The 112,758-nt window shown below is 72.5% G+C and carries 108 protein-coding genes and 2 tRNA genes (2 of these 110 running past the window's edge); 51 read left to right on the forward strand and 59 right to left on the reverse strand.

Annotated features, from left to right (window positions below; all coding sequences use genetic code 11):
- On the forward strand, positions 1-141 hold the 3' end of the coding sequence (locus tag NI25_RS22400) for an ATP-binding protein (protein ID WP_061444152.1). It extends 324 nt beyond the left edge of the window; 141 of the gene's 465 nt are visible here — the last part of the coding sequence; the start codon falls outside the window, past its left edge; it ends in the stop codon at positions 139-141.
- 305 nt (positions 142-446) lie between these two features.
- Here the strand turns inward: NI25_RS22400 and NI25_RS22405 are convergent, their stop codons facing one another.
- Positions 447-1,481, reverse strand: coding sequence for a GlxA family transcriptional regulator (locus tag NI25_RS22405; RefSeq protein WP_061444153.1), 1,035 nt, complete (start codon positions 1,479-1,481; stop codon positions 447-449).
- Between the two features lie 71 nt (positions 1,482-1,552).
- Between NI25_RS22405 and NI25_RS22410 the strand changes: the two genes are divergently transcribed.
- Together NI25_RS22410 and NI25_RS22415 are read left to right on the forward strand one after the other, a co-directional pair.
- Positions 1,553-2,860 (forward strand): MFS transporter, encoded by a 1,308-nt coding sequence (locus NI25_RS22410; RefSeq protein ID WP_061444154.1) that lies wholly within the window; start codon positions 1,553-1,555, stop codon positions 2,858-2,860.
- A gap of 20 nt (positions 2,861-2,880) precedes the next feature.
- A complete protein-coding gene (locus NI25_RS22415) occupies positions 2,881-3,771 on the forward strand; it encodes a hypothetical protein (protein WP_061444155.1) in 891 nt (296 codons plus the stop codon).
- Here the strand turns inward: NI25_RS22415 and NI25_RS22420 are convergent.
- Positions 3,768-4,973, reverse strand: a complete 1,206-nt coding sequence (locus tag NI25_RS22420) for a flavin-containing monooxygenase (RefSeq protein WP_061444156.1) — start codon at positions 4,971-4,973, stop codon at positions 3,768-3,770. The two genes, NI25_RS22415 and NI25_RS22420, sit on opposite strands and share 4 nt — an antisense overlap.
- Before the next feature lie 99 nt (positions 4,974-5,072).
- Between NI25_RS22420 and NI25_RS22425 the strand changes: the two genes are divergently transcribed.
- The gene (locus NI25_RS22425) at positions 5,073-5,690 is read left to right on the forward strand and encodes a GNAT family N-acetyltransferase (RefSeq protein WP_107071805.1); all 618 of its coding nucleotides are present in this window, start codon (positions 5,073-5,075) and stop codon (positions 5,688-5,690) included.
- A 7-nt stretch (positions 5,691-5,697) separates the two neighbouring features.
- Here the strand turns inward: NI25_RS22425 and NI25_RS22430 are convergent, their stop codons facing one another.
- The 3 genes from NI25_RS22430 to NI25_RS22440 all read right to left on the reverse strand — a co-directional run bounded on the left by NI25_RS22430 (position 5,698) and on the right by NI25_RS22440 (position 7,775).
- On the reverse strand, positions 5,698-6,366 hold the full coding sequence (locus NI25_RS22430) for a pyridoxine/pyridoxamine 5'-phosphate oxidase (protein WP_061444158.1): 669 nt from the start codon (positions 6,364-6,366) through the stop codon (positions 5,698-5,700).
- Positions 6,367-6,402: 36 nt separating this feature from the next.
- On the reverse strand, positions 6,403-6,828 hold the full coding sequence (locus NI25_RS22435; protein WP_061444159.1) for a pyridoxamine 5'-phosphate oxidase family protein: 426 nt from the start codon (positions 6,826-6,828) through the stop codon (positions 6,403-6,405).
- A gap of 311 nt (positions 6,829-7,139) precedes the next feature.
- Complete coding sequence (locus NI25_RS22440) at positions 7,140-7,775, reverse strand: TetR family transcriptional regulator (protein ID WP_061444160.1); 636 nt, start codon at positions 7,773-7,775, stop codon at positions 7,140-7,142.
- Positions 7,776-7,909: 134 nt separating this feature from the next.
- Between NI25_RS22440 and NI25_RS22445 the strand changes: the two genes are divergently transcribed.
- From NI25_RS22445 to NI25_RS22455, 3 genes are all read left to right on the forward strand, one after another.
- Positions 7,910-8,677, forward strand: a complete 768-nt coding sequence (locus NI25_RS22445) for a VOC family protein (protein ID WP_061444161.1) — start codon at positions 7,910-7,912, stop codon at positions 8,675-8,677.
- 192 nt (positions 8,678-8,869) lie between these two features.
- Entirely contained in the window at positions 8,870-11,260 is a 2,391-nt protein-coding gene (locus tag NI25_RS22450) for a PQQ-binding-like beta-propeller repeat protein (protein WP_061444162.1), read from the forward strand.
- Between the two features lie 91 nt (positions 11,261-11,351).
- Positions 11,352-11,891 (forward strand): LEA type 2 family protein, encoded by a 540-nt coding sequence (locus NI25_RS22455; protein WP_061447038.1) that lies wholly within the window; start codon positions 11,352-11,354, stop codon positions 11,889-11,891.
- Positions 11,892-11,998: 107 nt separating this feature from the next.
- Here the strand turns inward: NI25_RS22455 and NI25_RS22460 are convergent, their stop codons facing one another.
- From NI25_RS22460 to NI25_RS22470, 3 genes are all read right to left on the reverse strand, one after another.
- On the reverse strand, positions 11,999-12,208 hold the full coding sequence (locus tag NI25_RS22460) for a hypothetical protein (protein WP_061444163.1): 210 nt from the start codon (positions 12,206-12,208) through the stop codon (positions 11,999-12,001).
- 201 nt (positions 12,209-12,409) lie between these two features.
- Positions 12,410-15,382 carry an AfsR/SARP family transcriptional regulator gene (locus tag NI25_RS22465; RefSeq protein WP_061444164.1) on the reverse strand — a complete coding sequence of 991 codons (2,973 nt, stop codon included), beginning with the start codon at positions 15,380-15,382 and terminating at the stop codon, positions 12,410-12,412.
- Between the two features lie 90 nt (positions 15,383-15,472).
- On the reverse strand, positions 15,473-15,889 hold the full coding sequence (locus NI25_RS22470) for a nitroreductase family deazaflavin-dependent oxidoreductase (RefSeq protein ID WP_061444165.1): 417 nt from the start codon (positions 15,887-15,889) through the stop codon (positions 15,473-15,475).
- Between the two features lie 96 nt (positions 15,890-15,985).
- Here NI25_RS22470 and NI25_RS22475 point away from each other — a divergent pair, with 96 nt between their 5' ends.
- Positions 15,986-16,831, forward strand: a complete 846-nt coding sequence (locus NI25_RS22475; RefSeq protein WP_061444166.1) for an endonuclease/exonuclease/phosphatase family protein — start codon at positions 15,986-15,988, stop codon at positions 16,829-16,831.
- Here NI25_RS22475 and NI25_RS22480 read toward each other — a convergent pair.
- Positions 16,803-18,320 (reverse strand): CehA/McbA family metallohydrolase, encoded by a 1,518-nt coding sequence (locus NI25_RS22480; protein ID WP_061444167.1) that lies wholly within the window; start codon positions 18,318-18,320, stop codon positions 16,803-16,805. The genes NI25_RS22475 and NI25_RS22480 overlap by 29 nt on opposite strands.
- A 188-nt stretch (positions 18,321-18,508) precedes the next feature.
- Between NI25_RS22480 and NI25_RS22485 the strand changes: the two genes are divergently transcribed.
- Positions 18,509-21,112 (forward strand): bifunctional FO biosynthesis protein CofGH, encoded by a 2,604-nt coding sequence (locus tag NI25_RS22485; RefSeq protein WP_061444168.1) that lies wholly within the window; start codon positions 18,509-18,511, stop codon positions 21,110-21,112.
- A 96-nt stretch (positions 21,113-21,208) separates the two neighbouring features.
- Positions 21,209-21,772: a hypothetical protein gene (locus NI25_RS22490; RefSeq protein WP_078884700.1), complete on the forward strand. Its 564-nt coding sequence runs from the start codon at positions 21,209-21,211 to the stop codon at positions 21,770-21,772.
- On the opposite strand, the gene NI25_RS22495 is transcribed toward NI25_RS22490, so the two are convergent.
- A complete protein-coding gene (locus NI25_RS22495) occupies positions 21,756-22,271 on the reverse strand; it encodes a DUF2165 domain-containing protein (RefSeq protein WP_061444170.1) in 516 nt (171 codons plus the stop codon). The genes NI25_RS22490 and NI25_RS22495 overlap by 17 nt on opposite strands.
- 99 nt (positions 22,272-22,370) lie before the next feature.
- Complete coding sequence (locus NI25_RS22500; RefSeq protein WP_061444171.1) at positions 22,371-23,594, reverse strand: serine hydrolase domain-containing protein; 1,224 nt, start codon at positions 23,592-23,594, stop codon at positions 22,371-22,373.
- Positions 23,595-23,817: 223 nt separating this feature from the next.
- Between NI25_RS22500 and NI25_RS22505 the strand changes: the two genes are divergently transcribed.
- Complete coding sequence (locus tag NI25_RS22505) at positions 23,818-24,933, forward strand: ADP-ribosylglycohydrolase family protein (protein ID WP_061444172.1); 1,116 nt, start codon at positions 23,818-23,820, stop codon at positions 24,931-24,933.
- A 260-nt stretch (positions 24,934-25,193) separates the two neighbouring features.
- Positions 25,194-25,604: a VOC family protein gene (locus NI25_RS22510; RefSeq protein WP_061444173.1), complete on the forward strand. Its 411-nt coding sequence runs from the start codon at positions 25,194-25,196 to the stop codon at positions 25,602-25,604.
- A gap of 85 nt (positions 25,605-25,689) precedes the next feature.
- Here NI25_RS22510 and NI25_RS22515 read toward each other — a convergent pair whose 3' ends face one another.
- The 3 genes from NI25_RS22515 to NI25_RS22525 all read right to left on the reverse strand — a co-directional run bounded on the left by NI25_RS22515 (position 25,690) and on the right by NI25_RS22525 (position 32,256).
- Positions 25,690-27,276, reverse strand: coding sequence for a sodium:solute symporter family protein (locus NI25_RS22515; RefSeq protein WP_061444174.1), 1,587 nt, complete (start codon positions 27,274-27,276; stop codon positions 25,690-25,692).
- 244 nt (positions 27,277-27,520) lie between these two features.
- Positions 27,521-29,446 (reverse strand): hypothetical protein, encoded by a 1,926-nt coding sequence (locus NI25_RS22520; protein WP_061444175.1) that lies wholly within the window; start codon positions 29,444-29,446, stop codon positions 27,521-27,523.
- A gap of 245 nt (positions 29,447-29,691) precedes the next feature.
- A complete protein-coding gene (locus tag NI25_RS22525) occupies positions 29,692-32,256 on the reverse strand; it encodes a D-alanyl-D-alanine carboxypeptidase (RefSeq protein ID WP_233520762.1) in 2,565 nt (854 codons plus the stop codon).
- 189 nt (positions 32,257-32,445) lie between these two features.
- Between NI25_RS22525 and NI25_RS22530 the strand changes: the two genes are divergently transcribed.
- The 3 genes from NI25_RS22530 to NI25_RS22540 all read left to right on the forward strand — a co-directional run bounded on the left by NI25_RS22530 (position 32,446) and on the right by NI25_RS22540 (position 34,736).
- Complete coding sequence (locus NI25_RS22530; RefSeq protein ID WP_003974541.1) at positions 32,446-33,204, forward strand: GOLPH3/VPS74 family protein; 759 nt, start codon at positions 32,446-32,448, stop codon at positions 33,202-33,204.
- 307 nt (positions 33,205-33,511) lie between these two features.
- Positions 33,512-34,369, forward strand: coding sequence for a helix-turn-helix domain-containing protein (locus tag NI25_RS22535; protein ID WP_061444176.1), 858 nt, complete (start codon positions 33,512-33,514; stop codon positions 34,367-34,369).
- A 175-nt stretch (positions 34,370-34,544) separates the two neighbouring features.
- Positions 34,545-34,736: a DUF397 domain-containing protein gene (locus NI25_RS22540; RefSeq protein ID WP_061444177.1), complete on the forward strand. Its 192-nt coding sequence runs from the start codon at positions 34,545-34,547 to the stop codon at positions 34,734-34,736.
- A gap of 92 nt (positions 34,737-34,828) precedes the next feature.
- Here NI25_RS22540 and NI25_RS22545 read toward each other — a convergent pair whose 3' ends face one another.
- The 3 genes from NI25_RS22545 to NI25_RS22555 all read right to left on the reverse strand — a co-directional run bounded on the left by NI25_RS22545 (position 34,829) and on the right by NI25_RS22555 (position 37,325).
- Positions 34,829-35,713, reverse strand: coding sequence for a MerR family transcriptional regulator (locus tag NI25_RS22545; RefSeq protein WP_061447040.1), 885 nt, complete (start codon positions 35,711-35,713; stop codon positions 34,829-34,831).
- Between the two features lie 96 nt (positions 35,714-35,809).
- Positions 35,810-36,331 carry a glutathione peroxidase gene (locus NI25_RS22550; RefSeq protein ID WP_061444178.1) on the reverse strand — a complete coding sequence of 174 codons (522 nt, stop codon included), beginning with the start codon at positions 36,329-36,331 and terminating at the stop codon, positions 35,810-35,812.
- A gap of 10 nt (positions 36,332-36,341) precedes the next feature.
- Positions 36,342-37,325, reverse strand: a complete 984-nt coding sequence (locus tag NI25_RS22555) for an ArsR/SmtB family transcription factor (RefSeq protein WP_061444179.1) — start codon at positions 37,323-37,325, stop codon at positions 36,342-36,344.
- Between the two features lie 78 nt (positions 37,326-37,403).
- On the opposite strand from NI25_RS22555, the gene NI25_RS22560 reads away from it, so the two are divergent.
- Together NI25_RS22560 and NI25_RS22565 are read left to right on the forward strand one after the other, a co-directional pair.
- Positions 37,404-38,621 (forward strand): MFS transporter, encoded by a 1,218-nt coding sequence (locus NI25_RS22560; protein ID WP_061444180.1) that lies wholly within the window; start codon positions 37,404-37,406, stop codon positions 38,619-38,621.
- A 156-nt stretch (positions 38,622-38,777) separates the two neighbouring features.
- Positions 38,778-39,860 carry a PP2C family protein-serine/threonine phosphatase gene (locus tag NI25_RS22565; protein ID WP_061444181.1) on the forward strand — a complete coding sequence of 361 codons (1,083 nt, stop codon included), beginning with the start codon at positions 38,778-38,780 and terminating at the stop codon, positions 39,858-39,860.
- A gap of 6 nt (positions 39,861-39,866) precedes the next feature.
- Here the strand turns inward: NI25_RS22565 and NI25_RS22570 are convergent, their stop codons facing one another.
- The 3 genes from NI25_RS22570 to NI25_RS22580 form a co-directional block, all read right to left on the reverse strand.
- Positions 39,867-40,562 carry a DUF5701 family protein gene (locus tag NI25_RS22570; protein WP_061444182.1) on the reverse strand — a complete coding sequence of 232 codons (696 nt, stop codon included), beginning with the start codon at positions 40,560-40,562 and terminating at the stop codon, positions 39,867-39,869.
- 71 nt (positions 40,563-40,633) lie between these two features.
- Positions 40,634-41,320: a CatB-related O-acetyltransferase gene (locus NI25_RS22575; protein ID WP_420710744.1), complete on the reverse strand. Its 687-nt coding sequence runs from the start codon at positions 41,318-41,320 to the stop codon at positions 40,634-40,636.
- Complete coding sequence (locus NI25_RS22580) at positions 41,317-42,216, reverse strand: hypothetical protein (protein ID WP_061444183.1); 900 nt, start codon at positions 42,214-42,216, stop codon at positions 41,317-41,319. The genes NI25_RS22575 and NI25_RS22580 overlap by 4 nt, the downstream gene beginning before the upstream one ends.
- Before the next feature lie 70 nt (positions 42,217-42,286).
- On the opposite strand from NI25_RS22580, the gene NI25_RS22585 reads away from it, so the two are divergent.
- Together NI25_RS22585 and NI25_RS22590 are read left to right on the forward strand one after the other, a co-directional pair.
- Positions 42,287-42,949, forward strand: coding sequence for a TetR/AcrR family transcriptional regulator (locus NI25_RS22585; protein WP_061444184.1), 663 nt, complete (start codon positions 42,287-42,289; stop codon positions 42,947-42,949).
- A gap of 175 nt (positions 42,950-43,124) precedes the next feature.
- Complete coding sequence (locus NI25_RS22590; RefSeq protein ID WP_061447043.1) at positions 43,125-44,702, forward strand: MFS transporter; 1,578 nt, start codon at positions 43,125-43,127, stop codon at positions 44,700-44,702.
- On the opposite strand, the gene NI25_RS22595 is transcribed toward NI25_RS22590, so the two are convergent.
- From NI25_RS22595 to NI25_RS22605, 3 genes are all read right to left on the reverse strand, one after another.
- Positions 44,674-45,825: an RNA polymerase sigma factor gene (locus NI25_RS22595; RefSeq protein ID WP_061447042.1), complete on the reverse strand. Its 1,152-nt coding sequence runs from the start codon at positions 45,823-45,825 to the stop codon at positions 44,674-44,676. The two genes, NI25_RS22590 and NI25_RS22595, sit on opposite strands and share 29 nt — an antisense overlap.
- Before the next feature lie 53 nt (positions 45,826-45,878).
- Positions 45,879-46,289 carry a YciI family protein gene (locus NI25_RS22600; RefSeq protein ID WP_061444185.1) on the reverse strand — a complete coding sequence of 137 codons (411 nt, stop codon included), beginning with the start codon at positions 46,287-46,289 and terminating at the stop codon, positions 45,879-45,881.
- Between the two features lie 94 nt (positions 46,290-46,383).
- Entirely contained in the window at positions 46,384-46,980 is a 597-nt protein-coding gene (locus NI25_RS22605) for a TetR/AcrR family transcriptional regulator (RefSeq protein WP_061444186.1), read from the reverse strand.
- 116 nt (positions 46,981-47,096) lie between these two features.
- On the opposite strand from NI25_RS22605, the gene NI25_RS22610 reads away from it, so the two are divergent.
- Both NI25_RS22610 and NI25_RS22615 read left to right on the forward strand, forming a co-directional pair.
- The gene (locus tag NI25_RS22610) at positions 47,097-47,660 is read left to right on the forward strand and encodes a hypothetical protein (RefSeq protein WP_061444187.1); all 564 of its coding nucleotides are present in this window, start codon (positions 47,097-47,099) and stop codon (positions 47,658-47,660) included.
- Positions 47,661-47,840: 180 nt separating this feature from the next.
- Positions 47,841-48,644, forward strand: coding sequence for an MBL fold metallo-hydrolase (locus NI25_RS22615; RefSeq protein WP_061447044.1), 804 nt, complete (start codon positions 47,841-47,843; stop codon positions 48,642-48,644).
- 67 nt (positions 48,645-48,711) lie between these two features.
- Here NI25_RS22615 and NI25_RS22620 read toward each other — a convergent pair whose 3' ends face one another.
- From NI25_RS22620 to NI25_RS22640, 5 genes are all read right to left on the reverse strand, one after another.
- The gene (locus tag NI25_RS22620; RefSeq protein WP_233520763.1) at positions 48,712-50,211 is read right to left on the reverse strand and encodes a glycosyltransferase family 39 protein; all 1,500 of its coding nucleotides are present in this window, start codon (positions 50,209-50,211) and stop codon (positions 48,712-48,714) included.
- The gene (locus tag NI25_RS22625; protein WP_061444188.1) at positions 50,208-50,852 is read right to left on the reverse strand and encodes an ABC transporter ATP-binding protein; all 645 of its coding nucleotides are present in this window, start codon (positions 50,850-50,852) and stop codon (positions 50,208-50,210) included. Before NI25_RS22625 ends, NI25_RS22620 begins: the two co-directional genes overlap by 4 nt.
- Positions 50,853-50,907: 55 nt before the next feature.
- A complete protein-coding gene (locus NI25_RS22630; RefSeq protein ID WP_061444189.1) occupies positions 50,908-53,025 on the reverse strand; it encodes a hypothetical protein in 2,118 nt (705 codons plus the stop codon).
- 163 nt (positions 53,026-53,188) lie between these two features.
- Positions 53,189-53,482 (reverse strand): lactococcin 972 family bacteriocin, encoded by a 294-nt coding sequence (locus NI25_RS22635; RefSeq protein WP_199561002.1) that lies wholly within the window; start codon positions 53,480-53,482, stop codon positions 53,189-53,191.
- 464 nt (positions 53,483-53,946) lie between these two features.
- On the reverse strand, positions 53,947-54,231 hold the full coding sequence (locus tag NI25_RS22640; protein WP_148315149.1) for a hypothetical protein: 285 nt from the start codon (positions 54,229-54,231) through the stop codon (positions 53,947-53,949).
- Between the two features lie 502 nt (positions 54,232-54,733).
- On the opposite strand from NI25_RS22640, the gene NI25_RS22645 reads away from it, so the two are divergent.
- The 6 genes from NI25_RS22645 to NI25_RS22680 all read left to right on the forward strand — a co-directional run bounded on the left by NI25_RS22645 (position 54,734) and on the right by NI25_RS22680 (position 58,277).
- Positions 54,734-55,267, forward strand: coding sequence for a CbrC family protein (locus NI25_RS22645; protein WP_061444191.1), 534 nt, complete (start codon positions 54,734-54,736; stop codon positions 55,265-55,267).
- 689 nt (positions 55,268-55,956) lie between these two features.
- Positions 55,957-56,442 (forward strand): hypothetical protein, encoded by a 486-nt coding sequence (locus NI25_RS22660; protein WP_061444193.1) that lies wholly within the window; start codon positions 55,957-55,959, stop codon positions 56,440-56,442.
- Entirely contained in the window at positions 56,439-56,738 is a 300-nt protein-coding gene (locus NI25_RS22665) for a hypothetical protein (RefSeq protein ID WP_061444194.1), read from the forward strand. The genes NI25_RS22660 and NI25_RS22665 overlap by 4 nt, the downstream gene beginning before the upstream one ends.
- Positions 56,735-57,106, forward strand: a complete 372-nt coding sequence (locus NI25_RS22670) for a DUF6907 domain-containing protein (protein WP_061444195.1) — start codon at positions 56,735-56,737, stop codon at positions 57,104-57,106. The genes NI25_RS22665 and NI25_RS22670 overlap by 4 nt, the downstream gene beginning before the upstream one ends.
- 179 nt (positions 57,107-57,285) lie before the next feature.
- The gene (locus NI25_RS40310) at positions 57,286-57,942 is read left to right on the forward strand and encodes an HNH endonuclease (protein WP_233520764.1); all 657 of its coding nucleotides are present in this window, start codon (positions 57,286-57,288) and stop codon (positions 57,940-57,942) included.
- Positions 57,939-58,277, forward strand: coding sequence for a DeoR family transcriptional regulator (locus NI25_RS22680; protein ID WP_107071806.1), 339 nt, complete (start codon positions 57,939-57,941; stop codon positions 58,275-58,277). Before NI25_RS40310 ends, NI25_RS22680 begins: the two co-directional genes overlap by 4 nt.
- Before the next feature lie 389 nt (positions 58,278-58,666).
- On the opposite strand, the gene NI25_RS22685 is transcribed toward NI25_RS22680, so the two are convergent.
- The gene (locus NI25_RS22685; protein ID WP_061444197.1) at positions 58,667-59,434 is read right to left on the reverse strand and encodes a helix-turn-helix domain-containing protein; all 768 of its coding nucleotides are present in this window, start codon (positions 59,432-59,434) and stop codon (positions 58,667-58,669) included.
- A gap of 182 nt (positions 59,435-59,616) precedes the next feature.
- Between NI25_RS22685 and NI25_RS22690 the strand changes: the two genes are divergently transcribed.
- The gene (locus tag NI25_RS22690) at positions 59,617-60,159 is read left to right on the forward strand and encodes a DUF6415 family natural product biosynthesis protein (RefSeq protein ID WP_199561003.1); all 543 of its coding nucleotides are present in this window, start codon (positions 59,617-59,619) and stop codon (positions 60,157-60,159) included.
- A gap of 709 nt (positions 60,160-60,868) precedes the next feature.
- On the opposite strand, the gene NI25_RS22695 is transcribed toward NI25_RS22690, so the two are convergent.
- The 11 genes from NI25_RS22695 to NI25_RS22745 all read right to left on the reverse strand — a co-directional run bounded on the left by NI25_RS22695 (position 60,869) and on the right by NI25_RS22745 (position 68,471).
- The gene (locus NI25_RS22695) at positions 60,869-61,474 is read right to left on the reverse strand and encodes a hypothetical protein (protein WP_061444198.1); all 606 of its coding nucleotides are present in this window, start codon (positions 61,472-61,474) and stop codon (positions 60,869-60,871) included.
- Positions 61,471-61,746 (reverse strand): hypothetical protein, encoded by a 276-nt coding sequence (locus tag NI25_RS22700; protein ID WP_061444199.1) that lies wholly within the window; start codon positions 61,744-61,746, stop codon positions 61,471-61,473. The genes NI25_RS22695 and NI25_RS22700 overlap by 4 nt, the downstream gene beginning before the upstream one ends.
- Positions 61,743-62,003 carry a hypothetical protein gene (locus tag NI25_RS22705; RefSeq protein WP_061444200.1) on the reverse strand — a complete coding sequence of 87 codons (261 nt, stop codon included), beginning with the start codon at positions 62,001-62,003 and terminating at the stop codon, positions 61,743-61,745. The genes NI25_RS22700 and NI25_RS22705 overlap by 4 nt, the downstream gene beginning before the upstream one ends.
- Before the next feature lie 26 nt (positions 62,004-62,029).
- Entirely contained in the window at positions 62,030-64,924 is a 2,895-nt protein-coding gene (locus NI25_RS22710; protein WP_061444201.1) for a hypothetical protein, read from the reverse strand.
- The gene (locus tag NI25_RS22715; protein WP_061444202.1) at positions 64,917-65,237 is read right to left on the reverse strand and encodes a hypothetical protein; all 321 of its coding nucleotides are present in this window, start codon (positions 65,235-65,237) and stop codon (positions 64,917-64,919) included. The genes NI25_RS22710 and NI25_RS22715 overlap by 8 nt, the downstream gene beginning before the upstream one ends.
- 9 nt (positions 65,238-65,246) lie before the next feature.
- Entirely contained in the window at positions 65,247-65,435 is a 189-nt protein-coding gene (locus NI25_RS22720; protein WP_061444203.1) for a hypothetical protein, read from the reverse strand.
- Between the two features lie 16 nt (positions 65,436-65,451).
- Positions 65,452-65,817, reverse strand: coding sequence for a hypothetical protein (locus NI25_RS22725; protein WP_061444204.1), 366 nt, complete (start codon positions 65,815-65,817; stop codon positions 65,452-65,454).
- Positions 65,814-67,166: an AAA family ATPase gene (locus NI25_RS22730; RefSeq protein ID WP_061444205.1), complete on the reverse strand. Its 1,353-nt coding sequence runs from the start codon at positions 67,164-67,166 to the stop codon at positions 65,814-65,816. The genes NI25_RS22725 and NI25_RS22730 overlap by 4 nt, the downstream gene beginning before the upstream one ends.
- A complete protein-coding gene (locus NI25_RS22735) occupies positions 67,163-68,023 on the reverse strand; it encodes a bifunctional DNA primase/polymerase (protein WP_061444206.1) in 861 nt (286 codons plus the stop codon). Before NI25_RS22735 ends, NI25_RS22730 begins: the two co-directional genes overlap by 4 nt.
- Positions 68,020-68,187: a hypothetical protein gene (locus NI25_RS39485; RefSeq protein WP_158508461.1), complete on the reverse strand. Its 168-nt coding sequence runs from the start codon at positions 68,185-68,187 to the stop codon at positions 68,020-68,022. Before NI25_RS39485 ends, NI25_RS22735 begins: the two co-directional genes overlap by 4 nt.
- Before the next feature lie 77 nt (positions 68,188-68,264).
- Positions 68,265-68,471: a helix-turn-helix transcriptional regulator gene (locus NI25_RS22745; RefSeq protein ID WP_061444208.1), complete on the reverse strand. Its 207-nt coding sequence runs from the start codon at positions 68,469-68,471 to the stop codon at positions 68,265-68,267.
- Between the two features lie 120 nt (positions 68,472-68,591).
- Here NI25_RS22745 and NI25_RS22750 point away from each other — a divergent pair, with 120 nt between their 5' ends.
- Positions 68,592-69,125 carry a helix-turn-helix domain-containing protein gene (locus NI25_RS22750; protein WP_158508462.1) on the forward strand — a complete coding sequence of 178 codons (534 nt, stop codon included), beginning with the start codon at positions 68,592-68,594 and terminating at the stop codon, positions 69,123-69,125.
- Between the two features lie 34 nt (positions 69,126-69,159).
- Positions 69,160-70,308: a tyrosine-type recombinase/integrase gene (locus tag NI25_RS22755; RefSeq protein ID WP_233520765.1), complete on the forward strand. Its 1,149-nt coding sequence runs from the start codon at positions 69,160-69,162 to the stop codon at positions 70,306-70,308.
- A 93-nt stretch (positions 70,309-70,401) separates the two neighbouring features.
- On the opposite strand, the gene NI25_RS22760 is transcribed toward NI25_RS22755, so the two are convergent.
- From NI25_RS22760 to NI25_RS22770, 3 genes are all read right to left on the reverse strand, one after another.
- Positions 70,402-70,474 (reverse strand) — tRNA-Arg (locus tag NI25_RS22760).
- Positions 70,475-70,553: 79 nt separating this feature from the next.
- A complete protein-coding gene (locus NI25_RS22765) occupies positions 70,554-72,143 on the reverse strand; it encodes an IclR family transcriptional regulator domain-containing protein (RefSeq protein ID WP_061444211.1) in 1,590 nt (529 codons plus the stop codon).
- 129 nt (positions 72,144-72,272) lie between these two features.
- Entirely contained in the window at positions 72,273-73,571 is a 1,299-nt protein-coding gene (locus NI25_RS22770; protein ID WP_061444212.1) for a M6 family metalloprotease domain-containing protein, read from the reverse strand.
- Between the two features lie 321 nt (positions 73,572-73,892).
- Here NI25_RS22770 and NI25_RS22775 point away from each other — a divergent pair, with 321 nt between their 5' ends.
- Positions 73,893-74,546 carry a TetR/AcrR family transcriptional regulator gene (locus tag NI25_RS22775; RefSeq protein ID WP_199561004.1) on the forward strand — a complete coding sequence of 218 codons (654 nt, stop codon included), beginning with the start codon at positions 73,893-73,895 and terminating at the stop codon, positions 74,544-74,546.
- A gap of 153 nt (positions 74,547-74,699) precedes the next feature.
- Positions 74,700-76,244, forward strand: coding sequence for an MFS transporter (locus NI25_RS22780; RefSeq protein ID WP_061444214.1), 1,545 nt, complete (start codon positions 74,700-74,702; stop codon positions 76,242-76,244).
- A 109-nt stretch (positions 76,245-76,353) separates the two neighbouring features.
- Here NI25_RS22780 and NI25_RS22785 read toward each other — a convergent pair whose 3' ends face one another.
- Positions 76,354-76,845, reverse strand: a complete 492-nt coding sequence (locus NI25_RS22785; protein WP_061444215.1) for a MarR family winged helix-turn-helix transcriptional regulator — start codon at positions 76,843-76,845, stop codon at positions 76,354-76,356.
- Positions 76,846-76,966: 121 nt separating this feature from the next.
- Between NI25_RS22785 and NI25_RS22790 the strand changes: the two genes are divergently transcribed.
- A complete protein-coding gene (locus NI25_RS22790; RefSeq protein ID WP_061447048.1) occupies positions 76,967-77,728 on the forward strand; it encodes a dioxygenase in 762 nt (253 codons plus the stop codon).
- 52 nt (positions 77,729-77,780) lie between these two features.
- Here NI25_RS22790 and NI25_RS22795 read toward each other — a convergent pair whose 3' ends face one another.
- The gene (locus tag NI25_RS22795; RefSeq protein WP_107072090.1) at positions 77,781-78,296 is read right to left on the reverse strand and encodes a GNAT family N-acetyltransferase; all 516 of its coding nucleotides are present in this window, start codon (positions 78,294-78,296) and stop codon (positions 77,781-77,783) included.
- A 216-nt stretch (positions 78,297-78,512) separates the two neighbouring features.
- Between NI25_RS22795 and NI25_RS22800 the strand changes: the two genes are divergently transcribed.
- Positions 78,513-79,511 (forward strand): sigma-70 family RNA polymerase sigma factor, encoded by a 999-nt coding sequence (locus NI25_RS22800; protein ID WP_030190975.1) that lies wholly within the window; start codon positions 78,513-78,515, stop codon positions 79,509-79,511.
- Positions 79,512-80,161: 650 nt separating this feature from the next.
- Positions 80,162-80,770 (forward strand): TetR/AcrR family transcriptional regulator, encoded by a 609-nt coding sequence (locus tag NI25_RS22805; RefSeq protein ID WP_267485069.1) that lies wholly within the window; start codon positions 80,162-80,164, stop codon positions 80,768-80,770.
- Positions 80,771-80,810: 40 nt separating this feature from the next.
- Here NI25_RS22805 and NI25_RS22810 read toward each other — a convergent pair whose 3' ends face one another.
- Complete coding sequence (locus NI25_RS22810) at positions 80,811-81,782, reverse strand: helix-turn-helix transcriptional regulator (protein WP_061444218.1); 972 nt, start codon at positions 81,780-81,782, stop codon at positions 80,811-80,813.
- Between the two features lie 63 nt (positions 81,783-81,845).
- Between NI25_RS22810 and NI25_RS22815 the strand changes: the two genes are divergently transcribed.
- The 4 genes from NI25_RS22815 to NI25_RS22830 all read left to right on the forward strand — a co-directional run bounded on the left by NI25_RS22815 (position 81,846) and on the right by NI25_RS22830 (position 87,739).
- Positions 81,846-83,447 (forward strand): MFS transporter, encoded by a 1,602-nt coding sequence (locus NI25_RS22815; protein ID WP_061444219.1) that lies wholly within the window; start codon positions 81,846-81,848, stop codon positions 83,445-83,447.
- A 182-nt stretch (positions 83,448-83,629) separates the two neighbouring features.
- Entirely contained in the window at positions 83,630-84,391 is a 762-nt protein-coding gene (locus tag NI25_RS22820) for a DeoR/GlpR family DNA-binding transcription regulator (protein ID WP_061444220.1), read from the forward strand.
- Positions 84,388-85,335, forward strand: coding sequence for a 1-phosphofructokinase (gene pfkB / locus NI25_RS22825; RefSeq protein WP_061444221.1), 948 nt, complete (start codon positions 84,388-84,390; stop codon positions 85,333-85,335). Before NI25_RS22820 ends, pfkB begins: the two co-directional genes overlap by 4 nt.
- A 331-nt stretch (positions 85,336-85,666) precedes the next feature.
- Positions 85,667-87,739 carry a PTS fructose transporter subunit IIABC gene (locus tag NI25_RS22830; RefSeq protein ID WP_061444222.1) on the forward strand — a complete coding sequence of 691 codons (2,073 nt, stop codon included), beginning with the start codon at positions 85,667-85,669 and terminating at the stop codon, positions 87,737-87,739.
- Between the two features lie 36 nt (positions 87,740-87,775).
- On the opposite strand, the gene NI25_RS22835 is transcribed toward NI25_RS22830, so the two are convergent.
- The 4 genes from NI25_RS22835 to NI25_RS22850 form a co-directional block, all read right to left on the reverse strand.
- Positions 87,776-88,525 (reverse strand): DUF6227 family protein, encoded by a 750-nt coding sequence (locus tag NI25_RS22835; RefSeq protein ID WP_061444223.1) that lies wholly within the window; start codon positions 88,523-88,525, stop codon positions 87,776-87,778.
- Between the two features lie 168 nt (positions 88,526-88,693).
- Positions 88,694-89,917: a L,D-transpeptidase gene (locus tag NI25_RS22840; protein ID WP_061444224.1), complete on the reverse strand. Its 1,224-nt coding sequence runs from the start codon at positions 89,915-89,917 to the stop codon at positions 88,694-88,696.
- 134 nt (positions 89,918-90,051) lie between these two features.
- The gene (locus NI25_RS22845) at positions 90,052-91,095 is read right to left on the reverse strand and encodes a P1 family peptidase (protein WP_061444225.1); all 1,044 of its coding nucleotides are present in this window, start codon (positions 91,093-91,095) and stop codon (positions 90,052-90,054) included.
- A 92-nt stretch (positions 91,096-91,187) separates the two neighbouring features.
- Positions 91,188-92,426 carry a low temperature requirement protein A gene (locus tag NI25_RS22850; protein ID WP_061444226.1) on the reverse strand — a complete coding sequence of 413 codons (1,239 nt, stop codon included), beginning with the start codon at positions 92,424-92,426 and terminating at the stop codon, positions 91,188-91,190.
- A 112-nt stretch (positions 92,427-92,538) separates the two neighbouring features.
- Here NI25_RS22850 and NI25_RS38755 point away from each other — a divergent pair, with 112 nt between their 5' ends.
- Complete coding sequence (locus NI25_RS38755; RefSeq protein ID WP_061444227.1) at positions 92,539-92,715, forward strand: hypothetical protein; 177 nt, start codon at positions 92,539-92,541, stop codon at positions 92,713-92,715.
- 59 nt (positions 92,716-92,774) lie between these two features.
- Here NI25_RS38755 and mscL read toward each other — a convergent pair whose 3' ends face one another.
- The 6 genes from mscL to NI25_RS22880 form a co-directional block, all read right to left on the reverse strand.
- Complete coding sequence (gene mscL, locus NI25_RS22860) at positions 92,775-93,248, reverse strand: large conductance mechanosensitive channel protein MscL (protein WP_061444228.1); 474 nt, start codon at positions 93,246-93,248, stop codon at positions 92,775-92,777.
- A gap of 111 nt (positions 93,249-93,359) precedes the next feature.
- On the reverse strand, positions 93,360-93,842 hold the full coding sequence (locus NI25_RS22865; RefSeq protein ID WP_061444229.1) for a hypothetical protein: 483 nt from the start codon (positions 93,840-93,842) through the stop codon (positions 93,360-93,362).
- Positions 93,843-94,150: 308 nt separating this feature from the next.
- Entirely contained in the window at positions 94,151-95,038 is an 888-nt protein-coding gene (locus NI25_RS22870; RefSeq protein WP_061444230.1) for an S-methyl-5'-thioadenosine phosphorylase, read from the reverse strand.
- Between the two features lie 106 nt (positions 95,039-95,144).
- Positions 95,145-95,480, reverse strand: coding sequence for an FmdB family zinc ribbon protein (locus NI25_RS37835; protein WP_078884706.1), 336 nt, complete (start codon positions 95,478-95,480; stop codon positions 95,145-95,147).
- A gap of 67 nt (positions 95,481-95,547) precedes the next feature.
- Positions 95,548-96,831 (reverse strand): MFS transporter, encoded by a 1,284-nt coding sequence (locus NI25_RS22875; RefSeq protein ID WP_061444231.1) that lies wholly within the window; start codon positions 96,829-96,831, stop codon positions 95,548-95,550.
- A gap of 251 nt (positions 96,832-97,082) precedes the next feature.
- On the reverse strand, positions 97,083-98,684 hold the full coding sequence (locus NI25_RS22880; RefSeq protein ID WP_233520766.1) for a potassium/proton antiporter: 1,602 nt from the start codon (positions 98,682-98,684) through the stop codon (positions 97,083-97,085).
- Positions 98,685-98,922: 238 nt separating this feature from the next.
- On the opposite strand from NI25_RS22880, the gene NI25_RS22885 reads away from it, so the two are divergent.
- Positions 98,923-101,739, forward strand: a complete 2,817-nt coding sequence (locus NI25_RS22885) for a penicillin acylase family protein (protein WP_061444232.1) — start codon at positions 98,923-98,925, stop codon at positions 101,737-101,739.
- A 73-nt stretch (positions 101,740-101,812) separates the two neighbouring features.
- Here NI25_RS22885 and NI25_RS22890 read toward each other — a convergent pair whose 3' ends face one another.
- Positions 101,813-102,427, reverse strand: a complete 615-nt coding sequence (locus NI25_RS22890) for a 5-formyltetrahydrofolate cyclo-ligase (RefSeq protein ID WP_061444233.1) — start codon at positions 102,425-102,427, stop codon at positions 101,813-101,815.
- Between the two features lie 93 nt (positions 102,428-102,520).
- On the opposite strand from NI25_RS22890, the gene galU reads away from it, so the two are divergent.
- The 7 genes from galU (at position 102,521) to NI25_RS22925 (ending at position 108,152) form a co-directional block, all read left to right on the forward strand.
- Positions 102,521-103,432 (forward strand): UTP--glucose-1-phosphate uridylyltransferase GalU, encoded by a 912-nt coding sequence (gene galU / locus NI25_RS22895; protein ID WP_061444234.1) that lies wholly within the window; start codon positions 102,521-102,523, stop codon positions 103,430-103,432.
- Positions 103,429-104,778 carry a gephyrin-like molybdotransferase Glp gene (gene glp / locus NI25_RS22900; RefSeq protein WP_061444235.1) on the forward strand — a complete coding sequence of 450 codons (1,350 nt, stop codon included), beginning with the start codon at positions 103,429-103,431 and terminating at the stop codon, positions 104,776-104,778. The genes galU and glp overlap by 4 nt, the downstream gene beginning before the upstream one ends.
- Before the next feature lie 86 nt (positions 104,779-104,864).
- Positions 104,865-105,377, forward strand: coding sequence for a cyclic pyranopterin monophosphate synthase MoaC (gene moaC, locus NI25_RS22905; RefSeq protein WP_061444236.1), 513 nt, complete (start codon positions 104,865-104,867; stop codon positions 105,375-105,377).
- Positions 105,374-105,913, forward strand: coding sequence for a MogA/MoaB family molybdenum cofactor biosynthesis protein (locus NI25_RS22910; protein ID WP_061444237.1), 540 nt, complete (start codon positions 105,374-105,376; stop codon positions 105,911-105,913). The genes moaC and NI25_RS22910 overlap by 4 nt, the downstream gene beginning before the upstream one ends.
- On the forward strand, positions 105,910-106,590 hold the full coding sequence (locus NI25_RS22915; RefSeq protein ID WP_199561120.1) for a GNAT family N-acetyltransferase: 681 nt from the start codon (positions 105,910-105,912) through the stop codon (positions 106,588-106,590). The genes NI25_RS22910 and NI25_RS22915 overlap by 4 nt, the downstream gene beginning before the upstream one ends.
- A gap of 173 nt (positions 106,591-106,763) precedes the next feature.
- Positions 106,764-108,023 (forward strand): gephyrin-like molybdotransferase receptor GlpR, encoded by a 1,260-nt coding sequence (gene glpR, locus NI25_RS22920; protein WP_061444239.1) that lies wholly within the window; start codon positions 106,764-106,766, stop codon positions 108,021-108,023.
- Between the two features lie 55 nt (positions 108,024-108,078).
- A tRNA-Ala gene (locus NI25_RS22925) sits at positions 108,079-108,152 on the forward strand.
- Between the two features lie 145 nt (positions 108,153-108,297).
- On the opposite strand, the gene NI25_RS22930 is transcribed toward NI25_RS22925, so the two are convergent.
- Entirely contained in the window at positions 108,298-108,783 is a 486-nt protein-coding gene (locus NI25_RS22930) for a GNAT family N-acetyltransferase (protein ID WP_061444240.1), read from the reverse strand.
- 68 nt (positions 108,784-108,851) lie between these two features.
- Here NI25_RS22930 and NI25_RS22935 point away from each other — a divergent pair, with 68 nt between their 5' ends.
- Positions 108,852-109,655, forward strand: a complete 804-nt coding sequence (locus NI25_RS22935; protein ID WP_061444241.1) for an exodeoxyribonuclease III — start codon at positions 108,852-108,854, stop codon at positions 109,653-109,655.
- Here NI25_RS22935 and NI25_RS22940 read toward each other — a convergent pair.
- Positions 109,643-110,326, reverse strand: coding sequence for a MerR family transcriptional regulator (locus tag NI25_RS22940; protein WP_061444242.1), 684 nt, complete (start codon positions 110,324-110,326; stop codon positions 109,643-109,645). The genes NI25_RS22935 and NI25_RS22940 overlap by 13 nt on opposite strands.
- Before the next feature lie 160 nt (positions 110,327-110,486).
- On the opposite strand from NI25_RS22940, the gene NI25_RS22945 reads away from it, so the two are divergent.
- Both NI25_RS22945 and NI25_RS22950 read left to right on the forward strand, forming a co-directional pair.
- Complete coding sequence (locus NI25_RS22945) at positions 110,487-112,028, forward strand: flavin-containing monooxygenase (RefSeq protein ID WP_061444243.1); 1,542 nt, start codon at positions 110,487-110,489, stop codon at positions 112,026-112,028.
- Positions 112,025-112,758: the 5' portion of an alpha/beta fold hydrolase gene (locus tag NI25_RS22950; protein WP_061444244.1), read on the forward strand. 226 nt of this gene lie beyond the right edge of the window; 734 of the gene's 960 nt are visible here — the first part of the coding sequence; it begins with the start codon at positions 112,025-112,027; its stop codon lies off the right edge, out of view. The genes NI25_RS22945 and NI25_RS22950 overlap by 4 nt, the downstream gene beginning before the upstream one ends.

The following is a 112,758-nucleotide window of genomic DNA, read 5'->3' on the forward strand; positions in this document are numbered from 1 at the left end:
CGCTGGGGCTGGAGCCGGGAGGGCGCCGGCAAGCGCATCTGGTGCGAGCTGGACCGCTCCTCCGGGGGCGGGGACGCCGCACCCGTCTGCGGGAACGGCGGCGCGGCGGCGTACGAGGGATTCGCCTTCGAGGTCGTGTGACGGCCGTGCGCCGGGATGTGCTTCCGTGCGCGTCCCCGGCGAAACGGTACACAAGTGAGGAAACCCTCCTCGCCGGTTGACGGATCGTGACCGTTTCCTCACGCTTGTAGCCACGATTCGCCGCGAGGGGACGACGAGGGCTCGGTGACGGAGCCCTCGACGAGCGTGGGTCGTGTCGGCGGCGGTTCCCTCGGGGGCGACGGGAGCCGGGCGGGAGCGCCGGAGTCGGGCGGCGGCGCGCGATGCCGTGCTCGGGGCGGACAGCGCCGCGCCGCCGGCCGACGGACACGGGACGGAGATCCCGCTCATTCTCCACAGGCTGTGGACGACTCCGCGCGGAAGGTCCGCCGGTACCCGGTCGGCGTGACGCCGAGCGCCGCCTGCAGATGCTGCCGCATCGACTGGGCCGTTCCGAAACCGGCGTCCCGGGCCACCCGGTCGACCGACAGGGCGGTGGACTCCAGCAGGTGCCGGGCCCGTTCCACGCGCTGCCGGGTGAGCCACTGGCCCGGACTGACGCCGACCTCCTCGCGGAAACGGCGGGTGAAGGTGCGTACCGACATCGACTCCTGGGCGGCCATGTCCCGCAGCTGGATCGGCTCGTGCAGACGTCCCAGCGCCCAGGCACGGGCGGCCGTCGTGGACGACTGCTGCGGATCGGGCACCGGCCGCTCGATGAACTGCGCCTGCCCGCCGTCCCGGTGGGGCGGCACGACGGTGCGCCGGGCCACCTCGTTGGCCACGGCCGTGCCGTGGTCCCGGCGCACGATGTGCACGCACAGGTCGATCCCCGCCGCGACCCCCGCCGAGGTGAGCACGTCGCCGTCGTCGACGAACAGCACGTCGGCGTCCACCCGCACCTTCGGGAACAGCCGCTGGAAGTGCTCGGCCGAGGCCCAGTGCGTGGTCGCCGGGCGGCCGTCGAGGTACCCGGCGGCGGCCAGCACGAAGCCGCCCGTGCAGATCGCGACGAGCCGGGTGCCGGGCCGCACGTGGGCCAGCGCGGCGGTCAGCTCCCCGGTCAGCACGCCCTCCTGGTAGACCGGGCCCAGCTCGTAGGAGGCGGGGACCACGACCGTGTCGGCGGTGGCCAGTGCCTCGGGGCCGTTCTCGACCATGATCGCGAAGTCCGCGTCCGTGTCGACGGGGCCCGGCGGCCGGACCGAGCAGGTGATCACCTCGTACAGCGGCCGCTTCCGCTCGTCGCGGGCGAGGCCGAAGATGCGCGGCGCGATGCCCAGCTCGAAGGGGAGCAGACCGTCGAGGGCGAGGACCACGACGCGGTGCGGGCGGCCGGAGGAGGCGGTGGTGCCGGAGGTGTCGCCGGGGCCTGAGGTCATGGCCCGATCCTAGCGAACCATGTCCTCCGGGCCACTCGTCGGTACGTCGTCCCCTGCGGAGACTCAGTGACGTGACCCAGACAACCGACGCCACCGCAGTATCCGAGGACCGGCGGGTGCCGGCCCGCCGCCGGCGCGTGCACCGCGCCTGGTGGGTCGCCGCCGTCACCTTCGTGACGATCATCGGGGCGGCCGCCTTCCGCTCCCTGCCCGGCATCCTCATCGACCCGCTCCACCAGGAGTTCGGCTGGTCGCGCGGCACGATCGGCGCCGCCGTCTCCGTCAACCTCGCGCTCTACGGGCTGACCGCACCCTTCGCCGCCGCGCTGATGGACCGCTTCGGCATCCGGCGGGTCGTCGCCGTCGCCCTGATGGTGATCGCGCTCGGTTCCGGCCTGACCGTGTGGATGAACTCCGCCTGGCAGCTCATCCTCTGCTGGGGCCTGCTGGTCGGCCTCGGCTCCGGCTCGATGGCCCTGGCCTTCGCCGCCACCGTCACCAACCGCTGGTTCACCGAGCGGCGCGGCCTGGTCACCGGCGTCCTCACCGCCGCCTCCGCCTCCGGCCAGCTCATCTTCCTGCCGCTGCTGTCCTGGATCGTCGAGACGTACGACTGGCGCCCGGCGGCCGTCACCGTCGCCCTCGCCGCCCTGGCCGTCGTCCCCTTCGTCTGGCTCCTGCTGCACGACCACCCGGCCGACGTCGGCCAGAAGCCGTACGGCGCGAAGGAGTTCGCACCCAAGCCCGACCCCGTCCCCGGCGCCGCCCGGCGCGCCCTGACGGTCCTGTTCTCCGCCGTCCGCACCGGCCCGTTCTGGCTCCTGGCCGGCACCTTCGCGATCTGCGGCGCCTCCACCAACGGCCTGATCCAGACCCACTTCGTGCCCGCCGCCCACGACCACGGCATGCCGATCACCGCCGCGGCCTCGCTGCTCGCCGTCATCGGGGTGTTCGACGTGGTCGGCACGATCGCCTCCGGCTGGTTCACCGACCGCTTCGAACCGCGCCGCCTGCTCGCCGTCTACTACGCCCTGCGCGGCGTCTCCCTCCTCTTCCTCCCCATGCTGCTCGCGCCGAGCGTCCACCCGCCGATGGTCTTCTTCATCGTCTTCTACGGGCTCGACTGGGTCGCCACCGTCCCGCCGACCCTCGCGCTGTGCCGCGAGCACTACGGCGACGACAGCGCGATCGTCTTCGGCTGGGTGCTCGCCTCCCACCAGGTGGGCGCCGCCCTCGTCGCCTTCCTCGGCGGCGTGGCCCGCGACCACTTCGGCTCGTACGACGTGGTGTGGGTCGCCTCCGGGGCGCTGTGCGCGGCGGCGGCGCTGATGGCGCTGGTGATCCGGCGGCGGGGGACGCCGGTGGCCGCCCTGTCGTGAACGGGTTCTAGGCTGCGGGCATGGGGTGGGGGAAGACGGGGGGTCCCGGTGATCGGCGGCCCGTCCGGCCGAACGACGACTGGAACCGGGCGGCCGCGCTGTGCGCGGGACAACTGCCGCTCGTGTGGCTGGCGTGGTGGTTCGCCATGGAGGCGGGCCGGGACGACTACGGGTACGTGGGCGGCGCCTATCTGGGCATCTGCTGCGTGCCGCTGGTTCTGCCGCTGCTCGGGCTCGTTCACGCGACCGTGCAGATCACACCCGCGGCCGCCCTGGCCGGCCTGCGGCCCGGTGCCCTTCGCGGCCCGGAGTGGGCCTGGCACCTGGCCCTGTCCGTACTGATCGGCGCCGCCTGGGCGGTGCTGGGACGCGCGCTGTGGGGATGGCCGCTCGGCGACACCCTGCCGTGGTTCACCGGAGTCGGCGTCCTGCCGGTCCTGGTCCTCGACCGCCTGCGCGGACGGTCGTGGAGGGGCCGGAGGGTCTGGCTCGGTTCGGCGGTCGCGAGCTTCGTCCTGTTCGTCGGGTGCGGAATACCGGCCGCCGTCCTGGCCGACGACTACGAACCCCCTCGGCTGTCCGCCGGGCGACTCGTCGGGACCTGGCACGGCGCGCACGGGAGCGTGCTGCGGCTGGCGCCGGACGGAGGGGCCCGGCTGACCCGCCTGCCGGCCCGAGGGGGTGACGGCGAGCCGGGCGGCTTCTCGGTGTGCGACGGCACGGGCACGTGGACGCTCGAACGGGACGACGAGTTCATGGACACCGACCGCGACGGCGTCCTCCTGCGCCCCGACGGCGAGTGCGGCCAGGAGACGTACTGGACGATCGGCGGCACCGCACGGGACCCCGAACTCTTCGTGCGGTTCGGCGACCCGGACGCCGGCGACCTGCGTATCCTCACCCGCGACTAACCGGGCAGCCGCGACACCCTCCCCGCCTCCCGCTTCGCCACCGCCCCCGCGATCCGCCCGGCGTCGAGGGCCAGCTCGCGGAGCATCCCGCTGATGGGGTTGGTGAACCCCGTGAAGTACAGGCCGGGTGCGCCGGCCGGCGTGCGGCCGCCGTGCACGACCGGGCGACCGGTGCCGTCGAGGACCCCGAGGTGGCCGACCAGCCCTTCCAGGCCCCGCCGGTATCCCGTGGCCGCGATCACCGCGTCCGGGGCGATGCGGGTGCCGTCGGCGAGGACCGCCTTGCCGTCCTCGAAGCCCTCGACGGCGGCCACGACCTCCACCCGGCCCGTGCGGACCGCGTCGACGAGGCCGACGTCCTGCACCGGGATCGCGCCCTGGGCGGCCCGGGTGAGCAGGCCGGCCTGTGGGCGGGGCAGCCCGTGGGCCGACAGGTCGGGCGTGCTGATCCTGGCCAGCGGACGGGCGAGCCGGTCGGCGAGCGCGACCGGCAGGCGCCGGACCAGGACGCCGTTGTACTGGGCGGCCCAGCCCGCCGTCGAGCGGCGGACGATGTGCGGCGCCGTGCGCACCGAGAGCCGGACCCGGGAGGCCCCGCCCTCCACCAGGTCCACGGCGATCTCGGCGCCCGTGTTGCCCACCCCGACCACCAGGACGTCCCGCCCGGCGTACGGGGCCGGGGCGCGGTACTCGGCGGCGTGCCGGAACTCGCCGGTGTACGTGTCCCGGCCGGGCCAGTCCGGCAGCCGCGGGGTGTGGTTGTGACCGGTCGCCACCACCACCGCCGCGCCGGTCAGCTCCCGGCCCCCGGAGGCGTGCAGCAGCCAGCCGTCCCCGTCGGGCGCGCGCTCGACGCGGAAGACCTCCACACCGGTCACGATCTCCAACTGGTGGTACTCGGCGTACTTCTCCAGGTACCGCACCACGTCGTCCCGGGCCACCCAGCGCCCGAACCGGCGCGGCATCGGCAGGCCGGGCAGCGAGGAGAGGCGGCGGGTGGTGTGCAGCCGAAGCCGGTCGTAGTGCCGCCGCCAGGAGGCACCGACCCGGTCGGCCCGCTCCAGGACCACGGCCCGCAGACCGCGGGCGCGCAGCGCGTGGGCGACGGCGAGACCGCCGGGACCGGCGCCTATGACGTACACGGGGCGGCCCGCGGGATGGGCGGGCTGCGGCGGTTCAGCGGACGCTGTGGAGTCGGCCATGCGGCGAGCGTAATCGCGCGCCGGGTTGATGGGTCTCGGTCAAGACCGGAATCGGTTGCGGATCGGTCACGACCGGGACCGGTGGGCTTCAATGGCCGGATGGCCCACACACCCATGTACACCGTCGCCCCCTCCCTCTCCCTCCCCGAGCCCCGGGGGCACGGCCTGCGTCTGCGGGCCTGGGACGCCGGCTCGGACGCCGACGCGGAAGCGTGGCTGCGCGGCCACCTGGATCCCGACTTCCAGCGCTGGAACACCCCGCTCAAGCTGTGGACCGACCTCGCCGGGGCCCGCGAGTCGCTGCGGGCGCGGGCGCGCGACGCGGCGGACGGCAGGTCGGCGTCGTTCCGGATCACGGACGACGAGAGCGGTGCGACGCTCGGGCACATCGGCCTCGGCGAGATCAGCACACGGCTGAAGACGGCCCGGGTCGGCTACTGGGTGCTCCCCGAGGCCCGGGGCGGGGGAGTCGCCACCCGGGCCCTGCTCCTCACCTCGCGCTGGGCCTACGCGGAACTCGGCCTCCACCGCCTGGAACTGGGACACGCGATCGGGCACGAAGCCTCCTGCCGGGTCGCCGAGCGCAGCGGCTACCGCGCCGAGGGGACCCTGCGCGAGGCGATGTTCCAGTCCGGCCGCCACGACGCCTTCCGGGACGTGCACCTGCACGCGCGCCTGGCCACGGACGCTGAGCCGGCACCGCCGGGCGCGCGGTGAGCGCGGTTCACGGCCACAGCAGCCGCCGGTCCCAGCCACCGCCCCCGGTCCGGCGATAGGCCAGCCGTACGTGGCGCCGGCGGGCCTCGCCCTGGAAGAACTCCACCTCGTCGGGGCGCAGCCGGTACAGCGTCCAGGACGGGACCGGGGCGTCCGGCTCCCGCCCGGCCTGCTCCCATGCCGCCTCGGAGGCGCGGGCCAGCTCGTCCGTCGAGCCCAGCTCCGCGCTCTGCCGGCCGGTGAGCGCGGCGGCCAGTGCGCCGGTCGAGCGCGCGCGCAGGTCGGCCCGCGCCTGGTCGGCCGGGGCGACGGCGACCGGGCCGCGCAGCCGCACCTGACGGCCCAGCGCCGGCCAGTAGAAGACGAGCGCGGCGTAGGGACGGGCGGCGAGGTGGCGGCCCTTGCGGCTGCCGGCGTGGGTGGCGAAGGCCCAGCCCTGCGCGTCGGCGCCGTGCAGCATGACGACGCGCACGTCCGGCAGCCCCTCGGCGTCCGCCGTCGCCAGCGACACCGTGTGCGGCTCCCGCTCGCCGGCCGCGACCGCCTCGGCGAACCACCGGGTGAACAGCTCCAGCGGGTCGCCGGGCGCGGCGGCCGGGTCGAGCGGTGGCAGCTCGGTGACCTCGGGGTCCCACACCCGCAGTGACCTCAGCAGTTCGTGAAGATCGGTTCCCATGCCCCCGATTGTCCTGCGGTCACGGGCGACCGGGGCTCACACCGAGCCGAGGTCGGAGGAGAGCCAGCGTTCGGGCCGCATCCGGACGACGACCTGCTCGCCGTGGTTCGCCGAGGAGAAGGCGACGTACTCGTCGACCTTCTCGGCCGGGAGGTAGCGCGCGGACATCTCCCGCAGGTGCGCCTCGGTCGCGGCGAACGTCTCGACGACCGGCCCCTCCACCGAGACGTAGCGGACGGTGGGCTCCAGCCGGTCGACCATGAGGGAGAACCGCCCCGCCTTGCCGATCAGCTCGTTCTTGCGGCTGTCCAGGCCCGTCATGATCCACACCTCGCCGCCGGGCTCGTACTGGTACCAGATCGGCACGGTCAGCGGGGCGCGTCCCGCTCCCGCGTCGACCGCGAGCGCGGCGATGTGCGGCTCGGCCAGAAACGTCTCGCGCTCTTCGCGGGTCAGGGCCATGGTGGTCTCCTCCAGCGGGGCGGGTACGGATGCTGAGCACAACGTCGGCCGGGCGGGCGGCTGTTCCCCGTCCGGGGCCGGTGAGGCGTGGGCGTCGAGGCACTGAACTCCGAGACGCTGGACATCGTGCCGGTGCGGCCTGAGGGCCGGGGCACGGTCGCCGGGTTCGAGCGGGCGGCCGACGGGGCTGCGGCGGGAAGGGCCGGGCGGCGCGACGGGAGGCCGGGGCGCGGCGGAGGGCCGGAGGTGCGGCGGGAGGTGCGGCGGGCGGCGACGCGGCGGGCGGAGATGACAGGCTGCCGCGCGGTGTCCTACTTGACGGGCTTCTTTCCGGTGATGCCGAGATAGGTCAACAGAGCGAGATGAGGCTTGAGTTCCGCCTGTTTCACGCCCCAGGAGGAGAACCCCTTCTGGTGCGAGGCGGCGGCCGCGAGCATGACGACGAGTGACCCGGCGATCGCCGCGGGGTTCACGTCCTTGTCGACCTTGCCCTTTGCCTGGAGATCGGCGACGGAATCCGTGAGGGATGAATTCACCGAATTCAGGATCTTCATGCGGATTTTGGCGAACCGCTTGTCGCCCTCCGCCGCACCGAGATCCACCACACGCAGAATCGCGTCGTTCTTCCGCCAGAACTCCAGGAATCCGTCGACGAGTTCCTGCGCCGTCTGCCAGCCGGCCTTGCCGACCCAGGAGCGGCCCGCCGTCAGTTCGCTCAGCGAGGAGCTCTCCGCCGCCATGCGCTCGGCGATCTCCAGGACGGCGCCCTCGACGTCCGGAAAGTACTGGTAGAAGGTCGCGGGCGACGTACCCGCCTTGCGGGCGACATCGATGACTTTGACATCGCGATAGGGGGAGGAGCTGAGCATTTCGCTGAGGCAGTCGAGCAGTTTCTGCCGGGTCGCCTGCCCACGTCGACCGGCCACGCGGCCGTCGACGGTACGCACTTGTCCTGTCATGCCGTCAGCTTACCGACGGGTGATCCGAGCGCGATTCGGCCGACTGCAAATGGGGTGCGGGAGCGAGAAGAGACGGGTGTGCCCGGTCTGCGCGGTGCGCGCGACGCGGTTACTTTGACGGCATGGCCGAAAACGGGGCATTCGAGAAGAGGTCGTCGGACCGTCCGTCCGCCCGCCGGGAGGGCGTCCCCTGCTGGGTGGACGCACAGCTCTCCGACGTGGAGGCGGGCAAGCGTTTCTACGGGGAGTTGTTCGGCTGGACCTTCGAGGACCCGGAGGAGGCCGGAGAGGGGGCGGCGGAGTCCGTGCGGGCGTGCCTGGACGGCGAGCCGGTCGCCGCGCTGGTCCGCAAGACGGACGGCCGGATGCCCACCGTGTGGTCCGTGTACTTCCACACCCCGGACGCCGCCGCCCTGGCGGCGCGGATCCGGGCGGGCGGCGGTCAGGTCGTCACCCCGCCCCACCCGGTCGGCACCCTGGGCACCGCCGCCCTCGCCGCCGACCCCGACGGCGCGGTGTTCGGGCTCTGGCAGCCGGGCCGCCGCACCGGCTTCGGACGCCGGCACGAACCGGGCGCCTTCGCATGGGCCGAGCTGTACACCCGGGACACGGAAGCCGCCAACGCCTTCTACGGCGACCTGTTCCACGACGCGCTCTTCGGCCCGGACGCCTCCCCGGACTTCGGCCGCGCCCGGGTCTCGGACGTCTTCCCCGCCGAGATGCCGCCGCACTTCCTCGTCCACTTCCAGGTCGAGGACGTGGCCGGCGGGCTCGCGGCGGTGGCCCGGCTCGGCGGCCGGGTGCGGGTCCCGCCCTTCGAGACGTCGTACGGCCGGGTGGCCGTGGTCTCCGACGGGCAGGGCGCGTCGTTCGCGCTGCTGCAGCGCTGACCGGGGGCGGCGGCGAAGGGAATCTTTGCCCGGAATCAGGCAAGACACCCCGATTGTCGCCAGGTTCGCCAGCAGCGCCTCGGACAGGAAGAATCGGGGTGCGTGGCGCCACGGAGGTGCGGTGGTGAGACGCTGCACTTCGGTCGCGTGCATAAGTGGGTGGCGCGGCCCGTACGGGGAGGTGGCAGGCAAGTGGTGGATCAGCTGACGCAGCACGATCCGCGGCGGATCGGGCCGTTCGAGGTGCTGGGGCGGCTCGGCGCCGGCGGCATGGGGCTGGTCTATCTCGCGCGCTCGGCGTCCGGGCGGCGCGTGGCGATCAAGACGGTGCGCACGGAGCTGGCCGAGGACCAGCTGTTCCGCGTCCGCTTCACCCGCGAGGTGGAGGCGGCCCGCGCGGTCTCCGGCTTCTACACGGCGGCCGTGGTCGACGCCGACCCGCGCGCCGCGGTGCCGTGGCTGGCCACGGCCTACGTGCCCGCGCCCTCCCTCGAGGAGATAGTGAACGAGTGCGGGCCCCTGCCGGCCCAGGCGGTGCGCTGGCTGGCCGCGGGCGTCGCGGAGGCGCTCCAGTCGATCCACGGAGCCGGCCTGGTCCACCGCGACCTGAAGCCGTCCAACGTCCTCGTCGTCGAGGACGGCCCCCGCGTGATCGACTTCGGCATCGCGTCCGGTGTCTCGAACACCCGTCTGACCATGACGAACGTCGCCGTCGGCACCCCCGCCTACATGTCCCCGGAGCAGGCGAAGGACTCCCGCAGCGTCACCGGTGCCAGCGACGTGTTCTCGCTCGGCTCCATGCTGGTCTTCGCCGCCACCGGGCACCCGCCCTTCCACGGCGCCAACCCGGTCGAGACGGTCTTCATGCTGCTGCGCGAGGGCCCCGACCTGGAGGGCCTGCCCGACGAGCTGCGCCCGCTCATCGAGTCCTGCATGCAGATGGAGGCCACCGGCCGCCCCAACCCGGCCGACCTCCAGGCCCAGCTCGCCCCGCACCTCTTCGGCTCCGGCTCCGACGACAGCGGCACGGCGTCGGCGTGGCTGCCCGAACGGGCCGTGAGCCTGATCGAGGGGCGCCGCAACGGCCGCCCCGCGGCCAAGCCCGCCACGGCCGGCGGCCGCGGTCCGGGCCCGTCCGGCGCCCGCGCCCCCGGCCACGCGCCCCCGCTGCCGCCGCCGCCCGCGCACGACCCCGCCGTGCCGGCGCCGCCCGCGCACGGCCCGGCGGTACCCGCACCCGTCGGTGCTCCCGACAGCGGGCCGGTCCGGCTGCCCGGCGCGGCGGTGCCCATCGGCCCCGGGCCGCGCGTCGCCGACATGCGCGCCGCCGCCGTCGCCGCGCCGCCGCCGGAGTCCGCCCTCGCCGCGTCCTGGTCCCGTCCGCGCCCCGGCGTCAACGGCGCCGACCCCGCCGTACCGGCCCCCGCCCCCGCGCCCCCGGAGGCCTCGCCGGCCGGGTGGCGGCCCTGGCGGTTCCGCATGTCCAACGACGTGTGGGGCACGCCCCGGGTCGCCGGGGAGATGGTCTACGTCACCTCCTTCGAGGTGCACGCGCTGGACGTGGGCACCGGACGCCGCCGCTTCAAGACCCGGGACGTCGCCTGGTCCATGGCGGTCGCGGACGGCCGTATCCACGCCTCCGACGGGCCCACCCTCTTCGCCCTGGACGCCCGCGAGGGCGCCGACCTCTGGCGCGTGCAGACCGACGCCTGGGTGTACTCGCTCCAGGCCGACCGCGGCACCGTCCTCACCGCCACCCGCGGCGGGGGCGTCCAGGCGTGGGAGGCCTCGGCCGGCCAGAAGCTGTGGGAAATCACCGGCGCCCAGACCGACTTCGAGTCGCCCGAGGCCGGCGCCGCGCTCCACGACGGCACGGCGTACGTCTGGCAGGACGCCCGCCTGCGCGCCCTGGACGCCCGGACCGGCGACGAGAGATGGTCGTACCCGATCGGCGACGCCGCCTCCTGCGGCGGGGTCCCGGTCCGCCTCACCCAGGCGCCCGACGGCTACGTGTACGTCGCGGCCGGCACCCGGGTCCTCGCCCTGGAGGTCACCTCGGGCCACGTCCGCTGGCACTTCGAGGCCCCGGCGGTCTTCCTGGCCCCGCCCGCCTTCGTGCCGGGCCCGGCCGTGACCGGCGGCGGCGTCTACCTCGCCGACTACCTCGGCACCGTCTACGCCCTCGACGCCACCGACGGCCGCGACCGCTGGCGCATCGCCACCGAGGCCCGCTCCTCGACCGACCCGGTGCTGGTCGCCGCCGGCCACGTCCACGTGGGCAGCGGCAAGGGCCTCTACACGCTGGACGCGGTCACCGGCACCCCCAAGTGGCGCTTCCAGGCGGGCGGCGACATCGTGGGCGCGCCGGCGGTCGCCGAGGGCCGCATCCACTTCGGCTCGACGGACCACCTGCTCTACACGCTGAAGGCCGACGACGGCCGCCTGCGCTGGAAGCTCGCCACCGGCGGCGAGATCACCGGCTCCCCGGTCGTCCGCGACGGCATCGTGTACGCGTGCAGCAAGGACCGCTGCGTGTACGCGCTGGACGCGGAGAAGGGCACGGGGACGGCCCGTACGACCTGAGGGCTCCCACGAGGAGACGGCCCCGGACGGCGTGAGCGGCCGTGGCAGCCCGGTGACGTGTCCGTGACATCCGGGCACTAGCGTGATCGTCATGACGACACGGGGGCGAGCACTCAGGTACACGGCGATCTCGGCACTGGTGGTCCTCAGCCTGACCGGCTTCTCGACCGGCCGGCACGGCCACGGAGGCGACGGGGGCGGCGGCTGCAGCAGCTCGAGCCAGGACCACGACAACTCGTCGTCCACGTCGGGCGGCGGCGACGCCTACAAGGACGACGACGACACCTACGGCAGTGGCGGCAGCGGCTACCACGACTACGACGACGACACCTACGGCGACGGCACGGGCGGCGGCGGCGACACCCACGCCATGTCCGCCACCCTGGAACTGATCGCATGCGCCACGGAGGCCGAGCCGTACGCCACCGTCGAGGTCACCAACCCGAACGACAGCGAGTACACGTTCCCCGTCACCGTCCGCTTCATCGACGTGTACGGCACCGAACTCACCGCCGGCCACGAGGAGGCCACCGTCCCCGCGGGGGGCGTGACCGAGGTCCGCATCCCCTTCGACGGCTACGAACCGCCGTACGAGTGCCAGCTGGACGAGACGGTGACGTCACCGTCGTGACCCCGCGACGCGGGGGCGCGGCTGAGCCCGGACACACGTCGGCCGCGGCGGCGTCCCCTCCGCGCCGCCGCGGCCGATCCCCGTGCGGGAAAAAGGTCGAGAAGGGCCTACTTGCCGTCGCCGTCCAGGTCCAGGGCGGGCGGAGCCGGCATGTGGCTGTCGAGCGTGGTGATGCCGTCCTTCGGCGGAGCCGGCATGTGGCTGTCCTGGGTGGTGGCGGTGCCGTCCTTCGGCGGGGCCGGCATGTGGCTGTCGAGCGTGGTGATGGCGTCGGTGTTGTTCACCGCGTCCTCGTTGCCGTTCGTGGTGTTGCTCATCGTGTGCGAACCCCCATGCAGTGGATCGGACGTTGGTCTGGGGTTGCCCGTTCGGCGACTCCCCCGAGGATCGCCGAACGGGCGTTCCAGGGCCGTTCACCCTACAGATGAGGCCCCTGCGACCCGCCTGCCCCCCGACGCGACGGATCGTGTCCTGATCGTGGCACCGACCCATAAACGTCCGATGAACGGCCCGCCCGCTCAGGCCGCCTCGATGGGATCCAGCAGCGCCCGCAGCTCCGCCGACTCCGGTGCTCCCGAGGCCTCGTAGATGGACAGGGCGTCACGCCAGCAGGCACGCGCGCGATCCGTCTGCCCGAGGTCCCCCAGCGAGCGTCCCAGGAGCGTGAGGATGTTGGCGCGCATCCAGTCACCGCCGATGCTCCCGGTCGTCAACGCCTGCTCCGCGTGCTGGGCGGCCTGGGCCGGCCGCCGCGCCGCGAGGTGGACCTGGGCGATACGGAAGTGGGTGGCGCCCTCCCACAGACGCTGCCGGTTCTCCACGAAGGTCTGCAACGCCGTGGACAGTTCACTGAGCGCCTCGGTGTGGCGTGCGGCGTGACTGAGCGCGATGCCCAACGCGTACCGGGCGTTGGCCAGCCGGAAGGTCAGGCCCAGATCGTCGTAGAGGGCGATCCCCTGGCGCACCAGGTCGATCGCCGAGGTGGTGCGTCCCACGGACACGAGGACGCGCGACAGGTTGCACAGGGCGCTGGCCTCACCGGCCCGGTTGCCGTCCGCACGGAACGCCCTGACGGCCTCGCGCAGATGGGTTTCGCTCACCTCGTGCTGGTTCTTGCAGTTGGCGATGATGCCCTGCTCGTTGTGGGCGTTGCTCCGGGTCCAGGAGTCTCCGGTCCGGTTTCCCAGTGCTATGGCACGCTCGGCCTCCGTCTGCGCCTCGTCGAAGCGACCGGCGCGGCTGAGAACCTGGGCCAGCGTTGTGCGCGCCCGTCCCTCCGCCCGGGGGTCGTCCGAGGCGGTCGTGGCGTCGCGCACCGCGAAGGCGGCCGTTTCGTAGCTGAGGGAGCTCGCTCCCGACTCGGCGAGATCCTTCGACGCCAGCAGGAGGTCCACCGCCCGTCGCAGTGTGCGCGGTCCCAGGGACTGCCGGACGCAGGCCAGGATGCACGCGGCCTCCGAATGCAGCCAGTCGAGGGCGGCGGTGTCCCCCCGGAACTCCATGCCCGCGAACTCGGTGCGTGCGAGGTGATCCACGGTCCGGTCCCCGGGCCGCTCGATCGCGTACACCCCCGCCGCCGTGGACAGGTAGAAGTCCAGCAGCCGCGACAGCGCGGCCGCCCGCTCGCTCGGCGGCTGCTCGTCCCGTTCCGCGCACGCGCGGGCGTAGAGGCGGACCAGGTCGTGGAAGCGGTAGCGGCCCGGCGCCGCCGATTCGAGCAACGACGTGTCCACCAGGGACTCCAGGAGGTCCTCCGTGTCCTCCACCGGCAGGTCCAGGACGGCCGCCGCCGCCGCGAGGGAGATGTCCGGGCCGTCGGCCAGTCCCAGCAGCCGGAACGCGCGGGCCTGGGCCGGCTCCAGTTGGCCGTAGCCCAGCTCGAAGGTGGCCTCCACCGCCTGGTCGCCCGCCTGCAGTTCGTCCAGCCGGCGCCGCTCGTCCGCCAGCTTCGCCGCGAGGACCGAGACGGTCCAGGTGCGGCGGGCGGCCAGCCGGGACGCGGCGATGCGGATCGCCAGCGGCAGGAAACCGCACGCGCCGACCACGTCGAGCGCCGCCTGCCGCTCCGAGGCGACCCGCTCCTCGCCCACGATCTTGGTGAAGAGGGCCAGCGCCTCCTCGGGCGACATCACGTCCAGGTCGACCAGGTGCGCCCCGGCCAGGTCCACCATCCGCACCCGCGCCGTCACCAGCGCGGCGCAGCCCTCCGTGCCGGGCAGCAGGGGCCGCACCTGGGCGGCGTCGCGGGCGTTGTCCAGGAGGACGAGGACGCGGCGGCCGTCGAGGACGGAGCGGTAGAGGGCGGCGCGTTCCTCCAGGGAGTCCGGGATCGCCGAGTCGGCGGTGCCCAGGGCCCGCAGGAAGGAGCCCAGGACCGTCTCCGGCTCCGCGGGCCGTGCGCCGGCGCCCTGGAGGTCGACGTAGAGCTGGCCGTCCGGGAAGGCGGCCCGCGCCTGGTGGGCGACGTGCACCGCGAGGGTCGTCTTGCCGACGCCGCCGATGCCGGCCAGCGCGGAGACCGCCATCACGCGGCCCGTCGCCGCGCCCCCGGAGGCCGCGGACAGTACGTCGCTCAGCTCGCGGACGAAGGACGCGCGGCCGGTGAAGTCGGGGACCGTGGCCGGAAGTTGTGCCGGGCGCACGGAGGGCGTCACCGTCCTCGCGGTCGGCGCGGAGGGCTCGGCCAGCTGCGGGTCGGCCCGGAGGATGCGCTGCTGGAGTTCCTGGAGGCCCGGGCGCGGGTCGACGCCCAGCTCGTCGGCGAGCAGACGGCGCGTGTCCGCGTAGACGGCGAGGGCCTCCGCCTGGCGGCCGCTGCGGTACAGGGCCAGCATCAGCAGCTCTCGCAGCCGCTCACGCAGCGGGTGGGCCGCCGTGAGCGCCGTCAGCTCCGAGACGGACTCGGCGTGACAGCCCTGCTCGAGGTCCATGTCGAGGCGGCTCTCGAGGAGTTGCAGCCGCCATTCCCCGAGGCGCACGCGCTGCGTCTCGGCGTACGGGCCGGGCACGCCGGCCAGGACCTCGCCGTCCCACAGGGCCAGCGCACGGCGCAGCAGGTCGCGGGCGTGGCACAGGTCCCCGGAGCTCCTGGCCTTCTCCGCCTCGGCGGCCAGGTCCTGGGCCCGCGCCAGGTCCAGCGCCCCCTCGGCCAGGCCCCGCACGGCATACCCGCCCGACTCGCTGACCAGCACCCCCGGGTCGAGGACCTTCCGCAGCCTCGACGCGTACGTCCGTACCGCCGCCAGTGCCTGCGACGGCGGCTCCTCTCCCCACAGGGCGTCGATCAGCTCCGCCGCGGTCGCCGTACGGCCCTCACGCAGCAGCAGGGCGGCCAGCAGCGCCCGTTGCTGCGGCGAGCCGGTGGCCAGCGTCTCCTCGCCCCGCCAGGCACGCACCGGTCCGAGCACGCCGAAGCGGAGCGCGGCCGCCCCGTCCGGTTCCGCCGGGAATCCGGGACGCCGCTGCTCCGGAACCCGCGGTACACCGTCCATGCCGTCCCCCTAGACATCCTGAGCAACCAGGCCAGTTTGCCTTGTTCATGCTGACCACGTCAGCCGTGGGAGACGCCGATCACAGGTTCCTCACCTGCTCCCTTGTCCCTCCAGCTCCACCCGTACCGTCAGCAGCCCCGTACCGACGCCCATCGCCCGCACCACGAGGCTGTTGTAGCGGGGGAGGCGGCGCAGGCGGGCGATCGGGTCGTCGTCCGGCAGGAGGTGGGCCGTGCCCGGGTACCAGCGGCCCCGCAGCCGGACCCGGACCCGCGGATCGGCCCGGATGTTGCGGACGTACTGGGACCGTTCGCCGAACTCCGACACCAGCCAGAAGGAGTCGCCGGTCCGCCGGCCGCCCACCGGGGTGCGGCGGGGCAGGCCGGAGACGCGGCCGGTGGTCTCCAGCAGGGTCTGGCCGGGCAGCCGGCGCACGACGGCGTTGAGCCGGCGCTGGAAGGCCGTCACGACCCGGTACTTGGTCTCCGCGGAGGACGAGGACGACATCGTTCGTTCACGCTCCTGTCTCGTGGACCTCCATGTTCCCGGAAAACATCGGCGGGGAAGGTGTGAACGGGGCCGGGAGACGACGGGGGTGCGGGTGTGCGGGTCGTGACGTGGAACCTTTGGTGGCGGTTCGGCCCGTGGGAGGCACGGCGCGACGCGATCCTCGCCGTGCTGCGGGAGCTGGAGCCCGACGTCGTCGGCCTCCAGGAGGTGTGGGCCGTCGACGGAGGGGAGAACCTCGCCGAGTGGCTGGCCCGCGACCTCGGCCTGCACTGGGCCTGGTGGCCCTCGCCCGCGCCCGAGCGGTGGCAGCGGCGGATCGGGGACGGCACGGTGGGTGCCGGCACCGCGGTGCTCAGCCGCCGGCCCGTCGTGGAGCGGGCGGTGCTGAAGCTGCCCGCCCCCGCCGAACTGGACGACGGGCGGCTGGCCGTGTACGCCCGGCTGGACGCGCCCGGGCACCGCATCCCGTTCTTCACCGTCCACCTGACCTCCGGCGGCGGCCCCGCCCGTGCCGTGCGCCGCGAACAGGCCGCCGCCCTCGCCGAGTTCGTGGCCGCGCACCGGCACGGCACCGCCCATCCGCCCGTCCTTACCGGCGACTTCAACGCCCGCCCCGACGCGCCGGAGGTCCGCCTGCTGCGGGAAGCGGGGCTGCGTGACGCCTGGGAGCACGCGGCGCCGGGCGCGCCCTGCGGCACCTGGGACACCGCCAACCCGTACGTGGCCCGCGCGGACGGCGAGCCGAGCGTTCGGATCGACTACGTCCACGTGGGCCCGCCCGGACCCGGCGGACTCGGCCGGGTCCGGGCGGTGCGACGGGCCGGCGCCGGCCCCGTCGGCGGGGTGTGGCCCTCCGACCACGCGGCGGTCGTCGTGGACCTGGCCGACGGCGGGGCGGCCCCCGGGGCGACTAGCGCCCCAGGAACACCGGGTTCGTGAACGCCGCCAGTGCCCCCGGCAGCGGGCCCGCCGCCGTCTCGTGCCGCACCTCCGCCCGCACGTACGCCGCGTACGAGGCCGTCGTGCGCCACTCCACGGTGCCCGCGCCCGACACCGGCAGCGGATCGCCGGTGAACAGCACGCCCTGGTCGGTGACGAACCGGACCGTGCAGCGCGGGGCGCCCGTCACCTCCAGACGGACGGTGACCGGGGTGTCGCGGTCCACGCGCAGCCGCTCGCCGATGCCGGCGTGCTCGCCCCGGCCGCCGGACGCGGTGAAGGACAGGGACACCTTCGACGACTCGGCGACGTACGAGCGCCCGGCCCGGATGCCCTCCTGGATCGCCTCCCGGGTCAGGTCGTCGGCGAGGACGACGGTCTGCGGGCGGCCGATCACGTCGGGGGAGCGGTGGGAGTCGCTGCTGCCCATCGCCGGGATCCAGTCCCTCCCGTCACGCACCGAGGCGACCAGCATGCCGTCCCAGTCGGCCAGCGCCACCTCGTCGTCGGGCGTGTAGGCGCCGTTCCACACCTCGACCGCGTCGGCCTCGCCGAACCCGAACTTCCAGTTGCAGCCGATGCAGGTGGCGTGCGGGTGGGCGGGCACGACCAGGCCGCCCGCGCGGCGGATCTGCCGGGCGAACCGGCCGAAGCGGTTGTCGCGGGCCCGGTAGCGCCAGTCGACGAAGGTGCCGGGATCGGTGCCGAGGGCGACGACGTGTCCGTTGCGGGTGGTCACCTCCTCGCCGAGCAGGATCAGCAGGTCGTCCCCGGCGAGACCGGCCCAGTGCGCGTGGGCGGAGTGCGTGTTGTGCTCCGAGGAGTTGATGAAGTCCAGGCCCGCCGCCCGCGCCAGCTCCGCGATCTCGGCGAGGGTGTAGCGGCCGTCGGAGTACTCGGAGTGCAGGTGGCAGTCGCCCCGGTACCAGGCGCGGCCCCGCCCCCCGGCCCGCTCGGGCGGGTACACCGGCCGCGGGGTCTCGGCCTGCTCGCCGTAGGTCAGCGTGACCGTGATCTCGTACGACAGGCCCTCGGGCGCCACCGTGTACGGACCGAGGGCGATGTGCCAGGTGCCGGGCCGCACCGGCCCGGGGACGTAGCCCGGCGTGGCGTCGTCCGCGCGGACGAAGAACTCCGTGCGGGCGCCGCCCGACCAGCCGCGGAAGCCCCGGCCGCCCAGCTCGGTGCCGCGCTCGTCGAAGAGGCCGATGTCCAGCGCGTTGCCCTGGGTGCCGGCCGGCACGGCGGGGCGGTCGTAGGAGTAGGCGACGTGGATCTCGCGCACGCCCCGGGGGACTTCGACCGGGACGTAGACGAAGTCGGGGGAGCCGGGCGGCAGGGTGCCGCGCACGGTCCTGGTCCGCCGTTCCCGGGGTGCCGCCGAGGCGAAGCTCACGCTTCCCAACGTAAGCGCGGCGGCGGCTCCCGTCACGAACACCGCGCGTCTGCCGATTCCGGTGTGTTCCTGCTCGTGGTCGTCCTCGCACATGCTGCTGCTCCCCAGGTGTCGTGGATGACATGGCATGGGTGGTGCAGGGGTTGGTGCGTGCAACCCTCGTATTGAGCCGTGAACCGCGGTGCAAGGGAAGGGGGAAGACGGATGGAGGACCGGAAACGGCCCGGTGGGTCACCGGGACGCGGCCCCCGTGCTGATCACGCCGCTCGTATGCTCGAAGGATGACGACTTCCGCGACCTCCGGAACCGGACCCGCCGACCCCGCAGGGCCCACCGAGAACTCCATGCGTCGCGCCCTCAAACGCGCCCGGGACGGCGTCGCCCTCGACGCCTCCGAGGCCGCCGTGCTGCTGCAGGCGCGCGGGGAGCACCTCGACGCCCTCACCGCGTCCGCCGCCCGGGTCCGGGACGCGGGGCTGGAGGCCGCCGGGCGGCCCGGCGTCATCACGTACTCCAAGAGCGTCTTCGTCCCGCTCACCCGGCTGTGCCGTGACAAGTGCCACTACTGCACCTTCGTCACCGTCCCCGGCAAGCTGCGCCGGGCGGGCCACGGGATGTTCATGTCGCCGGACGAGGTGCTCGACATCGCGCGCAAGGGCGCGGCCCTCGGCTGCAAGGAAGCCCTCATCACCCTCGGCGACAAGCCCGAGGAGCGCTGGCCCGAGGCCAGGGAGTGGCTGGACGCGCACGGCTACGACGACACGATCGCCTACGTCCGCGCGATCTCCATCCGCATCCTGGAGGAGACGGGCCTGCTCCCGCACCTCAACCCGGGCGTCATGAGCTGGACGGACTTCCAGCGGCTCAAGCCCGTCGCGCCGTCCATGGGCATGATGCTGGAGACCACCGCGACCCGCCTGTGGTCCGAGCCCGGCGGCCCGCACCACGGTTCCCCGGACAAGGAACCCGCCGTACGGCTGCGCGTCCTGGAGGACGCCGGGCGCTCCTCGGTCCCCTTCACCTCCGGCATCCTCATCGGCATCGGCGAGACGTACGAGGAGCGGGCCGAGTCCCTCTTCGCGCTGCGCCGCGTCTCCCGCGCCTACCACGGCATCCAGGAACTGATCATCCAGAACTTCCGCGCCAAGCCGGACACGGCGATGCGCGGCATGCCGGACGCCGAACTGGACGAGCTGGTCGCCACCGTCGCCGTCGCCCGGCACATCATGGGACCGTCCGCGTGCCTCCAGGCCCCGCCGAACCTGGTCGACGCCGAGTACGCGCGGCTGATCGGCGCGGGCATCGACGACTGGGGCGGCGTCTCCCCGCTGACCATCGACCACGTCAACCCCGAGCGCCCCTGGCCGCAGATCGACGAACTCGCCGCGAAGTCCCGGGCGGTGGGATTCGAGCTGCGGGAACGGCTGTGCGTGTACCCGGAGTTCGTCCAGCGCGGCGAGCCCTGGCTGGACCCGCGGCTGCGCCCGCACGTGACGGCGCTCGCCGACCCGGTCACGGGCCTCGCCCGCGAGGACGCGGTGGTCGAGGGCCACGCCTGGCAGGAGCCCGACGAGGCGTTCACCGCCACCGGCCGCACCGACCTGCACGCCACCATCGACACCGAGGGCCGTACGTCGGACCGCCGCGACGACTTCGACGAGGTGTACGGCGACTGGGGCGCCCTGCGCGAGGCCGCCGCCCCCGGCATGGCCCCCGAGCGCATCGACACCGACGTGCGCGCCGCGCTGGCCACGGCGGCCGACGACCCCGCGAAGCTCACGGACGACGAGGCGCTCGCCCTGCTGCACGCCGACGGCCCGGCGCTGGACGCCCTGTGCGGCATCGCGGACGACGTCCGCAGGAGCGCCGTCGGCGACGACGTGACGTACATCGTCACCCGCAACATCAACTTCACCAACGTCTGCTACACCGGCTGCCGTTTCTGCGCCTTCGCCCAGCGCCGCACGGACGCCGACGCCTACACGCTCTCCCTCGGCCAGGTCGCCGACCGCGCCCAGCAGGCGTGGGACGTGGGCGCGGTGGAGGTCTGCATGCAGGGCGGCATCCATCCCGACCTGCCCGGCACGGCGTACTTCGACATCGCGCGGGCGGTGAAGGAGCGCGTTCCCGGCATGCACGTGCACGCCTTCTCGCCGATGGAGGTCGTCAACGGCGCGACCCGCACCGGCATGTCGATCAGGGAGTGGCTGAGCGCCGCCAAGGAGGCGGGCCTGGACTCGATCCCGGGCACGGCGGCGGAGATCCTCGACGACGAGGTCCGCTGGATCCTCACCAAGGGCAAGCTGCCGGCGGCCACCTGGATCGAGGTGATCGAGACGGCCCACGAGCTGGGCATCCGCTCCTCGTCCACGATGATGTACGGCCACGTCGACCAGCCCCGCCACTGGCTGGGCCACCTGCGCACCCTCGCCGGGATCCAGCGGCGCACGGGCGGGTTCACGGAGTTCGTGACGCTCCCCTTCATCCACACCAACGCGCCGGTCTACCTGGCGGGCATCGCCCGGCCAGGACCCACCCTCCGGGACAACCGCGCGGTGACCGCGATGGCCCGCCTCCTTCTCCACCCGCACATTCCCAACATCCAGACAAGCTGGGTGAAACTGGGCACGGAGGGTGCGGCGGAGATGCTCCGCTCCGGCGCCAACGACCTGGGCGGCACCCTCATGGAGGAGACGATCTCCCGCATGGCGGGCTCGTCCTACGGCTCGTACAAGTCCGTCAAGGACCTGATCGCCGTCGCCGACGCCGCGGGCCGCCCGGCGAGGCCGCGCACCACGCTCTACGGCCCGGTCCCCGAGGAGCGGCAGCGGGCGGCGCGGGACTCGGACGGGCACCTGCCGGAACTGCTGCCGGTCCTGGACTGAGGCGCGGGCGCACGCTTCGGAGGCAGGGCGGGTGCGCAGTACGATGATCGGGCCCCCGGTGTGTCGGGGTTCTCGTAGCTGAGGAGATGCGTGCCCGTGCCTGCCCGACTTCCCTCATGGGCGTGGGTCTCCGGTCTGACCGTGGGCGCGGTAGCGGCGGTGACCGTCCTGGCCGTACAGGCGGACCAGGGACCCCACCCCACCGCCGCGGCGACGAAGCCGAAACCGTCGGCGTCGGCGTCCGCGGAGCCCAAGCCGAAGGAGACCGCGCCGGCCCCGGTGCCGGCGGATTCCGGCACCGGGCGGCGCGTCGTCTACTCGGTGGGCCAGGACCGGGTGTGGCTGGTCGACGCCAGCGACGCCACCCGGCGGTCCTTCAAGGTGTGGCCGGGCACGGTCGACCCGGATCCGGGCAAGTACAGCGTCGGCACCCGCCGCCAGGACCCGACGACCGGCTCCGACGGGGTGCGGGTCGAGCAGATCATGTACTTCACCCAGGAGGACGGCGTCTGGGTCGCCTTCTCCAACGCCGTGGACGGCTCCTCGCCGCCGCCGCCCGCCGACGGCGCCAAGACGGGCGGCATACGGCTGCCCAAGGCGGACGGCGACGCGCTCTGGGAGTTCGGCACGTCCGGCACGACGGTCACTGTGGTCGCTTAGCCTCCTCCGCCGTCCCGCCGGACGGCAGGTGCGCCACGATCAGCACCACGCCGCTGAACAGGAGCACCCGCGTCGCCGCGTCCAGCCCGTTCCAGTCCTCCGACTGCCACATCGCGAACCACTCCCCGCCGATCGCGAGGAACCCGGCGCCGAAGAGCAGCATCAGCATGAGCGTGCCGTACGTGGTGAAGCGCCGCGCCGGAGCGTGCTGCCGGCGTATCCAGAGCCAGGTCGCCCAGATCAGCACGAGCGCGGCCGCGGTCTCCCAGACGATGATCGCCACGTAGGCGGTGTCCTGGAGGCCCTTGCTCGTGATCGCCCGCCACATCAGGTCGTCGTCCTTGAACGTGGTGTCCATCGCGAGGACGTGGTGCACGTACTGCTGGTTGTTGTCGAAGTCCGTGATGTTCCCGAGGGCCACGAGGGCGATGTAGAGGGCGAGGACCGCGGTGAGCACGGTGGAGGCGAGTAAAAGGGTGCTGCGGGGGTTCTTGGTCATGGCAGCACTATTCCGAAGCCGAGGGCCCCGCCAGTAGGCAGGGCCCTGGAACGTGATCTCTTCGCAGCGTTCCGCCGACGAACTCCCCGGCGGCCGAAGCTACTTGCAGACGGCCGTGTCCACCAGGTCGAAGACGTGCTGGTGCGCCGCCATCATGTCGGCGGGCTCGGCGGCCACCGAGCTGGACAGCGCCGTCGTCGCCACCGTGGCCGCGCGGCCGTCCCGGGTGGCGCCGCCGTAGGTCTCGTATCCGTGGATGGAACCGCCGTGGCCCCACAGCTCGACGCCGCAGGACAGGGGGGTGCGGAAGAGGCCCAGACCGTATCCGGTGCCCGGCGCGGGGGCGCCCTCGGTCACCGGGACCGTGGTCTTCATCTCCTTCAGTTCGGCTGCCTCCAGCACCTCGCCGCCGAGCAGCGCGGAGAAGAAGCGGTTGAGGTCGCGCGGGGTGGTGACGAGCTGCCCGGCGGCCCAGGCCTGGGACGGGTCGAGGCGGGTGATGTCCTCCAGCGGGGCGCCGGGGGAGGCGGCGGCGTAGCCCTTGGGGTGGGCGCCCCGGATGCCGCGCTCGCCGACGCCCGGCCAGTAGGTGTCCTCCAGACCGAGGGGGCGGATGATCCGGTCGGTGATCTCCTCGCCGAAGGGGCGGCCCGTGACCTTCTCGACGAGCAGGCCGGCCAGCACGTAGTTGGTGTTGCTGTACTGCCACTTCGCGCCGGGCTCGAACGCCGCCTTCTGGCTCAGGGCGAGGTCGACCAGGTCACGCGGGTTGTAGTAGGTGTCGCGGACCTCGAAGGGGTCCAGGCCCAGCGTCGGGACGTAGTCGGGCAGGCCGCTGGTGTGCTGGAGCAGGTTCCGCACGGTGATCCGGCCGCCGTCGATGCCCTCGCCGTGCACCAGTCCCGGAAGATACGTCTCGATCGGTTCGTCCAGCTTCACCTTGCCCTCCCCGACCAGCTGGAGCACCACCGCCGCGGTGAGGGCCTTGGTGTTGCTGCCCGCCCTGACCTGGCCGTTCACCGGCACGGACGCGCCGGTCGCCAGGTCGCCGGTGCCGGCCGTGTAGTCGCGGGTGCGTCCGTCACGGCCCTGGACCGCTGCCAGCGCGGCCGGGAAACCGTCCTCGCGCACCAGGTCCTTCGCACCCTCGCGGACGGCGTCGCGGTGACCGGCGTGGTCCGGTGCGCCGTAGGCCAGGGAACCGGTCACGGCGAGGCCGCCGCCCAGGACGGCGAGCGCGGCGACCACCGACAGCACGCGCCCACGCCGCTTCTTCGGCTGGGACGCGACGGTGGCGGGGGCGGCGGGGAGACGAACGGACACGGGATTTCCTCTCAACAAGGCTGCTCTCGGAACGCCTTGAGCCTTTCGCGAACCCGCCGCCCGCTCGATGGGCCCAGACGGCGGAAACGGGGTGTACCTTCCACCACCCCCGGCCGTGAGCGTTTCCACACCGATCCCGCCCGCCGCGGCCCTGAACCGACCGCGTCCGTTCGCATACAGTGCTGGGCGTCGTACGTACGCACAGTGCCGAGGGGAGGTCCGGGTGGGCGGGACGACCGGCGCCGTCTGGGGGCGTGCCGAGCAGCAGGACTTCCGCAGCCGGGTGCGCGGGACGCTGCTCGGCGTGGCCGTCGGTGACGCTTTCGGAGCCCCCGTCGACTCCCTCGCCCTCGACGCGATCCGGGAGGCCCACGGCGCCGAGGGGCTGTCCGACCTGGCCCCGGCCTACGGCCGGCGCGGTGCCGTCACCCACCTCACCCAGCTCACCCTGTTCTCCGTGGACGGGCTGATCCGCGCCCAGGTACGGCGCGACACCGGGGCCTGGCACCCGCCGACCGACCTGCACCGGGCCTACCGGCGCTGGGCCGCCACCCAGCGCGACTGGGGACCGGACCTGCGGCGCAAGGACGACGGCTGGCTGGCCCACGAGGAGTGGCTGTACGTCCGCCGGGACGCACCGCGCGCCCTGCTGCTCGGCCTCGGCGACGAGACGATGGGCACCCCCGAGGCGCCCAAGAACCCCGACGAGCGCGGCCCCGAGGCCGCCGCCCGCTCGGCGCCGTTCGGGCTCCTGGTCGGCTGGGAGCCGCAGCTGGTCGCCCAGCTCGCCGTGGAGTGCGCGGCGCAGACCCACGGCCACCCCACCGGCTGCCTCGCGGCGGGCGGGTACGCCGTGATCGTGCACGGGCTGGCACGCGGCGAGAGCCTGGACGCCGCCGTGCAGCGGGCCCTGGCGCTGCTCGTCGCCCGGCCGGGTCACGAGCCCGTGGCGACCGCCCTGCAGCACGCCCTCGGCGCGGTCCGGCAGGGGCTGCCCACCCCGGCGCGGGTGACCGGGCTGATCGGCGCGGGAACGGCGGAGGGCCTGGTCGCCGCCGCCGTGTACTGCGCCCTGGTCGGCGAGGACGTACGGCACGGGCTGCGCCTCGCCGTCAACCACGACGGCCCCTCGGCCGCGACCGGCGCCCTGACCGGCGGTCTGCTCGGGGCCCTGCACGGCGAGACGGCCCTGCCCCCGGCCTGGGTGGCGGAACTGGAGGGCCGCCCGACCCTTCTGGAACTGGCCGACGACTTCGCCATGGAAATGACCCAGGGCCCCGCCCTCCACGGCCCGGCAAGCTCGTCCCCCGCCTGGCTGACGCGGTACCCCCGGGGTTAGGCCTGTCCGGCGGATCATGCCCCGGACGCGGGGCCCGGCACGCGCGTCCGCGGCGTTGTCGTCGGTTGCCGACGCTCCGCGTCGACGCTCTCCTCCGCATTGCGGCTGCACGCACCAGACCCCGCTCACCGGCGTCGACGAGGTGCCGTGCCTGTCCTGCGACCTGATCCGCCGGACAGGCCCGAGCGGGGCCCGGGAGGCACGAGGACGGTCACGTTTCGAGAAGCGCCGCCCCGCGGGGCCCGGCTAGCGTGCTTGCCATGGACATCAGCATTCACACCACGGTTCTCCCGCACGACGACCCGGACGCGTCCCTCGCCTTCTACCGGGACGTCCTCGGCTTCGAGGTCCGCAAGGACGTCGGGAACGGCAAGATGCGCTGGATCACGGTCGGGCCGGCCGGCCAGCCGGACGTCTCGCTGCTGCTCTCGCCGCCCGCCGTGGACCCCGGCATCACCGACACCGAGCGCCGCACCATCGCCGAGATGATGGCCAAGGGCACCTATGGCTGGATCCTCCTGGCCACCGAGGATCTCGACGGCACCTTCGAGAAGGTGCGCGCCGGGAACGCCGAGATCGTCCAGGAGCCGACCGAGCAGCCGTACGGCATCCGGGACTGTGCCTTCCGGGACCCGGCCGGCAACCAGATCCGCATCCAGGAACTGCGGTAGGAGCGGATGCGGCCGGGTGTCCGGCCGGCGCCCACGCACCGTGGCCGCCGGCCGGACACCGGCCGTACGCCTGCCGGGCGGAGGCTCAGTCGCCCACCCGGCTGCGCCCCACCGCGCCGTCCACCCCGCCCGCCGGCGTCGGGATCGCGGCCGCCGCGCCGGAGGCGTCGTCGCCGTCCCCGTCCGTGTTGACGTGCTCGATGATCGCGAGCCGTTCCGGGGTGTCCTCCGGCCTCAGGTAGCCGACGACGACGTACAGGACCAGCGAGACCGCCAGCGGGACGGAGACCTGGTACTCGAGCGGCACCCCGCCGTCCACGTTCCAGTTGATCGGGTAGTTGACCAGCCAGAAGGCGACCAGGCCCAGCGCCCAGCTGGTGAGCGCGGCCGTGGGACCGGAGCGGCGGAAGGGCCGCAGCAGTCCGAGCATCATCGGGATCGCGATCGGACCCATCAGCCCGGCGACCCACTTGATGACCACGGTGATGATGTCCTTGAACGTCGGCGAGTCGACCTGCGTCGCCACCGCCATCGAAAGACCGAGGAAGACCACCGTCGTCAGCCGGGCCGCCAGCAGACCGGACCGCTGCCCCCAGCCGCGCGCCCGCTTCGACAGCACCGGCGCCACGTCACGGGTGAACACCGCCGCGATGGCGTTGGCGTCCGAGGAGCACATCGCCATGGTGTGCGAGAAGAAGCCGACGATGACCAGGCCGAGGAGCCCGTGCGGCAGCAGCTGCTCGGTCATCAGGGCGTACGAGTCGGAGCCGTCCGCCTTCTGCGACTCCACCAGCAGCGGCGACATCCACATCGGGAAGAACAGCACCACCGGCCAGACCAGCCACAGCAGCGCCGACAGCCGTGCGCCGCGCGCCGCCTCGCGGGCGTTGCTCGTGGCCATGTAGCGCTGGGCCTGGTTGAGCATGCCGCCGTTGTACTCGAAGAGCTTGATGAAGAGGAAGGCCAGCAGGAACACCGTCCCGTACGGGCCGACCAGCGGCTTCCCGTGCCCCTGGAGGGCGGGCTCGTCCCAGACGCCGAAGAAGCCGCCGTGGTCCCCGAGCTTGAGGACCACGGCCACGAACATCGAGACACCGGCCAGCAGCTGGATGACGAACTGGCCCAGCTCCGTCAGCGCGTCCGCCCACAGGCCGCCGATCGTGCAGTAGATGCCCGTGATGACACCGGTGATCAGGATGCCCTGGTTGAGGGTGATGCCGGTGAAGACCGACAGGAGCGTGGCGATGGCCGCCCACTTCGCGGCCACGTCCACGATCTTCAGCAGCATGCCGGACCAGGCCAGCGCCTGCTGGGTGGGCAGGTTGTACCGGTTCTTGAGGTACTCCAGCGGCGAGGCCACGTGCAGCCGTGAGCGCAGCCGGTTGATGCGCGGCGCGAACAGCTTGGAGCCGATGGCGACGCCGAGGGCGATGGGGAACGACCACGTCACGAAGGACGTGACGCCGTAGGTGTAGGCGATGCCGGCGTAGCCGGTGAACATCACCGCGCTGTAGCCCGACATGTGGTGCGAGATGCCGGACAGCCACCAGGGCATCTTGCCGCCGGCCGTGAAGAAGTCGCTGACGTCGTCCACGCGTTTGTGCGACCACACGCCGATCGCCACCATGACGGCGAAGTAGCCGATGAGCACGGACCAGTCGAGACCGTTCATGTGCCCCCTTCCGGGGTCCGCCTTGTGAACTCCGCTCAGCCGGTTGGCACTTCGCTTGAGCGGGGTAGGGGCGTGGCAGGCCGCGAAGTGCCCGCTCATCGTGGTTGCGTCGACGAGGGCACGACAAGGAAGGGGAAGGTCAAGAGGAAGTAAAAAGGTTCGACTTGCTGACCTGCGTTCATCTACATGAACAAACGGGCGGCCCTCGAAGGGGCCGCCCGGTCCGCTGCTTCCGCCGCTCCGGCTACTTCAGCTCGTCGGGGCACGGCGTGCCCCGCTTCAGCCCGTACGGCGCCGACAGCCGGTACGTACCCGCCTTGGGCGCGACGATCGTCGTCCACACGTCGCCGTCGGCGGTCTCCTCGGTCTCCGTCACGCAGCCGTTGACGTTGTCGTACGTCTTCGGTGTGCCCTCCGGGGCGTTCTTGGAGGCCTCCGTCTCCTGCGGCGGCTTCAGCTTGTTGCCCTCCTCGTCGACGAGGCTCAGCCACGGCGAGTACGGCATCCGGACCAGGACGCGGCCGGGCTTCTGCACGTCGATGACCCACTCGTCCTGCTCGGCCCGCCGGACCACCGCGTGCGGCTCCGCCAGCGGCGTCGGATCGGTCACCTTGAACAGCTGCCAGTTGGCGTCGCCCCAGATCTGCTGCAGGTACGGCAGGCCCCGCTGCAGCAGCTCCCGCTCGCGCTTGCCGCCGTCGCCGTCCGGTTCGCCCTTGGGCAGCACGACGTAGTGCACCGCCCAGCGCTTCAGCCACTCGTGGTAGTTCGCCGAGTTGAGCGTGTCGTCGTAGAAGAGCGGGTTGCGCTCCATGTCGGCCTGCCGGGTCCAGCCGCGGGCCAGGTTCACGTACGGCGCGAGCGCCGAGGCCTCCCGGTGGGAGCGGGCCGGTACGGCCTCCACCCGGCCCTGTTCCGCGCCGACCTCCTGCAGCTCGTTGACGAGCGGCGCCAGCTCGCGCGCCCAGGAGGCGGCGGGCGTGGTGTGGATGGCGTCGTCGGCCGACTTGAAGCCGATCCAGCCCACGAAGCCGACGAGCGAGACCACCAGCGCGTACCACTTGCGCGACTTCGGCACCGTGAACGGCAGCGCCGCCACCAGCGCCACCCCGGCGAAGAGCATCGCGAGCCGCGTGATGTTGGAGCCGATCTGGGAGCTGATCAGCCAGACCAGCAGTACCGACAGGCCGTAGACCGCCGACGTGATCCGCACGGTCTTCCAGGTGCTCGGCACGAACCAGTACACCAGGCCCGCGTAGACGAGCGGCAGCACCGCCGAGCCGAACCCCATCGGCTGCGTGCCGGAGAAGGGGAACAGCACCGCCGACAGTGCGACGACCACGCTCGGCGCCAGGCCCAGCGACCAGGCACCCGGGCGGCGCTTCTGCAGGAACAGCGCCACCGCCACCAGGCCCACGAACAGTCCCGACACCGGCGAGGCCATCGTCGACAGGGCGGCCAGCGGCGCCGCGCACAGTCCCTTGGCCCAGCGCTCGTGCCGCCAGCGGTGGGGCCAGCAGAACACGGCGGCGACCGCGCCGAGGCCGAACATCATGCCGAGCCCGAACGTCACCCGCCCCGACACCGCGTTGCCCAGCAGCCCGAACAGGCCCGCCAGCGACGCCCACAGCGGATTGCGGACCACCCGGCTGCGGATCAGGATCATCGTCAGCAGCCCGGCCGACACCGTCCCCGCGATCATCATCGTCGTCCGCACGCCGAGCACCGACATCAGATACGGCGAGATCACGCTGTACGACACCGGGTGCATGCCGCCGTACCAGGCGAGGTTGTACGCGGAGTCCGGGTGCCGGCCGACGAACTCGGCCCACGCGTCCTGCGCCGCGAGGTCGCCGCCACTGTTCGCGAACGTGAAGAACCACACTATGTGGAGCACCCCGGCCAGGGCGGTCACGGACAGCACGGGGTGGCGCAGCATGCGCTCGCGCAGGGCCAGGAGGGCGGTGTTCACGGCCGGCGGAGCCTTCGGCTCGACGGGTGCGGACCGGGCAGGCCGGGACTCGGCAGGCGGGGGCCCGGAAGGACGAGGCTCGGCAGGCCGCGGCTCACCGTCGGCCCCGTGGGTGCGGGGTTCGGGTACGCGTGGTCGCGGGCCGGCTCCCCGGCCCGGATCGGCGTCGTCGGCGCGTGTCGGCTCCGCAGTGGCCACCTGAAGGCACTCCCCGTGTCCCGTCTTCTTCTTTGGGCCGTGTCCCGTTCCCACGACCGGCGACTGCCCCGTTTCGTGACGCTAGCACGCGGCCGCACACCGTTGCCTCTTCCCTTTCCGGCCCCTCAGGAGGCCTCCTGAGGGCTCCTGGGGCCTCCCGGGGCCCGCCGGGGCCTGGGACGCGAACGCCCCCGCGGCCGGGTGGCCGCGGGGGCGGGGGACGTCGCTTCGGCCCGGGGCGGAGGTCAGCCCAGGCGGGTCAGCTTGTCGGAGAGGCCGGGCTCGACGAGGTCCTCGCCCAGGGCCACCGGCACCTTCACCGCGCCGCTGGTACCGCCGTCGCCGACCGTGAGGGTGCCCACCTTGGTGCCGGCCTTCGCCGCGTGCGGCACCTCGTCGGCCTCGAAGGTGAGCTTCACGGTCAGTCCGCCCCAGCCGACTGCCTTGACGTCCTTCGTGGCGACGACCGGCGTACGGCCGCCGAGGCCGTCGTCGACGTACCCGACGACGCTTCCCTTCTTGAGGATCGTCGACGACTGCAGGGTGTCCTGCGCGGCCCGGATCAGCTCGTCGCTCGCGTCCAGCGCGGCGTCGAGGATGCCACCGCCGACGTCCGGCTGGCGCACCACGGCCCCGACGATGGTCCGGGTCTCCCCGCCGACCTCCTTCTTCGCCGCGAAGACGAGGTTGCCGAGGGCGGAGGTGGTGGTGCCGGTCTTGATGCCGACGACGCCGTTGTGGCCGACCAGATGGTTCCAGTTGCCGTGGTTGACGCCCTTGTAGTCGTTGTACGACATCATCGCGGCGACCTCGCGGAAGGCGGGCGACTTCATCGCCTCCTTGGCCAGCTTCACCTGGTCCACGGCCGTGCTCACCGTCGTGTTGTTGAGCCCGGAGGGGTCGGTGTACGTCGTGTTGGTCATGCCGAGGTCCTTGGCGGCGGCGTTCATCTTCTCCACGAACGCCTTCTCCGAGCCCGCGTCCCAGCGGGCCAGCAGCCGCGCCACGTTGTTCGCGGACGCGATCAGAACGGCCTTGAGGGCCTCGCGCTCGGAGATCGAGTCACCGGCGTAGACGTTGACGGTGGACTCGTCGCCCGCGTCCGACTGGTCCTCCGCCGCCTGGTCGATCTTGATCTTCGGGCCCTCGGCGCCGCTCTTGAGCGGGTGGTCGCGCAGGATGACGTACGCGGTCATGACCTTGGCCACGCTCGCGATCGGCACCGGCTTCTGGTCGCCGGACGAGCCGAACGAGCCGATGCCCTGCACGTCGAGCGCGGCCTGACCGCTGTCGGGCCACGGGATCTGCGGCTTGCCGCCCTCGAACGTGAAGCTGTCCTGTGCCGTGAGGTCGAGGGTCGGCGCGGGCAGCGGGCGCATGGACTGCACGACGCCGAGGATGATCACCAGCAGGAGGACCAGCGGCGTCCAGATCTTGACCCGGCGCACCGTCGTGCGCAGCGGGGTCTCCGGGGGCGGCGGGGTGTTCGTCAGCTCCGCCAGCAGGTCCAGCGGCGGCTTGGGCGGCAGCGGCTGCTGCGTGGTCCGGTCGGGCCCGACGTGCGGCCGTGCGGCCGTGACACCGGTACGGGGCGCCTTGGGCACCTCGGAGGTCTGTGCGGTCTGTGCGGTCTGCGCGGCCTGCGGGGGCTTGCGGTTCGCCGGGTCGTCCGGGTTCCGCAGCGCCACGAACTTGCTGGTCCGCTCGGCGTCGCCCTCGGCCCGTCCGGCCTTCTCGCCGGAGGCGGCGCCCCCCAGCTTCAGCATGGTCGTCGGCTGGTCCACGGCGGGCTTCCGCGGCGCCTTGAACACGGCGGTGGGCTGATCGACGGACGGCGCGCTGCCGCCGCCTTCGGCACCACCGTCGCCGTCCCGGCCGGACGCCGCCTGCGTGCCGGGGCCGGGCTCGGGGTCGGCCTTCGGTGCCTGGTCGGCCTTCGGTGCGTGGTCCGCCTTCGGTTCCCGGTCGGGCGTCGAGTCCGTTTCCGGTTCCGGCTCGGGTTCCGGGGTCGCCTTCGGGCTCGCGTCCGCCCGCCCGTCGGGCGCCGGGGCCGCGTCGGAGCCCGAGCCCGAGCCGGGGCCGGCGTCTGCGCCCGGGCCGGTTGCGGCGGCCGGTCCCTCGGCCCCCTCCGATGCCGAGCCCGTGTCCGGGTCCGAAGCCGCGTCGGAGTCTTCGTCCGGGCCCGCGCCGGATGCACCGTCGGCGGTGTCCCCGTCGGCCGGCTCGGCCCTCTCGGTGTCCTGCGAGGCGGTGGCCGCACGGCCCCGCCCGTCTCCGGCGCTCTCGGGCGCGTCGGCGTCCTCGTCGCCGTCCCGTGAGGTCTCCTCCGCGTCCCGCCCGCCCTCCAGGCGGGCGTTGGCCGCGGCGCGCTCGTCCGCGGTGGCCACCCAGGCCGCGACGACGTCCCGCAGGCGGCCGTCGCCCCCGGCGGCAGGCTCCTCGCGGCCGTCCTCGGAGGCGTCGGACGGCTCCGGCGCGGCGGCCGTGCCCGACGCGTCCGTGGGCGCCCCGGTGCCGGCCGACGCCTCGGGCGTCCCGTCGGCGTCGGCGTCGGCGTCCTCGCCGGAGGCGTCCGCGGCCGCCTCCGTGTCACGGACCGACAGCACCCGGGTCGCCGTGTCGACGCCGCCACCGGATGCCGCGGAGCGCTTCGCTTCCTCCCGCGCCACCGCCGACCGCGGATCACTCGCCTCGCTCGACCCGGTCCTGGCTTCGGGAACCGGACCCGCGCTCCCCGACGTCGGTTCTTCCGACGACTCGTGCTGCTTCGACCTGTCGGGGGACTCGCCCGCCACCGATGCCTCCTCCATGCGCCGCACGTCCTGTGCGCGCTACCGAACCCGTACCGAAACCATCTACCAGTGTCCTGTGTACGGGTGGAACCCACGCGGAAGACGAGAACGACATACCTACTGGTTCCACTACGAAGCGGTCACGCACCCTCGACAGACCAATGTGAGAGGGGTCACCCTGTCTGTCATCCACGCGGGGAGGCATGGATGGGCAGGAGCCGCAGAACACTTCCGGAGGAGCTTCTGCTGCTGGCGTTGGACCCGACCACGGGTACCACCGCACAGCCGCAGTCGCTCGACCTCGGTCTGGCCGGAGCACAGCTGGTGGAGCTGGCGCTGGCCGGACGGATAGCCCCAGACGGGGATCGTATCGCCGTGGTGGCCCCACGGCCGACAGGAGATCCAACACTGGACTGCGCGTTGGAGTTGCTGCGAAGGCGCGGCGCTCCGGTACGGGCGGTCAACTGGATTGGCGGACCCCGCCTGGGGCTTCGCCAGACCTATCTCTCGCATCTGGAGCGCTGCGGCATGGTGCATGCCGTGGAGGGCCAGATGTGCGGGGTGCTGCCGACGACTCGCTACCAGGCGACGGACACGGCGATCAGCAGGGAGATCAAGGCCCGGCTCGACTCGGCGATCCGCACCGGCGTACCGCCGGACCCGCGGACCGCGGCGCTCGCCGCGCTGGCCCACGCGGTCGGACTCGGCAAGCACCTCTACCCGGGCAACGAAGGACGCTCGTCACGGTCCCGGCTGCGGGACCTCATCAGGCACGACCCCATGGGCGGCCTGGTGGCGCACGCGGTGATGGACGTCCAGAACGGCGCTGCGGCACAGCCGCGCCGCAGTCCGGCACCGGCCGGCCGCCAGGCCCCGGGACCGGGGGCGAGGCCCGCCCCGGAACCAGCCCGCGGTGTCCCGGCGCAACCGCGCCACGGATCCATGGCGCGAGCGGCGGTCCACTAGGCCCTGCCGTCCGCGAGCGCACCGCACCACCGCTACACGCATCGCCGCACCGCCAGTCCCCAAGCCCGGTCACGGGAGCCGCAGGTCCGCGCGGGGCGGCGGAACCGACCGTACGTCCGGCCCGCCCGGACCGAGGAAAGGTTCCGCCGCCCCGCGCGGCCGCACCCGGGGGTGGTGTGCCGAACCGGCGTGTACGCGGCGCATATCGACCGTTTCCCAGCGGTAGTAAGCACCTTGGTGGCAGTCTGCTCAACAGCAGATACACAAAGTGGCAAGTACGAGTCACCCAGCCGGAGGTGCACGTCCCGTGGCGTCGAGTGTCAATCCCACCGTAAGGCGACGTCGGCTGGGCCAGGAGCTGCGCCGGCTCCGGGAGCAGAAGGGCATGACGGCCGAGGAGGTCGCCGAGCGGCTGCTGGTCTCCCAGTCGAAGATCAGCCGCCTGGAGAACGGGCGGCGCAGCATCAGTCAGCGCGACGTCCGCGACCTGTGCGGGGTCTACGAGGTCGAGGACCAGCGGATCGTCGACTCGCTGATGCAGATGGCCAAGGACTCCCGCCAGCAGGGCTGGTGGCACGCCTTCGGGGACATCCCGTACAGCGTCTACATCGGCCTGGAGACCGACGCGGAGTCGCTGCGCACCTACGAACCCCAGATCATCACCGGCCTGTTGCAGACCCGGCCCTACGCCGAGGCGCTCATCCAGGGCGCGTTGCCCGAGACGTCCGTCGCCGACGTCGAGAAACGGGTGCAGGTCCGCATACGGCGCCAGGAGCGCATCACCGCCGAGCACAACCCGCTGCGCCTGTGGGTCGTCCTCGACGAGGCCAGCCTGCGCCGGGTGGTGGGCAGCAGGCAGGTGATGCGGGAGCAGCTGGAGCACGTCGCCGAGATGTCGCAGCTGCCGCACATCACCGTGCAGGTGCTGCCCTTCGACGTCGGGGCGCACCCCGGCATCAACGGCCAGTACTCCATCCTGGAGTTCGCCGACACGGCCGACTCCAGCGTGGTGTACATCGAGGGCGTGACCAGCGACCTGTACCTGGAGAAGGCGCCGGACGTGCAGAAGTACACGGTGATGTACGAGCATCTGCGGGCGCAGGCCCTGAACGTGGAGCAGTCGCGGCAGCGCATCGAGGACGTGGCGAAGGAGTACGCGCGCTGAACGGGGGCGGCATAGTACACGGCTCCCACGATGTACTGGAAGACTCACCTGGAATATGCCATCCGACCGAGTGAATGGCTGCTCCGGCGGGGGAGGCCAGCGAGTAGCGTCGATCACGCCAAAGATCACACGTCATTGGCGTAAACCACACTCGCGACTCGCCATCGGAGCAGACATGGCAATTCTTCAGGGCGCCCAGGAATCGTGGACCAAGTCCTCCTACTCCGGAGGCAACGGCGCGTGCGTCGAGGTCCGGTCCCCGCTCGCGGCGGCGCTCGCCGTCCGTGACTCCAAGGTGACCGACGGCCCGGTCCTCGCCTTCCCCGCCGACGCGTGGAACGCCTTCGTGACGTCGGTCAAGGAGTAACACCGCCGCGCGCCGTATCTCCGTACCGCGACGGAGCCCTCTCGACCAGTTCGCCGACCTTGCCGAGAGGGCGCCCGTCACCTCACTCCACGTCACCTCACCGGGAACGCCACGTCGCACACCGGGTCCTGCGGGCCCGCGGCCTCCCAGTCGGCGAAGTACACCTCGCGGCACGGCCCCGTCACCGTCAGGCCCTGCGCGGCGATCCACTCCTCCACCGCCCCGAAGGCGGCCAGGATCTGCGGATAGGCCACCTGGGCCTTGGTGATCCGGGTGCGGGCCAGCCGCCCGGCCGGCTCCACCCGCACCCGCGTCCCCCGGGCCCGTCCGCGCTCCTCGCACCACGCCCGGGCCGCCGCCTCGTCGGCGACCGGCACGCAGGACTCGGCCGGGCCGTCGCTCTCCGCCGACACGTCCGCGTGGTAGACGACGAACGGTGCCGCCGTCACACCCCCGCAGCCCCGGGCCGCCTCCTCCAGCCGCTCCAGCGACGCGCCGATCCACTGCGGCAGCTCGTCGGCCAGCGTGTGCCGGGTCTCGGTGATCACCACCTGCTCGGGCACGTCCACCGTCTCGACCACGAATTTCCCGTACACGTCGGAATCCCTTCCCGTCAGACGTCCACGGAGGTACTCGACGAGCGTGCGCTGCCCGGCCACCCGGGCCTCCACGTCCGCCCAGTAGGCGTCGAGCAGACCGGCGGACCGGTCGCCGTCCGCGCGGACCACCTCGGCGATCCGCGCGAGCGGCATGTCCAGCCGGCGCAACAGGGCCACCAGCCGGGCGCGTTCGACCTGACCCGCGCGGTAGTACCGGTAGCCGGTGGCCTCGTCCACGTGGGCGGGCGCCAGCAGCCCCAGCCGGTCGTACAGCCGCAGTGCCTTGGCCGACAGCCGGGCCCGCGCGGCGAACGCGCCGATGGTCAGCAACGCGTCGTCGGGCACGTCCCCCACCCGGTCACCCAGGCCGTCACCCATGCCGTCGGCCACCCCTCATCCACGCCGTCATCCTCCGTCGCCGGGCGGCTCTTCCGCCCGGTGACGGAGACACTCGGGCTTGCCCCAGGGGCAAGGTCAACCGGCCAGGCGCGCTTCCACGGCCGCCACGACCTCGGCCGCCTCCGGCTCGGTCTGCGGGGCGAACCGGGCGGCGACCTTGCCGTCCCGCCCGATCAGGAACTTCTCGAAGTTCCAGCGGATGTCACCGCTGTGCCCTTCGGCGTCCGCGAAAGCGGTCAGCCGGTCGTACAGCGGGTGCCTGCCCTCCCCGTTGACCTCGACCTTCTCGGTCATCGGGAAGGTGACGCCGTACGTCGCCGAGCAGAACTCGGCGATCTCGCCGGCGCTGCCCGGCTCCTGGCCCATGAACTGGTTGCAGGGCACGCCCAGCACGGTGAACCCCTGCTCCGCGTACCGCTCGTGCAGCCGCTCCAGGCCGGCGTACTGCGGGGTGAGTCCGCACTTGGATGCCACGTTGACCACCAGCACGACCCGGCCCGCGTACTGGGCGAGGTCCGCTTTCCCGCCCTGGAGGGCGCCGATCTCGACATCGAGGGGGAGGCTGTCGTCGCTGCGCGTGTTCGGTGAGGTCGTCATGGACCGGATGCTAGTCCGGCACTCCGCCCACCCCGCCGCCCGCCTCGACGAGCACCTCCCCGGCCGGTGTCCGCGAGTACAGCACCGAGCGGCCCGCGCGCCGCCGTTCCACCAGCCCCGCGTCGAGCAGCACCCGCAGGTGCCGGCCGACCGAGCCCAGGCCCTGCCCGGTCACGCCGACCAGCTGGCTGGTGCTCATGGGGGTGCCGAGCAGCGTCAGCACGGCCGCGCGGGCCGGCCCGAGCAGCGCCCCGAGGGCGGCGGGCACGCGCCGGGCACCGTCGTCCGCGAGGGCGCCCGCGCACGGATACACCAACGCGTACCGCTCGGGCTCCTTCCACGCCACCCAGCCGTGCCGCTGCGGAGTGACCGGGACGAGGAGCAGCTCCGCCCCGGACAGCTCGCGCGGCGGGTACGGGTGCAGGTTGATCTGGAGCCGGTTGTCGCCCAGCCAGCGGGTGCCGGGCCGCAGGGCGTCCAGCACCGTCGCCCAGCCGCCCCGGCTCACCTGCGCGGTCCGCGCGACGACGTCCGCCTCCAGGACCCGGCGGCGCCGGTCCCAGTCCGGCCGTACCGCCTGCGCCCAGACCTCCTCGAGCAGCGCCGCGGCCCGTTCCGGCAGGTCGTCGCGGTCCAGGGCGGCCGGGAGCGGGCCTCCGACGGAGACGGTCAGGCCGGCGCGGGCCTCGTCGGGGCGGGCGGCCCGGATCCGCGCCACGCCCTCCTCGAAGCTGAGGCCCTCGACCGGGGCGGGGGTGAGGAAGTCGGCGTTCCATCCCCGGCCGAGACCCGCGTCGACGAGCAGCGCGGTCACCGGGTCGGCCGCCATCCGGCGCAGATGGGCGGGCCGGTGGGCGTCGAGCCACGCCCGTTCGCCGGGGTGTCCGGCCACTCCGGCGTGCAGCAGTTTCAGGCAGGCGAGGGTCTCGTCGAGCGGCGAGACGACGAAGCGGCTGCGGGCGAGCGTGTCGGCGTTGATCTCCCACCAGCCCACGACCCGGCCCCTCTCGCCACCTTTCGCCTCCGCGCGAAACAATAACGGCCGGTCCGGCGGCCGCCCCACACTCCCCGCATGCCAGACACGAGCCGCAGAAGCTACGCGGACCTCTTCCGCACCCCGGAGTTCAGCCCGCTCTTCCTCTCCTCCGCCGCCAACCTCGCCGCCCAGACGGTGAGCGGCCTCGCCCTCGGCACCCTGGTCTTCCGCGCGACGAACTCGCCGCTGCTCTCCGCGGTCAGCATGTTCGGACCGGCGCTCGCCCAGGTCGTCGGCGCCACGTTCTTCCTCTCCGGCGCCGACCGGCTGCCCCCGCGTGCCACGCTCGCGGGTCTCTCCCTGGCCTTCGCCGTCACCACCGCGGCGCTCGCCCTGCCCGGCCTGCCGGTGTGGGGCATCCTCGCCCTGGTCCTGGTCAAGGGCCTGATCGCCTCCGTCGGCGGCGGGGTCCGCTGGGGCCTGCTGACCGAGATCCTGTCCAAGGACGGCTACCTGACCGGCCGTTCGCTCTTCAACATGATGAACGGCGTCCTGCAGATCGCCGGTTACGCGGCCGGCGGCGTCCTCGTGACCGTCCTGTCACCGCGCCTGTGCCTGCTGCTCGCCGCCGGCCTCTACGCCACGGCCGCCGGCGTCGCCCTCCGGCTGACCCGCCGCCCGGCGCGCACCGCCGGCCGCCCCTCCGTAAGAGCCACCTGGCGTGCCAACTCCCGGCTGTGGTCGGCCCGACCGCGCCGCCACCTGTATCTCGCCCTGTGGATCCCCAACGGCCTCGTCGTCGGCTGCGAGTCCCTGTACGTCTCCTACGACCCCCGCGCCGCGGGCACGCTGTTCGCCTGTGCCGCACTGGGCATGCTGGCCGGCGACCTCACGGTCGGCCGGCTGCTCCCGGCGCGGTTGCGCCCGCGCCTCGGCGTCCCCCTCCTGGTGCTGCTGGCCGCCCCGTACCTCGTCCTCTTCCTGCGCCCGCCGCTGCCGCTGACGGCCGTGCTGGTCGCGGTGGCCTCCGTGGGCTTCGGGGCGACCCTGGTGCAGCAGGAGCGCCTGATCGCCGCGACCCCCGACGAACTCTCCGGGCACGCCCTCGGACTGCACTCCGCCGGGATGCTCACCATGCAGGGCGTCGCCGCGACCCTGGCCGGCACGGTGGCGCAGTTCACCTCACCGGCGACGGCCATGACCGTGATGGCGCTCGCCTCCCTCACGGTGACGCTCACGCTGACGGTGGCGAGCCGACGGGACGCGGCAGACGGCGGGCTGCTGCCGACGCGGGCGGCGGTGCGGTCCGTGTGACGTGCCGGTCCGGCGGGTGCGACTCGGCTTCGATTGGGTTAAGGAGCGCCCGGGAACTCCTGCGCGCCCGGACCTTTGCCTAGGCTGAGGAGCTTGGGGAGGGCGCCTGAGGACAAGGAGAGGGCGGCTCTTGAGCGCTGCGACACCGGAGTAGTCATGACCGTTGAGAAGACGCCGTCCGGTTCCGCGGTGGTGCTGTCCTGGATGCCCGTCGCGGCCATGGCCGTGGTGGCGGTCGTGGACGTCACGGCCGGACCGGGAGTCGGGCTGCTGCCGCTGGTGTCGCTGGGCCCGGCCTTCGCCGGACTGGTCGGCGGCTGGCGGCGCACCGCGGTGATCGGACTGGCCGCCCTGCTGCTCTGCGTCGGCCTCGGCATGTACAACGGTCTCTTCGACCGGCCCCGCGGCTACACCGCGATGATGTCGGTGGCCGGCGTGACCGGCGTCGGCATCGCGGCGGCCGTGATGCGCTCGCGCCGCGAGGCCGAGCTGGCCAGCGTGCGCTCGATCGCGGAGGTGGCCCAGCGGGTCCTGCTGCGCCCGGTCCCGCTGACCGCGGGCCCGCTGCACGCCGCCGTCTCGTACACCTCGGCGGTCGCCGAGGCGCGGATCGGCGGCGACCTGTACGAGGTGGTGGCCTCGCCGCACGGCGTCCGGGTGATCGTCGGCGACGTCCAGGGCAAGGGCCTGGCGGCCGTGGAGACCGCGGCCCGGGTCCTCGGCGCCTTCCGGGAGGCCGCGTACGACGAGAAGGACCTGGTCAAACTGGGGGAGCGGCTCGAGCGCAGCGTCGCCCGCGAGCTGGAGGACGAGAAGTTCGTCACCGCCGTCCTCGCCGAGATCGGCGACGACCACCGCGTCGTCCTCCTCAACTACGGCCATCCCGCGCCGCTGCTCGTCCACGGCGACGGCACCGCCGACTTCCCGGAGCCGCCCGCGTACGCCCTCCCGCTGGGCCTGGCCGCGCACGGCGGCCCCGGTCCCGAACCCTTCCCGGTGCCCTTCCTCCCGGGCGACCAGCTGCTCCTCTACACCGACGGCGTCACGGAGGCCCGCGACGAGCGGGGCGGCTTCTACCCGCTCGCCGAACGCGTCCACCTCCTCAAGGACCCCGACGCCCACCGCGCCCTGGACGCCCTGCGCGAGGACCTCGTCCGGCATGCGGCGGGACCCCACCACGACGATGCGGCGATGCTGCTGCTGCGCTACCAGGGCGGGGCCGACGGCGCCCCGGTGTGACGGCGCTCAGGCGTGGCGCGAACCGGCGGACGCCATGCCGAGCCAGGTGTGCGGGTTGCCCTCCCAGCACCAGCCGAGTTTCGGGGCGCGCTTGCTGATCCAGAGCGCCGGGACCCGGCGGTCCCCGCACCGCGAACCGCCCGTGGAGAAGCACTTGTTCTTCACCAGGATCTCCGGGGCGTGGGTCAGCAGGGCGATTCCCTCCTCGATGGTGAGCAGCGTGCGGCCCCGCCCGGCGAGGGTGGCCATCGCGTCGCCCGGCACGACCCCGCAGAACTCCTCCCCGCGCTCGACGTCGAAGAGCAGGTGGACACCGTCCGGGCCGGGCGGCCGGGTGTCCTCGGTGGCGACGAACCGTTCCAGGGAGCCCGGTTCGAAGCTGCGGTCGACGAACCCGGGCAGCTTGCCGCCCCGCAGCGTGGTCAGCGCCATGGTGGCCTCGATCGGGGCCAGTTCGCGCCCGACGACCAGGACGAAGGGGACCCGGCCGGTGACCGCGGGGTCGTACGCCGCGTGAGCCTGAGCCCGGGCCGCGGATCCGGTGCGGGCCACGGCCTCGGCGCGCAGCGGCGCCACCAACTCGGTGAACTGCTCGGGGGAGCGGCCGGACAGCGCCGGGTAGCCGAGCGCGACGAGGGTGCGGACCTGCCGGTCGAACTCGGTGGCGGCGTCGAGGGCGGGGGAGTGCGTCGAGTCGGTCAAGCGGGTGCTTCCTTCCGAGAGGCCTGCGGTGGACCGGCTCGCGGTGCGGCCGGGGAACGGGGCGGCAGCGGTCAGGGGAGCTCCTTCCTCGCGACGGCCTCGATCTCGGCGGGGGTGCCCGACATGATCGTCCGCACATGGCGGGTGACCAGCTCGACCGGCCAGTCCCACCACGCGGCCCGTCGCAGCCGCGCGACGTCCTCGGCGTCGTACCGGGCCCGGATGGGCCGGGCCGGGTTGCCGCCGACCACGGTGTACGGCGGTACGTCGGCGGTGACGAGCGACCCGGCGGCGATGATCGCGCCGTCCCCGATGCGCACGCCGGGCATGACGGTGGCGCCGTAGCCGAACCACACGTCGTTGCCGACGACGGTGTCGCCGCGGCTGGGCATGCCGGTGACCAGGTCGAGCGTGGCCTCGCCCCAGGCGCCGCCGAACATGGTGAACGGGAACGTCGACACGCCCATGGTGGGGTGCTCGGCCCCGGCCATCAGGAACCGGGTGCCGGTCGCGATCGCGCAGTACTTGCCGATGACCAGCCGCTCGGGACCGTAGGCGTAGAGCACGTTGCGGGTCTCGAAGGCGGTGGCGTCGTCGGGATCGTCGTAGTAGGTGAAGTCGCCCACCTGGATGCGCTCGTCGGTGACGAGGGGCTTGAGGAGGACGACGCGCGGGTGCTGCGCGAGGGGGTGCAGCACCCCGGAGTCGGGAACGGAGCCGGGGGCGGGCACGGTGCCGTCGGGCGTGGGGTCGGTCAAGGCCGGACCTCGATTCTGGCCAGGGAGCCGGTTTCCAGGGCGCACCACAGGGCGCCGTCGTGTGCGGTGATGCCGTGCGGTTCGCAGTCGGTGCGGGAGAGCGGGTACGAGCTGACGTGACCGTCGACGGTGATCCGGCCGACCCGGCCGCCGCCCCACTCGGTGAACCACAGTGCGCCGTCCGGCCCCGCCGTCACCGCGTGCGGCCTGGCCGCGGGGTCCGGCAGCGGGTACTCGGTGACGGCGCCGTCCACCGTGATCCGGCCGATCCGCCCGGCCCCGATCTCGGTGAACCACAGGGCGCCGTCGGGACCCGCGGCGATGCCCACCGGGCCGGCGCCTTCCGTCGGCAGCGGGTACGCCGTGCCGTGGCCGTCGGTGGTCAGGCGTCCGACGGCGTTGCCCTGGTTGAGCGTGCACCACAGGGCGCCGTCCGGACCGGTCGTCAGGGCGGACGGGAAGGCTCCGGGCGCCGGATACTCGGTGACCTCGCCGTCCACGGTGACGCGGCCGACGCGGTCTGCCGAGGAGAGCGTGAACCACAGCGCCCCGTCGGGTCCCGCAGTGATCCCGAACGGCCCGCCCTCGGGCGTGCGGGGCGCGAAGGACGAGTAGGCGCCCTCGGGGGTGAGCCGGCCGATGCGGTGCGCCCGGTACTCGGTGAACCACAGCGCGCCGTCGGGTCCCGCCGTGATCACGGTCGGTCCGTCGCCGACCGGGTGGACGGTGACATGCCCGTCGTCCGGGTCCCTGCGGGCGACGGCGCCCCGGTGGACGAGGGTGAACCACAGGGCGCCGTCCGGTCCTTCGGTGAGCGCGTAGGGACCGGCGTCCGCGTCGCTCACGGTGAACTCCCGTACGGAGTCGGTGTCGTACCTCTCGTTGAATTCGTTCATCGAGAGTAACCTTACCCACAGACGACTCTTCCAATCAACATAAAAATACTACCGAGGTAAGATTCTCGCCATGGACCTGAACGACACCCCGGCGGCCCCGGCGCTCGGCCTGCGCGAGGCCAAGAAGCGCGAGACGCGGCAGCTGATCTCCGACCACGCCACCAGGCTGTTCATCGAGCGCGGCTTCGAGCACACGACGATCGCCGAGATCGCCGACGCCGCCCGCGTCGCCAAGAAGACGGTGACGAACTACTTCCCGCGCAAGGAGGACCTCGCCCTGGACCACCAGGACGAGTTCGTCGCCGCCCTGGCCGCCACCGTGACGGCCCGCGGAACCGGCGAGACGCCCCTGACCGCCCTGCGCCACGCCTTCCTGGCCGCCGTGGCGGCCCAGGACCCGGTCGCGGGCTTCGCCGGCGAGGCCTTCACCCGCATGATCGCCGAGAGCCCCACCCTCACCTCGTGCCTGCGCGGCCTCCACGACCGGCGGGAGGAGGCACTCACCGCGGCCCTGGCCGACACGACCGGCACCCCGCGCGACGACATCACCCCCCGTACGGCCGCGGCTCTGCTCGGCGGGGTCCACCGCGTCCTGTTCGACCGCATCCAGGAACTGACCCTCTCGGGACACCCCAACCCGCGGATCGCCGAGGTGCTGGCCCAGGAGGCGCCCCGCGCCTTCGACCTGCTGACCCCGGCCCTCGCGGAGTACGGGCGCCGCGCCCAGGCGTAGCCCAAGAGGGCCGTACGGGGCCGCGCCGCCGGACGACGGTGCCGTCCGGCGTCCGCGTGCGCGGTCACCGGCGCGGGCGCAGACTGGCCGGGTGAGCGGAACGCACACGGAGCGGGACCCGGGCACGCCCGAGGCCGGTCGCCGCGCCCCCTCCCAGTCGCTGGCCCTCGCCGCCATGATGTTCGCGGTGGCGATGACGTTCATCGACCAGACGATCGTGTCGATCGCCGCCCCCGACATCGTGTCCGAACTCGGCCTGTCGGCCTCGGGCATGCAGTGGGTGATCAACGCCTACCTGCTGTCCCTGGCCGCCTTCTTCGCCCTCGGCGGACGCCTGGCGGACCTGTGGGGCCCACGCCGCGTGGTCGTGCTCGGCACCCTCGTCTTCGTCGTCTCCTCGGTCCTGTGCGGCTGCGTCCCCTCCGGCGACTACGCGCTGACCTGGCTCATCGTCTTCCGCGCCACCCAGGGCCTGGGCGCCGCGCTGCTCTTCCCGGCCGCGCTGGCCGTGGTCGTCGCGGTGTTCCCGGTCGAGCGCCGGGGCCGCGCGCTCGCCCTCTTCTTCGGCCTCACCGGCGCCCTGACCGCCGTGGGCCCGCTCCTCGGCGGCTGGCTCACCGCGTGGACCTGGCGGGCGATCTTCTGGGTCAACGTCCCCGTGGCGATCGCGGCGCTGGTCCTGACCGCACTGGCCGGCATCCCCGACCGCCGGCGCGAGGAGCCGCTGGACGTGAAGGGCGCCCTGCTGATCGTCGCCGGCATGGGGCTGAGCGTGCTGGGCTTCCAGCAGTCGGCGGCCTGGGGCTGGGACAACGCGGCGACCTGGGTCTGCATCGCGGGCGGCCTCGCGATCCTCTGCGCCTTCTGCCGCTACGAACTGCGCACCCGTCACCCCCTGGTCAACCTCGCGGTCTTCCGCGACCGCGCCTTCACCGTGGACGCGCTGGTGCTCTTCTTCGCCATGCTGGCGTTCGTCCCGCTGTTCTTCTTCGCCTCCGTCTACGCCCAGGTCTCGCTCAGCGCGTCACCCAACCAGGCCGCCCTCTACCTGCTGTACTTCTTCGCCGGGTTCGCCATCGCCTCCCAGTGGGGCGGCCGCATCCTCGACAAGCGGGGCGCCCGCCCGGCGATGCGGATCGGGTGCGCCCTGGGTGCCGTCGGCTTCGCGCTGTGGGCCGGCAAGCTCACCGACCTGTCGATGCACGACCAGTGGCCCTACGCCGCCCTCGCCGGCGCGGGCATCGGCTTCGTCCTCGCCCCCGCCTCGACGGACGCCGTCAACCGCTCGATCGACTCCTCCTACGGCGAGGTCACCGGCATCACCCAGACCGTCCGCAACTACGCCGCCAGCGTCGGCCTGGCCGTCTTCGGCACCCTCCTGACGCACTCCATGACCGACCGGGTCGAACAGACCCTGCGCACCCGCGGAGTACCGCCGGACGCCCAGCGGCCCATGGCCCGGGACGTCACCGAGGCGATCACCGGCAACGCGGACACCCGCACCCCGACGGGCGACGGCCCGGCCCAGACCGCCATGCGGGAGGCGATGCCCGCCATCCGCCTCGACTTCGCCGAGGCCAACCAGTGGGTCTTCTACGGCATGGCAGTCGCCCTCGCCATCGGCTACTTCTGCGCGCTGCGCCACCCGGGCGGCCGGGCACAGGACCGCGACGCGCACCCGGACCGGGCGGCCGGCACGCACCCGCCCACCCCCGCCCGGCCGGTCACCGGTCCTCACGACGCCGGGAGTTGAGGCGCGCGGCCCGACGCGTCAGATGGTCGCGCTCGGCGAGGTCGGTCGCCTTGCGGGCCGCCTCGGCGTACAGCCGCGCCGCCCGGTCCAGGTCGCCGTCGCGCTCGTGCAGGTACGCCGCCACCGCCGCGTACCGGGGCAGCGCCTCGTCCAGCCCGGCGAGCGCGGCCAGACCGGCCCGCGGCCCGTCGGCCTCCCCGACGGCCACCGCGCGGTTGAGCCGTACGACGGGACTGCCGGTCAGGCGGGCCAGCTCGTCGTACCACTCCACGATCTGCACCCAGTCGGTCTCCGCGGCGGTGGGCGCGTCGGCGTGCAGGGCGGCGATCGCGGCCTGCGCCTGGAACTCGCCCAGCCGGTCCCGGGCGAGCGCCGCCTGCAAAATCGCCACCCCTTCGGCGATCGACGCGGTGTCCCACCGGCCGCGGTCCTGCTCGGCGAGCGGCACCAGGCTGCCGTCGGGCGCGGTCCGCGCCGCGCGCCGCGCGTGGTGGAGCAGCATCAGCGCGAGCAGCCCCGCCACCTCGGGGTGGTCGACGGAGGCCGCGAGCTGCCGGGTGAGCCGGATGGCCTCCGCGGCCAGGTCGACGTCGCCGGAGTAGCCCTCGTTGAAGACCAGGTAGAGCACGCGCAGCACGGTGGCGACATCACCGGGCCGGTCGAACCGGACACCGGACACGGTGCGCTTGGCCCGGCTGATCCGCTGCGCCATCGTCGCCTCGGGCACCAGGTACGCCCGGGCGATCTGCCGGGTGGTCAGCCCGCCGACGGCGCGCAGGGTGAGCGCGACCGCCGAGGACGGGGTCAGCGAGGGATGCGCGCACAGGAAGTACAGCTGGAGCGTGTCGTCCACGTCCGGGGCGGGCCCGGGCGCCGGCTCCTCCTCGACGCGGTCCTCGCGCCGACGGCGGGCGGTGTCGGCGCGGGCCGCGTCCAGGAACCGCCGCCAGGCCACGGTGACCAGCCAGCCCTTGGGGTCCCGCGGCGGGTCGTCCGCCCATCCGCGGACCGCCTCGACCAGTGCCTCCTGGACCGCGTCCTCGGCCGCCGCGAAGTCGGCTCCGCGGCGGACGAGAACGGTCAGCACGCTCGGCGTGAGGCTCCGGATCAGGGCCTCGTCCATCGGAGCCTTGTTCGTCGGAGCCTTGTCCGTCGGAGCTTCGTCCATCGGCGAGGTCACTCCGTGACGGTCGGGTGGTGCTCGCCCATGAACGGACGCAGCTCCAGCCACTCGTGGATCGGCCTCCCGCCCGCCCCCGGGGCGGCCGACAGCTCCCCGGCCAGCTCGACGGCGCGCTCGTAGGTGTCGACGTCGATCACCATCCAGCCGGCGATGAGGTCCTTGGTCTCGGCGAACGGCCCGTCGGTGACCGGCGGCTTCCCCTCCCCGTCGTAGCGCACCCAGGTGCCCTCGGGAGCGAGCGCCTGCCCGTCGACGAACTCGCCGGTCTTCTCGAGCCGGGCGGCGAAGTCGTTCATGTACTGCATGTGCGCGGAGATCTCGTCCGGCGTCCACCGGTCCATGGGCACGTTGTTGACCGGTGCCGGGGCGCCTCGGTAGTGCTTGAGCAGCAGGTACTTGGCCATGATGCGTCGTCTCCTCGGTGCTGGTGCGGCCCATTGTGGCCGCCTTCACCCCTGGGACGGAGCCGTACGCGGTTTCTCGACACGGCGGAGGACGTCAGGCGGAAGATTTTTCCTGCGCGTCCCTCAGGACCCCTTCCACGCCGTGCAGGAAGGTCTCGGAGACCAGCTCAGGGTCGAAGAGGCACCCCGCCGCCATCGCACCGTCCCGGAGCATGACGAAGTGGCGCCCGGCGGCCTCGCCGTCACCGCCGCCGGCCCGCGCCAGCAGCTCCGTGACGGTGTCCAGGAACCACTGCCGGTGCGCCAGTACGGCCCGGTGCACCGGGTGGGCGGGGTCCGGGTACTCGGCCACGGCGTTGAGAAAGGCACAGCCGCGGAAACCGGGAGACCTGATCCCGTCGACGATGGACCGCGCGACGGCCCGGACCTGCCCGGCGGCCGAGTCGGTACTGCCCCTGGCCGCGGCCACCTGCCCGCGGATCCCCCGGTCGGCCTGGTCGAGGTAGGCGAGGATGAGGTCTTCCTTGCCCGAGAAGTGGCGGTACAGCGTGGCCCGGGTGACCTGCGCCTCCGCGGTGATCCGGTCGATGCCGACGGAGTGGATGCCCTCCGCGTAGAAGATCCTCGTGGCGGTGCCGAGCAGCCGGTCTCGCGCTTCGGAGGGGTTGCGGGCTTCTGTGCTCGGGCTCATGGATCCACCGTATCAAGGCGGCGAGGTAGAACGTTCGGTCTTGACAGCGGAGGCGGGGAGGCCCTTGACTGCATCACAACGAGACCGAACGTTCTCCCTCACGAAGGGCCACTCCCATGGACACCGTCGTCGCCGCCCCGCCCGCCGGAATCCCCGCCACCCTCCGCAAGCTCTACTTCGTCCGCTTCGCGTTCGCCGCCGCATGGGCCGCCCTGCTCTTCGCCACCGCCGACACACTGGGCCCGCTGAGCACCACGCTCCTGCTGGTCTACCCGCTGTTCGACGTCGCGGCCGCGATCGTCGACGTACGGTCGGCGAAGGCGAACGGCGGCCCGGCCGCGCCCCTGTACGCGAACATCGCGATCAGCTCCCTCACGGTCCTCGCCCTTGCCCTCGCCGCGACCTCGGGCATCCCGGCCGTCCTGCGCGTCTGGGGCGCGTGGGCCGTCACCGCGGGCATCGTGCAGCTCGTCGCGGGCGCCGTCCGCCGCCGGCTGGGCGGTCAATGGCCGATGATCGTCAGCGGCGCCGTCTCGACGCTCGCCGGCGTCTCGTTCGCCACGCAGGCGGGCGCCGACGATCCGTCGCTGGGGAGCCTCGCGGGGTACGCCTTCCTCGGCGGCGTCTTCTTCCTGGTCTCGGCGGTGCGCCTGGGCCGGGGGACGCGCGACCGGGCCTGACCGGGGCCGTCCGGTGCCGGGGGGTGTGGCTCCGCGTTCTTCGAGCACTCGGGCGGTGTCCGGGGGAGCCGCGAGCGACGGAGGGAGCCCACCGTGCCGCACCACTCACCCAAGACGCCGGACCCGACGCAGTCGCCGAACGCACCGAACCCGGAGAAGCCGCCCGAGGGCGCGGCGGACATCCGGTTCATCGGCAACGCCACCCTGCTGATCCGCTACGGGGACCTGACGCTCCTGACGGACCCCAACTTCCTCCACCGCGGCCGGCGGGCCCACCTCGGCTACGGACTGGTCTCGCGCCGGGTCACCGAGCCGGCCCTCGACGTGAGGCAACTGCCGCACGAGGATCTGGACGCCGTCGTCCTCTCCCACCTCCACGGCGACCACTTCGACCGGGTGGCCCGCCGCGGCCTCGACCGGGGCCTGCCCTTCGTCACCACCCCGCACGGCTCCCGCCTTCTGCAGGGCCTGTACGGCTTCCGCCGGGCCACCGGCCTGCGCACCTGGGAGACCCACACCCTGCGCCACGGCGACTCCACGGTCCGCATCACCTCGCTCCCCGGCCGCCACGCGCCCGGCCCCGCCCGCTTCCTGCTGCCGCCGGTGATGGGCAGCCTGCTGGAGTTCGGCGACCGCACGGGCGAGACCCGGCTCGTCGTCTACCTCTCCGGCGACACCCTGATGTACGAGGGCCTGCGCGAGATCGCCGTACGCCACCCGGACATCCACCTGGCCGTCCTGCACCTCGGCGGCACGACCCTGCCCGGCGGTCTCGTGGTCACCATGGACGCCGGACAGGGCGCCGACCTGCTCGACCTCCTGCGTCCCCGCCGTGCGATGCCCGTCCACTACGACGACTACACGGTCTTCCGCTCCCCGCTCGACGACTTCCTCACGGAGGCCGACCGCCGGGGCCACGCCGCCCGCCTGCTGCGGTGCGCGCCGGGCGAGCACGTGACGGTGGGCGCGGAGGCGAGGGTCTGACGGAGCCGTCGAGGGGGCGGCAGCGGCCGGCGGGAACCCGCGCCCGAGGCCCGCGCGCCGGACCGCTCTAGCCCTTCGGCGCCACGCGGTCCCGTGACGCACTCTGAACGCGCCGCCGCTCGTACACGGTGACCCGCCGTCCGCGGGCCTGTTCGTCCGCGACCACGTCGAACTCCTCCCGCAGCACCGCGTACTTCACGACGTCGCGCTTCGCGGCCGGGGTCCGGGCCGCGCCGGGCGCGTCGGTGACCAGCAGTATGCGCCGCTGTTCGAGCATCTCCGTCCGTATCCGCTCGGGGTCGGCTTCCTCGCCCTTCAGGGTCCCGGACGCAGCGGGACTCCGCGCCAGCGCGATGTCCCGAAGGCCGGCGAAGGCGTCGGGGGAGACCAGTTCGGTGTCGCGCCGGGCCGCCGGTACGAAGACGACCGCATCCCCGTCCTTCTTGAGGTGGCGTACGCTCACGGCCGCCGACAGGACGTCGTCCACGCGACTGGCCGGCGACCGCTTGGCCAGGGACTGCGGCAGCAGCGCCACCACCGCCACCGCGACGACCACCGGTACGAGCCACGGCACCGCACGCGGGAGACGGGACCCGACCACGCGCGCCGCCGCACCCACCGCCGCGCCGACCAGCAGGGCGAGCCCCAGCATGCTGAACAGGACGTAGCGGTCGAGGAAGAGCGGCTGCACCAGGGACAGGCCGAGCAGCCCCAACTGCGGCACCGCCAGGAGCGGCAGTCCGACCACGGCCACCGACGGCCGGCCCACACGCGGCCGGTCCAGCCGGGCTCCGAGCCCGCCGACGGCCAGCAGGACCGCCGGGCCGATCAGCATGTGCCAGGTCAGCGGCGGGATCCAGGACACCTGGCCGGCCTGGGACCGGCTGAACAGGATCAACGGCAGGGCACCCACCGTGGCGGCCGCCGCGGCCGCCGACCAGCGCGCCCACACCCGCCGTTCGGCCTTCACCCACATCAGGGTGGTCCAGTGCGCGGGCAGCAGAAGCAGCGACAGCCAGTTCAAGAGCGCGCACACGAGGACGACACCCCCGTACGCGACCCAGTGCGCCGTTCGGCCGTTGCCCTGGAGCACGCTCACCAGCAGCAGGGTCGCGATCGCGGACCCGGCCATGACCAGGGCGTACGGGCGTCCCTCCTGGAGATAGAACTGCACCGCGGGCAGCAGCCCGAGCGCCAGCCCCGCGGTCAGCCCGACCCGGGCTCCGGCGAGGCTCCGGCCGATGACGGTCACGCAGGCGGCGGCCACCGCCACGGCCAGGACGGAGGGCAGTCTCAGGACGACGACGCCGGGGCCGAAGCACTCGAAGAGCGCGTGCATGAACAGGTAGTACAGCCCGTGCACGGCGTCCACCTGGCCGAGCATGTGCCAGATCTCCCCGCCGGAACGGCGCGCCACCTGCCAGGTCGCCGCCTCGTCCCGCCACACACTGTGCCGGCGGGTCAGTCCCCACAGGCCGAGGGCCGAGGTCCACAGCAGGGGAATCACCCACAGGGGCACCCGGCGGCGGAGGACGGACAGCCGGCGAACGGATGCGCGGCACGTCACGGCCGGGCCGCCTCGACGGCGAACACGGCGTCGCACCGGTCCCTGACGCGGTCGTCGTGGGTGGCGACGACGACGGCGCAGCCGGCCTCGCTCATCTCGCGCAGGACGTCGACGACCGCGGTGGCGTTGGCATGGTCGAGGGCGCCGGTCGGCTCGTCGGCGAGCACGAGGGCGGGCTCCTTGACGATGAGCCGGGCGAGGGCCACCCGCTGCTGCTCCCCGCCGCTGAGGTGGTGGACCTTCTCGTCCCCCCGTCCCGCGAGCCCGACACGGTCGAGGGCCTCGGCGATGTCGCTGTTAGCCCTGCCGCGTGCGGCCCGTCTCGGCTTGGTGGCGACCTCCAGGTTCTCCCTGATGGTGGCGTTCTCCATCAGGGCGTAGTTCTGGAACAGATAGCCGAGGGTCTCGCGCCGGAAACGGCGGGTGTCGCGTCGCCCGAACCGGGTGATGTCCTTTCCCTCGAACCGGATTTCACCGGAATTCGGCTTGTCGAGCAGGCCTATGCAGTTGAGGAGCGTGGATTTGCCGGCCCCGCTGGGGCCGACGAGGGCGAGCATCTCGCCCTTGTTGACCGTGGTGGTGAGGCCGGACCACAGAGTCCTGGGGCCGAAGGTCTTCGACAGGCTGACGATATCGATCACGACGGGGCTCCTGCTGGGATGGAGAGAATGCTCACGGGCTCGTCCTGCGCCGGCATCAGGCTTCGGCGGCCCGCTCTTTGACGGTGCGCCGGTGAAATACGCCGAGAGCGAGAAGAACGGCTCCGAATTCGACGACGACGAGCCCCGCGATGACGCCCAGATCCACTCCGGTGAGATGGACGGCCGGGAAGGGGGCGGGAATGCCCCGGGCCGTGAGCTCCTCGAGATCCCGGTTCTGCTGCCAGGTCTGGATCGGCACCCACCAGGCGAGAAAGGCCGCCAGAAGTCCCTCGACACCGAGAATGAAGCGATGGGTCGCCGTGAAACGCCAGCCGTTGAGGTACTGGGCGAACGCCGCCTGAGCGTGCTTGCGCGAGTGGATCACGCAGACTCCGACGCCGGTGATGAGGAGTACGGCGACGGAGGCGAGCAGATTGAAGAACAGCAGCCGGAAGTCGTTGACCGCCGAGCGCAGACTCTCGGCGGCGTTCTGCCCGACGGGATTCACCGTGGCCACATAGGTCTGCAGGTCGTGGTCGTTGGCGTTGAGGGGGCCGAGAACGTCGCCGGGCTCGGGGAAGACGATCCCGTCCTGGGTCGCGAACGTGGTGTAGGCGTCGTCCGTGAGCATCTTCGAACCGTTGGGCACCACGACGACCACCGGATCGCGCACCAGACTCCGGTCGTCGTCCGGGGTGTAGGCGGCGTTGGGGCTCCGGTCCCCGGAGTTGTAGCCGAAGACGCGCTGACCGCTCTTCGCCGGCAGGGTTTCCACCGTGAGGCGCTCGCGCACCTCGGGGTCGAGCCTGCCGAACACGTCGGGGACGGCTGCCCCGATGGCCGACGCGTGGCGAGCCAGCGACTGGGGGACGAGGAGCCGCACGGTGTGCGCGTCCGCTCCCTCGCCGCCGTGCGGGAGCGGGGCGTAGGGCCGCCCCTCCGGGTCGACGACGCGCTGCTCGGCGAGGAAGGACTCGTTGACGACGAGCATCTCGCCCTGGGGGAGGCGGGCGTCCGAGGGTAGGTTCCGCAGGTCGTGGCGCCCCGCGACGACGATCTCGCCGTCGGCGTCGGCCTTCCGCAGCCACCGGCCGACCGCGGTCACCACGTGCGCCGAGTCGCCTCCCCAACTGCCGTTGAGGCGGATGGTGACGGCGTCGCCGGCCTTGGCGTAGACGTCCTGGTTGTCCTGGCGCGCCGCCACGTGCTGGCCCGCCGAGACGACGTCCATGGCGAAGCCGAGCGCGAGCAGGACGGCGGGTACGCGCACCAGGTAGGTGACGGCGAAGGCCGCTCGGGAGGGCAGCTCGCCCTTGAGCGCGCGGAGCACGTCGACCTTGAAGGTGAGGGTGAGCGCGGCGGCGTGGGCGGCCGCCGTCAACAGCACGAGCAGACCGGCGAGGCAGGCGGCCACCGAGGCGAAGAGCCCGACGTGGGCGAGCCCGTTGTAGAGGCCGAGGGAGGTCAGCGCAGTGGCCGTCACAGCGGCGGCGGCCGCCGCCCAGAAGACCGCCAACTGCTTGAGATCGCGCAGGAGAAGGTCCGCCGGGGACATGCCTTGCAGACGCAGCACCGCGTAGGTCTTCGCGTTGAGCAGCACGCTCGCGCCGGTCATCGTCACCGCGGCGAGTGCGACCACGCCGAGGGACCAGAACAGCGCATCCTCGGTGAAGCCGCGGGCCAGTGCCCCGGGTGCGAGGGGGTGCCGCACGGTTGAGCTCAGGCCCAGATCGGCGAATCGGGCGACGAGGTCGTCCGCGGCCTCCGGCGGCCCGAAGACGTAGTAGAAGCCCCGTGGATCGCGCTGTCCGATCTCGGCAAGGGGATGCACAGCGGTGTCGACGTGCGAACCGAAGGCCGGATAGCCGTCCGTCAGCCACGCCTCCGCGTCGGAAGCCGAGTCGCCCGAGGCCAGGTACAGGTGACGGAGCCGGTCGGGCCTCTTCACGTCGGGCAGCGCGCGAGCGACCGCGACCTCGTGCTGGTCCGCGAACTCCGCGATCGCACGGGCGACCTGACCACCGCTGACGGAGTCGTCGGAGCCGGTGACCCAGACCTGAGCGGAACTGCCCAGAACCAACTCCTCGTCCAGTCCGCGCACGAACAGAAAGGACAGCATCGCCGAGAAGAGAAGAATGGCGACATGGACGAACTTGATACCTCGGTGGAGCATCGCGTTACCTAGGTTCGGGCACTCGGGAGCGCATTCTCGTGGGGGGGGAAGAGACGTGGGGGACCCGGCTGCGGGGACGTGAACGGCCCCGCAGCCGGGTGCGACATCAACAACAGAGAATCCGGAGTTCGGATTCAGAATTCAGACGCGCGTGACTCCGACGTCAGCAGGCCGGGTCGTAGTACGCCTTGTTGAGCGCCCACGTCGACTTCTTCGCCGACGCCTTCGACCAGACCTTTTCCTTGATGCAGCCGCTCTTGGCCCAGTACGCGCCCTCCACGGAGGACGAGTGGTAGTTGTCCTTGTGGTAGTAGTTCGAGTACACGTAGTTGGCGCCCACGCCGTGGCTCCACTTGCCGCCGCCGGCATCTTCGGCGGCCAGCGCGGGAGCGGCGAAGGCCATGACCACGACGCCGGTCGCGGCAGCGGCCTTGATGCTGTTCTTCAGGCTCAACATGATTTCTCTCTTCTTTCAAGAGCCCCGTTTTTTGGCATGCGTCGACCGAGGCTCGTTTTCGACGGTCGTTTCTGCTGAATCAGTGAGGTACGGATCTACGGATCAGGCCGCGATCCACGGAACACGGCAGGCATGCGGCTGCCGGCCCTCCGGGCACAAACCTCTGATCACTGACTTGCGAATGGCTCGCCACGTCTTCAGCGAGCACTTCAGCCGGACGCACAGTTCGACTGGTTTCCGCGTCCCGCTGCTCTGTCCGGGGTGCTCCAGGCGCCACTGCTCCGACAGGTGGTCGTACACATCGGCGGTCGGCAGTTCGCCGCCGAGCGCGGTGTGGGCGACGGATTCCCCGACGACCCGGGCACTGCGAGAGCCGACAGATAACTCAACAAGCCCTCTGACCCAGGTCAGACCCCGTTCGTCCGCGTACAGCCCGAACCTGAGCGTGCGCGTCCGCAAGGCGTTCAGCCCCTGACGATCTTCTTCTTGACGCAGTGCTTCGCACGGTAGCCGCGGGGCATCTGGTCGTTGGCGTCCTTGATGGCCGCCTTCCACGCGAGGTCCTTGGTCTTGGCCCACCCGTGGCCGTTGAAGAAGCCGTGGCCGGAGCTGTCCGCGATGCGGAACTTGGTGCACTGAACGGTCGCGTTCCAGCCGTTGGCGGCCTGCGCGGGCGCAGCGACACCAACGGAGAGCGTGGCTGCCACGACGGCGGTGAGCAGCGGGGAAAGGGCAATCAATTTGCGCATGACTGCATCTCCAGGGGGTTGGTCTCTCATCCGGCAGGGGGCAGGTCGGCGTTGTGGCCCACAGATGCCCCGGCACTGCCGGGCACGCCGGAGAACGCCTCGACTGCACGAGCCGAGACGGGATCCGAGCGTTGGTCCCCCTACCCCCTGAGCGCACCCGCCGTTGGTCAGACGAGCGAGTGGCCGGAAGAGACATTACCCAGGGCGATGATCATGAGCGACCGATCAGGCCTATGAACAAGATCACGACAGGCGCAGTGAACCTCGAGCCCTCGCGGGCGCCGGATTGGTCCCCTTCAGGAGAGATCAACATGTTGGGGCGCATTGGTTCCGCCGGCACAAGCTCCGCTTCGGGATGGCCCCCGGACCGTGATTGGTCTGGGGTCTTCGGCGGGCCGGAGGCGGTGCGACGACGGCACTTGATCCCATACTTCCTGGCGGACAGACTGCCCTTCATGGGACCAGTAGGCGTGGCCACCGCCGCGCAGAGCAGGAAGCTGCGATGAGCGCCGACCTGCCCTTCTTCCGGTACCACCCGGACCCCCTGGCAAGCGGGTCCATCCGCGCGTCCGCCGAGTCGTGCGCCTGCTGCGGCCGCAGCACGGGCTGGATCTACACGGCAACCTTCTACTCCGCGCAAGAGGTCAGCGGACGCTTCTGCCCCTGGTGCATCGCCGACGGGAGCGCGGCTCAACGCTTCGCGGGTGAATTCACCGACTCCTACGGCCTCGACGGCGTGAGCGACGAGGTGCTGCACGAGGTCACCCGCCGCACACCGGGCTTCCACGCTCGGCAGGATCCGCACTGGCTCGTGCACTGCCACGACGCGGGTGCCTTCGTGGGCGAAGTCGGGTACACCGAGTTGGCGGAGCATCCCGAAGCCCTCGATCAGCTGCGTGCCGACCTGCGCATCGACGGCCACCACGACGAAAGCCGGCTTGAGCGCCTCCTGACGCACCTCGGCGAGGGGATGACGGCCATGCTCTTCCGATGCACCGTCTGCGGTGCCCACCTCGCCTACACCGACGCATCCTGAAGATCGTCCCGCCGTCGCGACTCCGCGACGTCAGACGAGGACGCAGGCGGCAGTGACCGCGGGCGGGGCGTTGGCTGTTCCGTAGAGACTCGCCACCGCGCGCAACAAGTCGGACAGAGCATCGGTGCAATGGCTGACGATGTCAGCCCTATCCGACGTGGCGTCGGCGACCCGATACCTTGCCCACCCAGAGCCGGCCGGCTCCCAGCTGAACCGAAGATCACCCGTCATCCCATGCCCTCCCGTGCCGGTCATGAGACCGTCCTGGTCGTCAATGACCGCCGCCGTTGAAGTCGGACGTGGATGTCAGAAGGGGCCCACCTCCGGAAATCCGGAGGTGGGCCCCTTCTGAACTGGTGCCCCCGGCAGGATTCGAACCTGCGACACCCGCTTTAGGAGTCCGTTAACGGCGCCGGGGTGACCGGGGCAGACTGAGCGCTACACCATTTGACCTGCGGAAACACGTCCCTTGTGGTCCCTTACTGTCTTGGGCTATCCCTCAGCCGTGTGTACGGCATGTGTACTGGAGCGTCCCGGACCTAGTAGTCGTAGTGTTCCGAATGGTGTTCACATTGAACACTTACGCTTGTATGGTGGACACACGCCAGCCGCGCACGCGGCGGCCCCGCCCGGTGTTGGTAGCGCCGGAACGGGGCCTAGGCATCGACCCTCCGTGAAGGGACCGATCCATGCAGGACAACGTACAGCCCCTCTTTCCCCGTCGGCCGGGCGACGTCGCCGGATACCGCCGGCCTGACCCGCTCGAGGCCGCGCTGCTCGCCGCGTGGAACGCGGGAGAGCCCGAGGAGACCGACGACGCCCCGGCGGATGCGCCCGTTGATGCGCCGCAGGTCGACGGCTGCCCCGCCCTCGACGGGCAGTGCACCGGCGACGACTGCGCCGACCCGTCCGCCCCGGTCCACTACGGGCCGGTGCCCGGACTGCGCGTCTCGTTCGTCGACGGGCCGCTGCTGCCGTTCAACCTCGCCCAGTGGGGCGACGAGCCGCCGGTGCTCTCGTTCTACGCGGACGGCACGTGGCCGGACCTCGACGTCGCGCAGGTCGACGAACTGCTGCTCGCCCTCGACGAGTACACCGGCGCGCTCCGGGTTGCCCGCGAGCACCTGGCCCGCGCCCGCCGTGCGCAGGCTGGGGACGGAGGCCAGGACCGATGAACCACAGCGTGCCGTTCGACTTCTCCCGCTGGGCCTTCCTCAGCGCCCCGCTCGCCGACGTCCTCGCCGCCTGCCGAGTGCGGCTCGTCGAGCAGTTGCTCATGCCCCACCCGCACATGACGGCCTGCATCGCCCTGGGCGGCGCCGGCGCTGAGGTGCACGTGCCCGCGGACCAGGACCCGATGGAGCGGCAGCTCCACGTGCGCGGCCTGCTCGCCCGCTGGAACGGCGTCGACGTCGCCGACTGGCCGATGCCGGTGCTGTTCTCCCCGGAGACGACGGGCGGTGCCGCGTGAGCGCCGGGCGCACCGTGACGGTGCGGACCCTGGACCACGGGGACGTGACGGTGCCGGAACCGTCCTGGTGCCTCGGACGGCACGACCAGGACGTCTACCGGTCCGACATCTGGCACGAGGGCGAGGAGGTGCCGCTCCTCGTGACGACGCCGTGCCACGGCCGGGTGCCGTTGCTGCGGGCGACGGTCGTGCAGAAGCCGTTCGCGACGGACACGGCCGTGCGCCTGGCGGTCGGCATCGACGGCGAGCCGCACGAGCTGTCCTCGCACGAGGTGCGCGGACTGTCCGGTGAACTCGTGTCCTTGGGCCGCGGCCTCGAGTGGCTCGCTGACCGCGTCGCATCCTTCGAGGCCGGTGATGCGCGGTGATGCGCGTCCTGATGCGGCAGGCGCCGCAGGCGGCCCGGGACGCGTGGGGGCCGTCCGCCGTCCTCGGCGTCCTCAGCGTCCTGGCGGGCGTCCTGCCCGTCCTCGGCAGCACCCCGACCGCGCATGATGCGACACATGATGCGCCGTTGATGCGACATGATGCGCCGCAGGTAGACGCGGTGCGACAGACGCAGACGCGTCTCGTGCAGCCCTGCCCGAAGTGGTGCACCGAGGACCACACCCGGCAGGCCGGGGAGGACCGCGCGCACCACTCCGGCACCGTGCGGGAACTCCGGCTCCCCGACGGGCGCCTGGCCCTCGAGGCGTCCCTCACCCTGGAGCCGGGCAAGGCCGCCGCCGAACTCGTCGTGAGCGGCTCCCTCGACGCGTTCACCGACGACGTGCAGCTGCTCGACGCCGGACGCGCGCAGGCGTTCGCCGCGGACGTGCAGCGGTTCGCCTCCCACGTCGCCCGCATGGCGGCCACGGTGGGGAAGACCCGCCCGCAGCCGCGACCGGAGCCGGTACCGGCGGCGCGTCCGAACAGGAAGGAGCGCAAGCGCCTTCCTCCGGAGCTGCAGGGCTGCAGCCGTGAGACGAGCCTGTACCTGGCGGAGCGGGACGGCATGCAGTGCTTCTACTGCCGCCGGCCGTTCGACAGTCTCGCCGAGGTGACCAAGGACCACTACGTGCCCAAGAGCCTGTGGGCGTGCAACCTGCCCGCGAACCTCGTGCTGGCCTGCGAGCCCTGCAACGTGGCCAAGGGCGACCGGCTGACGTGGTCCATGGCCGCGGTCCTGCTCGCGCACGCCGACCGACTGGAGGTGGCAGCGTGAGCGTGGTTGAGACGCGGCTGCGACAGCGGCGCGCGAGGGTGCGACAGCTGCAGACGCAGGGGCGCAGCCTGCGCGACATCGCCGCCGAGGTCGGCGTCAGCAAGGACACGGTGCGCCGGGACCTCGCCGCGCTGGAGGCGCCGGCCGCCGAGGTCGACGAGCGGCAGCTGCTCCTCGTCGTCGACGAGGAGCTGGGCAAGGACCTCAACCTGCTCGCCGCCTCTTACCGGCTGGCGGGCGAGGACGTGGCCCGCCTGGTGCTGCATCAGGCAGCCGAGGGGATCCGCCGGACGATCGCGGCCCGCGTCGCCGCGACGGGCAGCGTCCTGCCGTAGGACACGACGCACGCACGACGGCCCCGGACTGCAGTCCGGGGCCGTCGCCGTGTTCGGGGAGGGAAGCGCCGAAGGGGAGGCGGGAGGCGCCCCTGACGCCGTCTGGCGCCGTTTCCGCGGCGCCTCCCTCGCCTCCCTGAACTGGCCTTCCCGCAGGTCGCCGTGGGGGAGCACGGGAGGGAGGCGGTGAGGGAGAACTCCCCGCCTCCCTCGCTGCCTCCCTCAGTGACCGGCCGGTGGAGGCAGTGACTTTCCACTGGTCACCTCACTGACCCAGGTCACTGCCGCTGACCTGCGGAAACGACGTGTTCAGTGAGGCAGTGAGGCGGTCACCGCAGGCGCCTTCGGGTGGTCATTCGGCCCGGCCGGCGGGCAGGACACTGCCTCACTCACTGCGGCGGCTGGCTGTACCGCTCCAGCGTCTCCTTGGCCGTCGACGTGTCCATGAGCCTCAACTCCCACGGCCCAGTGTTCACGTCGAACTCCTTGCCGAAGCCGACCCACTTCCCGGCCATGCGCCGGCCGGTGGGCTCCACGAGCAGCTGCAGCGCGCCGAAGTAGCGGGCGCCCCGGTAGTAGCCCTCACTGGCCGTCTGCTCCGTCCAGGTGCCCGTCACCGTGTTCCCGTCCAGCTGCAGGTCGAGGGTGAGCGGGCTGTCCGGGTTGAGGGACGCCCCGGGCAGGCTGCGGCCGTTGAGCCGGTTGCCGTGCTGCAGCAGCACCACGTAGTGCTTCCCGGTGAACGTGTCGCCGCGGCCCGACGAGTAGAACTCGTAGGTGGACAGCCAGACGCCCGAGTAGTTCCCGCGGGCCGGGGACGGCTGCGCCGAGGGGCTACTGCTCGCGGCCGGGATGCCGACGGGCGAGTCCTCCAGGTCGTGGCCGCCCTCGCCGTCGTCGGAGACACGGGCGAGCGGCACCGGGGCCGCGAAGCCGAGCGCTTCGATGGGCATGCCCGTCACGACCTCCAGGGCCCGCGCGTACACCGGCCGTGGGGCGGCGGTCGCGCCGCTCTCCCAGCGCTGCACGAGCCGCTTCGAAGCGTCGTTGCGCTGCCCGGTCCGCAGGCCCGCGTCGCGGATCGCGCGGGCGAACTCGTCCTGTGACATGAGCAGCCCCATGCGGACTGCCCGAAGGGTGCTGTTCGGCGTCGTCATGTGATCGACGGTAGACCCCTGACACCGACAATGACACCGGATTGACGCCCCGAGTGTCGCCGGTATGACGCCCCGTCCGTCGTCGCGCAGCGTCACAGCACCCGGACAGCGTGTACCGCGACAGTCCCCGGCGACCGCGCGAACGGCCCCGGGGCACGGCCACCGCTTCAGGGAGCGACGACATGCCGCAACGTACCGCGCAGCCGAGACCCGCGACAGGCACCTGCCCGCCCGACATCACCGTGATGCGGGAGACCGTGCGGCTCCTGCTCGCCCCCAACGCGACCGTGCCACCTCCCGCCGCCCTGGACACCCTCACAGCCACGCTGCGCGGGCACCTGGCCGTCCTCGCGCCCGACGTCGCCGCGCTCGCCGCCCAGCTCCCCGAGGACGACGTGCCCCGCTACTGCGCCCTCGCCTGCGTCGGCGAGGCCGGCGCCAAGCTCCGGGCACGCCCCGCGGCCGGGCCGGACGCCGCGTTACGGCACGCGCGCAAGCTGGCTCGCTCGCTTGCTGCCCTCTGCGACCACTACGGCAGCCTCACTCCGCGGCGTGACGAGCCGGACGCGGGCACCGCGTACCGGCGTCTCCTCGAGCACGGGGCCGCCTGCCCCGCCTGCCTCGCCGTCGACGAGACGGGCAGCAACGCCGGCGTCTCCTGCGTGACGCGCGACCAGCTGCACGACGCGTACCGGAAGGCGAAGCGGGCCGCCTGCCCAGCGTGAGCACAGGCCGGTTTCGGCCCGCTCGCCGGTATCGCCTCCACCCGAAACCGGTTTCGCCCCCGATATCGGGGCTGACCTGCGAGGTTTCGGGTTTCGGGGGTGCCGCCCGCACCCCCTCTACCCCCTCTACTGCGCAGGTCGGAGGGCACTACCCACCCCGCTACCGGGGTAGAGGGGCCCCTCTACCGAGGGACGCCCTGGCCGCACCCTCGGCACGCCCGCCCCGGGCCGGTCGGACGCTCCGGCGCTGGTCACGGTGTGTGAGGGGCGAGGCGGACGCCCGGAGACGATCAAGGAGCCGTCACACCCCGTGACGGTCACGGAGAGTTAGTGGGGTCGAACTCGGTTCGCGGTGACTACGGAGCGTGACGGCTCGGAGGGGCCGCGCGCAAAGCAGGTCCAGAAGGGCGTTTGGGTCGCCCGCCCCCTCGCTCCCCGTCGGGTAGCCGCCCCCCTCCCCCTCCGCCCGATGCGGCACATCGCCGCAGGTCAGGGCGTTGATCGCGTTGAGCGAGCGATCGAGCGGCGAGCGACGCCGACAGGCCGGTGACCTGGGAGGGAGGGGGCACCGGGGTGGGGGCACCCTGCCAGGGGGTGGCGCCCACCACGCGTGGTGACCGGGGGTGGTGTCACGCTGGGTGGTGCGGGTGCCAGACGACGCGTGGCCTGTCACCCGTGGTGAGGGGTGACAGGCCATGCGGTGTGACGGTCAGTGAGAGCGGGTGCGGGCCGTGGTGCCGGGGGTGGTGCCCCTGAACAGGGACGGGTAGCGGCGCTCGATCTCGTCGTGGCTCATGCCGCGGTCGACGAGGTGGTTGTAGACGTCGGTCTCGTCGCGCAGGCCGTGGCTGCGCATCAGGTCCGCGAGGCCGGCCATGCTGTCGCCGCTGGGACGCCCGGCTGCGGCGGCCCTGGCCGTCTGGCCCGAGGTCCTGGGCTTGCGGCCGGCCTTGCTGGCGGCGACCGCGGCGATGTTCTTCCGGGTGGGGTCGGCGATGACCGAGGCGATGCGCCGCTGCTTGGCCGCCTCGGCGTTCTTCTGCACGCGGTGGGCGGCGAGCCGGGCGCCGAGCTTCCTGTCCTCCTGCTCACGCTTGCGGACGGCCTCGGCGCGGGCCTTGTCCGCCTGCTGGCGGTGCCACGCCTGACGGAGCCAGCTGCCGGGCTTGCCAGGAGGGGCAGTCCAGCTACCGACGGACGGCCCGGTGAGGTTGCTGGTGGGCGTCGGCTCGGTGCGTCGGGGGCTGGCCGCCCGCTCGGTGCGGCGGCGGAGCTGTGCGGCGGTCAGCGGTCCGTCCGGGGTGTGGCTGGTCATGGCTGCTCTTCCTCCTGCTCGATGATGACGTTGATCTGCTGGGCGTACTGCGCCCACAGCTCGGTGACGGGTTCGTCGATGAGCCGTGCGCTGTCGGTGAGGACCGCGGCGAGGATGCCGGCGAATGCGACGACGAGGGCGTTGCCTTCGCACTTGGACAGGTCGGCGAGGACGCAGTCCAGGGCGTGGTCGACGTCGTCGGCGGGTTCGTCGAGGAGTCCGGTGATGAGGGCGACGGCGTCACGTCTCACTACGGCCTGCGAGGCGCTCATGCGGCCTCCAGTTCGCTGATGCAGTAGACGTCGACGAGGCGCTGTTGCCGGTCTTCGAGGGCGTACCAGGGGCCGCGGCAGGCGGCGCCGTGGGTGAGGCAGCGGGCGGGGAAGGCCAGCGGGCGGGTGGCTGCGGCCACGGTGTACGTGCGGACCGGGGCCGGGCGTCGGGCCCGCAGGGCGGGGATGAGGCGTACCTGGGAGCCGACGGGCAGGCCGGGCGTCTTGGCCGCTCTCCGGCGAAGCAGAGTGAACATGGTGGGCGTCTTCCGTTCGGAGGGGTCTACCGGGGCCTGCCGACGCGCTGTCGCGCCTCTTCCTGCTGCATGATCAGCCGCACGTCCTTGGCGTCGATGACGGACTTGCGGACGTTGTACGTGTAGTTGTTCGTCACGCTGGGCTGGCTGTCCCTGCTGCTGGTGGCCACGGCTGCCTTCCCCGGCGACGGTGCCGGCCGCCCGGGCAGCGGCATGTCCAGCTGCAGCGTCTTCGCGTTGAGCGCGTCGAACAGCTGCTCGCCGTAGTGGTCGACGGCAGCAGCCCGGATCATGTACTCGCCGACCGACCCCCAGATCGGGACGCTGTCCGAGGTGGGGGTGCCCGGCCCGTACAGGCGGCCGCCGCCGTCGTAGTGCGGGATGCCGCCGCCCTGCGCCCGGCGGATCGGGCCGCCCTGCGCCTGGAAGCGTTCGGCCTGCTGCCGGAGCAGGTCGGCGGTCACGTTCGGCGCCGCCCCCACCTGCTCGAAAACGGACCGGTAGGTGACGGTGACCGTGGCGTTCGCGGTCTTGCCGTCCACGTTCTTCAGCGCCCGCTCGACGGCATCGACGGCATCGATCGCCTGCCCGTTCGCCGTGAACACCTCGGTGCTGCCGTCGGGCAGTCGGCGGGTCTTCAGGCCCACGTCCTCCAGCGCCTTGATCGCAGCCGCGTTGAGGGTGGTCACGGTGACGCTCTTGGCGCCGGGCGTCTTCTCGATCTCCGCCTGGACGTTCAGCAGGCCCTCGATCGCGTCCTGCCGCTCTACCTCGATCTCAGTGGCGATGCGCTCCGGAGTGCCGAGCAGGGTATTGACGTACTCCCGGGCCTCGGCGTCGGTCATGCCGGTCTGCTCGGCCAGCTCCAGCATCTTGGCGCGCAGGCTCTCGGACTTCTCCGTCATCGACCCCAGCGACTCACCAGCGGCCAGCCCCGACGCCAGCATCTCGTCGTGCGCCTTCGCCGCCGCAGACATCGCCTCGCCGTTGGCGCGGCCCTTCTCCGTGTTGAGGTCGAGGGTCGCACCGTTCTCCTTGAACGACTCGGTGAGGTTGTCCAGGCCGGCCTCGAAACCGATCTGAGCGTCGTAGGCGGACCGGTTGACGTCGTTGAGCGCCATGATGCTCTGCCGCAGTCCGTCCGCCGACTGCTTCTGCGCGTCCAGTTGGGCCTGCACTTCAATGGCCTGGTCGCCGAAGATGCCCATGCTGTCGGCCGCGAGCCGCTGCTCGAACGCCTGCGCGGCGAGGGCCTCGGTGTAGTTGTCGAGGGAGCCGGTGAACTCCTCCACCTGCTCGGGGCTCATGCCCTCCTTCATCGCCTCCAGGGCGGCCGCGGCCAGTTCGGCCTTGCCGCCGCTGACGAGGTCGGCCAGGCCCTGGTCGATGCCGTCGACGCTCTTGGTGAACTCCTCGGTTGCGTCACCGGCGTCGAGCAGACCGCCGGTGACGTCCGCACCCCAGTTGTTGATGGACTCGGCCACGCTGGGGTCGATGACCTTCTGGATCTGCTCACGCAGCTTCGCGAAGTCGTCGCCGAACTGGTCGGCCACGTACCCGGTGGCCTTCCCGGTGCGCCCAAGTTCGCCGAGGGAGGTGGTGAGCTTGTCGACGTCCAGCGCTGCGGGCTCCCCGGCCTGCGACAGCTCACCGAGGGCGAGGACCAGGAGGCCGATCCCGGTGCCTGCGACGGCCAGCTTCGCGGTGCGGGACAGGGTGCCGATCGCGGCCGCGGTCCCGGCGAGGACGCCCGGGGCGCCCGACGCTGCAACGCGCATGGCGCCCACCTGCGTAGCCATCGCGGCGATGCCCGCGCTGACCGCGGCACCGCCGGCCGCCGCGAGCTTCACGGCCTTGATGGCGACGGCCAGCTGCAGGATCGTCGCGATGGCGTCCGGCGGTACCGCGCTGACGATGTCCGACAGCACGTTGACGACGTCCAGCATGCCGACCCCGACGTCCGCCCCGGCCTCCAGCACGTTGAGCAGGGCGTCACCGACGTTCTCCAGCGTGTCCCACACAACCGGGCCCTGCTCCTGTGCCCAGTCGAAGAACTCGGCGACGCCGCCGCCCTTGAACTCGCCCGCGTCCAGCTTGGACAGGAAGACCGTGAGCCGGTCGATGCCGTGGTCAAGGGTGTCGGTCGCGAAGTCGGTGAACCGCTGGTTCAGGGCATCGAAGCCGGGCGTGGCGATGCCGCCCGCGACCATGGTGATGAGCCGGTCGAACTGCGTGCTGGCGCCCTTCACGAGCCCGGTGGTCTTGGGCAGGAGGGCGTTGGCGACGCCGACGCCCTTGATGAACGGGCCCATCACATCGCCGCTGAGGGAGTCCGACCACTCCCGGTAGGCGTCCTTGAGCAGACCGACGGCAACGGCGGCCTCTTGGGTCGCGGGCGGCAGTGACGCCAGCTGGCGTTCGTACTCCAGGGCGGCGGCCCCTGCCTCGGCGCTGCCCGCACCAGAGGTGCGCAGCGCGTCCTCGTACTTCTCGTGCGCGTCGGCGGCCTCGCCGATCGCACCGATCTGCGGACCGAGTGCGAGCGCGTAGGCGCCGGCCGCCACGGCGACGGCCCCGAACTGGGCGGCGACCGCGGCCGCCGACGACGCGAGGCCCGCGGCCGCCGGGATCGCGGCCGGAAGCAGCGAGATCAGGTTCGCCTTGAGGGACTCGCCGACCTTGCTGGTCTCGTCGCGGAGGCGGCCGAATGCGTCTCGGGTGCCCTCGGTGGTGGACAGGAGGCGGCGCTGCGCCTCGTCCACGGTGAGGAGGCGGCCCTCGAAGTCGCGCAGGTTGCCGTCGGCGTCCTGGGTGATGCCGGACAGGCGGAGCCGGAGCCGGTCGGCGCTGTCGCCGGTGCCGTTGAGGACGCGGGACAGTTCGTCGCGGCCGGTGAGGGTGAAGGTGAGGCGCTCAGCCACGGGGGGCTCCTTCCTCGAGGAGCGCGGCCGTGCCGACGGCGCGGGACGTCCACAGTTCGGCCGGCGTCGTCTGCCGGGCGGCGGCCAGGTCGTGCAGGAGCACGCCGACGAGGTGGGCGAGGACCGGCACGCACGCGGTGGCCCGGACCAGGGCGTCTCCGTAGGCGGCCCGCAGCACGGGGTCGGCGCGCCGCTCGTCGGGCGCGGTGGGGGCGTGCAGTCCGGCGGTGATCAGGGCGGCCACTCGGCGGACGGCGTCGCTGTCGAGGGCGGCGCCTGCTGGCGGCTCGTTGGGTGTACGGGTGTTCTCCATGATGGTCTCCTACGCCGCCGGGTTGGCGACCGGTCGGGGGTCGGTGCTCTGGGCCCAGACGAGTTCGCACGCCGTGTCGCGGCACTCCAGGAGGGTGCGCTGCTCGCCCCGGACGGTGGCCGTGCCGACGCGTCGGACGGGCCGCGGGCCGCGGCAGGACGGGCAGTGCGCCCGGATCGGGGTCGGGGGAGTGGGCATGCGCGTCTCCTCGTGTTCAGGCGGTGGGGATGAGGCCGGGCGGCGGCTGGTCGGTGGGGAAGCCGAAGGCGGCGGCCTGGAGGTGCCACCACGGGCGCGTGTGCCGGGCGCAGAGCGTGTAGGCGACGAGAGCGGGCGAGGCGGCGGCGCGGAGCGTCACGGCGACCGAGGCGTCGGCGGGGCACTTCGAGCAGGCGTCGGCGGTGTGCCGGCCGAGGACCGCGGCGTCGTCGGGGCAGTCACACCAGCAGCACGCGGTGCCGGAGGGGACGCCGGTGACGCGGATCGCGGGGCGGCCGAACTGCCGGGCGGCGGCGGCCGTCTGGTCGAGACGGGCGAGCGCTGCCGGAGACAGCCGGGCCCTGCGGTAGCTGGCACTCATGAGGCCTCATCTCCAGGGTCGAAGCAGGAGGGACAGGTGGTCTCTCCGTTGGCGGCGTGCAGGGGGTCGAGCGGGGCGGTGCACGTGGCGCATCGCCCCGTTTCGGCGGTCACGTTCTGTGACGCCGGATTGGTGTCCGTGCCATTGGCGCCACCATTCCCGCCATTCCCGCCAGCCTCCGAACCCTGGCGGGAATGGCGGGAATGGGGCGGGAACGGGGAAGCGGGATCACTCTGCGTGTTCGTGGTCAGTGCCTCGATACGCCAGACAGCGCCCTTCCCGAACCCGGCCCGCTCGGACACCACCCCGGCCTTCGCGCGGGCGCGTTCGAGGGTGCGCAAGGAGATGTCGTCAGCGGCTGCGGCCTTCTTCACGTCCTTCGCCGGGGCTTCGCCGCCCTGGTCCATCAGGAAGCCGCGCAGCCACTCCGCAGCCTCCCCGCGCTCCCCGCGGTCCGTCTCAGCACCGGCGGCCAGGATCTCGTCGACTGAGCGCGTCGACTGCCCGGTGAACACGAACCGTCCGACGTAGGCGATGCCGGTGCGGGTGGGCACCTCGGCCGACAGGATGTTGTAGGAGAGCGACGGCAGGTCCGCGCGCCCGAGGCTGTTCTTGGCCTGCGTCATCACCCGGCAGTCGTTGTCGTCGTCCTTGGCGAACCCGAACACGGCGCGGGGCACGTTCTTGAAGGCGCCCGAGCCGGTGATGAGCGACGCGGGGTCGGTGCCGGAGCCCTTGTTGAAGTGGGCGATGCCCAGCAAGACGGCGCCGGTGCGGTCGGCCATGCGGGCCAGCGGGTCCAGGGCGGTACGCACGTCCCGCTCGCGGTGGGTGTCGATGCCCTTCCCGATGCACGACATGAGCGGGTCGAGGACGACCAGGGCGACGTCGTGTTCAGCGATCGCCTTCTCCATCAGGCTGTTGTCCTGCGGCAGGCTCAGCGTCGTCTCGCCGTACTCCGCTTCGACTGCTTCGACGCGGTACACGAGGTCCAGGTCCGCGCCGGCCCCGATGAGCCGGGGCACGATGGTCTGCTTCCACGAGTCCTCTACGGCCACGTAGAACACGGCGCGAGGGCGGCCGTGGAAGTTGCCGGGCAGGAGGCCGCGGGTGATCTGCGCGGCCATCCACATGCCGAACGACGACTTGCCGGTGCCCTCGCGTCCGGCAGCCACGGTGAGGGCACCGGCGGGCACGCGGCCCTCGCTCTCGTCGAGCCAGGCCCACACCACGGGCTCGGGCTCGATGTCCGAGGCGCGGGTGAGTCGCAGCGAGCGGGTGGGCTGCGGCTCGTCCAGCGTGATTCCTGCGTTGCGCAGGATCGCCTCGGCCTGGTCGTGCTCGTTCAACGGGGGCCTCCGGCCGATCGGTAGGCAGAGGCGATGGTCGTGCGCGCCTCCGCCTCGGTGAGTCCTGCGTGGGTAGCTGCGTCGACCAGGGCACCGGCGACCGCGCGTGAGTCGAGCTGCGACTTGGCGGCGTGCTCGAACGCGCGGCAGGCGGCCCAGTACAGGCAGCTGTTGCGGTTGCCCTGGCGCGCGTTGAGGACGGCGCGCACCAGCCCGACGAGCGCACCGCCCCCCTCGCGTACCGGGGCACCGTCGGGGTGGGGCGCTGACGGTGTGGCTGGCGTCTGCAGGGCAGTCAGCAGCCAGGCCGGGGCGGGCTCCGGCGGCTGCTCGGGGTCGACGAGTTCGTACACGACGCCGCTGGCGTGGACCGAGCCGGGGCCGATGACGTAGCCGCGGGGCCCGCGCACATCGCCGTCGAACTTGCCGCGCAGTGCACCGAGCCCGTTCCCCAGTTGCAGGCTCGCCGGTGCCCAGTAGTAGTCGTGGTAGCCCTTGGCCGTGGTGACGCGCATCGTCGGCGTGTGCCGGTGGCCGAAGGCACTCGCGGCGTCTTCGAGGGCGCCGGGGCGGTCGGAGTCGACGACGAGCAGCTGCTGCTCGGCCGGACCGTTGACGGCGCCGATCGCGACGCCGACGTTGCGGGGCCGGTCGCCGAAGGTGCGGCGCACCTGGTCCTCGTCGAGGGTGTGGGCACGGGTGAACGGCACGCACGGGTGCTTGCCGCGATCGACGCAGGCGGCAGCGTCGTGCCCACGACCGATGCCGGCGCACTGGTCCAGTCCGGGGTGATCGGCGGGGAAAACGGCGAATCCGTGGTGGACCAGCCACAAGGCGCCGTTGAGGGCATCGGTCACCGCTGCCCCCGCTCCGGCAGGGACAGCCGCGCCGCGACCTCCCAGAGCTGCCAGCCACGCTCGAAGAGCAGACGCCGTGCTTCGGCCCGCAGCTCCCACGACGAGAGCCCGTAGGTGCCGTGGGTCAAGGGGTCGGCGTAGCGGGCCTGCGGTCGCTGTGCCACGATGGCCGCAGCTTCGCCCGCAGCGAGCTTCTTCTGAGACCCGCCAGTTTGCCCCTGGCGGGTCTCGTCGTTTCGGTTCATGCCGCGTTGCCTCCGACGGTCACCGTCTGCGCGGTCAGCCACGCCTCGATGTGGCTGCGCCGGTACTTGATCCGCCCGCCCCGCCCCGGGCTGGTCTTGATGTAGTTCGGACCGGTCCCACACCAACGCCAGTTCGCAAGCGTCTGCAGTGAGAAGCCGTACTCCGCGTGCACCTGCCTGGGGGTGAGCAGTTCGTCAGCCACCGTTTTCCCTCCTGAAGTGTTCACATTGACCACCAGTCCGAATAGAGTGAACACGTGATGCAGAGGACCGTACCACCCGAAGGAAAGAAATGGACACAATCGATGTCTATGCTGAGGCGCATGACCGATGAGAAGCGACGCCCGCGCCCAGCCGCCCAGTACGGACCGACCGGGGATGCCGTCGCGAGGAACCTCAAGGACCTTCGTGAAGCGCGCGGCCTGACGATCTACGGCCTGTCAGGGGCGCTCAACAAGGCTGGTCGCCCGATCACCCCTTCGGCCATCGCGAAGATCGAGAAGAAGCAGCGTCAGGTCTCTGTCGACGACCTGATGGCGTTGGCCATCGTGCTCAACGTCAATCCGTCCGCTCTGCTTTTCCCGCGAGACGACTCGCCCGGGACGATCGTTGAGTTGTTGCCCGGACGCTACGAGGACGGTGGCGAGATCCGGGCGACAGCCTGGCATGTCTGGCAATGGGCCGATGGGGAGACGCAGCTCTTCGACCACCCGGACGCAGAGAAGAGCATCGACGCCCGCATCAAGTACATCCAGCAGGCACGGCCGCCGCGCAGAGGGCGCGTCGAGATGGCCCGCGCCCTGCAGGAATTCCACGGTGCGGAGGGGGAGCGGCCAGATGGCACGAGTGTGGATTGAGGACCGTGCGAACCACGCCGACTACCAGGCGGCGATGGAAGCCTGGCAGGTGGCGAAGCGGGAGGGCAGTAAACGACAGCCCCCCGGGCGGTGGCGTGTGCGCTGGTACGGGCCAGACGGGAAGCCGAAGGCCAAGACCTTCGGGAAGCTGCCGCAGGCTGAAGGCGAGAAGCAGGCACTCCTGCACAAGCTCGACAAGGGTTCGTACAGGGACCCGCAGTCGGCGAAGGCGGCTGTGCGCCTGATCGCCGACGAGTGGCATGGCGCGCTGCGGAAGCAGGGCCGGCGGACGAAGGACGACTACCGAGAGCTGCTCGACTTGTACGTGATCCCCAAGTGGGGAGAGTGGCAGGTTGGTTCGGTGCAGTGGGGCGACGTTGACGCGTGGGTCACCGAGCTGTGCAGCACGCCGGGCAAGCGCGGTAAGCCGCTCGGGCCGGACCGCATCAAGAAGACGTACTACGTGCTCAGTAGCGTGATGAAGCACGCCGTGCGGACGCACCGCATCGCAGCCAGCCCGTGCCACGACCACGACCTGCCTCGCAGCGAGGACCAGGACGACCACATCTATCTCACCCATGACCAGCTGGAGACGCTCGCCGAACACGCGGGGCGCTACCAGACGTTCGTCAGGACGCTCGGGTACACCGGTATCCGGTGGGGCGAGGCCATCGCCATCAAGGTCGGTCGCACGAAGCTGGACCAGCGCCGCATACGCATCCTGCAGGCGTACTCCGACATTGACGGGCACTTGGAACTGGGGCCGGTGAAGAACCACGAGAGGCGTTCCGTGCCCCTTCCGCGGTCGTTCGCTGAGGAGCTGCGGCCGCTCGTCGCCGGACGGCATCGTGACGACTTGGTGTTCACCGCCCCGGAGGGTGGGCCGATGCGGTACCCGAACTTCCGACGCCGCGATTGGGACAAGGCTGTGAAGGCTGCGGCCCTCGAGGGCCTTGACCTCACGCCGCACAAGCTGCGGCACACGGCGGCTTCCCTCGCCATCGCGGCCGGCGCTGACGTGAAGGTCGTGCAGACGATGCTCGGGCATAAGTCCGCGGCCATGACGCTGGACGTCTACGGACACCTGTGGCCGGACCGACTGGACGAGGTGGCCGACGTCCTGGACGTCGGCAGGGCCGCCGCACTCACGCGGGTGAGAGCGCTGGTCACGCCCGTCGGGTAACCGAAGCCATGTGTACAGAATGTGTACTGCCCCCCGAGTTGATCTCGGGGGGCAGTCTCGCTATCTAGCCCGTGACCTGCACGGACCTTGCTGTGCCCCCGGCAGGATTCGAACCTGCGACACCCGCTTTAGGAGAGCGGTGCTCTATCCCCTGAGCTACGAAGGCGGGGCCTGCCGCTGTGGGCGGCGGTGCCAACAGGTTAGCGGATCGGGGGCCGGGGTGGAGGGGGAGGTTGGGGGGTGGGTCACGTCGGGGGGACGTGGACGAAGTGGCCTGCCACGCGGAGGTCGGACTCGATGTCGGACGCCGTTCGGGTCAGCTCGGGGAGGAGCTCCGTTTCGCAGGCCTTGGTCGTGCGGCGGGCCGCGTGCATGGCGATGTTGAGCGCCGCCACCACTCTGCCCGTGCGGTCGCGTACCGGGACCGCGATGGCGCGCAGGCCGGCTTCCAGTTCCTCGTCGACCAGGGCGTAGCCCCGGGCCCGGACCTCGGGGAGGGCCAGCAGGACGCGGCCCAGGGCCGTCGCGTGGGCCGGGAGGCGGGTGCCGACCGTGACGCGGGCGCTCAGGACGCGGGACGTGGACGCCCGGGCCGTGTACTGGATCTCCGTGCCGGAGTCCGCGAGGACGGCGAGGGACGTCGATTCGTGGACGCGGTCGGCGAGGGCGGTCAGGTGGGGCTGGGCGATCTCGGGGAGGGAGGTGTGGGAGAGGGGCGGGAAGCCGAGGGACAGGACCCGGGGGGTGAGGGTGAAGGTGGCCTCGGGGGCCGGGGTCACCAGGCCGGCGTGGGTGAAGGTGATCAGGGCTCTGCGTGCGGTCGCGCGGGACAGGCCCGTCGCCTTCGCGACCTCGGTCAGAGTGAGCGCGGAGCGGCCCTCGCCGAAGGCGGTGAGTACCGTCAGGCCGCGGGCGAGGGACTCGACGAAGTCCCGGCCCAGTTCTTGTTTTGACGCGCCCGTCCAGGTGGCCAGGCCCGCGCGGGGTGGGCCCAGGGTCGGGGGAGGGGCCGTGCGCAGGTCGTTCTCCATCGCCGCCACCGCCGCGCGCAGGCGGGGGAGCAGGGTCGTGCGCAGGCCCGGGGCCGTGTGGCGGCTCGTGTGGCTCACCACGCTCGCCACGCAGGCCACGCGGCCGGTGCCGGGGTGTCGTACGGGGACCGACAGTGCCACCAGGCCCGGTTCGATGAGTTGGTCGTCCAGGGCGTAGTCGTCCCGCGCCGCCGTGGCGGCGCGGAGGGCGAAGTCCTCGTCCGGCGTCGGGTGTTCGCGGGGTGGTACGGCGGGGAAGGTGTGCTCTGCCGGGTCCGCGGCTCGGCGTTCTCGCCAGTGCTGCCAGTCCGCGTCGGTCCATTCCGCGGCGAAAAGGGGGCCGGGGGCCGTGCGTTCCGCCGGGAGCAGGTCGCCGATGCGGAAGCTCAGGGACATGGCGCGGCGGCGGGTGGCCTGGTGGATGAAGCGGATGCCGTCCCGGTCGCCGACCGCCAGCGACACCGACTCGTCCAGTTCGTCGGCCAGGGCGTCGGCGCGGGCCGAGAGCAGGGCGGGGAGGCGGAGGGCGGCGAGGTAGGCGTTGCCGAGTTCCATCAGGCGGGGGGCCAGGGTCACGTCGCGGCCGTCCAGGCGGACGTATCCCATGCGGGCGAGGGTCGCCGTGAGGCGGTCGACCGTGGAGCGGGCCAGGCCGGTGGTCTTCTCCAGGGCGCTGAGGCTGAGGGTGCCGCCCTCCGCCTCGGTCAGCCGGCGGAGTACGGCGATGCCGCGCAGGAGTGGCGTGACCGCCTCGGCCGGAGCGACCGCCTCGGTCGGCGTGACGTCAGGGGTGTGGGCGGGCATCGGCTCTCCGGTACGGCGGTCACGGCAGGTCGCCGCAGGGTGTCGCAGGGCGCCTACGGTAGCCCGACCCGCCCACCGCCTCCGATCGACCGTCCCCGCCCACCGCCTCCGCTCGACCGCTCCCGGCCGTCACTTCCGCGTGACCCGGACCCGTACGTCTCCCGTCCCGTCCTTGCCCGTCACCTTGATCGTGACGCCCTCGCGCGGGTCCTTGAAGGTCTCGCCCTCGGTGAAGGCGGCGTCCGAGAGTTCGGCGTGGACGTTGGGGCTGCGGGTGCAGCCGCCGCTGTCGCGCTGGGAGTCGTAGACCCGTACCGGGCCCATCCCGGTGTCCACGTCCGCGTCGACCTTGTAGATCAGTACGCCGGGCCGGCACACCGTCTCGTCGTTGCCCTCGCGCGTGCGCAGTTCGAGCGCGTAGCCGGACGTGCCGCTCAGCGGGAGGACCACCAGTTTGTCGCCGCCCTTGCGGGCCAGCGGGGTCAGTGTGTACTCGGTCGTCCCGGGCGCGGACGCGCAGTGCACCTGGGTGCGGTCGAGCCAGCCCAGCTTCCACTTGTGCCAGCCGAGGAGGTCGTTGTTGGCGCCCCAGTCCTCGCTCATGATGTCCCAGTGGCCGACGGCGCCTCCGCCCTCCTGGGTGTAGAGGTCCGGGAGGCCGAAGACGTGGCCGTTCTCGTGGGGGAGGACCCGGTAGCCGGTCTCGTCGTAGGAGCCGGAGCCGTCGTCCTGGCGGGAGTAGACGAAGGAGGCGTTGGCCACCGGGACGCCGTCGGCGACCGGGGCCTCCTGGTTCCCGGCGAAGGTCACGGACAGGACCGTGTCCAGGGCGGAGGGGCCGGCGTTGGGGGTGACCAGGACGTTCACGAGGTCGTAGACGCGGAAGTCGACCTTGGAGTCGGCCGCCGCGACCAGATCCTGGACGAGTTTGCGGTAGCCGGGCTCGAAGGGGGCGCCGCGCTCTATGCCGTACTCGGCGAAGGACTTGGGCATCCGGAGCCAGTCCCGGATCGGGGTTTCGGGACGGTAGTCGAGGCGGCCGTAGCTGCTGGTGCGGAACCATTCCTCGGTCTGCGGGAAGAACTCCGCGTACCGGTCGAGCGCCTTGCCCTCGCCGGGTGCGTCGGAGAAGTCGATCATCAGGGTGAGGGCGCGGACGGTGCCGGTCGAGCGGGCGTAGCCGGTGGAGGTCGGGACGCCCTCGGACATCTGGATCTCGGGGCCGCCACTGATCATGCAGGGGCCGTGCGCGGAGGAGCGGGAGAGGGCGGCGGGGCCGGGACCCGAGGTCGAGGTGCCGGGTGCGAGCCGGCCGGTGCCGGCCGAGGTGCTGAGGGCGAGGGTCAGGACGGTGACGGTACCGGCCGCGGCCAGCCGGCGCGGGCGTATGCGGCGGCTCGACGGCTGCGCCTGCCCGTGCGGCTGCATGCGGACCTCCCCGTGCCACGGCAGCCGCCCGACACCGGCTGCGCCCTTGGGCTCACCCTGGGCCGCCGGGTGGACGGGCGCGCGCTGGAGAGGCCGATCGTGGGTTTCTCACCGGTAGCCGCCGACCGGGGAGGGGTGGGCGCAGGTGTGACTCAGGTCACGGGAAAGTTCCTCGGGAGCGGGAAATAACCGGGGATCGTTTCCCCGTTTAGACCTGTGTCCGAGCGAAACGGGGACTTGCTCCCCGGATCGTGAACCCGCTGACCCGCTGACCCGCTGGTTCCAGTGGAGTCACACACCTCACAGACCAAGGAGTGCGCCGTGCAGACCGCCACCCCCGACCAGCGCAAGGTGACCCGGCCCCGCGCCGATGCTCTGCGCAATCGGGAGCGGATCGTCCTCGCCGCCCGGGAGATGTTCGTCGAGCTCGGCCCGGACGTGCCGCTCGACGACGTCGCCCGCCGGGCCGGCGTCGGCAACGCCACGGTGTACCGCAACTTCCCCGACCGCGACGCCCTCGTCCGCGAGGTCGTCTGCTCGGTCATGGACCGTACGGCACGGGCGGCCGAGCTGGCGCTCGACGAGACCGGGGACGCGTTCGAGGCGCTGGAGCGCTTCGTGCACGCTTCCGCCGACGAGCGCATCAGCGCGCTGTGCCCCATGGTGTCCAGCACGTTCGACGAGCACCACCCCGACCTGGAAGCGGCGCGCGAACGGGTCGAACGGCTTGTCGCCGAGGTCATGGACCGGGCGAAGGCGGCCGGTCAGCTCCGCGACGACGTGGGCGTGGGCGATGTGATGATCGCCGCCGCCCAGCTCAGCCGGCCCCCGGCCGGTACGGGATGCGTGAGCGCCGACCGGTTCGTCCATCGCCACCTGCAGCTGTTCCTGGACGGGCTGCGGGCTCCCGCCCGCTCCGCCCTGCCGGGTGCGGCCGTGACCGTGGAGGACCTGCGCCGGCCCTGCGACCAGTAGTTCAGCCAGTTCCGACACCGACAGTCCATCCGACACCGATATCGACACCGGCGCCGAGCCGTCAGCGGTCCCGCTGACAGCGGGTGATCGGCGCAGGCCCAGTCGTCCCTTTTCTCATCTTTTTCCATCACGAAGTCCGAAGTGGGTATCCCCATGTCTCAAACAGCCGTCAAGGCCTCCGGCGTCGCCGACGCCCCGGACGCCGGTCGCTGGAAAGCGCTGGTCTTCATCGCGCTGGCCCAGCTGATGGTGGTCCTCGACGCCACCATCGTGAACATCGCCCTGCCCTCCGCGCAGCAGGACCTCGGCATCTCCGACGGCAACCGGCAGTGGGTCGTCACGGCCTACGCCCTCGCCTTCGGCGGTCTGCTGCTGTTCGGCGGCCGGATAGCCGACCTGTGGGGCCGCAAGCGCACCTTCGTCACCGGTCTGGCCGGCTTCGCCGTCGCCTCCGCGCTGGGCGGTGCGGCCACCAACGAGGCGATGATGTTCGGCTCCCGCGCCCTCCAGGGCGTCTTCGGCGCCCTGCTCGCGCCCGCCGCGCTCTCGCTGCTCGCCGTGATGTTCACGGACGCCAAGGAGCGTGCCAAGGCCTTCGGCATCTACGGTGCGATCGCCGGTGGCGGTGGTGCCGTGGGTCTGATCCTCGGCGGGTTCCTCACCGAGTACCTGAACTGGCGCTGGACGTTCTTCGTCAACATCCCGTTCGCCATCGTCGCCGCGGCCGGTGCGTACCTGGTCATCCGTGAGCCCAAGGGCGGCCGCAACCGCTCGCCGCTCGACATCCCCGGCGTGATCCTGTCCACCCTCGGTCTGGTCGCGCTCGTCTACGGCTTCACCCGCGCCGAGTCCAACGGCTGGAGCGACGCCCTGACGGTCGGCATGTTCGTCGCCTCGGCGGTGCTGCTGCTGGCCTTCGTGATCGTCGAGTCCAAGGTCAAGGCTCCGCTGCTGCCGCTGCGCGTGATCACCGAGCGCAACCGGGGCGGGGTCTACCTCTCGCTGGGTCTGGCCATCATCGCGATGTTCGGCCTGTTCCTCTTCCTGACCTACTACCTGCAGGTCGTGAAGGGCTACACGCCGGTGAAGACCGGCTTCGCCTTCCTGCCGATGATCGCGGGCATGATCACGGGCTCCACCCAGATCGGCACCCGGCTGATGACCCGGGTCGCGCCCCGGCTGCTGATGGGCCCCGGCTTCCTGGTCGCCGCGGTCGGCATGCTGTTCCTCACCCAGCTGGAGGTCGACACCTCCTACGCCGGTGTGCTGCTGCCCGGCATGCTCCTGCTCGGCCTCGGCATGGGTACGGCGTTCATGCCGGCCATGTCCCTGGCCACCACCGGCGTGGAGGCACGGGACGCCGGTGTCGCCTCCGCGATGGTCAACACCTCGCAGCAGGTGGGCGGTGCGATCGGTACGGCGCTGCTGAACACGATCGCCGCCTCCGCGACCACGTCGTACATCGCCGACCACATCGGCGGCGCGTCCTCCCGGTCCCAGCAGCAGCTGGTCCAGCTGCAGGGCCAGGTGCAGGGCTACACCAGCGCGATTTGGTTCGCCGTCGGCATCCTGGTCGTGGCGGCCGCCATCGCCCTGACCTTCGTCAACGCCGGGCGGCCGGGCGGCAACGCCGTCGCCGGGTCCGGTGCGGGCGACGAGGCCGAGGACGAGCTGCGGGTGCCGGCCGTCGCCCACTGACGGCGCCCGACACGGCAGCCGTACCCGCTCGGGCTCCTGTTCCACCCGTGCGTACGGGGAGGGGACGCCCCGTACGCACGGTTCCCCCGGACCTGCCCCGGCCGCGCGCTCAGCGCAGCCAGGGCAGGTCCGCACCCGCTTCGCTCGGCTGAAGTCCCTCGGCGACGATCCGCATGATCTCGCCGAGGGACTTCTGCTGTTCGGGGGTGAGCCGGTCGAAGACCGCCTGGCGTACGGCGTTCACGTGGCCCGGTGCGGTCCGGCGCAGCACCTCGTACCCCTCGTCCGTGAGGATGGCGAACTGGCCGCGCTTGTCGGAGGGGCAGTCCTCGCGGCGGACCCAGCCGTTCTTCTCCAGGCGGGCGATCGCGTGCGAGAGCCTGGAGCGGGTGATCTTGGCGTACTTGGCCAGCTCCGTCATCCGCAGCCGCCGACGCGGTGACTCGGCCAGCTTGACCAGCAGGCCGTAATAGACGTGGGGCATGCCGGCGTCGCGCTGGAGCTGGCGGTCGAGGTGGTCCTCGAGGAGGGTGGCGGCCTCGATGTAGGAGCGCCAGACGAGCTGCTCCTCGGCGGTGAGCCATCGGGGTTCGGCGTTCATGTGCCCACTGTACGAGACGGTTCCTTGAATGTTAAACAAACTGGGGGTAGATTGTGAGCAAGTAAAGATTGAGAGTTCAAGTATTGGAGTAGCCGCCGTGACCGCCGTCCCGCAGGAACGCATGCCCGCCCTCTATCTCAGTCACGGCGCCCCGCCGCTGGCCGACGACCCCGTCTGGCCCGGCGAGCTCGCCGCCTGGTCCGCCGCCCTGCCCCGCCCCACGGCGATCCTGGTCGTCTCCGCCCACTGGGAGGAGGCCCCGCTCGCCCTCGGCGCCACCCGGACCGTCCCCCTGGTCTACGACTTCTGGGGCTTCCCGGAGCACTACTACCAGGTGCGCTACGAGGCTCCCGGCGCCCCCGCGCTCGCCGAGTCCGTGCGGAGGCTGCTGCGCGCTCCCGGCAGGCCCGTGCAGGACGTCCCCGACCGCGGCCTCGACCACGGCGCCTACGTGCCCCTGGTCGAGATGTACCCCGGCGCCGACATCCCGGTCCTCCAGGTCTCCATGCCGACCCTCGACCCGGCGCGGCTCATGGAGATCGGCCGCCGGCTCGCGCCGCTGCGCGACGAGGGCGTGCTGATCATCGGCTCCGGGTTCTTCACCCACAACCTGGCCGCGCTCCGCCAGGGCGGCATCCCGTCCTGGTCCGCGGAGTTCGACGACTGGGGCCGGCGCGCGCTGGAGGGCGGGGACGTGGACGGGCTGCTCGACTTCGCCCGCAAGTCCCCGGCGGGGCGGCTCGCCCACCCGCGCACCGAGCACTTCGCGCCCCTGTTCGTGGCCATGGGCGCGGCGGACGCGACCGGTGAGCTGGACACGCGGCAGTCGGTGATCGACGGGTTCTGGATGGGGCTGGCGAAGCGGTCGGTGCAGTTCGGCTGACGGCCGGCCGACGGGGTGCGAGAGGCGCCCCCCCCGGATGCCGCCGCCGGGGCTACAGCGGCTTCTCGTACCAGGCCACGTCCCAGTACCGGCCGAACTTGCGGCCCACCTCCCGGTACGTGCCGACGTGCCGGAAGCCGAAGCGGGCGTGCAGCCGCCCCGACGCCTCGTTGGGCTGGGCGATGCCCGCGTAGGCCCGGTGCAGGTCCTCGCCGGCCAGGGCGTCGAAGAGGGCGGCGTAGAGGAGCGAGCCGATGCCGCGGCCGCCCGCCCCCGGGGCGACGTAGACCGTGGTCTCCACCGAGGTCGCGTAGGCGGGCTTCGCGCGGTAGGGGCCGGAGGTGGCGTACCCCAGGATCTCCTGTGAGTCCGCGTTCACGGCAACCCTCAGGCGGTGGGGGCCGTCTTCAGGGTGGGAGAGCAGCCAAGGGCGGCGCTCTTCCGGGGTGAACGGCTCGGTGTCGAACGTGATGGGCGTCTCACGTACGTAGTGGTTGTAGAGGTCGGTGAGTGCCTTGAGGTCCTCCTCGACTCCCGGTCTGACCTGGACCTCAGCGGTTCCCGGCAGCATCGCCCCTCCTCGTGTGGCGGCATAGGGTACTGCATGATCAGAAAAATCGAGGGGCGGGTTGGGAATTCTGTCCGGATTCCAGTCGTTGTTTCCATCGGATGCAGGGCACCCGAGGAGAGTCCCGAGAGGGGCCGAAGGCAACGGAGACAACCCCGCAAGGCGCCCGAGCGTCCACCGGACCACCCGCTGAACCACCATCGCAAGGGAGCACGCATGGCAACCCGTGCCGTCGCCCGTCGTAAGTCCGCCACCGGCGAGACCTCCGGCTCGGCAACCAGCGTCCGCGCGAACGGCGGCGAGCTCGCCGACCGCGATCTGGTCGGCATGTACCTCGACGAGATCGCCCGGACACCGCTGCTCGACGCCGCCAAGGAGGTCGAGCTGTCCCAGACCATCGAGGCGGGTGTGTTCGCGCGGCAGGTCCTCGAAGGGTACGAGGAGACCGGAGCGGACGCCACCCGTGAGGAACTCCAGGCCCTGATCGACGAGGGCGAGCGGGCGAAGGACGTCTTCATCCGCTCCAACCTCCGCCTGGTCGTCGCGGTCGCCCGCCGCTACCCGCGCAGCGGTCTGCCGCTCCTCGACCTGATCCAGGAGGGCAACGCCGGCCTGGTCCGCGCCGTCGAGAAGTTCGACTACCGCAAGGGCTTCAAGTTCTCGACGTACGCGACCTGGTGGATCCGCCAGGCCATCACCCGCTCCATCGCCGACCAGTCGCGCACCATCCGGCTGCCCGTCCACCTGGTGGAGGAGCTGGGCCGGATCCGGCGCGTGCAGCGCGAGTTCAACCGCGAGCACGGCCGCGAGCCGGAGCCCGCCGAGATCGCGGCCGAGCTGGGCTCCACGCCGGAGCGCGTCACCGACGTGCTCGACTGGGCCCGCGACCCGGTGTCGCTGAACATGTCGGTGGACGACGAGGGCGAGACCCAGTTCGGCGACCTGCTGGAGGACACCTCCGCCGTCTCGCCCGAGCAGTCGGTGCTGACCCTGCTGCGCAGCGAGGAGCTGGACGACCTCATCGGCCGCCTCGACCCGCGCACGGCCTCCATCATCAAGATGAGGTACGGCATCGACGACGGCCGCGAGCGCACGCTGACCGAGGTCGGCAAGGAGCACGGCCTCACCCGTGAGCGCATCCGCCAGATCGAGAAGCACGCGCTGCTGGAGCTGAAGAAGCTGGCCCGCGACACCGGCTTCGAGGCGGCCGCGTGACGCCGCCGCAGGCGACGGCCGGGCCCTGCGGCCCGGCCGCCCCGTGACGCGGGGGCGTGACGTGGCGGGTGGGGCGTACGCCGGGTGCTGAACCCGGCGCAAACATGGCCGTACAACGCTGCTTCAACCCGCCGGGGCCGGGAAAGAGACGTTCAAGCCCGTCGGATCGGCCCCCTCGTCGGGCGGTTCCGCCGGCCCCTCCGGCCGCCCGTTCGTCCGGCCACCGACGACGGCTCGCGCCGCGCCCCCGGCGGAGCACAACAGGACCACGTCCCGACGCACTCCCCCCGGCGCCGGGACTTCCCGAGCCGGGCTCGGCGCCTCTCCCCCCGGGGCGCCGCAGCCCGGCTCCTTCCACGGCGGGAGGCCGGCCGGCAGCGAGTCGGACCGGTGAGACGGCGTGACGGTGCGTCGGTTTTCGGTTTTCGGTTTCAGAGAAGCGGGAGAGGCGGGGCACCCCGAACCTGAACCCCGGGGTGGCCCGCCGAATGGCAGATTCTGCCACAGCGGCATAGCCTGCCGAAGTGAGCACCACCGTCTCCCCGTCGTTTCCCGGCCCGCCTCCGGGACCGTCCGCATCCTCCGGGCCGTTCACCGGCCCGTTCTCCCGCCCGGCCTCCCTGACCGAGCGGCGCAAAGCCGAGACCCGGATGGAGATCGCCCGGGCGGCGGCCCGCCTCTTCGCGGACCAGGGCCTGCGGGCCACCCGCGCCGAGGACATCGCCAGGGCCGCGGGAGTCGCCCCGCGCACCTTCTACCGCTACTTCGCGGCGAAGGAGGAGGCCGTCGCCCCCCTCTACGCCCTCGGCGCCGAGCGCTGGGTGCGGGCGGTGCGCGAGGCCCCGCCCGAACTGTCCCCGCCCGAGGCCCTCGAACACGCCGTGCGGCACACGCTGACCCCGGGCGCGGGCGTATCGGCGCCCTCCTGGGAGTGGGCCCGCGTCCTCATCCGCCTGGCGGGGAGCAGTCCGGCGCTGCGCAAGGTGTGGGCGGAGGTCTGCCACGCCACGGAGCGGGAGCTGGTGGAGGCGCTGGCCGCGCGGATGTCCGGCGGTGACGACAACGTTGCCGCACGACGGGCGGCCGCTCCCCGGCTGCACTTCGCCGCCGCCGTGGCGGGCGCGGCCGTGCGGGTCGCGACGGAGCACTGGGCGTCGTCGTCCTCCCGTGACGTGCGCGGCCCCCTGGAGCAGGCGCTGCTGAACCTGGAGGCGCTGCGGGACTTCGCCTGGGAGGACGGCCCCGCGGAACCGGCCTGACGCACCTGACGCACCTGTCGGGGAGGGCGTCTCGGTCGTCTCAGCCGGCCCCCGCCGCCCGTCCCAGCCGCGCCCCCATTTCCCGTACGCAGTCCACCAGTTCCGCCGGTTCCCGGACCCGGAACTCCAGGCCCGTGGTCGCCAGCCGTGCCGCGGTCCACTCCACCGGGCCGGACACGGTCGCCCGCACCACGCACGAGGCGCAGCCGTCCACCGGCTCGGGCGCACCCATCCACGGCGGCAGCAGCGGGGCGACGGCCTCGGCCGGTGCGTGGAAGACGACGGCGATCTCGTAGGAGTCGTTGCGCCGGCGCATCGAGCGCCGCAGGTACTCGGCCGCGTCCCCGGTCGGCAGCTCCCGCGGAGCGAACCGCGCCCCCGTGGCGAAGGGCTCGCTCACCCGGTCGACCCGGAAGGTCCGCCAGTCGTCCCGGTCGATGTCGTAGGCGACCAGGTACCAGCGCCGCCCCGTCGACACCAGCCGGTACGGCTCCGTCACGCGCCGCGTCTTGGTGCCGTCGGCCGCGCGGTAGGCGAACCTCAGCCGCTCGTGCCCGGCCACCGTCGAGGCCATGACGGTCAGCGTCTCGGGCGCGATGCTCGGCCCGTCCCCGCTGGTCAGGGGCGTGGTCGCGGACTGGAGCGTGGTGACCCGGTGCCGCAGCCGGGACGGCAGCACCTGCTCCAGTTTGGCCAGGGCCCGCACCGACGCCTCGTCCAGGCCCGCGACCGCGTGCCCGGCGCCCGCCCGCAGCCCGACCGCGATGGCCACCGCCTCCTCGTCGTCGAGCACGAGCGGCGGCATCGCCTTGCCCGCCACCAGCCGGTAGCCGCCGTCGGCGCCCATGGTCGCCTGCACCGGGTAGCCCAGCTCCCGCAGGCGGTCGATGTCCCGCCGGATGGTCCGCCGGGAGACCCCGAGCCGGTCGGCCAGCTCGCCGCCGGGCCATTCGCGGGGCGTCTGGAGGAGGGAGAGGAGGGTCAGCAGCCGGGCCGGGGTGTCCGTCGTCATGCGTTCGAGGATGCCGCAGATCTAGGACACGAACCGTCCTACTAGCTACGTACGTTCCTCCTCATGACCACCACGCACACCCCGGATCCGACGCCGGTCCCGTCCGCCGCGACCGACGCACCCCGCTCGCCTGCCGAGCCCGCCGGGTCCGCCGGACCTACCGAACCCGCCAAGTCCGCCGAGCAGCCCGGCGCGGGCGACCGGCGCCGCTGGTTCGCGCTCGCGATCGTGATGACCGCGGCGTTCATGGACCTGGTGGACGTCACCATCGTCAACATCGCCATCCCCTCGATCCAGAAGGACGAGGGCGCCTCCTTCAGCCAGGTCCAGTGGATCACCGCCGGGTACGCCCTCGCCTTCGCGGCCGGACTGATCACCGGCGGCCGGCTCGGCGACATCCACGGCCGCAAGCGGATCTTCCTCGTCGGCATCGGCGGCTTCACCCTCGCCTCGGCGCTGTGCGGCCTCGCCGCGAACCCGGAGATGCTGGTCGCCTCCCGCATCCTCCAGGGCGGCATGGCGGCGCTGATGGTGCCGCAGGTGCTGTCGATCGTGCACGCCACCTTCCCGGCGCACGAACGCGGCAAGGTCTTCGGGCTGTTCGGTGCGATCGTCGGACTCGGTGCCGTCTCCGGGCCGCTGCTGGGCGCCCTGCTCACCGAGTGGAACCTCTTCGGACTCGAGTGGCGGCCCATCTTCCTCATCAACCTGCCGGTCGGCATCGCGGGCCTGGTCCTCGGCAGCCTCTTCATCACGGAGTCGAAGGCGCCGCGGGCCCTGCGGCTCGACCTGGTCGGGGTCGCGCTGGTCACCCTCGGACTGCTGATGCTGATCTACCCCCTCACCCGGGGCGAGGAGCTGGGCTGGCCGCTGTGGGGGCACCTCTCGATGGCCGGGTCGGTCGTGGTCCTCGCGGTCCTGGTCGCCTACGAGCGGCGCAAGAGCGCGCGGGACGGCTCGCCGCTGGTGGAGCTGTCGCTGTTCAGGGTGAAGAGCTTCGCGGCCGGGATCGCCGTGCAGACCGTCTTCGGGGTCGCCCTCGGCATCTTCTTCCTGGTGTGGACGCTGTACCTGCAGTACGGGCTCGGCTGGACCCCGCTGCGGGCCGGCCTGACGGGCGTGCCGTTCTCGATCGCCGTGTCCGCCGCCGCCGGGATCTCGGTGCAGAAGCTGGTCCCGCGCTTCGGGCGCAAGGTGCTGCAGGCGGGAGCGCTGGTGATGGCGGCCGGAGTGCTCCTCTACATCTGGGAGTCCGGGCGCTACGGGCTCGTGATCACGTCCTGGCAGATGGCGCTGCCGCTGGTCGTGATGGGCGTCGGCATGGGCCTGATCGTCGCGCCGCTGACCGACGCGGTGCTCTCCCAGGTGCCGCGCGAGCACGCCGGGGCGGCGTCGGGGCTCATCAACACGGTGCAGCAGATGGGCAACGCGCTGGGTCTCGGGCTGGTGTCGGTGGTCTTCTTCGGCACGATGAGCGACCACCTCACCCCCGCCCGCCTCGGTCCGGCCTACGTGGACGCCTTCCAGAACGCGCTGGGCTGGGTGGCCGCGGTGCTGGCCGGGATCTTCCTGCTGATGTTCGCCCTGCCCGGACGGCCGGCCCAGCACGTGGAAGGGGACCACACGGAGGACCGGGCGGAGGAGAAGGAGGCCGCACTGGTCTGAGACCGGAGCCGGCGAGAGGCTGGTCCGGCATCTCCGTGCCGGACCAGCCTCTCGCTCTGTCCCGATGCCCGTTCGTGTCTGTTTACGTCTGAGTGCTTCCGCTTGGTTGTTTACATTCCGGACAACCGGGCGTAGCCTCCGAGGGAAACCACAGGTTCGGGCACGGTCGGAGGTGAACGGTCATGTACGCACCGGAGCGTCAGCAGGAGATCCTCCGGCTGGCCCGGGACGGCGGCCGGGTGGACGTGGTGTCGCTGGCCGAGGAGTTCCAGGTGACGGCGGAGACCATCCGCCGCGACCTCAAGGCCCTCGACCGCGCCGGTCTGCTCCGCCGGGTGCACGGCGGCGCCATCCCCGCCGGACGGCTCGACTTCGAACCGGACCTCGCCGAACGCGAGTCCACGGCCGCCGACGAGAAGGACCGCATCGCCAAGGCGGCCCTGGCGCAACTGCCGGTCGAGGGCACGATGATCCTCGACGCCGGTTCCACGGTGGCCCGCATGGCCGCGGCGATCCCGCCGGAGACCTCGCTGACGGTGGTCACCCACAGCCTGCCCATCGCGGCCCGCCTCGCCGACCACCCCGGCATCCAGCTCCACCTCGTCGGGGGTCGCGTCCGGCACCGTACGCGTGCCGCCGTCGACGCCTGGGCGCTGCGCGCGTACGGCGAGATCCGCGCCGACGTGGCCGTGGTGGCGGCCAACGGGTTCTCCGTGGAGCACGGCCTGACCACCCCCGACCTCGCCGAGGCGGCGGTCAAGCGGGCCGCCCTGACCGCCGCCCGGCGTGTGGTGCTGCTCGCCGACTCCTCCAAGTACGCCCAGGAGCACTTCGCCCGCTTCGGCGCCCTGAGCGACGTGGACCTGCTCATCACCGACAACGGACTGACCCCCGAGGACGCCGGCGACATCGAGCGCGCCGGCACGGAAGTAGTACGCGCATGATCCTGACCGTCACCCCGAACCCGTCGCTGGACCGCACCTACGAGGTGCCGTCCCTCGACCGCGGCGAGGTCGTCCGCGCCACGGGCGAACGCGTCGACCCGGGCGGCAAGGGTGTGAACGTCTCGCGCGCGGTGACCGCCGCCGGGCAGCGCACCGTCGCGGTGCTGCCGCTGGGCGGGGCACCGGGCGCCCTCGTCGCCGACCTGCTCGACGCGCAGGGCATCGAGGTCGCGGCGGTCCCGATCACCGGGCCCACCCGGTCCAACATCGCGCTCGCCGAGGCCGACGGCGTCCTCACGAAGATCAACGCGCCGGGCCCCGAACTCTCCCCGGCGGAGAGGGAACTGCTCCTGGAGACCGTACGGCGCCAGTCGCCCGGCGCGGACTGGATCGCCTGCTGCGGCAGCCTGCCCCGTGGACTGGCCCCGTCCTGGTACGCCGACCTGGTCGCCCGTGCGCACGCCGCCGGGGTCCGGATCGCCCTGGACACCTCCGGTCCGGCTCTGCTGCGGGCGCTGCGCGAGCGGCCCGACGTGGTCAAGCCGAACGCCGGGGAACTGGCCGAGGCCGTCGGCCGTCCCCTGGCCACGGTCGGTGACGCCGTGAAGGCCGCCGAGGAACTGCGGGAGCTGGGTGCCAGGTCCGTGCTCGCCAGCCTCGGCGCCGACGGGCAGCTGCTCGTGGACGACGCGGGCACCTGGTACGGCACCGCCCGCGTGGACGCCGTACGCAGCAACGTCGGTGCCGGGGACTCCTCCCTCGCCGGGTTCCTGATCGCCGGCGGGACCGGTCCCGGCGCCCTCGCCTCCGCCGTGGCGCACGGCGCCGCCGCCGTCCAGCTGCCCGGCAGCGTGATGCCGACGCCGCACGACCTGGACCCGGCCGCCGTGACCGTCACGGCCGAGGTGCCCGTGGACCGCGTACTGGGGGAGCCGGTGCCGTGACGTCCCACGTGAACCTCCCCGGGGCCGTCCGCCCCGCTTACGGCTCCCTTTCCGGGGCCGTCCGCCCCGCTCACGGTCCCCTTTCCGGGGCCGTCCGCCCCGTTCACGGCCCCCTCGGCCCCCTTCCCGGGGCCGTCCGCCCCGCTTACGGCTCCCTTTCCGGGGCCGTCCGCCCCGCTTACGGCTCCCTTTCCGGGGCCGTCCGCCCCGCTTACGGCCCCCTCCCCAGGGCCGTCCCCAGCCCCCACCGCTGTGCCCCCGTCCCCCTCCCTCTCCCCGCCCCCGCCCCTCACCCCACGTTCCGGGCGATACGCGAGCTAAGGAGCCCGCGATGAGCGACATGATCACCGCGGACCTGGTCGACCTCGACCTGTCCGCCGACACCAAGGAAGCGGCGGCGCGCGCCCTCGCGGAACGGATGGTGGCCCTGGGCCGGGTGACCGACCTGGAGGGCTTCCTCGCCGACGTGGCCGCCCGCGAGGCGCAGATGCCGACCGGCCTCGACGGCGGCATCGGCATCCCGCACTGCCGCAGCGCACACGTCACCGAGCCGACGCTCGCCTTCGGGCGCAGCGCGGGCGGCATCGACTTCGGGGCGGCGGACGGTCCGGCCGACCTGATCTTCCTGATCGCCGCTCCGGCGGGTGCCGACGACGCCCACCTGACGATCCTCTCGTCGCTGGCCCGGCAGCTGATGAACGCCGAGTTCACCACCGCGCTGCGCTCGGTGGGCGACGCGGCCGGCGCCGCCGCGCTGATCCGCGGGGAGGAGCCGGCTTCGGCCGGGGACACCCCCGAGGACGTCATGGAGGGGACCAGGGACACCGGGGCGGTCTCGGCGGCGGCCTCCGCCGAGACCGCCCCGGGCAGCACCGGCCGGGAATCCGGCGGGCCCGAGCGCCCCTTCCGGATCGTCGCCGTCACCTCCTGTCCCACCGGCATCGCGCACACCTACATGGCGGCCGAGTCCCTGGAGAACGCGGGCCGCGAGGCGGGCGTCGACGTCGTCGTCGAGACCCAGGGGTCGGCCGGCTTCACCCGGCTCGACCCGGCGGTGATCGCGGCGGCGGACGGCGTGATCCTCGCCCACGACGTCGCCGTACGCGAGAAGGACCGCTTCGCCGGGAAACCCACCGTCGACACCGGTGTCAAGGCGGCCATCAACCGGCCCGGCGAGCTGATCGGCGAGGTCCGCGACAAGGCGGCCCGCGGCGAGGTCACCTCCGCGTCCCCGGGTGCGACGCCCGTCGAGCGCGGCGGAGAGACCGGCGAGGGGTACGGCACCAAGCTTCGCAAGTGGCTGATGTCCGGCGTCAGTTACATGGTGCCGTTCGTCGCCGCGGGCGGCCTGCTGATCGCCCTGGGCTTCGCGATCGGCGGCTACGAGATCAACAAGGCGCCCTCCGTGATGGACCACTTCGTGTGGACCCAGGCGGACAGCTGGGGCGCGCTGCTGTTCCAGATCGGCGGCGTGGCCTTCGCCTTCCTCGTCCCGGTGCTGGCCGGTTACATCGCCTACGGCATGGCCGACCGGCCGGGACTCGTCCCCGGCTTCGTCGGCGGCTCGATCGCGCTCACCGTCAACGCAGGCTTCCTCGGCGGTCTGGCGGCCGGTCTGATCTCCGGCGCCGTGGTGCTGGCGATCCAGCGGGTGCCGATACCGAAGGCGTTGCGCGGCATCATGCCGGTGGTGGTGATCCCGCTCATCTCGGCGGCGGTCGTCGGGTTCCTGATGTTCGTCGTGATCGGCAAGCCCATCGCCTCCGCCCAGTCGGGCATGACCGACTGGCTCAACGGACTGTCCGGCGCCAACGCGGTCCTGCTCGGCGCGCTGCTCGGCCTGATGATGTGCTTCGACCTCGGCGGCCCGGTCAACAAGGTCGCCTACACCTTCGCCACCGCGGGCATCGCGGTCGCCAGCCCCAGCGACTCGGCGATGAAGATCATGGCCGCGGTCATGGCGGCCGGCATGGTCCCGCCGCTGGCGATGGCCCTGGCCACCACCGTGCGCGGCCGGCTCTTCAACGCCGCCGAGCGCGAGAACGGCAAGGCCGCCTGGGTCCTGGGCGCCTCCTTCATCTCCGAGGGCGCGATCCCGTTCGCCGCGGCCGACCCGCTGCGCGTCATCCCCGCCTCGATGGCGGGCGGCGCGGTCACCGGCGCCCTGTCGATGGCCTTCGGCGCGACGCTGCGCGCCCCGCACGGCGGCATCTTCGTGGTCCCGCTGATCGGCAACCCGCTGCTCTACCTGGTGGCCATCGCGGCCGGTGTCTGTGTCACCGCGGCATTGGTGATCGTCCTCAAGGGGCTGCGCAAGCCGGTGCCCGGAGCGGCGGCCCAGGGACCGGACGGCACGGACCCGTCGGCCCCGGCGACGGGGGAGAAGCAGCCGGTGGCCGCGTAGGGCGGGTCACGACGGGCCCGGCGGGAGCGGGGCGCGCTACGGGGAGACCTGTGCCGCGCGCCGCTCCATCGCCCTGCGGGCCGTCTCCTCGCTGTCGTACACCTCGCACATGTGCCGCCCGTCCGGCGTGGCCGTGTGCTCGACCTCCCACAGGGAGACCTCCACGCCGTCGCGCAGCAGGAACGCGTGCTCGTAGAGCGAGAAGCCGATCCGGGCACGGCCCGCGCGGCCGGGGCCGCCGAAGGCCTGGGTGATCTGGTGCCCGCACGCCGTCGACAGCCGGTCGGCGAGGTCGGCGCCGGGACGGTCCGCGTTCTCCGCGCGGCGCAGCAGCCGACGGGCGTGGTCCGCCGAGGCGTCGGGGACGTACGCGTGGCGCGGGGTGGGGACGGGCGACAGCTGCACCTGCACCGGCAGTTCGAAGTCGGGGGCGTCGGGCGGCAGCGCCAGCCGGGATCCGGCGGCGCGCAGCTCCTCCTCGTCCACGTAGACCTCGTGCTGCGGCTCGCTGCCCGGGGCGGTGTTGTGCACCAGCTCCCAGAGGGTGAGCGCCGAGCCGTCGGCGAGCAGCCAGGTGTGGCGGTACGTCTCGCGGTGCAGCCCCGCGCTGTGGTGCGCGGAGTGCAGTGAACCGTCGTGCGCCAGCGCGCAGTCCAGCCGCCGCAGGATCTCGTCGGGCAGCTCGAAAGAGTTCAGGGCGCGTCCGAGCAGCCGCATGAGGTGCTCCTCCGGAGACTCGGGCGACTCGGGTGGTTCGTACGCTGGCGTCTCGTACGGAACGCTCAAGGTTTCTCCCGGCGTTGCTGCATGTCACCTTGTGGGTGCATACCGTAGCCCCTCGGTCGGACATCATGTCCGGGAACCGAGAAAACGTACGCACGAAATACGCGGGGGTCGCGCGAAAAGTTCCCGCGCGACCCGACGAACCGTCAAAACTTGCTGCTCACAGCCCGGTCAGGCGGTGCTTTGGGCGGTCCACTCGCTCCAGGGCATGTTCCAGCCGTTGAGGCCGTTGTCCGGCGCGATGGTGTCGTCCGGGGAGTTCTTGACGACCACGACGTCCCCGACGAGCGAGTGGTCGTAGAACCACTTGCCCGGGGTGTCGCCCTGCGCGCCCCGCACGTCCGCCAGCCCGACGCAGCCGTGGCTGGTGCCCTGGGCGCCGAAGGGCGGATTGCCGCGGCTGTACCAGTAGTTGCCGTGGATGAAGGTGCCCGACCGGCTCAGCCGCATCGCGTGGGGCACGTCCGGGATGTCGTACTCGCCGCCGAACCCGACCGTCGACCCGTTCATGCGGGTCTGTTCGGACTTCTCCGAGATCACCATCTGCCCGTTGTACGTCGGGTTCGCGGCGCTGCCCGCCGAGATCGGGACCGACTTGAGCGTCTTGCCGTCGCGCACCACCGTCATGGTCTGCGTGTTCGCGTCCACCGTGGAGACCTGCGCGCGGCCCACGGTGAAGCTGACGGTCTTCTTCTGCACGCCGTAGAGGCCGTTCGCGCCCTCCACCCCGTCCAGGTCGATCTTCATCGTGACCTTGGAACCGGCCTTCCAGTACTCCTGGGGCCGGAAGTCGAGCCGCTGTGCGCCGAACCAGTGCCCGACCACCTCCTGTCCGCTGCTGGAGGTGACCGTGATGTGCGACTGCACGCTCTTCCGGTCGGTGATCGCCTTGTCGAACGTGAACGACACCGGCATCCCCACCCCGACCGTGCTGCCGCCGTCCGGGGTGTACGTGCCGACGAAGCTGTGGTCCGGGGAGACGGTCGTGAACACCGAGTCGGCGGCGGCCGTGCGGCCGTTCGCGTCCTTCGCCCGCGCCGTGATCCGGTACTTCGTGCCCCGCTCCAGCTGCTCCTTCGGCTTCCAGCTGCCGCCGTCGCCGGACACCGCGCCCGGCACGGCGGCACCCGTCTCCGCGACGGTCATCGTCACGTCGGTCAGCCTGCCGTCGCTGACCTTCACACCGGTGGAGTTGACCGAAGCGCCGGTCGACCCGTCCTCGGCCGAGATCACGAGCTTGGCGACCGAGGCGCCGGCGGCTCCGGCGCCGCCCTTGCCGTCCTTCTCGTCGTCGGCACTGGCGCTTCCGCCGCAGGCGGTGAGGGTGAGGGCGCCGACCACCAGGGCGGCACAGGCCCCCAGTACGCGCCGCGTGGCTATGTCCGGCGTTGTCACGGGCTGCTCCAGGTTCGGGTGTTGTGCGCTGTTCGCTTCAGCCGTCTAGAGGGGCCCGGCGGTCCGCGGGGTTCCCGCGGACAGCCGGGGGCGCCGACGCGTGACAAAACCCGGACAATCGCAACGCGGCCGGGTCAACCGGCCCTGGAAACCCGCCCGTACAGGTCCTCGTACGCCGGCCAGGACCCGCCCGGGCCGTCCACCGGCTCGGCGGCCCGGACGGCGCGCACGATCGCGCGGGTCACCACGTCGGCGCCCGCCGCCAGCACCTCGTTCAGCGCGAGCGGCTGTCCGGCCTCGAGCGGGCGCTCCCCGGTGGCCAGGGCGAACACCGTGTCGCCGTCGCTGAGCAGGTGCACCGGCCGTACGGCCCGCGCGATGCCGTCGTGCGCGGTGCCGGCCAGCTTCTGCGCCTGCGCCTTGGACAGGTCGGCGTCGGTGGCGACCACGGCGAGCGTGGTGTTCAGCGGGGGTGGAGCGTTCCTCGCCGCGACCCCGGCCAGGCGACGCCCCGCGGCCTCGTGCACGTCCGGTGCCGGGTACTCCACCCGCCCGCCCCGGAACAACTCCCCGTACAGCACCCCCGTCTCCGGGTCCGTCACCGACCCCGCCGCGTTGGCCACCACCAGCGCCGCCACCGTGATCCCCGAGTCGAGCAGGGTGCTCGCGGTGCCCACCCCGCCCTTCAGCGTGCCGACCACGGCACCGGTGCCCGCCCCGACACACCCCTCGGCCACCCCGGCACCCGGCGTGCTCGCGTGGGCCGCCTCCGCGGCCGCGTAACCGGTGGCGGCGTCCGGCCGGACCCGGAAGTCGCCCCCGCGCCCCAGGTCGAAGACGCAGGCCGCGGGCACCACCGGCACCACATGAGCCGGGTCCGGACCGACCCGCACTCCGCGCCCCCGCTCCTCCAGCCAGGCCATCACCCCCGAGGCCGCGTCGAGCCCGTAGGCGCTGCCACCGGTCAGCACCACCGCATGCACCCTCTGCACCAGGTTGCGCGGATCGAGGGCGTCGGTCTCCTTGGTGCCGGGGCCGCCGCCGCGCACGTCCACACCGGCGACCGCCCCGCCCTCCGGCGCGAGCACCACCGTCGTCCCCGTCAGCCACCCGTTCCCGGTACGCGTCGCGTGCCCCACCCGAAGACCGGCGACGTCCGTCACTGCGTCAACTGTCATACGGCCAGTCTCATCCAGCCGTCGGCCACGGAACCGCAGCCGTCGTCGGCGCGGTGCCGGACCGGTGGCCGGCACCGCCGGGGAACCGGGGCTCAGGCGGCCGGTGCCGCCGTCCTCCGCTCCCGCCCGGTGCGCCGCGCGGTCAGCGTCACCCCGGCCGCCACGGCCAGCGTCAGCACGATCCCCGCCGCCAGTACCGCCTCGCCCCCCAGGAAGGTGCAGGCGAGCACCAGCAGCGCGGCCACCGGCAGCACGAGCTGCTCGGCGATGCCCACCTTGAAATACCGTGCGTGCAGCCCCCACACCGTGAGCAGGAAGACCGCCGTCGGCAGGGTCACCGCGAGGGACGCGGCGAGCGTCGAGACATGCGCCTTGCCCACGGCGTGTTCCACCGCCACCTCCAGCCCCGCCCCGATCGCCGCCGCCGACGCGAACACCAGGTAGTGGCCGTAGCCCCAGAGGAAGGACTGTCTGTTGGACCGCAGGCGGCTGTGGACGGGGACCACGAAGTAGATCCACCAGGCCGCGAAGACGATCAGCAGTCCACCGGCCGCGATCGGGAGGACCTCGCCCAGCGCGTCGTTCTCCTCGATGCCCGACTTCACCGCGACCGTGGCCGCCGCGACGGTCTCGCCGAGCACGATGATCGTGAGCAGCCCGTACCGCTCGGAGATGTGGTGCGGATGCCAGGACGACGGATGCTTGCGCTCGGCGAACGCCGGCACGCACAGCTCCAGCACCACCATCACCAGGAACAACCAGCCCCGGCCGCCCTCCGGCACGATCAGCAGCCCCAGCCAGCCGATCTGGCAGAGCAGCACGCCGGCCGCGTATCTCCGGGCCATGGTGCTCTCCGGCGGTGCCGCCGACCGGCCCGCCCTGAGCCACTGCGCCACCATGGCCATCCGCATGATCACGTAGCCGATGACGACGGCCGCCCAGTCGTGGTCCTCGAAGGCCCGGGAGACCCCGGCCGCCAGGACCAGCACACCGGCGATCTGGACGAGCGTGACCACCCGGTAGAGGACGTCGTCGTTGTCGTACGCCGAGGCGAACCAGGTGAAGTTCATCCACGCCCACCAGATGGCGAAGAAGACCATCGCGTAGTTGAGGACACCCTGGCCGGCGTGCCCCTCGGCGACGGAGTGCACCAGCTGTACGCCGGCCTGGGCGATGGCGACGACGAAGCACAGGTCGAAGAGGAGCTCGAGCGGCGTGGCGACGCGGTGCTCCTCGTGCCGGTGGCGTGCTCTCAGGCGGCGCACCGGAGGGTGATCGTCGGGGGGCGGTCCGGCGGGCGGGGTCGCGGAGGGGGAAGGGGGACTGGACATCATGGCTCCCAGCACAGCAGAGACGGCGTGGATGTGCTTGCGGACCGCCCGCCCGCCGGGGTGAACGGGGCGCGGGAGACGGCGTCCACGGCGTGAGCCGTACCCTGGAGCCATGAGTACCACCCCCGACCCCGAGCCCCGCGCGCCCAGGCCCGCGCTGGTCTTCGACGACCCGCTGGACCAGCAGACCTCGGACGACACCGACCGCGGCTGGGGAGAGCGGCCCGAGGGCGACGGCGCGGCCGACCTGAAGCGCTTCCTCGACGAGAAGCCGCCCCACCACCTCTGAAGCCTCCCTCACCGGAGGGAGCCGGGTTCCGGGCGCCGGCCGGACCGCGTGGCCGCGGTCTAGGAGCGGTCCTGCCCCGAACCGCCGCGCTGGGCGAGCAGCGCGTCGCGGATTTCCTTGAGCACCTCCAGTTCGGAGACCTCGATGACCTCCTCGGTGCTCTCCTTCGCCTTGCGACGGGCCTCCTGCCGGGCCAGGTACTTCGACATGGGCAGCACCATGAGGAAGTAGACGACGGCCGCGGTGATCAGGAACGTGAGGGTCGCGCCCAGCACGTGGCCCCACAGGATCCGCACGCCCGTCGCGCTGTCGCCGGTCCCGGTGCACGGGCCCTTCAGGCAGGAGCTGTAACCGTCCAGGCTCTGCGTGCCGAACGCCCCGACCAGGGGGTTGATGACCCCCTCCACCACCGAGTTGACGATCTTGGTGAAGGCGGCGCCGATGACGACCGCCACCGCCAGGTCGATGACGTTGCCGCGCATCAGGAAGGCCTTGAAGCCCTGCCAGACGCTCGGCTCCTTCTTGTCGCTCACGGTGGGAGCACTCCTTGCTTGAACAGGTGCAGGAACCAAACGTTCCGAAACCTACGGCAGCGTTGGCCCATCCTGTCCAATCCGTTCCCTCGATCGGGCGACTTGACGGGTTCAGCACAGGGTCACCGCCAGCCGTGCCGTGGTAGCGGCGCCGACCAGTCGGTGTGCGGTGGCGCGCGGCACCGAGACCACCACCAGCGCCCCGCCCGCCGAGGGATCCTCCACGGGCTCGGGCACCTTCGCCACCCGCACACCACGGGCGAGTACGGAGGCGTCGCCGGCACCGCCGTCCCCGGTCGCGACGACGTCGACGCGGTCGCCCGGCCGCAGCAGCCGCACCGTGGCCGCGTCGGCGATCCGGACCGGCGCCGCCACGAGCCGGGTGCCCTGCCGCTGCTCGCCCGCCGGCTCGGCCACCGGATGCCCGCGTGCCCCCCGCGTTTCCTGCCCTCCGGTCCCGGGATGCGGGCCCGCGGCCACCAGCGCCGCCGCGGTGACGGCGAGCCCGACGGCGAGGGCGCGTCGCCGGTGGCGCACGAGCCGGTGCAGCCGCCCGCGTCCCCCGCGCACCCGCACCGGGGCGAAGTGCGGCACCTCACAGGTGGGCGGCGCGTCGGTGCCGGCCGGGAGCGGGGAGGGACACGAGTCGGCGAAGGGAGGCGGGAGAAGCGGGGGAGGCGAAGACGGCAGGGAAGGAGAGGACAGGGAAGGAGAGAGCGGGGAGGGAGAGGGCAGGGAGGGACGGAACACGGTGACCACCACCTGTGACGAGGGACCGGCTTGCGCTCCCACGTTGAGGCTTTTCACCGAGTCCCGCCGACGCCCGTGGACCGCCGCCCGGTTGTGGACAACTCCCTCACCGGAACGGGTTGTTCCAGCGCTTCGGCCCCCGGCCGCACCCCCTACGGCAGCGCGATCCCCGGATCCATCCCGCCCAGCGCCGCCCCGCACGGGCAGTCCCGTTCCCCCGTAGCCGGCAGCGCGGCCACCGCGTCGAACAGGACGCCCCGCAGCCGGTCCACGTTGGCCGCGAAGACCCGCAGCACCTCCTCGTGCGAGACACCCTCGCCGCTCTCCGCGCCGGCGTCGAGGTCGGTCACCAGGGTCAGCGAGGTGTAGCAGAGCTCCAGTTCCCGGGCGAGTGCCGCCTCGGGGTGGCCGGTCATGCCCACCACCGACCAGCCCTGCGCCCGGTGCCACAGGGATTCCGCGCGGGTTCCGAAGCGCGGCCCCTCGACCACGACCAGGGTGCCGCCGTCCACCGGTTCCCAGTCCCGCCCCCGGGCCGCCTTCAGCGCGGCGGCCCGTCCGGTGGGGCAGTACGGGTCGGCCAGCGAGACGTGCACCACGTTGGGGACGGTCCCGTCGGGCGTCGGCTGCCCGTCGAAGTAGGTCGACGCTCGGGACCGCGTACGGTCGACGAACTGGTCCGGCACCAGCAGCGTGCCCGGCCCGTACTCGGGGCGCAGGCCGCCGACCGCGCACGGCCCGAAGACCTGGCGGGCGCCCACCGCGCGCAGCGCCCACAGGTTGGCGCGGTAGTTGATCCGGTGGGGCGGCAGATGGTGGCCGCGACCGTGCCGGGGGAGGAAGGCGACGCGCCGGCCGGCGACCTCGCCGAGGAAGAGTGAGTCGCTGGGCGGCCCGTACGGGGTGTCCACCCGGACCTCGGTCACGTCGTCGAGGAACGAGTAGAACCCGGAGCCGCCGATCACGCCGATCTCGGCCCGCGCGTTCTCGGCCTGCCCGTTCGCGGTCCGCACGTTCTCGGCCTTCACCTTGTTCGCCATGCCCGCACCCTAACCGCCGCGGGCAACGCCGAGGACCCCGTCGCCGGAGGACGACAGGGTCCCGTAAGAACCGGCCCCGCGCGGCGGGAAGCCGGAGGTGACGGACCTAGGCGGCGGTGCTGCCCGCGGAGGAGCTGCTGCCCGAGCCCGACGACGAGCCGGAGCCCGAGGAGGACGAGGACGACGAGCCCGAGTCCGAGGAGGACGAAGAAGAGGCCGAGGACGACGCCTTCGACGACGAGGCGGGCGAGCTGCTCGACGAGCTGCCGCGGCTGTCGTTGCGGTAGAAGCCGGAGCCCTTGAAGACGATGCCGACGGCCGAGAACACCTTCTTCAGGCGTCCCTGGCAGTTCGGGCACTCGGTGAGGGCGTCGTCGGTGAACTTCTGCACCGCCTCGAGGCCCTCGCCGCACTCGGTGCACTGGTACTGGTACGTCGGCACTGTCTTCCTCCTGGCACTCTCACTCGATGAGTGCTAACGACGGTCCATAGTGACGTATTCCGAGGGATCAGTCCACTGTGGCGGGCGCGCGGTGACCGACACCACGTGCGACCGTACGGCCGTGGGACCGCGTCGCCAGCCGCGAGCGCAGCGTCACCAGGACCGCCAGCGCGAGGACCGTACCGCCCATCGGCACCAGGAACCCGGCGCCGTCCCAAAAGCGGTCCTCAAGCTGCCCGGCGACGGTCACGGCCGCCGCCTGGCCCAGCGCGACGGCGCCGGTCAGCCAGGTGAAGGCCTCGGTGCGGGCGCCCGCCGGGACCAGCCCCTCGACCAGGGTGTACCCGGTGACGATGGCGGGCGCGATGCACATGCCGACCAGCAGGCCGAGGCCGGCCAGCACGAGCACCGAGTGCGCGGCCCACAGGCCGGACGCGGTCAGCGCGAGGGCGGTGTAGCCGACGAGGAGGCGCTGCTGCGGGGCCACCTTCCAGGCGATGGCGCCGCAGGCCAGACCGGAGATCATGTTGCCCGCGGCGAAGACGCCGTACAGGACGCCGTTCAGGCCCGGCTCGCCGATCGACTCCGTGAACGCGGCCAGCGAGACCTGCATGCCGCCGAAGACGGAACCGATGCCCAGGAAGACCACGACGAGGACCCGCACGCCGGGGACCCGCAGCGCGGAAACGTGCTCCACGCGTGCGTGCTCGCCGCCGGAACCGTCGGCGCCACCGGAGCCACCGACAACGGGCTGAGTGCTCTTCTGCGCGGCGAACAGCAGACCGCCCACCAGGGTGAGCGCGGCCTCCGTGACCAGGCCCGCGGCGGGGTCGACGGACGTGCACAGGGCGGTCGCCAGCAGGGGGCCGAGGACGAAGGTCAGCTCGTCGGTGACGGACTCGAAGGCGGCCGCCGTGCTCATCAGGGGTGAGTCCTTGAGCTTCACGGCCCAGCGCGCCCGCACCATCGGCCCGACCTGCGGCACCGAGGCGCCGGTCGGCACGGCCGCCAGAAACAGCGCCCACAGGGGCGCGTCCGCCAGCGCGAGGAAGGTCAGGGTCAGCCCGGCCGCCGCGTGCACGAGCACGCCGGGCAGCAGGACGGTGCGCTGTCCGTAGCGGTCGGCGAGCCGTCCGCTGTAGGGCGCGAACAGGGCCATGGAGACGCCGGTGACGGCCGCGGCGGCGCCGGCGACGCCGTAGGAGCCGGTGGTGTGCTGCACCAGCAGCACGATGGAGAGGGTCAGCATCGCGAACGGCTGGCGTGCCGCGAAGCCGGGGAGCAGGAACGTCCAGGCGCCGCGGGTGCGCAGCAGCTGCCCGTATCCCGGGCGGGTGACCGTGGATGCCACGGCCCGTGCCTTTCTGCCGCCTGGTAGCGCGGTCCCGCCGCCTCGTGGTGGTCGTCGTGCGGGAGCGCCGAGAGCTGTCCACTCGCGCGGACTGCGGTAGATGCCGGAGCCCGCGTGGATGAGGGGGCGATCCGACCGCCATACGGTCGCGCCAGCTCTGCTTCAGGCAGAGGTGGTTCGATCAGGTGCGGCCTTCATCGTACAGGGGACGGGAGGGGTGCGGCCTGTGAAAGGGGGCACCCCTCCCATGCTCACCTGCGATTGCGGCGGGTGGTGTCCTCGGCTCCGCCGGTGCCCAGCCAGCCGGCCAGCTTGCCGCCGTGGCCGACCGCGCGCAGCCGCGCCTCGGCGGCGTCCCGGACGGGGTCGGTGGCGACCACCAGGAGTTCGTCCCCGCGGCGCAGCCCCGTGGTCGGCAGCGGCACGAAGGACGTGCCGTCGCGGACGACCAGCGTGACGGCGGACCCGGTGGGCAGCCGCAGCTCGTTGACCTCGACGCCGTGCATCTTCGAACCCTCGGGAATCGTCACCGACAGCAGGTGCCCGCGCAGCCGCTCCAGGGGCGCCGACTCGATGCCGAGGTCGGCCGCCTCGTCGCCCTTGCCCAGGCGCAGCTTGCGGGCCAGCCACGGCAGCGTCGGCCCCTGGACCAGGGTGTAGACGACGACCAGCACGAAGACGATGTTGAAGATGCGGTGACTGCCCGCGACGCCCTCGACCATGGGAATCGTCGCCAGGATGATGGGCACCGCGCCGCGCAGCCCCGCCCACGACATCAGGGCCTGCTCCTGCCACGGCACCCGGAAGGGCACCAGGCACAGCACGACGCTCAGCGGCCGCGCGACCATGGTGAGCACGAGGCCGATCACGAGCGCGGGCAGGATGTCGTCGCCCAGTTCGTGTGGGGTGACCAGCAGTCCGAGCAGGACGAACATGCCGATCTGGGCGAGCCAGCCGAGCCCGTCGGCGAAGCCCCGGGTGGCGGGCCAGTGCGGCAGCCGCGCGTTGCCCATGACCATGGAGGCGAGGTAGACGGCCAGGAAGCCGCTGCCGTGGGCGATGGCGCCGGCCGCGTAGGCCGCGATGGCGATCGACATGACGGCGATGGGGTAGAGGCCGGAGGCGGGCAGCGCCACGTGCTTCAGTCCCCAGGAGCCGAGCCAGCCGACCGCGAGCCCGATGGCCGCGCCGATGGCCAGCTCCAGGGCGATCTCGCCGATCAGCACGTACCAGTGCTCGATCGGTCCCGCCGTGGAGAAGGCGACCACGAGGATGACCACCGGGGCGTCGTTGAAGCCGGACTCGGCCTCCAGCGTGCCCGTTATCCGCTTGGGCAGCGGAATCCGGCGCAGCACGGAGAAGACGGCCGCGGCGTCCGTGGAGGAGACCACGGCCCCGATGATCAGCGCCTGCCGCCACTCCAGCCCCGTCAGGTAGTGCGCGCCCGTCGCGGTCACGCCGACGCTCACCGCGACTCCGGCCAGGGCCAGCGCGGAGGCGGCCGGGAGGGCCGGTTTCGCCTCCTTCCACTTCGTGCCGAGGCCGCCCTCGGCCAGGATCACGACCAGGGCCCCGTAGCCGATGACCTGGACCAGTTCGGCGTCGTCGAACTTGATGTCGCCGATGCCGTCCTGGCCCATGGCGATGCCGATGGCCAGGTAGACGAGCAGGCTGGGGAGCCCGCTGCGCGAGGAGATCCGGACCGCCGCCACGGCGATGAGGAGGACGAGCGAGCAGACGAGCAGGAGCTGGTTGAGGTGGTGGACAGTCAGCGGCCGTTCCCTTCCCTGGCGCACAGCACGGATCACAGCGTGGGCGAACGCGCCCGCGTTGTGCGCGAGGCGCACCCCCATGGCACACGAATCCGCCGTACTGCGCGGGCAACTACTTCGTTACCTTACCTAACTCTTGACGCTTTCTTGACGCTCGGCTTGGCAAGATCGAACGCCCGTGCGCCCCTGTACCCGACTCCGCGTCAAGGCGGAGCCGGGCCTGCGCCTACAGTTGCTCCAGCGCTCGGCGCTCAGCGCTCAGCCTCCGTACGAAGCACAGCCCGCCCCTGCCGCTCGTGTTAGGACAGCAAGGACAGCGATGCCCCCCACCACCACCGCCACCCCGGGTCAGCAGTCCGGCACGTCCGGCAGGAAGAAGGGGAAGGGGCGCAAGGGCCGCCTGCTCGTCCTCGTGCTGGTCCTGGCCCTCATCGGCGGCCTCGCCTACGGGGCGTACTGGTCGATCAGCACCGTCCGCGCCTCCTTCCCGCAGACCAAGGGCTCGATCACGCTCGACGGCCTGTCGGGCCCGGTCGACGTCAAGCGCGACGGGTACGGCATCCCGCAGATCTACGCCTCCACCGACGAGGACCTGTTCATGGCGCAGGGCTACGTCCAGGCGCAGGACCGGTTCTACGAGATGGACGTCCGCCGGCACATGACCGCCGGGCGTCTGTCGGAGATGTTCGGCAAGAGCCAGATCGACAACGACGAGTTCCTGCGCACCCTGGGCTGGCACCGGGTGGCGAAGAAGGAGTACGACGAGAAGCTGTCGGACTCCACCAAGAAGTACCTCCAGGCGTACTCCAAGGGCGTCAACGCCTACCTGAAGGGCAAGGAGGGCGCGGACATCTCCCTGGAGTACGCGGCCCTCGGCTTCACCAACGACTACAAGCCCCAGGAGTGGACCCCGGTCGACTCGGTGGCCTGGCTCAAGGCGATGGCCTGGGACCTGCGCGGCAACATGCAGGACGAGGTCGACCGCGCCCTGATGACCAGCCGCCTGGGCCCCAAGCAGATCGCCGACCTCTACCCGGCCTACCCGTACGACCGCAACAAGGCGATCGTCCAGGAGGGCCAGTACGACGAGCTCACCCAGACCTTCGACGGCGGCGACGGCGGCTCGTCGGGCAGCGGTGACGGCGACGGCACGGGAACCGGGACGGGAACCGGCACAGGCACCGGAACCGGGACGGGCACGGGAACCGGCACAGGCACCGGAACCGGTGCCGGCAGCGCTCTCCAGGGACAACTGGCCGGGCTCCAGGAGGTCCTGGACGACGTCCCCACCGCCGTCGGCGTGAACGGCAACGGCATCGGCTCCAACTCCTGGGTCGTCTCCGGCAAGCACACCATCACCGGCAAGCCGCTGCTGGCCAACGACCCGCACCTGTCGCCGTCCCTGCCGTCCGTCTGGTACCAGATGGGCCTGCACTGCCGCACCGTCTCCGCCAAGTGCCAGTACGACGTGGCCGGCTACACCTTCGCGGGCATGCCCGGCGTGGTCATCGGCCACAACCAGGAGATCGCCTGGGGCCTGACCAACTCCGGCGCCGACGTCACCGACCTCTACCTGGAGAAGATCACCGGCGAGGGCTACCAGTACGACGGCAAGGTGGTCCCCTTCGAGACCCGCGAGGAGACCATCAAGGTCGCCGGCGGCGACGCCAAGAAGATCGTCGTCCGCGAGACCAACAACGGCCCCCTGCTCTCCGACCGCGACGACGAGCTGGTGAAGACCGGCAAGAAGGCCACCGTCGACAGCTCCGCCCCCGACCGCGGTGACGGATACGGCGTGGCCCTGCGCTGGACCGCGCTGGAGGCGGGCACCACCATGGACGCCGTCTTCGCGATCGACCGGGCGCAGAACTGGGACGACTTCCGCGAGGCCGCCACCCTGTTCGACGTGCCCTCGCAGAACCTGGTCTACGCCGACAGCGAGCACATCGGCTACACGCTGCCGGGCCGGATCCCGGTGCGCGCCAAGGGCCACGACGGCTCGGTCCCGGCGCCGGGCTGGAGCTCCAAGTACCGCTGGACCGGCGAGTACATCGACCAGGACGAGCTGCCCTACGAGTACGACCCGGAGCGCGGCTACATCGTGACCGCCAACCAGGCCGTCGTCGACGAGGACTACCCGTACACGCTCACCACGGACTGGGGCTACGGCGCCCGCAGCCAGCGCATCACCTCCCTGATCGAGCAGAAGATCAAGGACGGCGGCAAGATCTCCACCGACGACATGCGGCAGATGCAGCTGGACAACAGCAGCGAGATGGCCAAGCTGCTCGTGCCCCAGCTGCTGAAGATCGACATCGACGACAAGGACGTCCGCGAGGCGCAGAAGCTGCTGGAGGGCTGGGACTACACCCAGGACGCCGACTCGGCCGCCGCCGCCTACTTCAACGCCGTCTGGCGCAACATCCTCAAGCTCGCCTTCGGCAACAAGCTGCCCAAGGAGCTGCGGGTCGAGGGCCAGTGCCTGTGGGTCGACCCGGTCAACACCACCGGCCCCGCGGACGAGACCAACAAGGTCCGCGAGTGCGGTCAGCGCGACCCCGGCCAGGCCCAGCCCGACGGCGGCGACCGCTGGTTCGAGGTCGTGCGCAACCTGATGGACAAGCCGAAGAGCGACTGGTGGACGACGCCCGCCAACGGAACCCGCAAGGGCGCCGACCACAACCGCGACGACCTGTTCAAGCGCGCCATGATCGACGCCCGCTGGGAGCTGACCGCCAAGCTCGGCAAGGACATCGACACCTGGAACTGGGGCCGGCTGCACCGCCTGTTCCTGAAGAACCAGACCCTGGGCAAGGAGGGCCCCGGCTTCCTGAAGTACGCGCTCAACCGCGGCCCCTGGAAGCTCAGCGGCGGCGAGGCCGCGGTCAACGCCTCCGGCTGGAACGCGGCCGGCGGCTACGGGGTGATCTGGGTGCCGTCCATGCGCATGGTGGTCAACCTCGGCGACCTCGACAAGTCCCGCTGGATCAACCTCACCGGCGCCTCCGGACACGCCTACAGCGCGCACTACACCGACCAGACCGACAAGTGGGCCGAAGGCGAACTGCTGCCGTGGTCCTTCTCGAAGAAGGCCGTCGACGAGAGCACGAGCGACACCCTGGTGCTCAAGCCGTAACCCGGCGTCCGCGCCCGTCGCACGAGAACGGCCTCCACACGCGCGTGGAGGCCGTTCTCCGTGCCGGAAGGCGTCAGCGGAACCTGCGCACCCCCGACGGCGTCACCACCGCGTCCACCGGCCGGTCGTGCGGCTCCGCGGGCACGCGCGCGACGACCTCCCCGTCGTAGAGCAGCACCAGCAGCGCGGGCCGGGCGCCCGCGGCCGCCAGACGGGCCAGCACCCGGTCGTAGGACCCTCCGCCGCGCCCCAGGCGCAGGCCGCGGCCGTCCACCGCCACTCCCGGCAGCAGCACGACGTCCGCCCGCGTCACCGCGTCCGGCCCCAGGCGCTCCCCGGCGGGTTCGAACAGCTCCATCCGCCCGCCGTGCCGCACGCGCGCGAGGGAGTCCTCCCCGGTGTACTCGCCCCAGTCCAGGTCGTTGTCCGGCAGCAGCGCGGGCAGCAGGACGCGCACCCCCCGCGCGCGCAGCGCCTCCAGGAGCGCGAGAGTGCCCGGCTCGGCGCCCACGGAGACGTACGCCGCCACGGCGCGCGCCCCCGCCACCTCCGGCAGCCCGAGCGCCCGCCCGGCCAGCGCGTCCGCGGCTTCCCGCACGTCATCCGGCGTCAACCGGTTCCTCGCCGCGAGGAAATCCCGCCGCAACGTCCGCTTGTCAGGTTCGTCCGCAGGGCCGTGACGAGACATGAATGACTCCTGTACCGCGCTAATGCGCTCATATGAGCAGCAGTGGTCCCGAGTCACAGATTCTCCCTATAGGCACCGGATATGGTGGCGCGCATGACTCAGTCCCACCCCAGGATCAGCAAGGCTGTCATCCCAGCAGCCGGCCTCGGTACCCGGTTCCTGCCGGCCACCAAGGCCACTCCCAAGGAGATGCTGCCGGTCGTCGACAAGCCGGCGATCCAGTACGTGGTCGAAGAGGCCGTGGCCGCGGGCCTCGGCGACGTCCTCATGGTCACGGGCCGCAACAAGCGCCCCCTGGAAGACCACTTCGACCGCAACTACGAACTGGAGTCCGCCCTCCAGAAGAAGGGCGACGCGGGCCGCCTGGCCAAGGTCCAGGAGTCCAGCGACCTCGCGATGATCCACTACGTCCGGCAGGGCGACCCCAAGGGCCTCGGCCACGCCGTCCTGTGCGCCGCGCCGCACGTCGGTCACGAGCCCTTCGCGGTCCTGCTCGGCGACGACCTGATCGACCCGCGCGACCCGCTGCTCCAGCGCATGATCGACGTCCAGGAGCAGTACGGCGGCAGCGTGATCGCCCTCATGGAGGTCGCGCCGGAGCAGATCCACCTCTACGGCTGCGCCTCCGTCGCCCCGACCGACGAGGGCGACGTCGTCAAGGTCACCGGGCTGGTCGAGAAGCCCGACGCGGCCGACGCGCCCTCCAACTACGCCATCATCGGCCGCTACGTCCTCGACCCGCGCATCTTCGACATACTCCGCAAGACCGAGCCCGGCCGCGGCGGCGAGATCCAGATCACCGACGCCCTCCAGCAGCTCGCGGCGGACGAGAAGGCCGGCGGTCCCGTGCACGGCGTCGTCTTCAAGGGCCGCCGCTATGACACCGGCGACCGCGGCGACTACCTGCGTGCCATTGTCCGACTCGCATGCGAACGTGAAGACCTGGGCCCGGACTTCCGGACCTGGCTTCGCAGTTACGTAGCCGAGGAGATGCAAGTCCGTTGAGCAGCAGCGCGCACCGTGACACCGGCCACGACCACGCCACCGCGGGCCCCGGCCAGGACCGGCTGTGGTCGGTCCAGGAGCACCTGGACGACGTCCTCGCCACCGTCCGCCCCCTGGACCCCATCGAGCTGAACCTGCTCGACGCCCAGGGCTGCGTCCTGGTCGACGACATCACGGTGCCGCTGTCCCTGCCGCCGTTCGACAACAGCTCCATGGACGGGTACGCGGTGCGGGTCACCGACGTCGCGGGAGCCAGCGAGGAGTTCCCCGCCGTCCTGGAGGTCGTCGGGGACGTCGCCGCCGGCCAGGCCGACCCGGTCACGGTGGGCCCCGGCCAGGCCGCCCGCATCATGACCGGCGCCCCGCTCCCGCCCGGCGCCGAGGCCGTCGTCCCCGTGGAGTGGACCGACGGCGGGCTCGGCGAGGGCCCGGTGGCCGGCATGCGCGCCCGCAGCCTGACCCCCGAGGGCGCCCGGGGGCACGTCCACGTGTACCGGCCGGCCGAGGAACGCGCGCACGTCCGCGCCAAGGGCAGCGACGTCCGCTCCGGAGACCGCGCCCTGGCGGCCGGCACCGTGCTCGGCCCGCCGCAGATCGGCCTGCTCGCCGCCATCGGCCGGGGCACGGTACGGGTGCGCCCGCGCCCGCGCGTGGTGGTGCTCTCCACCGGCAGCGAACTGGTGCAGCCCGACGAGCAGCTGGCGTCCGGTCAGATCTACGACTCCAACAGCTTCGCCCTCACCGCGGCCGCCCGCGACGCCGGCGCCATCGCCTACCGGGTGGGCGCCGTCACCGACGACGCCGACACCCTGCGGTCCACCATCGAGGACCAACTGGTGCGCGCCGACCTGATGGTCACCACCGGCGGCGTGAGCGTCGGGGCGTACGACGTGGTCAAGGAGGCGCTGGCGCACGTCGGCGACGAGGACGAGCCGGGCGGGGGCGTGGACTTCCGCAAGCTCGCCATGCAGCCCGGCAAGCCCCAGGGGTTCGGCTCGATCGGCCCCGACCACACCCCGCTGCTCGCGCTGCCCGGCAACCCGGTGTCGTCGTACGTCTCCTTCGAACTGTTCGTGCGCCCCGCGATCCGCACCCTCATGGGCCTGCCCGACGTGCACCGTCCGACGGTCACCGCGTCCCTGGCCGCGGACAAGGCGCTGACCTCGCCGAAGGGCCGCCGGCAGTTCCTGCGGGGCAGCCACAGCGACGGATCGGTCACCCCGGTCGGCGGCTCCGGCTCCCACCTGGTGGCCGCCCTCGCGCACGCCAACGCGCTGATCGTCGTCCCCGAGGACACCGAGTCCGTCGAGCCCGGGGCCGAGGTCGAGGTGGTCCTGCTCGGCTGAGCGGCCCACGATGGCGGTACCGTGTCGCGCACAGCAGGCCCACGCGCCGCACCGCGCCGGGCCAGGACCGGGAGCGCCACACGAGCATGAGTACGCAGGACCGACCGTCCGGCAGCGGACAGGACCCGCAGGACCGGCTGACCCACATCGACGAGGCGGGCGCCGCCCGGATGGTCGACGTGTCCGGCAAGGACGTGACCGCCCGCACCGCCCGCGCCAGCGGACGCGTCCTCGTCGCGCCCCGCGTCGTCGAACTGCTGCGCGGCGAGGGTGTCCCGAAGGGCGACGCCCTGGCCACCGCGCGCATCGCCGGCATCATGGGCGCCAAACGCACCCCCGATCTGATCCCCTTGTGCCACCCCTTGTCGGTCTCCGGTGTGAAACTGGACCTGTCGGTCGCGGACGACGCCGTGGAGATCACCGCCACGGTGAAGACGACGGATCGCACGGGCGTCGAGATGGAGGCGCTCACCGCGGTCTCCGTCGCCGCGCTCACCGTGGTCGACATGGTCAAGGCGGTCGACAAGGGAGCGGTCATCACGGACGTGCGGGTGGAACAGAAGACGGGCGGCAAGTCCGGCGACTGGAACCGGTCATGACGCCGGACGCCTCCGCGGCGGGCGCCCTCCTCGGGCCGTACGCCGCCCTGGTCGTCACGGCGTCCAACCGGGCCGCCGCCGGCGTCTACGAGGACAGGGGCGGCCCGCTGATCGCCGAGGGCCTGCGCCGCTTCGGCTTCGCCGTCGACGGCCCGCAGGTCGTGCCCGACGGCGACCCCGTGGAGGCCGCCCTTCGCGCGGGCGTCGAAGCGGGTTACGACGTGATCGTCACCACCGGCGGCACCGGCATCTCGCCGACCGACCGCACCCCCGAGGCGACCCGCGCCGTGATCGAGCACGAGGTCCCGGGCATCGCCGAGGCGATCCGGGCGTACGGCCGCGACAAGGTGCCGACCGCGGCGCTCTCCAGGGGACTGGCCGGAGTGGCGGCCGGCACGCTGATCGTCAACCTGCCGGGCTCCTCCGGCGGGGTGAAGGACGGCCTCGCCGTGCTGGAACCGCTGCTGAAGCACGCCGTGGACCAGCTGCGCGGCGGCGACCACCCGAGACCCGCCAGTGGTGGGGGTGCGAGCTGAACGGCCCGTCCTGGCCCGCGGAGCTGACGGACGGCGACATCGTCCTGAGGCCGATAAGGCTGCGCGACCAACGGAACTGGCGCGAGGTCAACCGGCGCAACCGGGACTGGCTGCGCCCCTGGGAGGCCACCATCCCGCCGCCCGGACCCGGCGGTCCTATCGCGCACCGGCCCACCTACCGCCAGATGGTGCGGCACCTGCGCTCCGAGGCCCACGCGGGCCGGATGCTGCCCTTCGTCATCGAGTACCGGGGGCGGCTGGCCGGCCAGTTGACGGTGGCCGGCATCACCTGGGGCTCGATGTGCTCCGGACACATCGGCTACTGGGTGGACGAGGCGGTGGCCGGCCGCGGGGTGATGCCGACGGCCGTGGCGATGGCGGTGGACCACTGTTTCCGCACCGTCGGACTGCACCGGGTCGAGGTCTGCATTCGCCCCGAGAACGCACCCAGCCGCCGGGTCGTGGAGAAACTCGGATTCCGCCAGGAGGGCCTCAGGCCGCGTTATCTGCACATCGACGGAGCCTGGCGGGACCATCTCGTCTTCGCACTCACCGCGGAAGAGGTTCCCGAGGGTCTGCTGCGGCGCTGGCACCGGTCACGGCACCGCGGCGCCCCGAACGCCGGCAACACCGGAAACGGCGGGAACCCCGGGAGGACCGGAAACGCCGGTAATTGAATAAACGTTCGAATTTGGTCGGGCCGCGACCAACCCGAATCGGATAATGTCCCGGTCCTGACAGTCGGTTGATCGGATCGGTCACAAGAAAAGTTCGAAATATCAGCCAGATCGTGCGACACACCGGCTCAATTGGCGGATGGCCTCACGCAAACCCCTCTACCGTGTGAGACGTGAGCAGCAGCGGCCTCATCTACGCAGTCATCGTCGGGGCCTGGGCCGCCTACTTGGTGCCGATGTGGCTCCGTAGGCAGGACGAGCTGAACGAGGCCCGTCCGACGGAACGCTTCAGCACCGCCATCCGGCTCCTGTCCGGACGGGCGGGCATGGAGCGCCGGTACGCCAAGGACCGGCGGTCGCGCTCCGCCGACGAGGCGGAGCCCGACGCCGACGCCCCGGACGCCGTCACCGACTCGGTGGACGTCCGGGCCTTCGCCGTGTCCAGAACCCGACGGCACACCCGGCCGGCCCCGTCCCGGCAGCCGGCGGAACGGCCCGAAACCGCACGCCCCCGTGCGGGCGGGCCCGACCAGGGTCCGAGATCCGGGCAGTCCCCGGAACCCGGCCATCCGGCCCGGCCCGGCGCGGCACCGGCGCGGGGGCGGGTGCCGCAGGCCCGGCGCGCACCTCTGTCGCCGGGGGCGGCCGCGGCACGGGCCCGGCGCACCAAGGTCCTCGCCCGCCGTCGGCGTACGACCGTGATGCTCTTCCTGGCCTTCACGCTCGGCTCGGTCGTCGCGGCGGTCGGCGGACTCGCGTTCCTGTGGGCGCCGGGCGTGCCCGCGGTGCTGCTGAGCGCCTACATCGCCCACCTGCGCGCCCAGGAGCGCCGCCGCTTCGCCTTCCAGATGGACCGCCGCCAGGCCGAGGCCGCCGCGCAGCGACTGCGCGACCGCGACCCCCGCCCGCGCCGGCGCGGTCCCGCCGACCCGCCCGGCGGACCCGTCGGCGACCTCGACACCGAGGAGCCGGACGACGGGCCCGACGTGGAACCCGACGCCGGAATGTCGGCGCTCGCCGCGGACCGGCGGGCACTGGTCGAGCAGACCGACCACGCCGAGTGGGTCGACCAGCAGCGGGAACGCCGGGGGCGCCCGCAGGGCGACAGCTGGGACCCGGTCCCGGTGCCCCTGCCCACCTACGTGACCGCGCCGGTCGCCCCCCGCGCCACGCCCGACGTGGACCTCGCGGCCCCGGACGCCTGGAGCTCGGCGCGCTCCAGTTCCGTCGCGCCCGACCAGGAGGACGCCGTAGAGGCCCCTGCCCCGGACCGGGGCCGGCCGTCGGCCGCACCGGCCGAGGAGCGCCCGGAGGCCGCGGGCCGCAGCGACGCCCGCCGCGCCGCGTCCGCCCGCCGGGCCCGGGAGCGGGGCCGCACACCGCTCTTCGACCAGTACGAGGACGGCGACCGCCCCCGCGCGGCCAACGAGTAGCCGGAAGCGATTTTTGAGCAGGCCGGGCGGGGTGCTAGAGTTTCACTCGTTGCAAGGGCCTGTGGCGCAGTCCGGTAGCGCACCTCGTTCGCATCGAGGGGGCCAGGGGTTCAAATCCCCTCAGGTCCACGCACATTGACGAAGGTTCCGGCCGATCATCACGATCGGCCGGGACCTTCGTCGTTTCCCGGTCCCGGTCCCGGCCCTGGCCCCAGCCCCGGTCCCAGCCCCGGCCCCCGGGCCGTCCCGTGGTGCCGGGGCCGACCCCTTCCGCCTACGGGACCTGGAGGGCCTTCGCGTAGCAGAGGCTCTCCTCGTGGAAGCGGTAGTAGCCGAACTTCACGCAGGGCTCGTAGCCGCTGGACGTGTACAGGGCCACCGCCTCCGGCTGCTTGGTGCCGGTCTCCAGGACCATCCGGGCCCTGCCCGCCGCGCGGGCGTCCTCCTCCAGGGCGGCCAGGATGCGCCGGGCCAGCCCGCGCCCGCGCACCTGCTCGACCACGAACATCCGCTTGAGCTCGGCGTCCCCGTCCAGATTGCCCTCGTCGTTGGCGTCCTGGCGGCGCCAGCCGCCGGAGGCGACCGGGACGTCGTTCTCGTCGTACGCGACCAGGTACAGGCCGTTCGGCGGCGCGAAGTCCGACGGGTCCAGGTGCGTGGCGTCGCCGCCGTCGCCGTAACGGAGGTCGTACTCGGCCTGGACCTCGTCGTTGAGCTTCACGGCGTCGGGGTGGTCGAAGGGGACCCTGCGTATGTTCATGCTGCCTACCGTATATCGATGCGGAGTCCGGAGCGGGACATCGTCCAGTGTGCCGGTATCGTGCCCTGGTGCTCACCGTGACCTCCGCCAATGTGAACGGTCTGCGCGCTGCCGCGAAGAAGGGCTTCGTGGAGTGGCTCGCCGACACCTCCGCCGACGTGCTGTGCCTCCAGGAGGTGCGGGCCGAACCCCAGCAGTTGCCCGAGCACGTCCGCACGCCCGACGGCTGGCACGTGACGCACGCCCCCGCCGCGGCCAAGGGCCGGGCCGGCGTCTCCCTCTACACGCGCCGTGAGCCGGACGCCGTGCGCGTCGGTTTCGGTTCGACGGAGTTCGACACCAGTGGCCGTTACGTCGAGGCCGACCTGCCCGGTGTGACGGTCGCCTCGCTCTACCTCCCCTCCGGCGAGGTCGGCACCGAGCGCCAGGACGAGAAGGTCCGCTTCATGGGCGAGTTCCTCGCCTACCTGAAGGAACTGCGCGAGCGGGCCGCCGCCGAGGGGCGCGAGGTCGTCGTCTGCGGCGACTGGAACATCGCCCACCGCGAGGCCGACCTGAAGAACTGGCGCGCCAACAGGAAGAACTCCGGGTTCCTCCCGGAGGAGCGGGAGTGGCTGAGCCGTGTCCTCGACCCGGCGGAGGGCGGCTACGTGGACGTCGTGCGCGCCCTGCACCCGGACGTCGAGGGGCCGTACTCGTGGTGGTCGTACCGGGGGCGGGCCTTCGACAACGACAGCGGATGGCGGATCGACTACCACGTCTCCACTCCCGGGCTGGCCGCCAAGGCCGTCAAGGGGTACGTCGAGCGTGCCGCCACGCATGCCGAGCGGTGGTCCGACCACGCGCCGGTCACGGTGGTCTACGACCGCTGAGGGGCGGCCTCCGTCCCGGCCGCCTGGTCCGTCCGCTTGCGTATCCGCCGGTCCAGCGCCAGGGACAGTTCCGCCTCCACCACGCTGCGGGCCAGCGGGCGCAGGCGGTGGAGTTCCGGTTCGGGGGCGTGGCGCAGGATCAGGTCGGCGAAGAGGTCGGCGAGGGCGTCGGCGTGCTCGCGGACCCGGGCGCCGGCCTGGAGTACCTCGCCGAGCGGGATGCCCTCGCGGACCAGGGCGGAGGAGACCTCGAGGAGGCGGTGGCTGATGTGGACCAGTTCGTCGCCGTCGGTGCCGAGGTAGCCCAGCTCCATCGCGGCGGCCAGGTTCTCGGCGCTGACCTGGCCCTCGAAGCGGGCGGCGAGTTCCTCGGGGGTGAGGCGGACCGGGGTCTCCTCGGTGGGCTCGCCGAGGCCGAGCAGGTCGCCGACGTCGCGGCCGTGGTCGAAGGCGTCGGCCAGTTCCGCGATGCCGTTCAGGGTGTGGCCGCGGTCGAGCAGCGCCGCGATGGTGCGCAGGCGGGCCAGGTGGTGGTCGTCGTACCAGGCGATGCGGCCCTCGCGGCGGGGCGGCGGGATCAGTTTGCGTTCGCGGTAGAAGCGCAGGGTGCGCACTGTGATGCCGGCCAGCCGGGCCAGTTCCTCCATGCGGTATTCACGCTTCTCGGTCACGTCACGACCCTATGGCGTACCGCGGGTAACTTTCCTCCGTCCAACCCCTACCCATGAGTACGGCGCTGCTCTACGCTCCCATTGCGCCAGTGTTCACTGGCACGGTTCCAAGTGGTTCCGAACGGTTCCAGACGGTCCAGGCAAGCGTGGAGGCTCCGGGATGGCCGAGCACGAGCAGGTTCACGAACACGTACGGGTGGCGGTGATCGGGTCCGGCTTCGGCGGGCTGGGGGCCGCCGTGCGGCTGCGGCGCGAAGGGATCACCGACTTCGTCGTACTGGAGCGGTCCGGCAGCGTCGGCGGCACCTGGCGGGACAACAGCTACCCCGGCTGCGCCTGCGACGTGCCCTCCCACCTGTACTCCTTCTCCTTCGCGCCCAACCCCGAATGGCCGCGCACCTTCTCCGGGCAGGAGCACATCCGCGCCTACCTGGAGCACGTCACCGACACCTTCGGACTGCGCCCCCACCTCCGCTTCGACTCGGAGGTGAAGCGGATGGCGTGGGACGGCGAGCAGCTTCGGTGGGAGATCGAGACCGTGCGCGGCACCCTCACCGCCGACGTCGTCGTCTCCGCGACCGGACCGCTGTCCGACCCCAAGATGCCGGACGTCCCGGGGCTCGACACCTTCCCCGGCAAGGTCTTCCACTCCGCCCGCTGGGACCACGACTACGACCTCACCGGCAAGCGCGTCGCGATGATCGGCACCGGCGCCTCCGCCATCCAGATCGTGCCGTCGATCCAGCCCAAGGTGGGCCGGCTCACCCTCTTCCAGCGCACCCCGGCCTGGGTGATGCCCCGCATGGACCGGGCCATCAGCGGTGTCGAGCGCGCCCTGCACCGGGCCGTGCCCGCCACCACCAAGCTCCGCCGCGGGCTGCTGTGGGGCATCCGGGAACTCCAGGTGCAGGCCTTCACCAAGCACCCGAACGAGCTGGGCTTCGTCGAGCGGATCGCCAAGCGCAACATGGGCGCCGCCATCAAGGACCCGGCCCTGCGCGCCAAGCTCACCCCCGACTACCGCATCGGCTGCAAGCGGATCCTGCTGTCGAGCACCTACTACCCGGCGCTCGCCGAGCCCAACGTGGACGTGGTCGCGAGCGGGCTCAGCGAGGTGCGCGGGTCGACGCTCGTCGCCGCCGACGGCTCCGAGGCCGAGGTGGACGCGATCATCTTCGGCACCGGCTTCCACGTCACCGACATGCCCATCGCCGAGCGGGTCGTGGGCGCGGACGGGCGGACGCTGGCCGAGACCTGGAAGGGCGGCATGGAGGCCCTGCGCGGCGGCACGGCGGCCGGCTTCCCCAACTTCATGACGGTCATCGGGCCCAACACCGGCCTCGGCAACTCGTCCATGATCCTCATGATCGAGTCCCAGCTGAACTACATGGCGGACTACCTGCGCCAGCTCAGCGTCCTCGGCGGCCGCACCGCCCTGGATCCGCGCCCGGCCGCCGTGCGCAACTGGAACCACCGGGTGCAGGAGCGCATGAAGCGCACGGTGTGGAACACCGGGGGCTGCACCAGCTGGTACCTGGACGCGAGCGGCCGCAACACCACCGTCTGGCCCGGTACCACCGCCGAGTTCCGGCGCGAGACACGGCGCGTGGACCTCGCGGAGTACCAGGTGCTGCGCCCGTCCCCGCGACCGGTCGAGGCCGCTGACGCGGGCACCGACGCGGACGCCGGGGTGAGCGCGTGAGCCGCCTGCCGCACGTCGCCGACGGGCCGTACGCGCCGCCGGTGCCCGCCCACGAGCTGACCGTCACCGCCGCCGACGGCGCCCGCCTGCACGTCGAGGTGCACGGCCCCGGGAACGCGCCCGCGGTCGTCCTCGCGCACGGCTGGTGCTGTTCCACCGCCTTCTGGGCGGCGCAGATCCGCGAACTCGCCGCCGACCACCGCGTCATCGCCTACGACCAGCGCGGCCACGGCCGCAGCCCGGCCAACCCGGCGTACGGCACCGAGCCGCTCGCCGACGACCTCGAAGCCGTCCTCGAGGCCACCCTCGCGCCGGGCGAGCGGGCCGTGATCGCCGGGCACTCCATGGGCGGGATGACGCTGATGGCGGCGGCGACCCGGCCCGCGGTGCGCGAGCACGCGGCGGCCGTCCTGCTGTGCAGCACGGGCAGCGCCCGGCTGGTGGCGTCCGCCACCGTGGTCCCGATGCGGGCGGGCCGGCTGCGCACCTGGCTGACCCGGCACGTCCTCGGCTCCCGGGCTCCGCTCGGGCCGGTCACCCCGCTCGCCCGCCGGATCCTCAAGTACGGGACGATGGGCCCGCGTTCGAGCCCCCTCATGGTCGACGCCTGCGCCCGGATCGTGCACGCCTGTCCGACCCGGGTGCGGCACGGCTGGTCCCAGGTGCTCGACCTGCTCGACCTCGACCACGGCGTACGGGAGTTGCGCATGCCGGTGGAGGTCGTGGTCGG

It is taken from the genome of Streptomyces sp. CCM_MD2014 (genome assembly GCF_000772045.1).
In the GTDB taxonomy this organism is placed as follows: Bacteria; Actinomycetota; Actinomycetes; order Streptomycetales; family Streptomycetaceae; genus Streptomyces; species Streptomyces salinarius.

Bases quoted from the DNA above. Each gene is read 5' to 3' on its own strand.
- NI25_RS22585 (WP_061444184.1), top strand. From the start codon at position 42,287: ATGGACCTGAACGACACCCCGGCGGCCCCGGCGCTCGGCCTGCGCGAG.
- NI25_RS22705 (WP_061444200.1), bottom strand. From the start codon at position 62,003: ATGTTCACTCTGCTTCGCCGGAGAGCGGCCAAGACGCCCGGCCTGCCC.
- NI25_RS22700 (WP_061444199.1), bottom strand. From the start codon at position 61,746: ATGAGCGCCTCGCAGGCCGTAGTGAGACGTGACGCCGTCGCCCTCATC.
- NI25_RS22910 (WP_061444237.1), top strand. From the start codon at position 105,374: ATGACGCCGGACGCCTCCGCGGCGGGCGCCCTCCTCGGGCCGTACGCC.
- NI25_RS22580 (WP_061444183.1), bottom strand. From the start codon at position 42,216: ATGAACGAATTCAACGAGAGGTACGACACCGACTCCGTACGGGAGTTC.
- NI25_RS22595 (WP_061447042.1), bottom strand. From the start codon at position 45,825: ATGGACGAGGCCCTGATCCGGAGCCTCACGCCGAGCGTGCTGACCGTT.
- NI25_RS22785 (WP_061444215.1), bottom strand. From the start codon at position 76,845: ATGAACGCCGAACCCCGATGGCTCACCGCCGAGGAGCAGCTCGTCTGG.
- NI25_RS22850 (WP_061444226.1), bottom strand. From the start codon at position 92,426: ATGTCCAGTCCCCCTTCCCCCTCCGCGACCCCGCCCGCCGGACCGCCC.
- NI25_RS22720 (WP_061444203.1), bottom strand. From the start codon at position 65,435: ATGCCCACTCCCCCGACCCCGATCCGGGCGCACTGCCCGTCCTGCCGC.
- NI25_RS22565 (WP_061444181.1), top strand. From the start codon at position 38,778: ATGACCGTTGAGAAGACGCCGTCCGGTTCCGCGGTGGTGCTGTCCTGG.
- NI25_RS22815 (WP_061444219.1), top strand. From the start codon at position 81,846: ATGACCACCACGCACACCCCGGATCCGACGCCGGTCCCGTCCGCCGCG.
- NI25_RS22470 (WP_061444165.1), bottom strand. From the start codon at position 15,889: ATGTCGTCCTCGTCCTCCGCGGAGACCAAGTACCGGGTCGTGACGGCC.
- NI25_RS22750 (WP_158508462.1), top strand. From the start codon at position 68,592: ATGACCGATGAGAAGCGACGCCCGCGCCCAGCCGCCCAGTACGGACCG.
- NI25_RS22770 (WP_061444212.1), bottom strand. From the start codon at position 73,571: ATGCAGCCGCACGGGCAGGCGCAGCCGTCGAGCCGCCGCATACGCCCG.
- NI25_RS22890 (WP_061444233.1), bottom strand. From the start codon at position 102,427: ATGTCTCGTCACGGCCCTGCGGACGAACCTGACAAGCGGACGTTGCGG.
- NI25_RS22870 (WP_061444230.1), bottom strand. From the start codon at position 95,038: ATGGCGAACAAGGTGAAGGCCGAGAACGTGCGGACCGCGAACGGGCAG.
- NI25_RS22725 (WP_061444204.1), bottom strand. From the start codon at position 65,817: ATGAGTGCCAGCTACCGCAGGGCCCGGCTGTCTCCGGCAGCGCTCGCC.
- NI25_RS22560 (WP_061444180.1), top strand. From the start codon at position 37,404: ATGCCAGACACGAGCCGCAGAAGCTACGCGGACCTCTTCCGCACCCCG.
- NI25_RS22635 (WP_199561002.1), bottom strand. From the start codon at position 53,482: ATGTTGAGCCTGAAGAACAGCATCAAGGCCGCTGCCGCGACCGGCGTC.
- NI25_RS22420 (WP_061444156.1), bottom strand. From the start codon at position 4,973: ATGGCCGACTCCACAGCGTCCGCTGAACCGCCGCAGCCCGCCCATCCC.
- NI25_RS22550 (WP_061444178.1), bottom strand. From the start codon at position 36,331: ATGACGACCTCACCGAACACGCGCAGCGACGACAGCCTCCCCCTCGAT.
- NI25_RS22790 (WP_061447048.1), top strand. From the start codon at position 76,967: ATGCCCGCCCTCTATCTCAGTCACGGCGCCCCGCCGCTGGCCGACGAC.
- NI25_RS22405 (WP_061444153.1), bottom strand. From the start codon at position 1,481: ATGACCTCAGGCCCCGGCGACACCTCCGGCACCACCGCCTCCTCCGGC.
- NI25_RS22645 (WP_061444191.1), top strand. From the start codon at position 54,734: ATGAGCGCCGACCTGCCCTTCTTCCGGTACCACCCGGACCCCCTGGCA.
- galU (WP_061444234.1), top strand. From the start codon at position 102,521: ATGACTCAGTCCCACCCCAGGATCAGCAAGGCTGTCATCCCAGCAGCC.
- NI25_RS22805 (WP_267485069.1), top strand. From the start codon at position 80,162: ATGGAGATCGCCCGGGCGGCGGCCCGCCTCTTCGCGGACCAGGGCCTG.
- NI25_RS22755 (WP_233520765.1), top strand. From the start codon at position 69,160: ATGGAAGCCTGGCAGGTGGCGAAGCGGGAGGGCAGTAAACGACAGCCC.
- NI25_RS22800 (WP_030190975.1), top strand. From the start codon at position 78,513: ATGGCAACCCGTGCCGTCGCCCGTCGTAAGTCCGCCACCGGCGAGACC.
- NI25_RS22435 (WP_061444159.1), bottom strand. From the start codon at position 6,828: ATGGCCCTGACCCGCGAAGAGCGCGAGACGTTTCTGGCCGAGCCGCAC.
- NI25_RS22930 (WP_061444240.1), bottom strand. From the start codon at position 108,783: ATGAACATACGCAGGGTCCCCTTCGACCACCCCGACGCCGTGAAGCTC.
- NI25_RS22830 (WP_061444222.1), top strand. From the start codon at position 85,667: ATGAGCGACATGATCACCGCGGACCTGGTCGACCTCGACCTGTCCGCC.
- NI25_RS22640 (WP_148315149.1), bottom strand. From the start codon at position 54,231: ATGCGCAAATTGATTGCCCTTTCCCCGCTGCTCACCGCCGTCGTGGCA.
- NI25_RS22445 (WP_061444161.1), top strand. From the start codon at position 7,910: ATGGCCGAAAACGGGGCATTCGAGAAGAGGTCGTCGGACCGTCCGTCC.
- NI25_RS22590 (WP_061447043.1), top strand. From the start codon at position 43,125: ATGATGTTCGCGGTGGCGATGACGTTCATCGACCAGACGATCGTGTCG.
- NI25_RS22515 (WP_061444174.1), bottom strand. From the start codon at position 27,276: ATGAACGGTCTCGACTGGTCCGTGCTCATCGGCTACTTCGCCGTCATG.
- NI25_RS22600 (WP_061444185.1), bottom strand. From the start codon at position 46,289: ATGGCCAAGTACCTGCTGCTCAAGCACTACCGAGGCGCCCCGGCACCG.
- NI25_RS22695 (WP_061444198.1), bottom strand. From the start codon at position 61,474: ATGACCAGCCACACCCCGGACGGACCGCTGACCGCCGCACAGCTCCGC.
- NI25_RS22465 (WP_061444164.1), bottom strand. From the start codon at position 15,382: ATGGACGGTGTACCGCGGGTTCCGGAGCAGCGGCGTCCCGGATTCCCG.
- NI25_RS22665 (WP_061444194.1), top strand. From the start codon at position 56,439: ATGAACCACAGCGTGCCGTTCGACTTCTCCCGCTGGGCCTTCCTCAGC.
- NI25_RS22480 (WP_061444167.1), bottom strand. From the start codon at position 18,320: ATGTGCGAGGACGACCACGAGCAGGAACACACCGGAATCGGCAGACGC.
- NI25_RS22765 (WP_061444211.1), bottom strand. From the start codon at position 72,143: ATGCCCGCCCACACCCCTGACGTCACGCCGACCGAGGCGGTCGCTCCG.
- NI25_RS22610 (WP_061444187.1), top strand. From the start codon at position 47,097: ATGGACACCGTCGTCGCCGCCCCGCCCGCCGGAATCCCCGCCACCCTC.
- NI25_RS22510 (WP_061444173.1), top strand. From the start codon at position 25,194: ATGGACATCAGCATTCACACCACGGTTCTCCCGCACGACGACCCGGAC.
- pfkB (WP_061444221.1), top strand. From the start codon at position 84,388: ATGATCCTGACCGTCACCCCGAACCCGTCGCTGGACCGCACCTACGAG.
- NI25_RS22630 (WP_061444189.1), bottom strand. From the start codon at position 53,025: ATGCTCCACCGAGGTATCAAGTTCGTCCATGTCGCCATTCTTCTCTTC.
- NI25_RS22455 (WP_061447038.1), top strand. From the start codon at position 11,352: ATGACGACACGGGGGCGAGCACTCAGGTACACGGCGATCTCGGCACTG.
- NI25_RS22525 (WP_233520762.1), bottom strand. From the start codon at position 32,256: ATGGAGGAGGCATCGGTGGCGGGCGAGTCCCCCGACAGGTCGAAGCAG.
- NI25_RS22685 (WP_061444197.1), bottom strand. From the start codon at position 59,434: ATGACGACGCCGAACAGCACCCTTCGGGCAGTCCGCATGGGGCTGCTC.
- NI25_RS22605 (WP_061444186.1), bottom strand. From the start codon at position 46,980: ATGAGCCCGAGCACAGAAGCCCGCAACCCCTCCGAAGCGCGAGACCGG.
- NI25_RS22885 (WP_061444232.1), top strand. From the start codon at position 98,923: ATGCCCCCCACCACCACCGCCACCCCGGGTCAGCAGTCCGGCACGTCC.
- NI25_RS38755 (WP_061444227.1), top strand. From the start codon at position 92,539: ATGAGTACCACCCCCGACCCCGAGCCCCGCGCGCCCAGGCCCGCGCTG.
- NI25_RS22425 (WP_107071805.1), top strand. From the start codon at position 5,073: ATGGCCCACACACCCATGTACACCGTCGCCCCCTCCCTCTCCCTCCCC.
- NI25_RS22495 (WP_061444170.1), bottom strand. From the start codon at position 22,271: ATGACCAAGAACCCCCGCAGCACCCTTTTACTCGCCTCCACCGTGCTC.
- NI25_RS22715 (WP_061444202.1), bottom strand. From the start codon at position 65,237: ATGGAGAACACCCGTACACCCAACGAGCCGCCAGCAGGCGCCGCCCTC.
- NI25_RS22820 (WP_061444220.1), top strand. From the start codon at position 83,630: ATGTACGCACCGGAGCGTCAGCAGGAGATCCTCCGGCTGGCCCGGGAC.
- NI25_RS22545 (WP_061447040.1), bottom strand. From the start codon at position 35,713: ATGGGTGACGGCCTGGGTGACCGGGTGGGGGACGTGCCCGACGACGCG.
- NI25_RS22540 (WP_061444177.1), top strand. From the start codon at position 34,545: ATGGCAATTCTTCAGGGCGCCCAGGAATCGTGGACCAAGTCCTCCTAC.
- NI25_RS22945 (WP_061444243.1), top strand. From the start codon at position 110,487: ATGGCCGAGCACGAGCAGGTTCACGAACACGTACGGGTGGCGGTGATC.
- moaC (WP_061444236.1), top strand. From the start codon at position 104,865: ATGAGTACGCAGGACCGACCGTCCGGCAGCGGACAGGACCCGCAGGAC.
- NI25_RS22845 (WP_061444225.1), bottom strand. From the start codon at position 91,095: ATGACAGTTGACGCAGTGACGGACGTCGCCGGTCTTCGGGTGGGGCAC.
- NI25_RS22430 (WP_061444158.1), bottom strand. From the start codon at position 6,366: ATGGGAACCGATCTTCACGAACTGCTGAGGTCACTGCGGGTGTGGGAC.
- NI25_RS22530 (WP_003974541.1), top strand. From the start codon at position 32,446: ATGGGCAGGAGCCGCAGAACACTTCCGGAGGAGCTTCTGCTGCTGGCG.
- NI25_RS22415 (WP_061444155.1), top strand. From the start codon at position 2,881: ATGGGGTGGGGGAAGACGGGGGGTCCCGGTGATCGGCGGCCCGTCCGG.
- NI25_RS22810 (WP_061444218.1), bottom strand. From the start codon at position 81,782: ATGACGACGGACACCCCGGCCCGGCTGCTGACCCTCCTCTCCCTCCTC.
- NI25_RS22690 (WP_199561003.1), top strand. From the start codon at position 59,617: ATGCCGCAACGTACCGCGCAGCCGAGACCCGCGACAGGCACCTGCCCG.
- NI25_RS22460 (WP_061444163.1), bottom strand. From the start codon at position 12,208: ATGAGCAACACCACGAACGGCAACGAGGACGCGGTGAACAACACCGAC.
- NI25_RS22780 (WP_061444214.1), top strand. From the start codon at position 74,700: ATGTCTCAAACAGCCGTCAAGGCCTCCGGCGTCGCCGACGCCCCGGAC.
- NI25_RS22485 (WP_061444168.1), top strand. From the start codon at position 18,509: ATGACGACTTCCGCGACCTCCGGAACCGGACCCGCCGACCCCGCAGGG.
- NI25_RS22880 (WP_233520766.1), bottom strand. From the start codon at position 98,684: ATGGGGGTGCGCCTCGCGCACAACGCGGGCGCGTTCGCCCACGCTGTG.
- NI25_RS22660 (WP_061444193.1), top strand. From the start codon at position 55,957: ATGCAGGACAACGTACAGCCCCTCTTTCCCCGTCGGCCGGGCGACGTC.